The organism is Streptomyces sp. NPDC028314, from assembly GCF_055565795.1.
In genome coordinates, this window is sequence record NZ_JBVHTP010000003.1 from 382,005 (window position 1) to 493,967 (window position 111,963).

A 111,963-nucleotide genomic window follows, 5' to 3' on the forward strand; every position below is an offset into this window, starting at 1 on the left:
CACCGCGCGGTTCCACCAGTTGCTGACCACCATGGACCAGGCGATGACGGAGCAGGGCAGGGACGAGGAGTTCGCCTATCAGATGAACCGGATGAACCTCCCCGGCGAGGCGCAGCAGACCGCCGGAAAGATCGACGTCGATGCGTTCGCCGCTCTGATGCAGGGCTGCGTACGGGAACTGGCGAGGATGGCGACCGAGTCCGACCTGCCGCCGGAGACCGCCGAGATGCTGCGCGAGGTCGTGGGGGTGGCGGACAAGGTCGACTTCGTCAAGGCGACCACCTCGCGCCCCGGCGTGACCCCGCGGCCGCCGTACATGAGCGGGGCCACCCCTGACCGGAGCTACACGTTCAACGTGGACACCCAGGTGCGCGGAGGCACCTCCTTCCTCCTCGGGCACGTGGCCCATGAGCTCACCCATGTCGCGGCGCACCAGGCCTACGACTCCACGGACGTGATGCTGCTGGTTCCCCACGGAGCCACCACGGACCAGGTCAGGGCGATCGCGGAGCAGCGGAAGCGGACACTGGGCGACCTGCACAGCGCGCTGAAGAGGGAACAGGACCTCTTCACCGGGAACCAGTACAGCCTCCTGGAGGAGAAGGTGAAGTACGGCAGCACCCCGAAAAGGGTCCTCCAGTACGCGACCTTGTTCAGGGACGCCGGCAAGCTGAGTGACGCGGACTTCGAGAGGCTGAAGGGCTGGGACGAGGCCTCCGGGGACGCTTCCGGGACCCTGGTCGAATACGACACCGTCCTCAACCAGATGCTGGTCTACCTCCACATGTGGAGGACCCCCACGGACAGCGTCTTCTACACCGAGCTGCGCGCCGCCGCCGCCACGGCCACCGCCGACCGGCGCGCGGCACGGGAGAGCCGGTCGGCCACCTGACGGATCCGGGCGGGCGGTCCGGGCTCGCCGCCCCGGTTTTCACGGTCGCCGCGCGCACCCTGGGGGTGTGGACGAGGACGCGATCGCCGAGGAACTGTACGCGCTGCCGCCGGCCCGGTTCACGGCCGCCCGCGACGAGTACGCCGCCCAGGCCCGCGGGGAAGGTGACCGGCAGGCGGCGAAGCGGATCGCGGGCCTGCGCAAACCGACGCTGGCGGCGTTCGCCGCGAACCTCCTGGTACGACGGCGGCCGGAGGAGGCCGCGCAGCTGGTCGCCCTCGGAGAGGCGCTGCGCGAGGCGCTCCAGGCCATGGACGGGGCGCAGCTGAAGGAGCTCTCCCACCAGCGGCACGTGGTGGTCGCAGCGCTCGCCCGGACCGCCGGGCAGCTCGCGGCCGAGGCGGGCCGGCCCGTCGGCGGGGGCATCCAGCTGGAGGTCGAGCAGACCCTTCACGCCGTCCTCGCCGACCCCGAGGCCGCGGCCCGATGGAGTACCGGCCGCCTCACCAACGCCCTCATCCCGCCCGTGGGCCTCACCGCCCTCGGGCCCGAGGACGGCAGCCCGCCACAGGCCGGGCCGGCCGAGAAGGCCAAGCCGAGCACGAAGGCCAAGGCGGCCAAGGCGGCCAAGGCGGCCAAGGCATCCAAGACTGCCGAGGCCGGCGAACGCCGAGCGCGCCTTGAGGAGGCCCGCCGGACGGCCAGGGAAACCCAGGCCGAGGCCCGGCAGCGGGACCGGGAACTCACACGCGCACGAGAGGCGCTCGCCCGGCAGGATCAGGCGCTGACCGAGGCCGAGGAGCGCCTCGCTGAGCTGGAAGAGCAGCTCCACACCGCCCTGGAGCGGCAGCGCACGGCCCGTCAGGACGCTGCCGAGGCCGAGGCGCGCGTCGGCCGCGCCGAACGCGCCTCGGACGAGGCGCAGCAGGCCGCGGACAGCGCCGCCCGCCGCCTGACCGACCTCACCGGGCCCGACGGCGACCACTAGGCCGTCCCTTTCGGATCTTGCCGGTGAAGCCCGCGTCGTCCGGCGCCGTCTCCCCCGAGGTTGCCCGGGCCTCGGCACCGGCGCACCGTGGAAATGGGGGTACAGCCCTCAGGAGACGGTCATGCGACAACGCCATCGGCGCGCTGCCTGGTGCACGGGACTGGTCACCGCTCTGACCCTGTTTTCTCCCACGGCCTTCGCGAGCACGGCCTTCGCGAGCACGGACGTCGCGGGCACGGACGCCGCGGGCACGCGTACGGCTGACCCGGGGCAGCCCGCGGCCACCGCCCCGCCGACGCCCTCCACGGACACCCCGGAGGGGCTGGCCCAGTACCTCGACACGGTGTTCGACAGCATCGACGGCTACTGGCGGGGCTACTTCCAGGCGCAGCACCTGACGGGCCCGTCCGTCTTCTACACCACTCCGGCTCCGGGAGACCGCGGCTACCGCAGCTCCTGCGCGGAGCGTCCCGTCGTACACGACACCCCCGGGTTCTTCTACTGCGAGTCCGACACCTACACGGACGACCAGGGCGACACCTACTCGGGCGGGATCCACTTCCCGGTCACCACGGCGAAGACGCTCAAGGACGCGACGGGCGACTTCGCCCTGGCGACGGTGATGGCCCACGAGTTCGGGCACGAGGTCCAGCAGGAGATCATGAAGCAGCTGAACCTTCAGGACATCGTCCAGATGAAGGACGGGGCGCCCGTCCTGGAGAACGGCGGCCCGGTCAGGGTGAAGGAGGCCGAGCTGATCGCCGACTGCTACAGCGGGAACTGGGCCAAGTACGCCTACCAGCACGGCCGGGTACCGGCCGCCAATCTCGCCCAGGCGGTGCGCGCCCTGCAGCTGGCGGGCGACGAGGAGATCGGATCCGACAATCCGCACGGGAGCAAGTACGAGCGGACGACCGCGTTCACCCTCGGCTACAACAGCGGCGACCCCCTCCAGTGCGCGCGCCAGTACTGGGTCACGGAGAACTGGAAGTAACCCGGTGACCAGGACATCCCACGGCGACTCCATGAACGCACTCCGCCGCCACCGCGCACCCGGGCCCCTCGGGTGTGCGGTCGGCCCTTGATCGTCCTATGGTGTTTTCGAGGGGACTCGGGCAGTAGACGGCCGGTCCTGGGCCGGCGGGAAGCGGGCTTCGATGGCTGAACGGCTTAAGAGGTCGGGGTTGATCGGCGAGCTGTCGGCCGAATTCGCGGGCACCATGATCCTCATCCTTTTCGGTTGCGGAGTGGTGGCCCAGGTGGTCGCCGGCGGAGGCCTGACGAATCCCCCCGGCGGCCTCGGAAATCACGACAGCATCGCCTGGGCATGGGGCCTCGGCGTCACTCTGGGCGTCTACGTCGCCGCGAGGCTGAGCGGCGCCCATCTCAATCCGGCGGTGACCGTGGCGCTGGCCGCCTTCAAGGGTTTCCCCTGGAGCAAGGTGGCCCCGTACGCGCTCGCCCAGACGGCGGGCGCCTTCGTGGCGGCGCTGCTGGTGCGCTGGAACTACAGCGAAGCGCTGTCGACGATCGACCCCACCCACACCACGACGCAGGGCGTGTTCTCCACGCTCCCCGCCAACGGCAATCCGAATCTGCCGGTGACGGAGTGGGGAGCGCTGCGTGACCAGATCATCGGCACGGCGATCCTGCTGCTGCTGATCCTGGCCATCACCGACCTGCTCAACACACCCCCTGGAGCCAACCTGGCGCCGTTCATCATCGGCCTGGTGGTCGTGGCGATCGGCATGGCCTGGGGCACGAACGCGGGATACGCGATCAACCCGGCCCGTGACTTCGGACCGCGGCTGGCCAGCTTCCTGACGGGCTACGGCGGAGCATGGCGAGATCAGTACGGGAACTTCTACTTCTGGGTTCCGATCGTCGGACCGCTGATCGGCGGCCTCGTCGGAGCGGCTCTGTACAAGTTCTTCATCGGCCGGTTCCTGCCGACCGCCGAGCCGGAGCCCCCCGGACGCGTTCCCGCCCCGGAAGGCTGACCCGCGCGCTGCCCCGGGCACCGACCGGGGCAGCGTGAGCCGCGACCCAGCCCATCCCACAGGAGAGGCGGCACCCCATGGCGGACTTCGTCGGCGCGGTGGACCAGGGAACCACCAGCACCCGTTTCATGATCTTCGACCACGCCGGAAACGAAGTGGCGAAGCACCAACTGGAGCACGGCCAGATACTCCCGCGCCCGGGGTGGGTCGAGCACGACCCCGTGGAGATCTGGGAACGCACCAACTCGGTGATACAGAACGCCCTGCGGCACGGGAACCTGACCCCGGCGGACCTGGCGGCGATCGGCATCACCAACCAGCGCGAGACGACCGTCGTATGGGACCGCCGCAACGGCCGTCCGTACTACAACGCCATCGTCTGGCAGGACACGCGCACCGACTCGATCGCCGCCGCGCTGGAGCGTTCGGGCCAGGGCGACGTCATCCGCCGCAAGGCGGGCCTGCCGCCGGCCACGTACTTCTCCGGCGGAAAGATCCAGTGGATCCTGGAGAACGTCGACGGCGTCCGCGCGGCGGCCGAGGAGGGCAACGCCATCTTCGGCAACACGGACTGCTGGGTGCTGTGGAACCTCACAGGAGGCCCGGACGGCGGCATCCACGCGACGGACGTGACCAACGCCAGCCGCACCATGCTGATGAACCTGGAAACCCTCGACTGGGACGACGAGTTGCTGGGCTTCTTCGACATCCCGCGGGCCATGCTGCCCTCGATCAATCCGTCCTCGCACTCCGAGGCGTACGGTGCGACCCGCACCTCGCGCCCCCTGCGCGCCGCGATCCCCATCACCGGGGTGCTCGGAGACCAGCAGGCGGCCACGGTCGGGCAGGTCTGCTACGCGCCCGGCGAGGCCAAGAACACCTACGGCACCGGTAACTTCCTGGTGCTCAACACCGGTACGGAACTGGTCCGTTCGCAGCACGGCCTGCTGACGACCGTGGCGTACCAGTTCGGCGACAGCCCTGCCGTCTACGCCCTGGAGGGCTCCATCGCGGTCACGGGCTCCGCCGTGCAGTGGCTGCGCGACCAGATGAAGATCATCGCCGATGCCGCCGAGAGCGAGCGCCTCGCGGCCACCGTCGAGGACAACGGCGGAATGTACTTCGTCCCCGCCTTCTCCGGTCTCTTCGCCCCGTACTGGCGTTCCGACGCCCGCGGCGCGATCGTCGGGCTGGCCCGGTTCAACACCAACGCCCATCTGGCACGGGCCACTCTGGAAGCCATCTGCTACCAGAGCCGCGATGTCGTGGAGGCCATGGAGCAGGACTCCGGCGTCCACCTGGACGTGCTCAAGGTCGACGGCGGCGTGACGGCCAACGACCTGTGCATGCAGATCCAGGCCGACGTCCTCGGCGTACCCGTCAGCCGTCCGGTGGTCGCCGAGACCACGGCGCTCGGCGCCGCCTACGCGGCCGGCCTGGCCACCGGCTTCTGGAGGGACACCGACGAGCTGCGCACGCACTGGCAGGAGTCCAAGCGCTGGGAGCCCGGATGGTCCGAGGACCAGCGGGCGGCAGGGTACGAGGGCTGGAAGAAGGCGGTGGAACGCACGCTGAACTGGGCCAAGGTCGAGTAGCCGGGGCCGAACAGCCGAGGTCGCATGGGCCCGGCCTCCGTCGGGGCGCCCGCCGCGGGCGCCCCGACGTACGTCCCGGTCCGGGCGCGACCCGGGCCGGGCGCGGCCCGCGCGTCCGGCCGGCTCAGGCGATTCCCACGGTGTACGCGGCGCGGTAGCCGTTGCCGTCCCGCGTGGGGGTGACGGTCAGCGCGCCCCCGGAGTCCCGGTAGCGCTTGTCCCGGTTGTTGGGGTGCTCCGGTGCCGGACGGCGGCCGTAGGGCTGCTGCCTGTACACCGGAACCAGGAACTCCTCGGGGAAGAAGAGCTGCGCCGTCGTCTCCTTGCGGGCTTCGGGGCGGACCTTGAAGTGGACGTGCGGGGCGAGGCCCGCGTACCAGCCCGGCACGATGGTGCGGAACTCGCACCGGCCGGCGCTGTCGGTGATCTGGGTGCCGCGCAGGAAGGTGGCTCCGTCCGCCGAGTAGTCCCCCTGGGCGTCCGCGTGCCACACGTCGATGGCGGCACCGGCCAGCGGGGCGCAGCCCGCCTTGGTCCCGACCACCGTGAACTCCAGCCGCAGCGGTACGCCCGCACGGCCCTCGGTGATGTCGGAGCGCACCCGGTCCAGATCGATGTAGTACGGCCCGGGGCCCCACTCCGTGGTCAGGACGCACCTCGGGGTGCCGGCTCCGGGAGGGAGCGCCGTCGCCTGCGGCGCCTTGGCGGGCGTGGCGCGGATCGCGCCGGAACAGGCACCGACGGCGGCGGCCAGCGCGGCCACGCCGGCTGTTCCGGCGGCCAGGAGGACCGTACGACGACGGGGTCCGGAGGTTTCGTTGTCGGTCACGCGCCACCACTCCCACCTGCTGCGGTGCCGTCGTGCGGGACGGCTGCCCGCACCCACCGTGCCGCACCGCCCCCGGCCGCGCGACGACCGACACGGCCGTTCCCGGGCCGCTGCGGCGCCTCAGGGCGCGGACGGCGGCTCGTCTTGGGCCAGGACGGCGTTGAACTGGGCGCCCGTGAGCAGGGCCAGGTTGGTGAACCAGAGCCAGACGAGGAACACCACGATCCCGGCCAGCGAACCGTAGAGCCGGCTGTAGGTGCCGAACTCGGTGTACAGCGTGAACAGCGCCGAGGCCGCCAGCCAGAGGAAGACCGCCAGGACGCCTCCCGGCAGACCGCGGCGGGTCCCCCTGGCCCGCGCCGGGCCGCTGCGGAAGAGGATCAGGATCAGGGACGTGGCGATCACCACCAGCACCGGCCAGCGCAGCACGGCCATGGTGTCCACGCCCTCGTAGCCCCCGGCCGCGGCGAGGCGGCGCAGGAAGGGGCCCGTCGCGACCAGGCTCGCCGCGCCGGTCACCAGCAGGCCCAGCAGCATGGCGGCGGTGAGGACGAGGATGTGGGCGGAGCGCAGGGGCGGCCTCGTGTCGGGGAGCCGGTGCATCGCGTGCAGGGCGCGGCGGAAGACCGCGAGGTAGCTGCAGGCCGACCACAGGGCGCTCAGGACTCCGCTGATGAGCAGCACCCACATGGAGGACGGCTTCGCGGTGAGGCCGTCCAGCACCTCACGGAGCGTGGCCGCGGACTGGGGCGGGGCGTAGGAGGTGAGGTCGAGGATCAGCCGGTCGCGGGTGCCCGGTCCGGCCAGGCCCACCAGGGAGACCGAGACCAGCAGGGCGGGCACCAGGGCGAGGACGGCGTAGTAGGTGAGGGCGGCGGCGTAGTCGGCGATGTTGTCGTTCCAGACGCGTACCGCGGTGCGGCGCAGCGCGGTACGCGTCCGCGCCGCGAGTGCGGGGGGACGGTCGTCCGGGGCTGCCGGGCCGGTGAGCAGGGTGTTCGATGCCACGGGCCGCTCTTGCCCGGCGCGGCGGGTCCTACACCGGGCAGGAGCGCGCCGGTCGGGTGACGCAGTACGGCCGGCCGGTGTTCTCCCGCTCTACGGGCGGGAGAACACCGGCCGGCGGACGCGGTGACGGACCGCTACGGCCTACGGCTATTCCATCGGGTCCATGCCGGGGATCTTGCCGCCGCTCTCCTTGCTCTGCTCCATCAGCCGGTCCGCCTTGTCCAGGAGGCGCTGACGCTCGTTCGGGTCGCTGATACCCTCGGCCGCCTTCCGCATCTCCTGCGCCTTGGCACGCATCTGCTCGGCACCGCGACCACCGGCAACACTCATGATCACTCCTGTTTTCCGTGGGGAGAGTGGACGTGATCAAGGCAATCAGCGCGTCCCGTCCCGCGCATCTCGGGGAGTCACTGCCCGTAATGCGCGCTGCTCCCCGCTGCCCGTCGCTGCTCCACGAGGGTCGCTCCGCCTCCTGCGCGCCCCGGCCGGCGCTCTACGGCGGGGACTCGGCCCAGCTCTCCGGGCCGGGCCCCCGCCATTCGACGAGTTCCGGGTCGGAGAGGTCGAGGTTCGCCGCGTCCTCCAGTCCGGCCGCCTCGAGGAACACCACGATGTCGGACGGGCGGTGGGCCACGCCGATGGCGACGCCGTTGTAGCTCACCCGCCTCCACCCGTGCTCGTCGGGCGGGTTGATGATCAGGTGCTTGTTCATGGCCTCAGCCTTGACCCGGCCCGGCCCGGCCGCACCCGGGACGCGTCCGAACAGCCGTGCTCATGATCAAGTCGCTGTCGCCCGTTCGGCGCCCTTAACATCGGATAGGCGCGATGCGATCACAGGGCGTGTCTTCGCGTCGCCGGGGGATCCTCCAAGACGGGAGTCCACCATGAGGGCCGTGCCCCGCAGCCGTTGCGCCCGCTGGGTCGCAGCAGGCGCCCTGTCCGTCGTCCTGATGACCACCGGCGCTGTCGCCACCTCCGCGTCCGCCGCGGCCCCGCCGAGTCCGTCCGCGTCCCAGGCGGCCGGCGACATCACCATCAGGGCGACCCCCGCCGATGTGAAGGTCGGCGAGAAGGTCACTTTCACCGGCCGTACGAAGGGCCTCCCGATCGGCAGCAAGGTCGTACTGCAGCACAAGTACGGCTCCAAGTGGACGACCCTGCACGCGAACACGACGGTCAAGCAGGGGTCCAGCTACTCGCTCGAGACGACGTTCAGGACCAAGGGCACCGAGCAGCTGCGGGTGATGTCCGGCACCACCGTCTCGCCCACCGTCAAGGTGACCGTGGGCGGCTGAGGCCGCCGCCCCCGTCGCCTGTCGCCCGGAAGGCGATCAGCGGGGCAGGCCCGCCTGTCGGCGGTGGGCCACGACGGCGTCCACCGTGGTGGTCGCCAGTGTGCCGTCGAGCGCGGCCGCGGCGATCCGGTCGCCGTCCGGGTCGGTGTCGAGCATCGCCTCGCACCACCACCGCCGCAGCACGGCCTCCGCCTGTTCGGGCGCGGCGGCGAGCAGCTGCCGCAGGAACTCCAGCCGGCGGGCGCCGTCGAGTGCCTCGGCGATCCCGTCGGCGTTCCTGGAGACCCGCTCTGGCACGTGCGGTCGGATCGGCTGGGCGCTCATGCGGGGCACTCCCTCGGTCGGCTGCTCCCCCGAGTCTGCCCTCTCACACCTGTCGCAGTCGACCACGGCTCCGGGCCGGCCGGCCCGGGCAGCTGCGGATGAGGCGCGGCCGGGGGCTTTCGTCGTACCATGTCACCGAAGCGACGACAGCTGATGCAGTCACCCCGAGGGCGACGTGATCCGTGCGAGGCGAGCATCATGAGCGCAGCCGATCAGCCCCTGCGGCCCCGAGAGCCGGCTTCCCGTCCGGGCCCGGCGTCCTTCCTGGCCGCCTCGGTGGCGCTGCGGAACATCGACCGGGCCGTACGAGCGGCCCAGGACGCCGAGCCGGCCGGCACGCCGGGCGACGACGGCCCCGATCAGGCACTCGCCGCGCTCCTGCTGCTCCGGCAGGTGCGCGAACGGCTCGCCGACTGGGAGACGGGCCTGATCGAGACCGCCCGCCAAGGGGGCGCCAGCTGGGCCGAGCTCGCCGGGCCCCTGGGGGTCGCCAGCCGGCAGGCCGCCGAGCGTCGCTATCTGCGGCTGAGCCCCGGCGCCGAGAACACCACCGGCGAACAGCGCGTCCAGGCCGTCCGCGACCGCCGGGCGGCGGACCGTACCGTCACCGCCTGGGCGCGCGCCAACGCGGCCGCACTGCGCCGGCTCGCGGGGCAGATCACCGCGCTCAGCGGCCTCCCCGCCACCGCCGACCGCTCGGTCGGCCACCTGAACGAGGCGCTCGCCCACAGTGACGCGGCGCGCCTGCTCGGGCCGCTCACCGACACCCGGCGACACCTGCGCCCCCAGGACGCGGAGCTCGCCGACCGCATCGACGCCATGACCCGCCATACCGACCGGCTCCGCCAGGACACCCGGGACCGGCGCGGGGCCGGCACCTGAGGCCGTCGCCCGGGAGCGGCCGACCCGCGACGTCACACCCGCCCGACCACGACAAGGAGTGACCGACCATGACCGTACCTTCTGCCCGGCAGCCCGGGACCGACGTCGCCGTGGTCGTCCTGGACGACTCCGTGGTGGTCCGGCCCACGGGCGAGATCGACATCGAACGGGCCGCGTCGCTGCGTGCCGCTCTCGCCGAGGCCGTCGCCCACGCCTCGCCGGAGAGGCCGGTGGTGGTCGACTGCGGCGGCCTCACCTTCTGCGACTCCGCCGGGCTCAACGCTCTCCTCGCGGCCCGCCTGGCGGCCGAGGAATCCGGGAGCACCGTCCGCGTGGCCCGTCCCGGAGAACAGCTCCGGCGCCTGTTCGAGCTCACGGGGACGCTGTCGCTCTTCCCCGTGGACGACGTCCCGCCCGCCTGACCCGGGGCCGGGGCGCAGCCGGGCGCAGCCGGGCGCAGGCGCGGACTTCAGCGGGACGCAGCGGGATTCAGCGGGATTCAGAGGAAGCGGCGGATGGGCAGTACCGCCGCCTCGCGGGCGCGCTGGCGCAGGGAGCGCCTCTTCCACCGACCGGCTCGGATGCGGTCGCTGACGTCCAGGTCCTGGTCGTAATGGGCGTCGAGTACGGCGGTGAACTCCGTGTCCATCACGGCGAGCATGACCTCCTCGTCGTGGTCGAGCGAGCGCCGGTTGAAGTTCGTCGAGCCGATCAGGGAGACCGCGCCGTCCATCGTCATGATCTTGGCGTGCATCATCGTCGGCCGGTACTGGAAGATCTCCACGCCCGCGGCCACGAGGGCCTCGTAGTGGTGCTGACCCGCCAGCTGGCAGACCCGCTTGTCCGTGTGGGCCCCCGGAAGCAGGATCTGGACCGCCACTCCCCTGCGGGCCGTCGCGCACAGCAGGTCCACGAAGTAGGTGTCGGGGGCGAAGTAGGCGGTGGCCAGTCGCACCCGCTCCTCCGCCGACTCCAGGACGACGCGGATCAGCGTCTGCATGTCCTGCCAGCCGACACTGGCCGAGCCCCGGACGACCTGCACGACCGCGTCGCCGGCCGGCGCGTGGCCGACGAACCGGTCACGGTCGTCGAAGAGCTCCTCGTGGCACTCGGCCCAGTTCTGGGCGAAGGCCGCGGCGATCCCGTCCACGGCCGGGCCCCGGACCTCCACGTGCGTATCGCGCCACTCCTGCGGGTTGCGCGCGTCGCCGCACCACTCCTCGGCGATGCCGACGCCGCCGGTGAACGCGACCTCCTCGTCCACCACCAGCACCTTGCGGTGGCAGCGGTGGTTCTGCTTCAGCGGCGAGAGGTAGAGCGGCTTGCGGAACCAGGCGACCTGGACGCCGGCAGCGCTCATCTCCTCCAGGAGTTCCCGCTCTATGAGGCGGCTCCCGAACCCGTCCAGCAGCAGCCGTACCCGCACGCCCTCGCGTGCGCGGTCCGCGAGGGCGCCGGCGAACCGGCGCGCGATGTCGCCCTGCCAGTAGACGAACGTCATCATGTCCACCGTGTGGCGGGCCGCGCCGATCCCCTCCAGCATCGCGGCGAAGATCTGGTCCCCGTTGCGGAGCGGGCGCAGGCTGTTGCCCTCGGTCGCGGCGATGCCGATCAGCCGCTCCAGGCGCCTGCGGATGCGCTGCATGCGCTCCTGTGCCAGGGCCGCCGAGCCCGCCTCGGTCTGCCTGCGGGGGCTCAGCTCCAACTCCCGTTCCATCATGTCCATGCTCCTCAGCGTCGCCCCAGTATGCGGGCACGGACGATGGCGGGGGCAGCCGGGTGGCAGTGGGAAGCCCCGGCTGGTCCGGGGGGGGGGTGACCAACCGGGGCGGCTCTGGGTGTGGCTGCGCGGCCACAACTGCATGAACGCTCAACCAACCATCCGCGTTCCACCGGCGGGGTATGACCCCCGTCACCCGGCGTGCGGGTCGGGCTGGTCGACGGGGTGGAAACACGCGGTGATCGCCTTGCCGCCGTGGAAGGCATGGACGTCCCACGTGTCGGCGAGTGCCTCGACGATGCCCAGGCCGCGCCCCGACGTCGCCCCGTCACCGGCCTCCCGGGGCTCGGGAAGGTACGGATCGGTATCGGCGACGCTCACGTGCAGGCAGTTGCCGTCCCAGGTGACGACCAGGTGCGCGGCGGCCGCCGCGTGCAGATGCGCGTTGGTCACCAGTTCGGAGACGGTGAGCAGGACGGAGTGCACCGTGTCCGGCGCGTCCCGGGACCACGCGAGGGTGGCGAGATGCGTGGCGGTCCACCGGCGCGCCGCCCGGACACCGGCCGCGACCGGGAACGAGCGTGCCCAGCCGACCGCTTTGATGACCAATGTCCCCACCCTCTCGCTCTCCGCCTCGTCCGGCACGGCGCTGTTACCCGCCGCCGCCCCGGGCATGCGGCGCCGCTCAGGCGGGACGGAAGGCGGTGGCGGTGACGGAGTTGCCGCAGAGGGCGAACTCGCCGCCGTCGTTCGGAGCCAGCTGGGTCCTCACACCGGCGATGCCCACCACCATCGTCGGCGCGACGGTCGGCTTGGCGCCGGACGCGCAGTAGCCGTCCGCCTCACCGAGGACCGGAGCGAAGGTGAGCCGGCTCGCCGCGCGGCCGCCGACCGCGAGCTGCACGGGGCGTGCGTCGCCCCGGCGGACGACGTTGAGCGGCTTGTTCCGGTCGGGTGAGCCCTGGCCCGCGAGGGCGACGGTGGGGAAGCCGGAGAGGACGCACGGCTTCGAGCCCTTGTTGACCACGGTGATCCGTACCTGGACGGAGCCGGCCGACGCACTCGCCGAGAGCTGGCCGCCCTTGCACTGCGCCGCGGGGGCCCGGTGCGCGCTCCCCTGGTCCACGGCTGCCGCCGGTCCCGCGCCGGCCCACGCGCCACCGGACAGCACGAGGGCCGCCAGGAGCGAGCAGCACGCCCGGACCCCGGCACTTTTCACGGTGTGTTCCATGGCTGTGCGTTCCATGCTCGTTCTCCCCTGGTCAGGGAATCCCGTGCGGGAGGGTGCCCGCTCTTTCATCCTCCCCCGCCCTCCCCGGCGTGTCGACCGGGGGTTGCGGCGTCGGTCGGCCCTGAGGTGCTGCTGCGCCCCGGCCGGGGCGCAGCGGCTCGACGACCAGGGTCCGGGTTGCGCAAACCGCCTTTGTCCAAGGGCGGGTTGTGGTGAAGTCGGATGGGCGCAGGGAATCGGACGGGGCGGAGGAGGGCTGGTCGTGGAGCCGAGCAGAGTGTCCGATCTCGGGGGTGCGCCGCGCGCCGGACGGGCGGAAACCGTGCGCGACACGCTGCTGTCGCACGGGTATGCCCGGCTGCCGGAGGTACTCGACGGAGCCCTCGTCGAGCGGGTGCGGCACGACGTCGGCACGCAGGCCCGCGCCAAACCCGGTGCCAGTGGCGACCGTACGCTGCTGGACGGCCATCCGCGCCTCGAAAGCCTGCGCCGGGTGGTCGGGACGGAGGAGGTACGCGCTCTCGCCCTGGCCGTCTGCGGTGAGGACGCGGTCCTGGACATGGTGAAGGGGGCGGTGCGCGTGGCCGGTGAGGGCGAGCTCGGCGCGCACACCGACACCGGCGCGCGCACCGGCTCACCGTTCTCCCGCCCCGCCCAGTTCTTCACCGTGCACGTGATCTGCGAGCCGATGCGGGCCGAGCAGGGCGCGACGTTCTTCGTTCCGGGCAGCCACCGCCTCCTGCGCGACCCCGCTCCCGCCGAAGCGGACGGCGCGGAGCGCGCCTGGCTCGACGCCGAACCGGGCGACCTCCTCTGCTGGTTGGGCGAGACCTGGCACGGCCGGCTGGCACGGACGGTTCCCGGAGCCCGGACCTCCCTCTTCCTGATGTTCACCGCGGCCGACCTCGCCCGAGGTGCGCGGCCCCGCCCCTGACAGCCGGCGCGGCCGCCGCGCGGACCTTCGCCCCAGCGCCCTCAGCGGTCCACGGCCCCGTCGGCCTTCACCACCTCGGTCAGTGACTCGACGATGCTCCGGGGTGTCCCTTCGATCAGCCAGGCCGGTGCGTCGCAGAGCCGGAAGGCCTGGTCGATCGTGCTCCGGGACAGCGCCGCGTCCCACGGGCTGGAAACGTGCTCGGTACGGTTGCCCACCATGCGGAAGACGGGGGCCTGGCTGGTGACGCACTCGAACACCTGCACCTCGGCCTCCCTGCGCGGCACGCGCCGACGTGCGGGCGGAGCGGCCCCCACCCGCGGGAACAGCAGGAGGTCGACCGCGCGGGGCGCGGACAGTGCGGGCAGCGGCACGATCAGGCTGTCGCCGTGGCGCCGGGTGCCGGCAGGCGGGCGGAGCCCGAACTTCTGTGCGGCGGCCTCGGCCACCGACAGCCCCGACTCCCCCAGCACCAGGCGGCCGTCGCCGACGAACCCGATCTCTCCGCAGTACACCTCGAAGCCCGCGGCGAGCGCGGCCACCGCGGTCGAGCTCTTCCCCGCACCGGAGTGCCCCGCGATGAGCACCCCGACTCCGCCGACGTCGACGAAGGCCGAGTGGACGGCGACCACGGAGCTCTTCAGCATCGCCGTCTGCAGGACCGTCAGGACGACGTTGAACGTGTCCGTCACGATGTCGTCCAGCCCGGCCCGGTAGGTGCGCGTGGACGCGTCGCCCGCGTACGACACCGCCCACCGGGCGCCGGACCCTGCGGCCCGCGTCTCCTCGGCGGCGGCGGGGACGGTCTCGACGTGGACCGTGCCGCACACCTGCGCGCCGCCGGGACCGGTCCCGACCGTCATGGCGGGCGCGGAGGCGACACCGCCCCCGGTGACCGCCTCCACCACCCGGTCGCGTACGAGCCGTTGCGAGAAGGTCAGCCGGACGGCGACGTCGAGGGGCGGGAAGCTCAGCAGGCAGTCTGGGGTGAGCAACTGGGCAGCCATGGCGGGGACTTCTTCCGTGGTACGGAGGGCGGGGACCGTTCGTGCGGAGCGGCTGGGCGCGGTCATACGTAAGGGTGCGGCGGCCCGGCCACCGGAGGATCCGGGGCGCAGGGCGCGTACAGGAAGGGGCGGCGCTCGTCGGTGTGCGGCAGCAGCAGCGAGGGGAGGACGACCCGTACGACGCGCGGGCCGTCGGCGCCGTACCCGGCCGGGGTGATGTCCAGCACCGCTCCCGGGTGGCCGTGCCGCTCCAGGAGCTCCGCGGTCCTCGCGGCCGCCTTGGCCGGCGCCACGGCCGGCGGATCGTCCGCGGTCGCGGCGCGCCACGGCGTCGGCGCGGAGTCCTGGAAGAGGCCGTCCGCGTCCGCCTGCGTACGCGCGGCCCACCAGAGCGCGCGCTCGGAGGGGGTACGTGGTACCGGGGGCGCGGACCGGCCGAGTTGGCGGAGCTGCCAGGCGAAGTGGAAGACCTGGACCGCTTCCATGACGGCGCTGGTCACGGCATCGGCCGCGGCCGTCCCGGCACCGCTGCCCACCGCCACCGACGGCCGCCCGGGCCCGGAGCCGGCCAGCGCGGACACGGCGACGCGCAGCCCGAACGCCACCGGCAGGAGCCCGACGAGGAGGCGGACCCCGGCGCGCTCCAGGAGCGCGGCGGTGGCCCGCAGCCCCGGATGGTCGTCGACCCGGACCCGGGCGGGGCGGAGGCCCCTGCGGTACGCGACGGCGATCTCGTGGCGCTCCACGCACTCGGCGAGCGCGCGCAGGAGGGCCTGGCCGGGGTCGGGGTGGGCGGCGGTCCCGGCCGAGCCGGCCGGCCGCAGCATCGGGGGCGCCGCGCGCCCCGGGCGGATGTGGACGAGGTCCGCCGGCACCAGTACCTCCTCGCCGGGGGCCGTCAGCCGGGTGCCCGTCAGCCAGGCGGTGGGCGTGCCGGGCGTCCACCGGTACCGCGCGAGCGCGGGATCCCTCAGTTGGCGCGGGGTGTAGCGCACCGCATCGTCCAGGCGTAGGGCCCGGTCGCCCAGTTCCGCGGCCGTGGCGACCGTGGGGCGAGGCGGCTCCTCCCCCGCGGCGGCGCCCTCCGGGGCGACCCGGCCCAAAGCGGCGCGGCCCAAAGCGGCTTGGCCCAAAGCGGCGCGCTCCAGCGCCTCGCCGACGGCCCGCCGCTTCGCCCGGTCCGCGGCGGTGTCCCAGGCGGTGCCGAGCACCCGGCCGTGCCGGAGGACGGACGCGCCGACGAGGCCTGCCGACAGCGGGCTGCGGTACGTGACGTGCCGGCAGCCGGCGAGAGCGGAGAGCCGCACCGGCTAGTCGTGGGGCGGGCGCTTGTGCCCGACCGTGACGGTGTAGAGGGGGTACTCCCGGGCCGCCAGGCCCAGCAGCGCGCCGAGGCGGCGGTCGTTGGTGGCCGGGGTGATCAGGCAGCCGAGGCCCAGGGCTTCGGCCGCGATGATCAGGTGCTGGCCCAGGCGGCCGACGTCGACGTAGAGCTCGCGCAGTGCCCGCTCGTACGGAAAGGCCCGCTGGCGCCCGTGCGTGTCGACCACCAGCACGAGCGTCACGGCCGCGGTGCGCGCCGCGGGCATGCCGCACATGAGGGCCGACATCTCCTCACGGAAGTCGCCGGCTGCGTCGCGGCCGACCGCGCGCCGGTCCGGGCGGACGCTCCACACTCCGTGGTCCAGGCCTTCGACGTCGTAGACCACCAGCCTCAGTCCGACCCCCGGGCCGAGGTCAAGGTCCGCGAGCGCGATGACGCCGGCCAGTTCGGCCGCGGTCACCGGCTTCGGGCCGAAGACCCGGACCGTGCGCCGGTCGACCAGCAGGCGGCCGGCGGTGAGGGCGGGCGGCGGGGGCGCCGGATCCGGCAGGCTCTGCCAGTCCTCGCGGCCCGGCGCGCGCGGACCGAGCGCTTCCGGGGCGCTCCCCCGCGCTTCGGCGCGCTCGGACCACAGGAGGTACTCCAGGCTGGGCCGCCACCCGTGCCCGGTCCAGTCCGCGACGGTGTCCTGCGGCGCTCCGGTCTCCGGCGCGGGGGCCGGGGCCGTCTCCAGGACCGCGCGCATGGCGGCTTCGGGGTCCAGCCTCCGCCGCGTACCGCTCAGGGCGTCCTCGAAGACGACCCGCCCGGTGGAGTCGGGGCGGACGACGGCGAGCCGGCCGTCCCCCTGGCGGGTCGGTCCGGGACGGGGCGGCGAGGGCGTCATCCGGAGCCTCCGAGCAGGCGCGTCGCGGCGATGGGGCATTCGGTCAGCGGGTCCAGGCCGAGGGCGGTCACGAAGGCTTCCGTGTCGAACCCTGCGGCGCCCCCGGCGCCGTCGAGGCGGCTGACCGGTGTCGCGCGCAGGCCCTGGGCGGCCGCCAGGAACTCGCACGTCCCCATCAGGTGCCCGACGTCCATGTGCACGGTGCGGAAGGTGCGCGGCTCCCGGTAGCGGTAGCGGTTGCGCGCGAAGACGGAGGTGTACAGGACCAGGGCCCACGGCTCGCCGGCCCCCGGTCCCGACGCCCCGTACCCGGCCGGAAGGTCCGTCTCGCCCGGGTCGGTGATCCGCTCCAGCTGCCGCTCCACCGCCGACACATGCCACCAGGCGTCCGGGAGGGAACCGACCCCGGCGGTGCGGACGTAGACCTCGGTGGGGTGGCGGCTGCCGCCGGAGGGGCTGGTCTTGCGCAGGGCGGGCGCCGCTCCGGGCCACGGCAGGGGCGACTCCCCGACCGGGCAGGCCAGGAGGGACAGCAGGCCCTTCAGGGCTTCGGCCGTCAGCGGCTGCCCGGAGGGACGGCGGGTGGTGAGCGGCGCCGGAGCCAGGGCCGGTTCGGGCGGTGGCAGTTCGCGGAGTTCGTGCGCCGCGCCGCCGTAGGAGGTGGCCCGGTCCGTGTCGCGCCGTTCGGCCGCGTAGCGGTGCATGCGGCGGGTGTCCTCGTCGCTGCTGCCGTCCGGCCGGTACGTCTCGAACTCGTAGCCGTACGTCTGGAAGTGGTACGCGGCGGCTGCCTCCCAGCCCGCGGCGCTCCACTCGGCGAGCTCGGTGCGCAGCACGTGGTGCGGCTCGTCCTCGGCGGGCGCCAGGAACTCCGCGTCGAGGAGCCGCCTGATGGTCCCGCGCACCCGCTGCTCGGTCGCGTGGCCGGCCAGCTCCCCGGCGAGTTCCTTGGGAGACACGGGCGTTGCGGCGCGTACGAGTACGGCGGCGGCCAGGGTGTCGACCCGGTAGCCGGTGCGATCGCCGGTGCGGGTCAGCAGCCACCCGTCCGCGGTCCGCTGGAGACGGACCAACGGATGGATGGACAACGGCAGTTCACCCGGAAGGTCCACCGGGAACTCGGCCGATGTCACCTCGGCGGCTACTCGTCCGGGGTCGGGTTGGCGCAGGAGCCCTGGATCAGGGCCGTTCCGAAGAGGTCGACCTCCTGGAACTCCGGCTCTTCGTCCACGAGGAGGGTCGTGCTCGCGTCGTCCATACCGGCGCGTTCCTGCACGGAGCGTTGGGTCATACGTGCCTCCCACAACAAAGGTGTGTTGGTGCAGAGTTGACGCGGCCCGACGTTAGCCACCTCCGGGGCGCCCGGCAATGGGGCCTCCCGAACGCTCCCGAGCCGGACCGTGATCGCCTTCCGCCCCTCGTGCGGCGGCGGAGACGATCCGGCCGCACTCCCGCGCGCGCTCCGCCAATCCGTCCTCCCGGGTGGCGAGTTCGGCGAGGTAGAGGCGCAGGTCCGTGAGGACGTCGTGGCCCGGGTCCGTCGCGAGGAAGCGCTCGGCGGCCTCAGCCACCCCACCGAGGCTGCCGGACACCAGAACCCGGAGCAGCTGGAAGGCGGCGTCGGCCAACGGGTTCCCCGGCGGGCGGTCCAGCAGTTCGGTCCACTGCTCCGCGCAGGCAGCGAGACCGGATTCGACCGTCTCGAGCATGGTCATCTCGAACATGAGGTCAAGGTCGTCGGGCTGGGCCGCGAGGGCCCGCGCGAGGTCCTCGCGGGCGCCCGCGAGGTCTCCCATCTGGCGTCGGGTGACACCGCGCTGGCCGAGGTACCAGGCGTCGTCGGGCTCCAGGTCGAGGGCGGCGGTGAAGTCGCCGACGGCCTGCTCGTAACGGCCCGTCTGACGGTGGGTCTCGCCGCGGCCCGAGAACGCCCACGCGTACGCGGGGTCCAGTTCCAGGGCGGCGGTGTAGTCACGTACGGCCTGCTCGTAGCGGCCCGTCTGACGGTGGACCTCTCCGCGGGAGCCCAGGGCCCAGGCGAGGGTGCCGTCGAGTTCCAGGGCGGCGGTGAGATCGGCGAGGGCCCGGTCGAAGTGGCCGGCCTGATGGTGGGCCTGCCCGCGGGAGCCCAGGGCCCACGCGTACGCCGGGTCGCGGTCCAGGACGGCATCGAAGTCGCTGATGGCCTGCTCGTACCGGCCGGCCAGCCGGTGGGCCTCTCCGCGTTCGGCATGCACCCAGGCGAGGTCCGGGTCGATGTCCAGGGCGGCCGTGAGGTCCGTGACGGCCCTGTCGAGGTGGCCGGCCTGCCGGTGGGCCTCCCCGCGTACCCCGAGGGCCCAGGCGAGGGCGGGGTCGATGTCCAGCGCCGCGGTGAGATCGGCGACGGCCTGGTCGAAGCGGCCGGCCGCGCGATGGGTCTCGCCGCGGGAGCCGAGGGCCCAGGCGAAGGTGGGGTCGAGTTCCAGGGCCGCGGTGTAGTCGCCGACCGCCTCGTCGTAGCGGCCGGCCTGGTGGTGGGTCGCTCCGCGGGAACCCAGGACCCAGGCGAGGGTCGGGTCGAGTTCCAGGGCCGCGGTGAGGTCCGCGACGGCCCGGTCCAGGTCGCCGGCGCCGCGGTGGGCCTGCCCGCGGGAGCCCAGGGCCCACGCGTAGGTCGGGTCACGTTCCAGGGAGGCGGTGAAGTCGCCGATCGCGTCCTCGAAGCGGCCCGCCTGATGGTGGGCTTCGCCGCGCTCGGCGAGGGCCCAGGCGTCCGTCGGATCGAGTTCGAGGGAGGCGTTGAGATCGGCCATGGCCTGGTCGTACCGGCCGGCCTGCTGGTGCGCTTCGCCGCGCCGGGCGAGGGCCCATGCGTAGGCCGGGTCCAGGTCGAGGGCGGCCGTGAGGTCGGCGACGGCCCGGTCGGTGTTTCCGAGCCAGCGGTAGGTGTTGCCCCGGAAGGCCCAGGCCCGGGAGTTCAGCGGGTCGGCCGCGACGGCCCGGTCGAGTTCGGCGCAGGCCTGCTCGTCGAGTTCGGCAAGGTAGAGGTGGCGGCCCCGGTAGGTGTGGGCCCAGGCCCGGGCGGTGGGGGCCAGGTGGCCGTGGCCGAGCAGCGCGGTGAGAGCGGCCAGGGCGGGCTCGTCGGCGGCCACGGCCTTCTGCAGCAGGTCGGCCCAGAGCAGCAGGGCCGGATCCGCGGTGTCACGGGCCGCTTGCTCCAAGGAGTCGGCCCACTGCCGCAGGACCGCCGTGTCCTGTCCGGCGGCGTGGACGGCCTGCTCCAGCGCGGCCGCCAGATGGGCCGAGGGCCGTGCGCAGAGCCGGTGGTACGTCTCGTCGAGGTGGTGCCGGCGCCACCGGGGATCGCCCCACCGCTTCGCGTCGGGCAGACCCTGCTCGGCGGCCGTCCGCCACGCGGCGTGGGAGTCGGCGAGCCTGTGGTGGGCGGCGGTCCAGCGCTGGGGGGAGCGGGTGCGCTGCTGTCGCACCATGCTCGCGCGCACCACCGCGTGGTACTGCTTGAAGTCGCCGTGGCCGGTGACGAACGGCTGCCCGCACAGCCACGGCCACAGGCCCAGTGCCTCCTGGGGTACTGCGGCGGCGAACACGTCCTCGTTCAGCTGCGGTGCCAGCGCGCACGCCAGTACGGCCTCGCGCTGCCCGCTGTCCGTGATCCACTGCACGAACCGCTCGACCGCCGCGTCCACCACGTCGCCGCCCGAGTCCACGTCCTCGGCGGCCCCGGGCTGGGCCAGCGCGAGGAGTTCCACCAGCAGGGGCAGCCCCATCGACAGCTGCCACACCGCCTCCGCGACCCCCGGCTGCGTCACTCCCCTGGCCGCCAGCAGCGTCCGGGTCTCCGCCTCGGTGAACTCCTCCAGCGGTACGTCGGCCACCAGGGGCCGCAGCGCCGCCCACTCCCGTTCCTCCAGTTCGTCGCGCCCGGCCAGCACCACCATGAGGTTGGCCGGCGCCGGCCCGAACGCGTCGTCCAGCAGGTCCCGCAGCCAGTCGCCCAGGTAGCGTTCGGTCTGCTCCCAGGTGTCGAGGAACAGCACGACCCACGGATGCCGGCCGCTCAGCCGGACCAGCTCGGAGACGAACGCCCGGCTCACACCCACGGCGTCGCCCGCCCGCGCCCGACGGCCCCGGCCCCGCGCCCCGGCCCGCAGCCGGTCCAGCCCCTGGGCCGCGGCGTCCGGGTTCGCCATCGCGGTCACCACTCCGGCTCCGGGGATCAGCGAGGCCGCGCCGAAAGCGGCCTGGGCCACCATCTGGCTCGACAGGGACGCCTGGCCCGCCGCCGCTGCGGCGCCCTCGGACGGCATCGGCGCGTCAGCGGCCTGCTGCTCGCGCCGGTACTGCTCGGCGGCCCGGTCGAACTCCTTGAGGGGGCTCGTCTGCTCCGCCAACTGCCGTGCCAGCTCGGTCAGGGCCTGGCGCACCCCGTGGACATCGCCCTCGTCCACCACCGCGGTCACCGCGCCCGCACGTCGCGCCGTCTCCTGCCACTGCCGCAGGAGGGTGGACTTGCCGACCCCGCCCACCCCGCGCACGTGGAACAGGAACTCGGCCGGGTCCTCCTCCCCCTCCGGGTCCTTCGCGAGGTTCTCCGCGAACAGCGACAACTGCGCCCGCCGGCCCACGAACTGCGCTTGCACCCGCCGACGGATCAGCTCACCGCGCGATCGGCGCGGACGTCCCGGCCCCGACATGCTCCCCACCCCCGCCTGCTCGGCCCGCCGCGCCGGCCCTCTGCGGCGGCGGCTCCCGCCAGCAGTATCCCCGCCCGCCGCGGCTCCCGGCCGGGGATCGCCACGGATTCCCGGCCGGGAGGTCGTCGGCGGCCTCGGCCGAGCCGGGTCGCCGGCGGCCTAGCCGCCGATGACCTTGTCGTAGCGCAGCGCCACGTAGCCGGAGGCGGCGTGGCCGGCGATCCGGGCGTCCGATCCGCCGTTGAGGTAGTCCTGGCCGCGCATCATGTCGTCGGAGGTGTTGGCCTCGTGGATGTAGGAGAACTTCCCGGCGCCCTTGTCGACCCACTTCTCGAAGAGCACGACGTGACCGTCCAGGGTGTTGAGGGCGTCCCCCGGCTGGAGGTCGGACTTGGAGATGACGGTGCCGGCGCTGTCGATGTCCCGGGTCGTGTAACTCCGGCCGGCGTGCCAGGCCATGGAGACGAAGCCGGAACAGTCGGTGCGGTAGCGGTGGTCCGCGTCGGGGTCGGTCGCCGTGGCGCCCTGGTTGTACGGGACGTCGCGGGCCAGCCAGTTCGCGGCGCGGCTCATGATCTCGCTGCGGGCGATCTGGCCGCCCTGGGTGGACGGCGTCGGGTTGGGCGGTGTCGGGGGCCGGTAGGTGCAGTCGTTGGCGAAGGCGGAGAGCAGGGTCTGGGTCCAGCCGCTGCTGTCGACCGGGTCGGCGGGGTGGTAGGCGATGTCGCTGCCCTTGCCGTCGGTGGGGTCGGCGTCGTGGTACCAGTACATGCCGCCGTTCGTACGGCCGTAGTAGAGGCCGCCACCGGGCGAGACGAGGCTGTCGACCGCAGACCAGCCGTCGCTCTTGAGTTCCGAACGCTCCCAGTCCCCCACGCCGTTGACCTGGTAGGAGAGCAGCTTGCCGTCGGCCGTGGAGGCGATGAGGACGTCGTCGCCCGCGGCGGCGAGCGTCTTGAGGGTGAAGCCCTCGTCGATCACCGCGTGCTTGGCGATGTGGGCGGGTCCGCTGGGCTTGGGCTGGGAGACGTTGTAGCGGTGGAGCTGGCCGGCGACCGTGCCGTAGAGGTGGCCGGCGCCGTCGTAGGTCATCTTGTCGAAGGTCCAGCCGCTCTCCCAGATCTTCGTGACGCCCGCCAGGGCCAGTGCGTTGTCGTTGGTCTGGATGTCGACGCGGTACAGCTCGCCGGCCGTCGAGGTCACGAGGACGGTGTTGAAGTTCAGGGTGGCCATGGCTTTGGGCGTGAAGCCGAGGGCGGGGCCGATCAGGGTCTTGACCCGGTCTCCGGTGTCGGGGGCTATCGCCGTGTACGTCAGGCGGCCGTCGGCGAGCGTGCCGTACACGGAGACGTCTCCGCCGCAGATGGCGGCGGCCTGGGCGGGAGCCGAGGTGAAGGTGACCAGGGCGAGGGTCGTGGCCCCGAAGGCGACGGTGGCGGCGGACCGGCGGAAGGCATGGCGAAGCTGCACGGATGGCTCCTGTGAAGGGGGGAGGACGGGGCGAGGCCGCCACGGGCTGTTTCTGCGGGGCCTGCTGCGCGTCGGGCCTCGACACGGGCCGGACCGGTCGGCCGTCCCGCTCATCGGCTGACGGCAAGAACCTAGGGGGGCCGGGAATCCCGGAGCTATCACGGCGCCCGTCGCGGCGCTATCACCGCTGCTGTCGCTGCTGCTGTCTCGGCCGCCTACGCCGTCACCGGCGCATGCCGTACGTCACACGGCTGTGCGCGGGCGCACGAAGAAGCCCCCTTCGCCGCATGGAAGGGGGCTGTCGTCGTCTGGGGGCCGCTGCCACCGGCCGGGGGAGGTCAGTCGGCCTTGAGCCGGTGCTCGGGGGTGAGGGCCGCGGCGATGCGTTCGGCGATGGTCTGGGCCGAGTTGGTCCCGGGGCTCTTGGGGCCCATCGTCGTACTGACGGCGATCGAGAGCTGCTCGCTCGGCAGGTAGGCCTGCATGGCCGCGTAGCCCGAGAACGACGGGTTCGTCAGGATCCAGTCATTGATGACGATGAGACCGAATCCGAAGTGCTGGGAGGCCTTGTTGGTCAGGCAGACGGTGGCCGGGCAGGCGGTCGTGGCGTGCCCCAGGCCGACCGTGCCCGGGTCGAGCTGGGTCTTGAAGGACTGCGGCGACAGCAGCTCGCCGGTGCCGATGGCACGGGCCGAGCGGGCCAGGTCGCAGATGTCCTGGGTCAGGACCGCGCCGGGAGCGGTGGTCCACGAGGGGTTCCAGTAGGTGGATTCCTCATAGGTGCCGCGCTCGGAGGTGAAGGCGTGGAGCACGGGCGCCGGGATCTGCGGGGTGTCCTGGTTGCTCGTCCGGCTCAGTCCGAGCGGTCCCATGACCTGCTCGGTGAGCAGCCGGTCCAGCGGGCGGCCGCTGATCTTCTCCAGGGCGGCGCCGAGGATCTGGAAGTTGGCGTGGGAGTAGCTCCAATTGGTGCCCGGCTTGTACCAGAGCGGGTGCGCGGTGGAGATCCCGATCACCTCGGCCGGGGTCCACTCGCGGAAGGGGGCGGCTTCGACGGCGTCCAGGAACTTCGGGTCCGTGACGTAGTCGTGGAGGCCGGACGTGGAGCTGCCCAGCATCCGCAGGGTGATCTCCGAGGCGTACGGCAGATCCGGCAGCCAGCGGGAGACCGGGTCGTCGAGCCGGGCCTTGCCCTGGTCGACGAGCCGGAGCAGCGTGGTCGCCATGTAGACGATGCCCACCGACCCCGTACGGAACCGCATCGACGGCTGGGCCGGGACACCGGTCATCGATTCACCGAGGGCGGTGGTGAGCACGTCCCGGGTCCCGGAGGTGACGCGCAGGACGACCGCGTTCAGGCCGAGCTCCCGCCGGGCCTGCTGGGCGATGGTGAGGATCCGGCGCGCCTCACCCTGCGCGGGGCCCTGGGTGCTCACACAGCTCGGCGCCTCGGTGGCGGCGGAGACGGGGGCGGCAGCGGTCCCGGCCGGGAGGATCGCGGCGATCAGACCGGCGACGCACAGCAAGGCCGTACGCGTACGACTCACCCCCACAGTCTGGGGGAGCGCGTGCGGGGCCGCACGCCGCGCCGGAACGGGCCAGGCCACAGCCCGCTCCCGACCGGAAGAGTCCCCCGCGACCACCCGCCGTGCTTGTCCTGTCAACCAAAAGGGTCCGCGCGGATCCGGACCGTGGGTGCGCAGCAGTGCTACAAATAGTTTGTGACCCATCCTTGCAACCCGTACCGGGGACGTCGGTGCGGTCACTGAGCCGGAATCGGCCCCGCAGCGTCGCCCGACAGGTATTCGTCCTTCAGGTGGCGATCGTGGTGCTGCTCGCCGCCGGAGCGGTCCTGGCGCTGGTGCTCCAGTCGCGCCACGACATCGACCGGGAGGCCCGTACCCGGTCGGTCGCGGTCGCCGAGACCTTCGCCCACTCGATCGGGCTGCATGCGGCCCTGCAGTCCCCCGATCCCTCGAAGCTCCTCCAGCCGCTCACCGAGGAGACGCGCAAGCAGGCCGGGGTCGACTTCATCGTCGTGATGGACACCAACGGCATCCGCTACACGCATCCCCTCCCCGACCGCATCGGCAAGCGGTTCGTGGGCACGATCGCGCCCTCGCTGGCCGGCAAGGTGCACACCGAGAGCGTGCAGGGCCCGCTGGGCAAGGAGATCCAGGCCGTGGTGCCGGTCTTCGCGCCCGACGGCCGGGTCGAGGCGCTGGTGTCGGCCGGTCTCACGGTGAAGAGCGTGACGGGCCTGGTGAACCGGCAGCTCCCCGTCATCCTCGGGGCCAGCGCGGCCGGCCTCGCCCTGGCCACGGCGGGGGCGTGGCTGATCAGCCGGCGCCTGCGCAGGCAGACGCACGGGCTCGGCCCCCTCGAGATGACGCGCATGTACGAGCATCACGACGCGGTGCTGCACGCCGTCCGCGAAGGGGTGCTGATCACCGATGGCAGCGGGCAGCTGCTGCTCGCGAACGACGAGGCGAAACGTCTGCTCAGGCTGCCGCCCGATGCCGAGGGGCAGAACGTCGGACAGCTGCCGGGGCTCGACCGGCCCCTCGCCGACCTCCTGCTCTCCCGCCGGGTGGCCACCGACGAGGTGCACGAGGCCGGGGAGCGGCTCCTGGTGATCAACCAGAGGCCGACACGCCCCGGCGGCGGACCCGAGGGGGCCGCGGTGACCATCCGCGACTCCACCGAGATGCGCATCCTCAGCACCCGGGCCGAGGCGGTCCGCCGACGGCTGAGGCTGCTGTACGACGCCGGCGTCGGGGTCGGCACCACCCTCGACGTGGAGCAGACCGCCCAGGAGCTGGCGGACGTGGCCGTACCCCGCTTCGCGGACTTCGCGACCGTGGAACTGGCCGAGGCCGTCCTGCACGGCGACGAGCCCACCAGCACCACGCCCGACCTGCTCCGCACCGGCTTCAGCGGCATCCGCGACGACGTCCCGCTCTACCCGCGCGGCAGGCTGATCGACTTCGTGCCCTCCACGCCTCAGGCGCGCGGCCTCAGCAGCGGCCGGGCCGAGCTGATCCCCGTCCTGGCCGATGCCCCGGGCTGGTACGCGCAGGACCCGGAGCGGGCGCGGGCCATCCTCGACTACGGCGTCCACTCCCTGATCACGGCGCCCCTCAAGGCCCGTGGTGTGGTGCTCGGCCTGGTCAACTTCTGGCGCTCGCAGAAGCCCGAACCCTTCGACGAAGAGGACCTGTCGCTGGCGGAGGAGCTCGTGGCCCGGGCCGGGATCACCATCGACAACGCGCGCCGCTACACCCGGGAGCACGCCCTGGCCGTGACGCTCCAGCGGAGCCTGCTGCCCCGTGACCTTCCCGAGCAGAACGCCGTCGAGGTCGCCCATTTCTACCTGCCCGCGCAGTCCGGCGTGGGCGGCGACTGGTTCGACGTGATCCCGCTCCCCGGCAGCCGGGTCGCGCTCGTCGTCGGCGACGTCGTCGGCCACGGCCTCCACGCGGCGGCGGCCATGGGCCGGCTGCGCACGGCCGTGCTCAACTTCTCGTCCCTGGACCTGCCTCCCGACGAGCTGCTGGCCCGTCTCGACGACCTCGTCCAGTACATCGACCAGGGCGGGGAGGGCGGCGCCGACGGCAGCCTGCTCGGGGCCACCTGCCTCTACGCGGTGTACGACTCGGTGACGCAGCGCTGCACGGTGGCGCGGGCCGGGCACATGCCACCGGCCGTCGTCCGGCCGGACGGCAGCGTGGAGATCCCGGAACTGCCCGCGGGAGCCCCGCTGGGGCTGGGCGGTTTCCCCTTCGAGTCGACGGAGCTGGACCTGAGCGAGGGCAGTCAGCTGGTGCTGTACACCGACGGGCTGATCGAGGACCGGGTCCGGGACATCGACGAGGGGCTCCGCCTGCTCCGCTCGGCCCTGGCCCACGCCGACCGCAAGCCCGAGGAGACCTGCCGGGCCGTCCTGGAGCAGCTGCTGCCGGTGCACCCGCGTGATGACGTGGCGCTGCTGGTCGCCCGGACATCGGCGCTGAGCCCGGATCGCCTCGCGGAGTGGGAGGTGCCCTTCGAACCGAGCGCGGTCGGGTCCCTGCGGTCCCTCGCCGTGGCGAAGCTGGAGGAGTGGGGCCTGTCCGAGCTCGCCTTCGGTACGGAGCTGGTACTGAGCGAGCTGATCACCAACGCCATCCGCCACGGCTCCGCGCCGGTCCGCGTGCGGCTCCTGTTCGACCAGGTGCTCACCTGCGAGGTCTTCGACGGGAGCAGCAGCTCACCGCGCCTGCACTACGCCACCACCACGGACGAGGGCGGCCGGGGGCTCTTCCTCGTGGCCCAGATCAGCCGCCGCTGGGGAGCCCGGTACACCCCCGAGGGCAAGGTCATCTGGTCGGAGCAGCTGCTGCCGGAGCCGGAAGGGGACTGACCGGCCCGGCCGCCGGGACCGGCCCGGCTCTGAGGCCGGGTCCGGCCCCGGCTGCTGAGCGCCTTCAGCCGGGCAGGGCGGCGAGCCAGTCGATGAGGATCCGGTCGACCTCTTCGGGGCGTTCCTGCTGGATCCAGTGGCCGCAGCCGTCGAGGATGTGGGAGGAGAGCAGGCCGGGCAGCGTGACGGGGTACGCCTTGATCGCGTCGGCCAGCCAGGTGGTGGAGGCGTCCATGCCGCCGCCGATGAACAGGGACGGCTGCTTGATGGGGGCGCCGTCGAAGTCGGCCAGGTCCTCCCAGTCCCGGTCCATGTTCCGGTACCGGTTGAGGCCCCCGCTCATGCCGGTGCGCTCGAACTCCCCCGCGTAGACGTCGAGGTCGCTCTCGCTGAGCCAGCCGGGCAGTCGCCCGGCGGGGAACCGGTCGCGCATCGCCGCGCCCCGGGCGATGAAGTGCGGGTCCGGGGCGCCGGGTGCGGCCATGGTGTCCGCGGACAGTGCGGCGTAGATGCCCGCGAGCCAGCCGCGTACGTCGGGCTCGATCTCGGCCTCGGCGCGTCCGGGCTGCTGGAAGTAGGAGACGTAGAACTCCTCGTCCCCGCCCATGCGCGCGAAGACCTCGCTGGGGCGCGGTCCGCCGCGCGGGCTGTAGGGAACGCTGAGCAGCCCCACCGCGTGGAACACGTCCGGCCTGACCAGCGCGGAGCCGGCCGCGATGTTCGCGCCCCAGTCGTGGCCGACGATCACCGCGGACCGCTCGCCCAGGGCGTGCACCACCGCCACGTTGTCCTCGACCAGGTCGAGCATCCGGTAGGCATCCGTACCGGCGGGCCTGGAGGAACGGCCGTAGCCGCGCACGTCGACGGCGACCGCGCGGTACCCGGCCGCGGCCAGCGCCGGGAGTTGATGGCGCCAGGAGTACCAGGTCTCGGGGAAGCCGTGCACCAGCAGCACCAGCGGCCCCGCTCCCTGTTCCACCAGGTGGATCCGGCCCGCGGGCGACGGGACGAGCCGATGGGTGGCGGCCGTGGACTGCTGCGACATCATGCCTCCAGGACGATCGATCGGTGATGCGCCGAGGCCCGTGTGCGTCGCCGCTCGCGGACCGCACCCCCGAGGCCGACTGCCAACAGTACGGTCAACGCGAGAGCGCTGACCACCAGTCCGGTGTTCAGCCCGGGGGTGCGGTACGAGCAGGAGACGCGGGATCCCCCGGATCCCAGGTCCACGGCGATGAGCCCGGCGAGCGTCCCCGGCGCCTTCGCCGCGCGTCCGTCCACCGAGCAGGACCAGCCGTCCACGGCGGGGACCGAGACCACGGCTGTACCGGTGGTGTGCGGCGGGAAGACGGCCGCGATCGAGTGACCGCCCGCCGTGATCCGGCGAGGACCGGTGGCCTTCAACCGGTCGATCGCGGCGTCGAGTTCGGCGGGGTCGAGGCAGGCGAGGGGAGCCGCGGGGATGTGCTGGCCGCGGGCCGGTGCCAGCTTCAGGGTGATCCTGCCGTCCGCCGGGACCGTCCCGAGCGGCATCATCCCGTTGGCGGTCGTGTCCCATGCGGCCAGCCGCTCGTACACGGCGTCGCGGGAGCGCAGGGAGCCGGAGAACCAGGGGGCGTACACGAATGCCGGGGAACCGGGCTTGCAGGTGGCGGTGTACGTGGTCCAGGTACGGCCGGGCAGCCGCCGGCGGCCGCCGGCTCCGTCGGGGGTGACCCAGGGGGCTTCGGGACGCTCCAGGGCGGGCACCGTGTAGACCCTGGCGCCGAGCACCCGCTCCTGGCGGGCGAAGACGGACTCGTGAGGTTCGGCTGCGGCGGGCGCGCCCTGACGGAGGGTGACCACCGGGGGCGCGGCCGCGGTCGCCCGGGTGAATCCGGTCGGGCCGTCCGCTTCGAGGTAGCTGCTGACACCCATGATCGCGCGGCCGACCGGGTCGGTGAAGCTGAGGGTGTGACGGCCCCTCATGTACCAGCCCGCGCCAAGCTGGTGCAGGGTGTCGGCGGTCCTCGCGGGCAGGTAACTGCTGTAGTAGGCGCCGCCCTGGCCGCCCAGCAGGAGCGGGTCGTTGTCGGCGAACTCGTGGGGGCCGGCGTCACTTCGGGTGACCGGCCAGCGCTCCTCGTCCCTGATCGCCCGGTACGCCGTCAGCGACTCGGCGTCGAGGGTCCGCTTCGGGCGCCACCAGTCGTCCTGGTCCCGCAGTTCGGTCACGGACAGGACGGTGGACACGGTGGCGGCGAACACCGTGCCGATCAGTGCGCCGGTGACGGCGGTCCGTGCGCCGGGGCCGCGTCGGCGGTGGAGGCGGCCCGGACGGTCGTGGCCGCCGGGGCGGTGGAGGCGGTGGAGCCACGCCAGGAGCGCCGCTGTCACGGCGCCTCCTGCCGCGGTGAGCGTCCACGTGGTGGGCGTGAGGTAGTCGCTGGCGCCGACGGAGAGGAGCAGCACGCCCAGCGTCCCGGCTCCGGCCAGCAGTTCCCGGGGGCGCGGCCGGGCGGCGAGGGCCAGCCAGGCCACGGCCACGAGCATGGCCGTGAGGGCGATGGAGGCGCGGTACGGGCCTCCGTTGGGCATGGCGAGGCCGTGCCAGAGCAGGATCGTCGGTGTCCAGACGTAGGAGAGGCCGACCAGGACGAGCAGGAGGCACCAGGCGGTCCGTTCCCTGCCCGGCACGCGCCGCATGAAGGGGTAGGTCAGGACCAGCAGCAGCGGCAGCACGCCGACGGAGATCAGGGGCCCGCTGGTGTGGAGGCCGCCGGGGAGCAGGTGGGCCAGGTAGTCGCCGAGTGCGGGCGGCAGGTAGGTGGCCTCCGGGGCCGGTTGGGACGCCTTGCTCGCGGTGAGGCTGACCGTGAGCGCGGGGGCGGTCAGCGCCGAGCCGACCGCCGTCATGGACAGGGCCCGCAGCAGGACGCGGCCCCGGTCGGCCGCGGGGCGTTCGTCGAGCAGGAGCCTGACCAGGAGGATCAGTCCCATGCCGAGGGTGGCCATGGCGGCGGTGTAGAAGTTTCCGGCCCAGGAGGCGAGGACGAGGAGGGTGCCGGGCACCCAGTGGCGGCGGCGCAGGCACCAGTCGTACGCGAAGCCGAGCAGCGGGAAGGCCACCAGCCCCCACATCCACATGGGGTCGGCGAAGCCCGTGGAGATCGTCCAGGCGCTGACTCCGTAGCCGACGGACAGCGCTGCGCGCAGCCAGGGCGAGCCGGGGCGCAGCCGGCCGAGGTAGAGCGTCATCAGGGCGGTGGCGAGACCGATGCAGAGCAGCGTGACGAGGAAGACCGGAATCTCGATCCGGTCCCGGGGGAAGAGCCCGACCAGCCAGGAGAACGGGTTCATCAGATAGGTGAAGAAGTCGGCCAGGAAGGGCACTCCGAAGCCGCTGCCCCAGTTGAAGGTCAAGTCCCCCTGGGCGTTGCCGTGCATCAGGTCCCACAGGTGGGCGTGGAAGGGGACGAACTGGTTTCCGAGGTCGTTGACCGCGCGCGAGCGGGCGCCGAAGGGGTAGGTGCCGTGCACGGCCATCGCGAGGCAGTAGGCACCCATGGAGACCGCGGCGGAGAGTGCGGCGGCCGGGCTCCGCGGGCCCTTCCGGGGCCGCGGGGGCAGGTCTGTGGTGGTGAGGCTTTCCGGGGGGATCGTCAGCAGCATGTCTTGCCGTTCGCTGTTCGTTCGGACATCAATCCGGCCTCGGCGGGGATCTGACTTCGTGACGGGTCCAGCCGCGCATCACCGTACGACACGGCCGGCTCCGCGCCGGGGAACGCACGGTCGCCGGGCGGCGTGCGGCGTGGGCGTGCGGTAGGGGGCGTGCGGTAGGGGGCGTGCGGCAGGGGGCGTGCGGTCGCGAACTCGCGCGCCGGACACCGGCGCTGAGGAACGGGGGACGGCATGGGAGCGGGCGCTGCGGCAGGGGGCGCTGGCCAACCTGCTCAGCCCGCACCCGTGGACGTTCTGGCTGACCACGGGTGCCCCGGTGCTGGTGGCGGCCTGGCGGCAGGGGCCGCCCGCCGCCGGCGGGTTCCTCCTCGGCTTCTACGCCCTGCTGGTGGGCAGCAAGGCCGTCCTCGCGGTCTCGGTGTCCCGGGCCCGGCGCCGCATCGGCACGCGGGGGTTCCGCCTCCTGCTCGGCGCGGCCGGTCTGCTGCTGGCCGCGTCCGTGCTGCTGCTCGCCGAGTTCGGCGCCGCCCTGCTCACCTGACCGCAGCGCCCGCGCCCGCCCCGCACGGCAGTTACGACGTCCAGGGCTGCGGGGCGTGTTCGACGTGTGCCCGGACCCGTTGCGGCCCCACGGTCCCCCGGTGGGTGGCGCGGCGGGGTTCCGCGATCGCCGCGAAGGTGAGGACCGCGCAGAGGGGGTACACGCAGGTCGCCACCGCGAGGGGCCAGGACATCGGCTGGGCCGCCACCTTGTGCAGGACGGGGACGATCCAGCAGGCCGTGGCCGCACTCCAGGCCACGGCGGCCGCCCGGGCGAGGGGGCGCCCGCGGGCGGGTCCGTAGCCGAGCCAGATCAGCGCGGGCAGCGCCCAGACCCAGTGGTGGCTCCAGGAGACCGGGCTGGCCAGGAGCCCGAAGAGCTGCACCGAGAGGAGCATCGCGAGGGTGTCGCCGCGACGCCGGGCCGCCCGCAGCGCCAGCCCGGCGACCGCGGCGGAGGCGAGCACGGCCAGCGGCCACCAGGGCCCGCCCTCACCCATGAGCCGGGCCAGGCAGCCGCGCAGGGACTGGTTCTCCACCGCGGCGGTCGGGCCGATGCGGCTGGTGTCGCCCATGACCTGGCCCCAGTAGCGGAGCGACTCCCGCAGCGCGACGGCGGCCGCCAGCGCCGCCGTGCCCAGGAAGACGAGCGCGGCCCACCCGGCGGTCGTCCACTTCCGGGCCGCGAGGAAGTACAGCGCGCAGACGGCCGGGGTGAGTTTGGCCCCGGCGCTCACCCCGATCCCGGCACCCGCCACCCAGGCCCTGCTGCGGGTGGCGGACCAGAGCGAGAGGGCGCCGAGGATCAGCCCGATCTGGCCGAGCCCGAGGCCGTGGCGCACCGGCTCCAGCCACAGGGCGACGGCCGTCCACAGCTGGACGTGCCGGGTGTCGTACGGGGCGCTGCCGGGCGGAAGCAGCCCCAGCGAGCCGCGGACCAGCACGACCGTCGCGGCGAGCGAGAGCGTGTGCCACAGCAGCACCGCCAGCCACCACGGAAGGCAGGACAGGGGCAGGAAGACCAGGGCCGCGAACGGCGGGTAGGTGAAGGGCAACCGCGGCGCGTCCGCGTCTGCCCGCAGGAGGCGGAAGTCGTAGAGGTGTCCGCTCAGCAGCTCGGGAGCCGCCTGGTAGTAGACGCGCAGGTCGAACATGTCCGTAGCCGTCACGGTGACCGTCATGTGCAGGACGGCGGAGCAGACCAGCACCGGCACGGAGCGCCGCACCAGCCGGCTCGTGACGGCTTCCACCGCGCCGCGGCCGGAGCGTTGCCGACCGGTGCCGGTCACGCGCGACCGGCCGTACGAGCGGGCCTCGGGGAGGCCGGGGGGCCCGGCAGCAGCTGCGCCCTCCCCGCGTGCGCCGGCCGTTGCGTACGGCACCAGATCCGGATCCGGCACCGGAGCCGGCCCGTTCTGCCCTGGCCGGCCACCGATGGCACGGCGGCGCGGCCGCACGCGCGCGCACCGTCGCGGGGCGCGGGCCGGGGCGCGGGTGGTGGCACGGGTCGGGTCGGGGGACGCGGCGCGCCGTCCGGCGCCGCGGCGCGTCCCGCCGGTCCGGCCCTCGACTCGTCGGAGACCTCCAGGGCGCGGACGGCCGCTCGGGCCGGCAGGACCTCGGCAGGGGGCGGGCAGAGGGGGAGCACGGCGAGGGCCATCGCGGCCGCCGCACGCATCACTGTGATCACCACGGGCTCGGTTCTAGCCCCGATACCACCCGCCCGACAGCCCGTCGGCCGGGCATCACCCTTTCGGATGCAACCGGTTCACCGCAGAAACGCCACGGCGGGGACGCCACGCGCGCCGTGGCGGGCGCGAAGGCCGCCGGCGCGGGAGCAGCGGCCCTGCCCGGGGTCAGCGGGTCCTGCCCGCTCCCCCGGCCGCGACGGTGTTGCCGGTGACCGTTCCGTCGCCGCCGGCCAGGGTGACCTTGTGCCGTACGCCGTCGGGACCGAGGACCACGGCCTGCCAGGCGCTCCCGCCGCCCTGCTGGGCGATCACGCGGAGCGACTCGACCTTGCCGCCGGGCACGGCGCCCGCCGCCTTTTCCACGGCCTGGTCGGCCGGGAGGGCCGGGAGGGGCACGGGGGCCGCGGCTCCGGCGGAATCACGGAGGGCCTCCCGTCGTCCGTCCAGGAGGCGTTCGCGCTTCGCGTCGGCGGGGGCTTCGCCCCTGAGCTTCTTGCCCATGGCCGGGCCGCCGTCCGCGAGCAAGGGCCCGTGGGGTCCTCGGCCCTCGGGGAAGTGCCCGATCGCGACGCGCTTCCCGTGGTGGTGCTCCGCCACCGCGACCGCCGCCGCACCGCCGCCGACCAGGACCACCAGTCCGAGGACCACCCATCGCGTGCGCCCGTTGCGGGTCAGCCGGACGAGCCGGCCACGGGTTCCCGTCGCCGTGCCGGTCGTCGTGCCGGTCGTCGTGCCGACGGTCTTCTCATCGGGGCCCACGGGGTGCTCGGGCGGCTGCGGGGTGGACTGGCTCATCTGGTTGCTCCTCGGATTCTCCGGGCCCTCCGCCCGGCAGGGCAGATCCTGCGCGCAGGAAGCTGAAGCTCCGCTGAAGCCACCTGAAGACCCCTTCAGCAAGCGGGCCGGGTGACCTGAGTACCTTGGCCCCATGCGCGTACTGGTGGTCGAGGACGAGCGGCGACTGGCCGCGGCTCTGCAACGCGGGCTGCAGGCCGAGGGCTTCTCGGTGGACGTCGCCCACGACGGCGACCAGGGGCTGTGGCTGGCCGCGGAGCACGACTACGACGCCATCGTGCTCGACATCATGCTGCCGGGCCTCAACGGCTACCGGGTCTGCGCCCGGCTGCGTGCCGCCGGCTGCGAGTCGGGCATCCTGATGCTCACCGCGAAGGACGGGGAGTACGACGAGGCGGAAGCGCTGGACACCGGCGCGGACGATTTCCTCTCCAAGCCCTTCTCGTACGTGGTCCTGGTGGCCAGGCTCCGCGCCCTGATCCGGCGCACCGGCCGCCGCAGCCCACAGGTCATGGAGTTCGGCGACCTGCTGATAGACCCGGCAGCGCAACGCTGCACCCGCGGTGGGGCCGAAGCCCGCCTGACCTCGCGGGAATTCGCGGTCCTGGTGTATCTGGCCCGCCGGGCGGGTGAAGTCGTACCCAAGCGGGAGATCCTGGACAACGTGTGGGACGCCGCCTACGACGGCGACCTGAACGTGGTCGAGGTCCACGTCAGCGCGCTGCGCCGGAAGATCGACGCGCCGTTCGGGCGGACCGCGGTGGAGACCATCCGCGGCGCGGGCTACCGGCTGGCGGCCGACGGTGGCTGACCGGCACGACGACGCTCACGACACGCACGACGCCCAGGATGCCCACGACCGGCCCGTTCGTCCCGCGGGGCCGGACCGCTCCGGGATCGGCTCGCGCGTCCTCGCCCGGCTGCGGGGCCGGGTCCTGGGCCCGGTCCTGGGCCCGGCCCGCGGGCTGCGGCCCCGGTCCGTACGCGCCCGGGCCACCCTCGGGGCGACGGCCGTGGTCGCGCTGGCGCTCGGGACCGTCTCCTTCGCGCTGCTCGGGCTGCTGGAGGGGAACCTGATGCGCAACGCCCAGGCCGACGCCGAGCGGCAGGCCGTGTCCACCGCCGCTCTGGCGGCAGCGGGCCGGCTCGACCCGCTGCTGGTACCGGGCCGGGGAACGGACTTCCTCCAGGTCGTCGACGCCGAGGGCCGCGTCATGGCGGCGAGCCCCAATCTGCTGGGCCGCCCCGCCGTCACGAGGAAGCGCCCCGGCGCACCCGGCACGGTCCGCGACACCTGGAACGGCAGGCCGGTACGGGAGGAGCACCGCCAGCGCGTCGTGCAGGTGACGACGGCCACCTCCCAAGGGCTCGTGACCGTCTACGTGGGCACCTCGTTGCGGCAGGCCGATGCGGCGGGCGACATGATCGTGGCCGCGCTGGCCGTCGTGGTGCCGCTGCTCGTCCTCACGGTGGCCCTCGTCACCTGGCGGGTGACGGGCTGGGCGCTGCGCCCGGTCGAGGCGATCCGCGCCGAGGTCGCCGGGATCAGCGACCGCGATCTGCACCGCCGCGTGCCCGTTCCGCCGAGCCAGGACGAGATAGCCCGGCTCGCCGTCACGATGAACGCCACCCTGGACCGGCTGGAGGCCGCCGGAAAGCGTCAGCGCCAGTTCATCGCCGACGCCTCGCACGAGCTGCGCAGCCCGATCACGGTGCTGCGCACCCAGCTGGAGGTCGCCCAGGCCCACCCCGACCCGGCTCTGTGGGGCGAGCTGGTCAGCGGCGCCCTGGAGGACACCGTACGGCTCCAGGACCTCGCGGCGGACCTGCTCCTGCTGGCCAGGCTCGACACCTCGGAACCGGCTCCCTCCGCCCCCGTCGACCTCGCGGAGGTGGCTCGGGAGGCGGCGCGGGCGCGCCGGCAGGACCGGATCCCCGTACGGGTGGAGATCGCCTCCGGGGCCATGGTGCGCGGCAGCACGCTCTGGCTCTCGCGGCTCGTCACCAATCTGCTGGACAACGCCCAGCGGCACGCCGATCGCCGGGTCCGGCTCGCCCTGCGCGTCGACGCGGCCGGCTCGGCGGTGGTGCTGGAGGTGTCGGACGACGGGCCGGGCATCCCGGTCGCGGAGCGCGAACGCGTCTTCGAGCGGTTCACCCGGCTCGACGACGCACGCAGCCGGGACCAGGGCGGTTCCGGCCTGGGCCTGGCCATCGCCCGCGACATCGCCACCCGCCTGGGAGGCTCCCTCGCGGTCCACGACTCGCCGGCCGGGGCCCTTCTGGTGGCCAGACTGCCGCGGGTCCGGGGCTGAGGGCTGTCCCGCACTCCGTCCGCCGGTCGGGGCTCACGTGGCTCGACGGCCCCGCTCGGTGGTCGTCTTGAGCACGGCTCCGGAGGGTGTTGTTCCCGGAGCCGCGCCGTCCTGGCCGGCGGTGACGAAGACGCTGTGCCAGCCGCTGGCGCCGTCTGGGACCGTCCGGGCGCGTTGCTCGGTCTGCAGCCGGCCGGTGCCGTCGGTGGCGCGGACGGTGAGGTGGTGCCCGCCCGGCGTGGTCTTCCAGGGGTAGCACCACTGGCGCCAGGTGTCGGTGCTGTCCTGTTCGGCGAGCTGGGCGTCCTCCCACGGCCCGTCGTCGACGCGGACCTCGACCCGCCGGATCCCCCGGTGCTGCGCCCAGGCGACTCCGGCGACCATGACGGTGCCCGCGGGGGTCTGGGCGAAGGGCTTCGGGGTGTCGATCCGGGCCTGGGTCTTGACCGGGGCCTTGCGCGCCCAGGCGCGGCGCACCCAGTACGGGTCGTACGCGTCGAAGGTGGTGAGCTCGATGTCCTGGATCCACTTGCAGGCGGAGACGTATCCGTAGAGGCCGGGGACGAGCATCCTGACGGGGAAGCCGTGGTCGAACGGGAGGGGTTCGCCGTTCATCCCGAGGGCGAGCATCGCGTCGCGGCCGTCCAGCACGTCCTCGACCGGGGCGCCGAGCGTCATGCCGTCCACCGAGCGGGCCACCAGCTGGTCGGCCGGTCCGCCCTTCGACGGCGCCTTGACACCCGCTTCGCCGAGGAGGTCGGCCAGGCGTACGCCGAGCCAGCGGGCGCTGCCCGCGTACGGGCCCCCCACCTCGTTCGACACGCACGTGAGCGTGATGTCCCGCTCGATCAGCGGCCGGCGGAGCAGGTCCTGGAAGGTGTGGGTGCGGGGGCGGGCGACGCCCTTGCCGTGGATGCGCAGCCGCCAGGTGTCGGCGTCGACCTTCGGGACGACCAGGGCGGTGTCGACCCGGTAGAAGTCCTTGTTCGGGGTGGTGAACGCGCTGATTCCGGGGATGCGCAGCTCGGCCCGGGCCGGGATCGCGCCCGCCGGTGAGGCGGGTGCGGGAAGCCGCACGGCGGCCCGCGAGGCGACGGCGCCCTGTCCGCGGCGCCCGGTCAGGGCCCGGCCGAGGGCGCCGGTTCCCGCGGCGGCCACGACGGTGGCGGCGGCCTTGATCAGGAAGCCGCGCCGGTTCCAGCCGGGCCCCTCACCGGCGGCGCCGGCGTCCGGGAGCGCGCCGGGACTGCTGGTCAGTGCGCCGGCCAGGGCGTACAGCACAGCGGATCCGGCGAGGGCGCCCAGCAGCGAGGGCAGCACGTCGGCGATGCCGGTGGAGTCCGGCCTGCCGAGCGCGGCGCCCGCGCCGACGACGCCGAACGCGAGCACGCCGGCCGAGCCCGTGCGGCGGCGCCTCAGGGCGAACAGGCCGAGCAGAGTGGCGAGTACGGCGATGGTGGCGAGGATCCCGATCCGGAGCACGGCCTTGTCGTCCTCGCCGAACGTACGGATCGCGTAGTCCTTGAGCCAGGCCGGGGTCCGGTCGATCGCCGATCCGCCGACGACGGTGACGGGGCCGGCCCGGGGGCGGACGAGCGATGCGCTCAGCTCGCCGGCCGCCAGTGCCGTGACACCGGCCAGCAGCCCGCTCGCGGCGGCAAATGCCTGGAGTTCCGAGGCCCTTCGGTTGATCCTCACAACCGGCATTCGTCGCGGCGGCCGGGCCGGATGGGTGTGCACCGAAGCTACTCATCGTGTTTATCCACTTCGTTTTCGGTAACAGGAAGTGATGACAGAAAGTCAGCACCTGACGGAAGGAAGGAACATGACCACAGTCATCTGGCTCATCTTCATCGCTGTCGCCGCCGCCATCGCCCTCCTCGTCTCGGCTCCCGGCATCAAGGCGCGACGCAACCCGTTCCCGGGCCGCACACCGGGCGGCAGCCCCCGAACCCGCCTGAGCACGATCCCCGAGCCCCGGCACGGCCGGCACCGCAGCAGCAGCTGACGGGCGTCCGGCGCGGCGACCGGCGGGCGGACGACTCTCGGACGGGGGCGTCCCGTGGCGACGGCCCGAGGGGTCGGCAGGGCACCATGGGTGAAGTGCTTGATCGAAGCCGTTCGTCGCGAGAAGGGGAAACGGCATGCTGAGGGCCTTCGCCAGCCTGTCCACGCCGCTCATGGCCGATGCCTGTGTCCGTACCGGTGTGCCGCTGCGCGTCGCGCCGCCCGGCATCGGCCCGGTCGTACCCGGGCACCGGGTAGCGGGGCGCGTGCTGCCGGTGCGCCACTACGGGAGCGTGGACGTCTTCCTGGAGGCGTTCGGCCAGGCCCAGCAGGATGACGTACTGGTCATCGACAACAGCGGCCGGTCGGACGAGGCGTGTGTGGGCGACCTGGCCGTACTGGAGGCCGGGACGGCCGGGGTGACGGGCCTGGTGGTGTGGGGGCTGCACCGCGACACACCGGAGCTGGCCGAGATCGGCCTCCCGGTGTTCAGCTACGGCAGCCACCCGCCCGGGCCGGTGCGGCTCGACGAGCGCGAACCGGAGGCACTGGTCACCGCACGGTTCGGGCCGCACCTGGTGGACGGCCGGGACTTCGTCTTCGGCGATGCGGACGGAGTGCTGTTCGTCGCCGCCGAACACGTCGAGGAGGTGCTGGCGGCGGCGCGCCGCATCCGGGCGACCGAGCGCGAGCAGGCCCGCCGGATCCGGTCGGGCGACACCCTGCGCCGCCAGACGGCCTTCGACGACTACCTGGTGCTGCGGGACGCCGACCCCTCCTACACCTTCCGCCGGCATCTGCGGCGCACCGGCGGAGCCATCGAGGAGTAGGCGGCCGTACGCACCCGCCGCGCGGGGATCGACCGTCCCTCAGGGCCCCGGCGGCGGGCGGGCGCGCCTCCGCTTGCACTTTGACAACAGTGTTGCCAAAGTGGCGCCCATGACTGGCACAGACCCCGAGAGCGAATCCGCCCGCCCCATCGGCCATACCCCCGCCCCCGACGTGGCCGACCTGGAGGCCCAGGAGGAACGGCTGACGCTGGCGCGCTTCACCCACGAGGACGCCTGGGAGCTGGGCTCGCTGCTCGTCTCCATGGCCCGTGAGCGGTCGGCTCCGGTCGCCGTCGACATCCGCCGCGGCTCCCAGCAGCTCTTCCACTGCGCGCTCCCCGGGTCCAGCGCCGACAACGACGTCTGGATCGAGCGCAAGCGCCGCGTCGTGGAGCGGTACGGCGCCTCCTCGCTCCTGGTCGGCACCCGCTTCCGGGCCCGGGGCAAGGACTTCGACACCGACTCCCGCCTGGACCCGGACCGGTACGCGGCCCACGGCGGCTCTTTCCCCCTGACCGTCGAGGGCGCGGGGGTCATCGGCGCCGTGACCGTGTCGGGACTGCCGCAGCTGGACGACCACGCCCTCGTCGTAGAGGCACTGGAGCGCTTCCGGCGCGGGCAGCACGCCGACCACCGGCTCACCTGACCGTCGCCCGGGACGTCGGGCACGGCCGACAGGCATGAGCGCTCCCGCGGCGGGCAGGGTTGTCATACCCGGCAGAACGTAGCATTACGTGATGTATCACCGCCCGGGAGCGGCGCCGCCGGCCGGCGCCGATACCGGGCTGTGGAGCGGCCGCGCCTCTCCGTGCGGCCCTCGGCCCGGGTCTACCGTGGATCGCGGGGCGCGAGAGAGAGGTCGGTGACGGTGTCGACGTCAAGCCACGAAGTGTTCGGCGCACCGTGCTGGGTCAGCCTGATGGCCCGCGACCTCGGCGCCGCTCAGGATTTCTACGGAGCCGTGCTCGGCTGGAAGTTCCGTCCCACCCGGCTCGGGGAGGGCTTCTCCATCGCCCTGCTCGACGGAGTGCCCGTGGCCGGCATCGGCGCCCTGGCCCTGCGGCTGGGCATCCCGGTGGCGTGGACCCCGTACTTTGCCGTCGACGACGCGGATGTGACCGCCTCGCGGGTGCGCGAGCGCGGGGCCACGATGGGCGTGGGCCCGCTGGCCTTCGGGACCGGGCGGGCCGCGCTCGCGGCCGACCCCGACGGGGCGGTCTTCGGGTTCTGGGAGGGGGAGGTCATCCCCGACTGGACGGCCCAGCGCGACGGCGCCGCCGTATGGCTCGAACTGCGCACCCGTGACGCCTTCGCCGCGGCCGTCTTCTACGGAGAGGTCCTCGACTGGGCCTGCGAACGGCCTGGCTGCTGCGACGTCTCCTACGAGCACGACCACGTGGTGGTCCGCCGCGGCCATGACACCGTCGCCCGGATCGACGGCGGAGCCGTCGAGGCCGCTCCCGACCCTCAGGTCCGACCGCGCTGGCACGTCCACTTCGAGGTGCCCGACCTGGAGGAGGCGGCGGAGGCCGCGGTCCGGCTCGGCGGCCGCACCGTGTCACCCGTCCGGACCACGACCGCCACCCGTCTCCTGACCCTGAGCGATCCCGACGGCGGCCTCTTCACCATCGTCTCCGCATCCTGACCCGACCGGGGTCCGGCCTGAACCCGGCCTGGACCCTGCCTCGATCCGGCATCCGCCCGGCGTCCATCCGGCGTCCATCCGGCCGACGGCCTCCGGGGCCGTACGGGTGGAAGCCGGATCAGGTGGCTCAGTACCGCGCTGTCCGGTCCGCCGCAGCGGGCATGGATCGCCCTGCCGTTCCCCCAGGGCTGAGGAGTGAGAATTTGCACGGGGACATGCTCGGGATCTATCTGAACGACCACCTGGCGGGATCCACCGCGGGCGTCGACCTCGCGCGCCGCGTCGCGCGCAGGAACCGGCGCACAGCACGCGGACCGGAGCTGGCGCGCCTGGCCGGCGAGATCGCCCAGGACCGCCACGACCTCCTGGCGATCATGCACGCGCTCGGCCACGCTCCGCGCCGCTACAAGATCGCCGCAGGCTGGGCCGGGGAGAAGGCCGGACGTCTGAAGCTCAACGGGCGCCTGCTGCGGCGATCGGGCCTGGGCACGCTGATCGAGCTGGAGGGACTGAGGCTCGGCGTCGAGGGCAAGGCCTGTCTGTGGGCCACCCTGCTCGTGATCGCGCCCGGGGAGTCCGCCTTGGACGAAGGCCGTTTGCAGGAGTTGCTGAACCGCGCGCAGACTCAGATCGACGCACTGGAGTCGATGCGCCTCACCGTCGCGGCCAGGGTGTTCGCCGGCACCCGCGCGCAGCCTTAGCCGGGCGGGCGGTGGTGCGGGCGGTCGTGCGGGCGTCGAAGGCGGGGGCCCGGACGGGGTGCACGTGACGCATACGTGCCGCATGCGCGGGCACCCGCGGGCACACAGGCCCACGCGTGCCACGAGGCATGACGTACCCGGCTCATGACTTGACAGGAGATCAGGCGTGAATCCCACATCGTCAGCTCCGTCCCACCCGCTCTTCGAAGAAGCACGCGCGTCCCTCCAGGACGTCAGTGACCCCTCGGCACGGGCGATCGTGCTGGCCGTCCTCGCGGCGGCCCGGGAACTGCAGGACCTCGCCGCGAGCACGCGGAGCCTGGATGCCCGGCTGGAGTCGGTCACCCAGTACCTCGGCGGGATCGCGAACAGGCCGTAGCCCGAGCGGCGGCCCGTGAGGGCCGCCCGTTCCCCGCTCAGGCGAGCCGCCGCCCGTTCAGCACGCCTTCACCGGCTGGAGGTTGTGCACGTAGCGGGCCGAGACCCAGCCGTCGACCCCGTGCAGCCGGTACCAGACCGGGTTGCCGTCCACCCACTTGCCGCGCTTCTGGCACTGGAGTCCGATCCGCTGCCGGGGCGAGAGCGTCTTGACCACCTTGGAAACGGTCGTGGGCTTGCTGCGCACGTTGACGGGCGCTTGCGCCACCACGACCCCGATGGTGTGAGCCGCCTGCGCCCCGGCCGGACGCGCCGCACCCGGGCCGGCGTGCCCCTCGGCCGCCCAGCCCTGCGTCCCCAGGGGGCCGAGCAGCAGGCCGGCCGCCATCACGCATGCCGCCGCGGTCTTCTTCGTCATCAGCAGTACTCCCGTCGCCGTACCTCGTCGCGGGCGGCCCCGGCGGGCCGCCGCACCGACTATCACCACGGCGCGAGCCGCCGGGGGTCCCGGACACGCCTGCCCGTCACCCGGTCGGCCCTGCGCCTGCGCCGACGGCGCGGACCGGGGAGAGGGTCAGGCGCCCCACCTCCACTCGGTGATCTCCGCCGGGTCCGCTCCGGTGTTGCGCAGCTCGGCGCGGAGCCGGTCGCGGTGGGCGGCGTACCGGCTGCCGAGGGCTTCGGCGTCGGGGTGCCGTTCCCGCAGGTGGTGGAGCGCGGTGATGGCGAGGTCGTGGCGGGACACGCCGTTGCTCGCGAGGAGGTCGTACGGGGTGGTCGTGGTGCCTTCCTCCACGTACCCGCGGACATGGAACCGGCCCGGGTCCGGCCGGCCGTGCAGGAGCTGGTGCACGGCCGCCGGATAGCCGTGGAAGTCGAAGACCACGGGGATGTCCCGGCCGAAGAGGGTGTGGAACTGTTCGTCCGGCATGCCGTCGGGGTGCCGGTCCCCGGGCGCGAGCGCGCACAGGTCGACGATGTTGACGACGCGGATGCGGGCGTCCGGCAGGTCCCTGTTCAGCAGGTCGGCGGCTGCCAGGGTTTCGACGGTGGGGATCCCGCCGGCGCAGGCGAGGACCAGTTCGGGGTCCGCTCCCCCGCCGTCGGACGCCCACGGCCACACGGAGGCTCCGGCGGCGCAGTGCGCCCGGGCCTCGTCCAGGCCCAGCCACTGGGCGGCCTCGTGTTTGCCGGACACCACCGCGTTGACCTTTCCCGTTTGGGCGAGGAGCCGTTCCATGGTGACGAGCAGGGTGTTGGCGTCGGGTGGCAGGTAGACGCCCGTGACCGTGGCCTTCTTCGTCAGGAGGTTGTCGATGAAGCCGGGGCCCTGGTGGCTGTAGCCGTTGTGCTCCTGGCGCCAGCCCTCGCTCGTGAGCAGGTACGTCAGGCTGCTGACCGGTGCCCGCCACGGCACCTCGGCGGACATCTTCAGCCATTTCGCGTACTGGTTGACCATGCTGTCCACGATGGACGCGAAGGCCTCGTAGGTGGGGAAGAGGCCGTGCCGGCCGGTCTGGAGGTATCCCTGGAGCCATCCCTGGCAGCTGTGTTCGGAGAGGATCTCCATGACCCGGCCGTCCCGGGACAGGTGTTCCGCGTACTCCTCCACCGGCCAGGTGCAGGCGCGTCCGGTCACCTCCAGTACGGCGTCCAGTTTGTTCGAGGCGAGTTCGTCGGGCGAGACGATGCGGAAGTCGCGGCGCTCCTCGCTCCGGCGCACGATGTCGGTCAGCCAGTCGCCGAGCACCTCGTTCGGTGAGGCCAGGGTCCGGCCCGGGCCCTTGTCGAGCGCGACGGCGTAGGGCTCCAGCGCGGGGAGGTCCAGCGGGCGGCGCAGTGTTCCGCCGTTGCTCGCGGCCCGCATGCCGATGCGCCGGTCTCCCTCGGGGCACCGGGCGGTGACCTCGGGGACGGGCCGGCCGTCGGCGTCGAAGAGTTCCTCCGGCCGGTAGGACCGCAGCCACGCCTCCAGGGCACGCAGCTGCTCCGGGTCTTCGTGGACGTCGGGCAGGGGTACCTGGTGGGCGTGGAAGGTGCCCTCGATGCGGGTTCCCGCCACCTCGGCGGGTGCGCCCTGGCCCTTGAGGCTGCGCAGCACGATCATCGGCCAGGCGGGGCGGGGCGCGGGGGGCTCGGCGGAGCGCGCCTGGCGCTGGATGGCGGTGATCGCGGTGTGTGCGTCGGCGACCGCGTCGACGAGCTGCGGCCCGTCCGGGTCCCGGGTCATGTCGACGATCCTCGGGTCCCAGCCGTAGCCGCGGAACAGGTCGGTCAGCTCGCCGTCGGACATGGTGGCGAACACGGTGGGCGAGGAGATCTTGTAGCCGTTGAGGTGCAGGAAGGGCAGTACGGCGCCGCTCGTGGCGGGGTCGAGGTACTTGGGCGAGTGCCATGCGGCGGCTGTCGGGCCCGTCTCGGCCTCGCCGTCCCCGACGATGCACGCCACCAGCCGGGCGGGGGCGTCGAGCGCGGCCCCGAAGGCGGTGGAGAGGGCGTAGCCGAGCTCGCCGCCCTCGTGGAGGGTGCCCGGCACGGCCGGCGACAGATGGCTCGGGAAGCCGTCCGGCGCGCAGTAGCGGCGGCTGAGCTCGCGCAGGCCGTCCGCGTCACGGCTCAGGTCCGGGTCGAATTCCGCGTGCGTGCCCTCCAGCCACAGGTTCGCGTGGATGGCGGGCGCCCCGTGCCCCGGTCCGGTCACCAGCAGCACCTCCGTGCCGCGCTCGCGGATCAGGGTGTCGAGGGCCGCGTAGACGAGGGTGATGCCGGGGCAGGAACCCCAGTGTCCGAGCAGGCGCGGTTTGAGGTGCTCGGGCCGGAGGGGCTCGTCGAGCAGCACGTTGTCCCGTAGGTGGATCATGGCCGCGGCCACGTAGTCCGCGGCCCGGCGGTAGGTGGCCAGGCCCTCGGCGGGGGCCTCTTGCCCGTCCGTGCGCCGTGTCGTGTTCACCGGTCCTCCTCGGCTGGCTGCGGGTGCCTCGCTTGCGCTGCGCGCCTGCCCCCGATGCGCGGGAGAACGCCGGCGACCGCCCGGACGCCGCCGGGCGCGGGCGTCCCCGGTCACCTCGGGGGCGGCCGGGGACGGCGGGAAAGGCCTGCGCGGCTCACGCGGCGGGAAAGGCCAGCGCGGCTCGCTGTGACCGGGCCGGGCGGGCCGGCGGGGCGTCAGCCCGCGAACTCCTTGACGAACGCCGCGCAGAAGGCGTCCAGGTCGTCCGGCTTGCGGCTGGTGATCAGTGTGGCGGGGGCGGCGTGGCAGACCCGGACCTCCTCGTCCACCCAGGTGCCGCCCGCGTTGCGGATGTCGGTCGCGAGGCTGGGCCACGAGGTCAGCGTGCGACCGCGCACGACATCGGCCTCGACCAGGGTCCAGGGAGCGTGGCAGATCGCGGCGACCGGCTTGCCCTCGTCGAAGAAGCTCCGGACGAAGCCCACCGCCCGCTTGTCCGTCCGCAGGGCATCGGGGTTCGCCACGCCGCCGGGCAGCACGAGCGCGTCGTAGGCGTCGGACGTGTCACCGGCGAGGACGTGGTCGACGGTGTACCTGCCCGCCTTGTCGAGGTGCTGGTACGCCTGCACCTGTCCCGCCTCCGTCGAGACCAGCTGCGGGTTCCAGCCGGCCTTCTCCGCTGCCTTCCAGGGTTCGGTGAGTTCGATTTCCTCGACGCCTTCGGGGGCCGTCAAAAAGGCGATGCGCACCGGGTCCACTTCCTTCGGTCGGGGGCTCCGGCCCGGTCCCCGCAGCAGGTGACGCGGTGGGGGACATCGGTCCGGAGCCGGTCTGGTTCTCGCGCACCCTGCGTCTGCCCGGCCGGACGCCTCCCAATCGACGCGGGCGGCGGGTCCGACCGTGGTGCTGATCGCCTCCCCCGGACCGGTCGAGCTCCTCGTCCGGGGCTGCGCGACGCCGATGGGCGTCCTGGTCCGGCCGGCCTCCGGCCGGCTGACCTGCGAGGCCGGCGGGTCAGCGCGCGCCGCCGTCCGGGGCCGGTGGGGACTGCTCGGGCCCGGGCTCGGGCCCGGCCCCTTCGGCGGGCGGTTCGTCCGGGTCCGGCAGCTCCGCGCCGGCGGCGTGGGCCCGGAGATGGCCGATGACCGTGTTGGCGACGGCGACCAGCGGTACGGCGACCACCGCTCCGCCGATCCCCGCGACGATGCCGCCGGTGGCGACGGCCAGGACCACCGCGAGGGGATGCACCCGCACGGCCCGGCCCAGGATGAAGGGCTGGAGCACGTGGCCCTCGATCTGCTGCACCAGGAGCACCACCAGCAGGGCCATGAGCGCGGTGAAGACGCCCTGGGTGACCAGCGCGACGACGACCGCGAGGGCTCCGGAGACCACGGCGCCGACCAGCGGCACGAACGAGGACAGGAAGATCACCACGCCGATGGGGACGGCGAGCGGCACACCGAGGAAGTAGATGCCCACGCCGATGAACACCGCGTCGATCATGGCGACGATCATCGTGCCGCGTACGTAGGCGGTGAGCGTCCGCCAGGCCCGCGGCCCGGCGCCGGCCACTCCCGGCCGGGCCTCGGCGGGGACCAGCTTCAGGGTCCACTGCCAGATGCGCTTCCCGTCGTACAGCAGGAAGAGCGTGGAGAACATGGCCAGCAGCATGCCGGTGATGACCTCCACCAGCACGGTCACCCCTTGGAGGCCCTTGGAGGTGATCTCGCTGGTGCTGGTGCCGATGGAGTCGCTGAGCTTGTCGGCGATGTCGTTGATCTGCTGCTCGGTCACGTGGAACGGGCTGTTCAGGAGCCACCGTTTGAGTTCCTCGATGCCTTCCTGGAGCCGCCCGGAGAGATTGTCCAGGTTTTCGAGCACCTGCCAGACCACGAACCAGCCGACCAGCCCGAGCACGATGAACCCGCAGATCGCGGTGAGAGCGGTGGCGAGCCCCCGGGACAGCCCGCTGCGGTGCAGCCGGGCGACCGTCGGCTGGAGCAGCGCGGTGACCAGGAGCGCGACGACGAAGGCGAGGACGACCAGCCGTACGGCGCCGATCACCCGCATCAGCACCCACAGGGTGGCGGCGAGCACCAGGAAGCGCCAGCCCGCCTCGGCCGCCACGCGTACGCCCCAGGGCACGGCCCCCGCCGGGTCCGGGGCGGCGCGGCGGCGCGCGCCCCGGACCCCGGGCGGAAGCTCTTCCTCGGTGTCCTGCGCGTACTCCGCGTCCCGGCGCGCCTGCGCCTGCGCACGGCGTTCGCCGAGCGTGGCGGCGCCTTCCTTCACTCGGTCGAGCCACTTGTGGATTCCGGGCATCCGGAACCTCCCTCCGTTTCGTCGCCCTTCTGCCCCGGTTGCGCCGTTTCAGCCGAGCGCGGCCCGTACGCGGTCCGGGGTGAGGGGCAGCTCGCGCAGGCGGCGCCCGGTGGCGTGGCAGACCGCGTTGCCGATCGCCGCCGCCGTCCCGACGATGCCGATCTCGCCGATTCCCTTGCTGCCCATCGGGTTGAGGTGCTTGTCGTGCTCATCGATCCAGTGCGCCTCGACGGCGGGGACGTCGGCGTTGACCGGTACGTGGTAGGCGGCCAGGTCGCTCTCGGCGAAGTCTCCGAAGGCCGGGTCGACGGTGCTGTGCTCGGTCAGTGCCATGCCCAGGCCCATGATCATGCCCCCGATGAGCTGGGAGCGGGCGGTCCGCGGGTTGAGGACGCGGCCGGCGGCGAAGACGCCGAGCAGGCGGCGCACGCGGACCTCCCCGGTGACCGTGTCGACCTGCACCTCGGCGAAATGGGCGCCGAAGGCGTGCCGGGCGTACGGGGACTTCTGCTTCACGGACCGGGTGGTGTCGGCCGAGGCGGACATGCCCTCGGGCGGCGGAGGACCGTGGTGGCGGGCCAGCCTGGCGGTGAGGGCGGTGCAGGCGTCGTGGACGGCCCACCCCCAGGAGGCCGTGCCGGCGGACCCGCCCGCGAGCGGCGCCCTGGGCAGACCGGTGTGGCCGATGGCCACCGTCACGGATCCGAGGGGGACTCCGAGGGCGTCCGCGGCCACTTGCGCCAGGACGGTACGGGCGCCGGTCCCGATGTCGGTGGCGTTGACCTCGACGTGGAAGCCGCCGTCGGGGCGGGCGTGGGCCCGGGCCGTGGACGGGACGATGAGCACGGGGTAGGTGGCGGCGGCCACTCCGGTCCCGACCAGGAGTGCCCCGTCCCGCCGCGGCGCGCGCTGCTCGGCCCAGCCGAAGCGGGCGGCGCCCTCCCGCAGGCATTCCACGAGGTGGCGGCTGCTGAAGGGGCGTCCGCTGTCGGGTTCGGCCGTCGGCTCGTTGCGTACGCGCAGCTCGACCGGGTCGATGCCGAGGGCGTCGGCCAGTTCGTCCATGGCCGATTCGAGGGCGTACATGCCCGGCGCCTCGCCCGGGGCCCTCATCCACGACGGAGTGGCCACGTCCAGCGCGACGGCGCGGTGGGTGGTGCGGCCGGCCGGTACGGCGTACATGACGCGGCCGGGGACGGCCGCCTGCTCCACGAACTCCCGGACCCGGGAGGTGTGGGTGGTCATCTCGTGCGACAGCGCGGTGAGGGTGCCGTCCCGGCGGGCTCCCAGCCGCACCCGGTGCAGGGTGGGCGCGCGGTGGCCGACGGTGGTGGGGAGGTGGCGCCTGGGCAGGGCCAGCTTCACCGGACGGCCGAGGTGGCGCGCGGCCAAGGCGGCGAGGACGACGTGGGGGCGCGGTGTGCCCTTGCAGCCGAATCCGCCGCCCACGTGCTCCGCGATCACGGTGACGTCGTCCTCCGGCAGCCCGAACAGCGAAGCCAGCGCGGTGCGGACCGCTCCGGCGCCCTGGCTGGAGTCGTGGACGGTCAGGTGACCGTGCTCGGCGTCCCAGTCGGCGGTCGCGGCGTGCGGTTCCATGGGGTGGTTGTGCAGCGGCGGCACCGCGTAGGAGCAGTCGACGGCTACCTCGGCCACGGCGAACGCAGCCTCCACGTCGCCCTGTTCGCGGTGGGCGGGGTGCCCGCCGTTGGCCAGCTCGGGGGTGTAGACGCCCGGGTGGTCGGCGCTGAGGAGGACGTCGTGCGGCTCGGTCTCGTACGCGACGCGCACCTCGGCCGCGGCGGCGCGGGCGCCTTCGAGGGTGTCGGCGACGGCCAGGGCCACGTACCAGCCCCGGTGCGGGACGCGGAGGTCCTGCAGCACCTGGAGGGTGGGGTCGTCGGACGGGCCCAGGCGCGGCGCGTTGTACGGGGTGAGGACGCCGAACACCCCGGGCCGGACCACGGCGGCACCGGCGTCGACGGAGGTGACGCGGCCGCGGGCGACGGTGGCGGGCACGGGCCAGGCGTACGCGCAGCCGGCCGGGGTGCGGTCGACGGCGTACCGGGCGAGGCCGGTGACCTTCTCCCCGCCCTCGGCCCGGACGGCGGGGGTCCCGATCGCGGTGTGGGGGCGCATGGCCGGCTCCTCTTCGTCAACGGCTGCGTCGGCTACGGATTGCGGGGGTGTCCGCCGAGGCGGCGCAGGAGCGTGCCGAGGGCGTCGCAGGCGAGCCTCCGGGCCAGATCGATCTTGAACGCGTTGTCGCGCAGGGGCCGGGCCTCGGCGAGCTCCGCGGCGACCGCGCGCCCGAACGCCTCGTCTCCCGGCTCGGCACCGGTCAGCAGCTGTTCGGCGAGGGTGGCCCGCCACGGCCGGTGCGCGAGGCCGCCGAAGGCCAGGGAGACCCTGCGCACGAGCCCGTCGTCGAGTTCGAGGACCGCGGCGACCGAGACCAGCGCGAAGGCGTACGAGGCCCGGTCCCGGGCCTTGCGGTACAGGGAGGCCGCGCCGGGCCCGGCGGCCGGCAGGACGACCGCGGTGACGAGTTCCCCCGGCTGGATGACGGTGTCCCGCTCGGGCCGGTCGCCGGGCAGCCGGTGGAAGGCGGTGGCCGCCACCGTGCGGGTGCCCCGTTCCCCGTACAGCTCGATGTCGGCGTCGAGCGCCGCGAGGGCCACCGCCATGTCGGAGGGGTGGGTGGCGATGCAGTGGCTGGAGTACCCGAGCACGGCGTGGTCGCGGTGCACTCCGTCGCGTGCGCCGCATCCGGAGCCCGGCTCGCGCTTGTTGCAGGGTTTGGAGACGTCCTGGAAGTAGCCGCACCGGGTGCGCTGGAGCAGATTGCCCCCGGTGGTGGCCACGTTGCGCAGCTGCCCCGAGGCGCCGGCGAGGAGCGCCTGGGCGAGCACGGGGTGGCGGCCGCGTACGAGGGGGTGCGCGGCCAGGTCGCTGTTGCGGACGGTGGCTCCGATGCGGAGCGCGCCCCCTGGCAGTTCCTCGATCCCGTCCAGCGGCAGCCGGGAGACGTCGACGAGGGTGCCGGGGGTCTCCACGCCCAGTTTCATGAGGTCGACGAGGTTCGTGCCGCCGGCCAGGTAGCGGGATCCGGGGTGGGCGGCGTGTGCGGCCGTCGCTTCCCGCAGGCTGGTGGCCCGTACGTAGCCGAAGGGCTTCACACGATCACGCCCTCTTCGGTGACCGCGGCGACGGCGGCGACGATCGCGGGGTAGGCGCCGCACCGGCACAGGTTGCCGCTCATCCGCTCCCGGATCTCCTCGGCCGTCAGCGCGACCGGGCCGGCCTCGGCCAGCGCTTCGGGCGCGGTGGCGTGCGAGGGGTGGCCGGCCGCGGCCTCCCGGACGGCTCCCACGGCGGAGCAGAGCTGGCCGGGGGTGCAGTAGCCGCACTGGAAGGCGTCCTGCTCCAGGAAGGCCCGCTGGAGCGGGTGCAGGGCGCCGTCGGAGGTGGCGAGGCCTTCCACGGTGGTGACCTCGGCGCCGTCCTGGGCGACGGCGAGGAGCAGGCAGCTGTTGGCCCGCCGCCCGTCGACCAGCACGGTGCAGGCGCCGCACTGGCCGTGGTCGCAGCCCTTCTTCGAGCCGGTCAGGTCCAGGTGCTCGCGCAGGGCGTCGAGGAGGGTGACACGGTGGTCCAGGGTCAGGACGTGTTCCGTACCGTTGACGTGCAGCGTCACCCCGGAGCGGGCCGCCGCCTCCGCGGAGGGCGACGGAGCGCGAACGCCGTCCGCGTCTTTCGAAACCTCGGTTCCGCTCGCCACTGCTGGCTCCCTCTGCGTTCCCGCTGTGTCCGGCGGAGGGGGCCGTCCCCTCGCGGGTCCAGCCTGGTCCATCCCCTGCGCTCCGGCATCCGCTGGCGCGGGGCATGATCCACTGCGGGGCGCAGGTTTCACGGGCGGGAGACCGGTAAGGCGCAGCGCATGGTGCGATTCGGATACACGATGATGACCGAGCAGGCCGGGCCCAGGGAGCTGGTGGAGCACGTGGTCGGCGCCGAGCGGGCGGGCTTCGACTTCTCCGTGACCTCCGACCACTACTTTCCGTGGCTGGAGGAGCAGGGCCACTCCCCCTACGCATGGAGCGTGCTGGGCGCCGCGGCGCAGGCCACCACGACGATCCCCCTGATGACGTACGTGACCTGCCCGACGATGCGCTACCACCCGACCGTCGTGGCGCAGAAGGCCGCCACGATGCAGTTGCTGTCCGAAGGCCGCTTCCGGCTGGGTCTGGGCTCCGGCGAGAACCTCAACGAGCACGTCGTCGGCCCCGGATGGCCCGCCGCACACGTCCGCCTGGACATGCTGGAGGAGGCCGTGGAGATCATCCGCGCGCTGTTCACCGGTGAATTCGTGAGTCACCACGGAACGTACTTCGACGTCGAGAACGCCAAGCTGTGGGACGTGCCCGACGAGCCGCCGCCGATCGGCATCGCGGTCTCCGGCGACCGGTCCTGCGAGCTGGCGGGCCGGCTCGCCGACCTGGTGATCGCCACCGAACCCGAGCGCCGGCTCCTGGAGTCCTTCGACCGTTCGGGTGGCACGGGGAAGGGCAGGATCGGCCAGTTGCCGGTCTGCTACGACACGGACCGCGACACTGCCGTCAAGCGCGCCCACGAGCAGTTCCGCTGGTCGGTGGGAGGATGGAAGGTCAATGCCGAGCTGCCCGGTCCCGCCGCCTTCGACCAGGCGTCGAGGTACGTCCGCCCGCAGGACATCGCCGAGTCGGTGCCCTGCGGGGACGACGTGGACGTGTTCGTCGACGCCGTACGGCCGTACGTGGACGCGGGCTTCACGGAGATCGCGCTGGTACAGGTGGGAGGCCGCCACCAGCAGCCCTTCCTCGACTGGGCCGAGACCACGCTGCTGCCCGCCCTGCGCGGGATGGGGGCGGGGGGCTCCTCCAGCTGACCGAACCGGTGAGGCCCGATGACCCCGTTCGTCCCGCAGGACCCGGAGACGCTCAAGCAGCTGATCTCCCGCGAGGTGACCACCTTGCGGGCCGCCGCCCGACGGGACGCGGGGGTACGCCAGGACGACAGCCGCACGGCGGACTCCGCGGAGGCGCCGCCGCGGACCTGCGCGTGCGGCGGCAGCGACGGTCCCGGCCACGCCTGTGGCGACGAGGGTGACGGGCACGACCCCTGGGCCTGCGTCTGCGCCACCCTGCCCGCCATCCCGGTATCCGCCGCGCTGCTCGTACCGGTGCGCGACGGCGAGGGCAGGACCGTCGACTTCCGGGTCAGGGCGGGCAATCACGTCCGCTCCGCCCAGTGGCTCGAGGCGCCCGACCGGCAGGTCGGGCGTCGTCTGCTGGACGTACAGCCCGGCGCCGCGTCCGGCGGGCTGCTCGACGCGCTGACCGGTGTGCTCGACACGGGGCGGGCCCTGCGCGGCCACGCCGTCGACTACACCGAGCAGCGCGGAGACGGGCTGCACCGCACCAAGCTGCTGTACGACGCCGCCTCGTGCGGGGACCGGGTGCTGGCCACGTGGCGGCCCGCCCACAACCGTACGGAGCTGCTCTCGCTCGACGCCCAGTACATCGCGTCCATGGGCTGGGGCACCTGGGACCTCCTGTCCGGGGTCGTCACCTGGTCGGAGGGGCTGTCCGCGATCTTCCGTACGGACCCGGGACGGCCGCCCACCCTCGCCGAACTGAGCGACACCGTGCTCCTGGACGACATCCCGCGCTTCGGCCGGATGCTGATGGCGCTGCTCGACGGGGAGGAGCCCCCGGGGACCGAGGTCCGCTTCAGCGTCCTCGGTGAGGTGCGCACCCTGCACCTGGTGGGCCACCCCGTCATCGCCACGGACGGGCTGCCCTGGGCACTGCACCTGATCGCGCGCGACCTGACCCCGGAGGTGCGCAGCCGGCAACGGCTCGCGGCGACCCGGCGGCAGACCGAGCGGCTGCGCGAGGAGGCCGCCGCCGAACGGCGGGTCGCCGCAGCGCTGCGGGAGGCGCTGCTGCCCACCCATTCGGCGGAGCTCGCCCAGCTGGGGATCTCGGTGGCGGCGGCGTACATGCCGGTCGAGGAGGAGGCGGCGGTGGGCGGCGACTGGTACAAGTGCCGGCTGCTGCCGGACGGCCGGATCCTGCTCGCCATCGGTGACGCCTGCGGCCACGGGCTGAGCGCGGTCGCCCGGATGGCCCAGCAGCGGCACGCCCTCGCGGGCCTGGCGCACGCCCCCCGCACCCACGCGGGCCAGCTCACCACCTGGCTGAACGAGCTGGTGTGCGGTGATCCCGCCGCCGAGACGGCGACCGCGATCATCGGGCACATCGACGCCGAGCGGAACCTGCGCTGGGCCTGCGCCGGGCATCCGGCGCCGTTGCTGCTGCGCGACGCCGTGGCCTCGGAGCTGGACACGGAACACCGGGGCCCGCTGTTCGGGCTGTTGCCCGGGCACGAGTACGCGACGGCGACCGTCGCGCTCAGATCCGGCGACCTCGTCCTGCTCTACACCGACGGCATGGTCGAGCGGCGCGGCGAGGACATCGGGCACAGCATCGACGTGCTGCGCGGGACGCTGGCTGCCTGCGGCGGGCTCACGGCCCAGCAGGCCCTCGACCGCATCACGGCCGCGTACGCACCGCAGGCGCGCGAGGACGACACCTGTCTGGTCGCGCTGCGCCTCGACTGAACCTCGGCCGGGCCGGCCATCGCGTCAGCCTCGGCCGGTCCGGCTTTCGCGCCGCCTCAGGCCGCCAGGGGGACGGTGTCCATGCCCGCGCCCTCGCGCAGGCCGGCCAGGAACTCCTGGACGGCCTCGACCGCCGTGTACCGGGGCTGCCAGGCCAGCTCGTCACGGGCCCGGGAGGAGTCCATCAGCGGCAGGCGCAGCACCGCGTCGAGGAGGTCGGGGGAAGCGGGCACGAGGTGCAGCCGCCATGCCGTGGCGAGGGCCGCCCGTACCGGCCCGGCCGGCACCCGCAGCGGCCGGGCGTCGAGGATGCCGGCCAGCGCGGCGGAGTCGATGACCGGTCCGGCGGCGAGGTTGAAGGCTCCGCGCACGGGCCGGACCACGGCCGCCCGGTAGGCCGCCGCCGCGTCGTCGGAGTGCAGGGCCTGGAAGCGCAGGCCGGGCAGATCCGGCACGACGGGGATCAGGCCGGGCCGGACGAGCCGGCCCGGGAGCAGGCGTCCCGCGAAGATCCGGCGCTGCTCGGAGGCGGAGGCCTTCTTGAACAGGAACCCGGGGCGCATCCGCACCACCCGGGTGTCGGGGTGGGCGCCCTCGTAGATGTCCAGGAGCCGCTCCACGTACGCCTTCTCCCGGGTGTACGCGGCCTGCGGCCAGCCGTGCGTGGGCCAGGACTCGTCGACCTCGCCGTCCTTCGGACCGGGCGAGTACGCGCCGACCGAGGAGGCCTGGACGAGGGCGGGTACGCCCGCAGCGGTCACGGCGTCGAGGACGCGGACGGTTCCGAGGACGTTCGTCTGCCAGGTCTCGGCGGGGTGGTGGGAGGGCTGGAACTTCCAGGCCAGGTGGATCACCGCGTCGGCGCCGGTGAAGAGCGGCGCGAGATCGCTCCCGCCGGGCGCGATGTCAGCGGCGTGCCAGCTGGTCTTCGCCGGCCGCCACTGCGGGAGCCGGCGGGCCAGGCCCACGACGGACTCCACCGCGGGGTCCTCGGCCAGGGCCTGGACCACGCTGGTGCCGACGTTGCCCGTGGCGCCGACCACGACCACGCGAAGGCCTGCTCCACGCGGCTCGGCGGGTGCGGGGGGTGTGAGGGGCGTGGTGGGTGTCATCGGGCGGGCTCCCTTCCGGGGAGGGGACATATGCCGCACCTACCCGCTTCCCGTACCCGCATTCCGGCCCTCCCGGGTCCGGCCCGGGGTCGCCGCCGCATACTGACCCCCGCCCCGGGGTTTCGGCGCCGCCGATCCGGCAAGGCGCAGCCCATGACGCCAGAGCGAAGCGGACCGGTACAGCACCCGGAGGAACGCGCCGCCGTCCGGCACGCCACGGAGCCGGACGGACCCGAGCTGCTCGAAGGGCCCGTGGAGCGGGCCCGCCGGGACGGTTCGATCGCCCGGTCCGACCGGCCGGTGGTGGCGGTGTGCACCTGCCGCCGCAGCCGGATCTACCCCTGGTGCGACACCAGCCACCGCGAGCGGGTGGCTCAGCCTACGGAGCCGCCGCCGCTGCCCGACCGGGACGGCGCACGAGCCGGCGGGGTGCGGGAACTTCGGCGCGAGCGGTGAGTCGGGTCCGGGGCGGGGTAGTCCTCACGTAGGAACGAGGTGCACCGGTGGAGATGAGTTTCGACGTCCCGCGTGTGCAGGTCATGCTCGACGAGGCGGGAGTGCGCGTCGTCGTGCTGTCGGGCGAGTTCGACACGGACAGCGTCGAGCCTCTGCGGGAGGTACTGGCCGCCGCCGCGAGCGAGGGCGTACGACGTGTGGTCGACATCGCCAGGGTGACGTTCGCGGACTCCTCGCTGCTCGGCGTACTCCTCGCGGGCCACCGGGAGGACCCCCTGGTGCTGGCGGGCCCGGTGCCCGCCGAGTTCGCGATGCTGTTGCGCATGACGGGTACCGAGACCGCCCTGCCCGTCGAGCCGAGCGTGGCGGACGCCCGCGCACGGCTCACTTCCTGAGCTTTCCCGAGCCTTCCCGACCCCCCGATCACGGGGTCGGCCGTTCGCCCTCCGGAGCGTCCGGCGGTACGTGGATGTCCAGGACGCAGACGTCGTCGCGCCGCGCGGGGTGCAGCGCGGCCAGGAGCCTGGGCAGCGGGTCGGGCCGATGACCCGCCACGGCCTGGAGCGCGGCTTCGGTCAGCCGGTCCAGGCCCCGGTCGATGCTCTCCCCGGGTTCCTCGATGAGCCCGTCGGTGTACAGCAGGAGATGGTCGCCGGGTTCCAGTTCGAGTGTGGCCGTCGCGTAGCCGCTGTCGAAGCCGGCTCCCAGAAGGGGTCCTTCGGGCAGCGGGAGGTAGGTCGCCACACCGCGGCGGATCAGCAGGGGCGGCAGGTGTCCGGCGCGCACCCACGTCAGGCGCCGCGCCGAGGGCCAGTAGCGGGCCATGATCATGGTGGCCGTACTGGCGTGGTTGTCGGTGGAGGTGTGGAGCAGGAGGGCGTTCAGCCGCCGCAGGACGTCGGCCAGGGGGGAGCCGGTGACGGCCATGCCCTTGGCGGTGAATCGCAGCTGGGCCATGGTTCCGACGGCGTTGAGCCCGTGGCCGGCGACGTCCCCGACGACGAAGAGGGCGCTCTTGTCGGGCAGCCCGATGGCGCTGTACCAGTCGCCGCCGACGTTCAGTCCGCTGTCGGAGGGAATGTAGGCGACGTCCACGCGCAGGCCGGCGAGCTCCATCGACCGTTCGGGGGTGGGCAGCAGGGCGTGCTGGAGCCGCGCGGCGAGCATGCGCTCTGCCTGGAGCATGCCGCGCTCGACGAGTACCGCGCGTTCGCTCTCCAGCAGTGCGAGCTCCGCGCCCCGCTGGGCGGTGAGGTCCTGGAAGAGGCCGTGGACCTCCACCGGGGTGCCGTCGGCGTCCGTCGCGGCCTCGGCGACGATCCGCAGATGCCGTACGCCGTGTGCGGTGACGAGGCGGAACGGCCGGTCGAGCACCGTCGCGTCGCCGCGCAGCATGCGCTGGATGTCCGCCCCGAGCGTCGCCAGGTCGTCCGGGAACAGGTGCCGGTCCAGCTCTTCCAGTGTCAGGGGACCCTTTTCCGGATCGCGGCCGAATATGGCGTAGACCTGATCGGACCAGTTGACGGTGTCCGTGGTCAGGTTCCAGTCGGCCCACCCCAGGTTCCCGAGCCGCTGCATGGTGGCCAGGCGCCGGGTTTCGCGGTCCGTGGCGTCGTGGCGGATCCACGCGACGACCAGCCGGTCCCCCAGCCGGGTGGCGCGCACCGAGTACGTGGACTGCTCCGGTACCCCGGCGATGACCTCCTGGTAGGTGAAGGGCTCGCTGTCGTAGGCCGTTCCGGTGGTGAGGGCGTCCAGGTAGCCCTGCCAGAGGGCCGATCCCACCACGGTCGGGTAGGTCTCCAGGACCCTCCTTCCCACGAGCTCCTTGCCGCGCCGCCCGGCGATGTCCTCCGACTGCGGCGAGGCGGCGTCGATCCGGTAGTCCTCCACCTCGCCCTCCAGCGAGCGCAGGGGTGAGAGGAGGATCGCCGGGCCGGTCAGCGCGTCGAGGACCGCCTGGATCTTCGCGACGTCCTCGTCCGGTGGCCGGGCGTGGTTCTGGCGGGCGCGAAGGGGTCCGCGGCACAGCCGCACGGCTTCCTGCAGCCGGTGCCTCGCCTCGCGGTCGAACGGGCCGGCCAGCGTCCGGAAGAAGCCGACGACCGTGTCCGCGGGACCGGATCCGGCGGACACGGGGATCCATACGCGCGAGGGCCACCGGTCCGAAGGACCGCCGACGAGCTGGTACCGCTCGGCGTCCTTCACCGGGTCCTCCAGCCATATGGCCCGGTTGCCGTCGACCGCCTCGCGCGGCGCGAAGCCGTTCATCGGCGGAACGTCCCGCCACTGGGCGGCCAGCGCCCCGCCGATGCCCGCGTGGCCCGTCAGCTCCAGCCTCCCCGCCGGCGTCACCGTGTAGACCATCACCCCGTCCACGCCCATGGCGTCGGACAGGGCCTCACGCAGCAGTTCGGCCGCGTCACCGGGGGTGCGCGCGTCGGCCAGGGCGTCGGCGAGGTCGGCCAGGAGCCGGCGCGGCCCGGCGGCGCCACCGGTGTGGGTGAACTCCTGGCGGGACCCGAGGAGCGGTCCGCCCGCTCCCTCGGCCGCGGCGGCGACCACCGCGGGCGCCGGGATCCGCGGATGCCGGGCGGTCTGCGCCGCTCCGGCCTCACCGAGCGTGATCCAGCATTCCTCCATCAGGGTCCGGCCCTGCTGTTCGGCCGTCCGCACCAGCACCTGGTACGCCTCTTCGGCGGATACTCCCGCCCGCGCCATCACCATGCCCTTGGCCCGCTCCACCACCGCCGCGACCGAGGCCAGTCCCTGCAGATCCGTCACTTCGGCCCGCAGCCGGGCCACGACTTTGGCCAGCGCGAGCACCTCGGGGGCCGCGCCGTCACCGGGAACCGTAAATTCGCCCTCCACACCTTGAGCATGGCACGTACCCGCCGCTCAGGCCCTCCCCAGCACAACAAGTGAGGGAGCGCAAGACGGGACCCGTCGGCCTCCGTCCCAGCCCTCTCACCGGCCACGGGCCACTCCGGCCGGCGAAGGGGGCGTGCGCGGGCTCCAGTCTGGGGAGGCGCAGAGGACAGCAGCCCTTTCCTCCAGGGAGGCAGGACGATGCGCGCACTGACGTGGCAGGGCACTCGGGACGTCCGGGTGGAGACCGTGCCGGATCCCGTCGTACGAGAACCGGCCGACATCGTCGTGAAGGTGACGTCGACCGGCATCTGTGGCTCCGACCTGCACCTGTACACGGTGATGGGGCCCTATCTCGACCCCGGGGACATCCTGGGCCACGAGGCGATGGGGGTGGTCGAGGAGGTCGGCCCGGAAGTCGCCACCCTCAGGCACGGCGACCGCGTCGTCGTGCCGTTCAACATCTCCTGCGGCCGTTGCTTCATGTGCGACCAGGGCCTGCACTCCCAGTGCGAGACCACCCAGGTCCGCGGCCAGGGCAAGGGGGCGGCCCTCTTCGGCTACACCAAGCTCTACGGGCAGGTACCGGGCGGGCAGGCCCAGTACCTGCGGGTGCCGTTCGGCGACACCCTGCCGGTCAAGGTGCCCAAGGGGCCGCCCGACGAGCGGTTCGTGTACCTGTCCGACGTACTGCCGACCGCGTGGCAGGCCGTCGAGTACGCGGACGTCCCGCCCGGCGGAACCCTCACCGTCCTGGGCCTCGGCCCGATCGGTCAGATGGCCGCGCGGATCGCCCTGTACCGGGGGGCGCGCCTGGTGGTCGGCGTGGACCTGGTCGCCGCCCGGCTGGAGCGGGCGCGGGCGTACGGGGTGCACACCATGGACCTCGGGCGGTACGGGGCCCGGCTCGCCGGGGCGGTCCGGGATCTGACCGACGGCCGGGGCACGGACGCGGTCATCGACGCCGTGGGCATGGAGGCGCACGGGGCTCCGCTGGTCGCGGCGGCGCAGCGCCTCACGGCCCGGCTTCCGGACGCCCTCGCGAAGCCGCTGATGGAACGCGTGGGGGTCGACCGGCTGGCCGCCCTGCGCACGGCCGTCGACGTGGTGCGGCGCGGCGGCACCGTCTCCGTGTCGGGCGTCTACGGCGGAGCGGCGGATCCGCTGCCGCTCGCGACGATGTTCGACAAGCAGATCCAGCTGCGGATGGGTCAGGCGAACGTACGGGCCTGGGTGGGCGACATCCTGCCGTTGCTGACCGATTCCGATCCCCTGGGCGTGGAAGGTTTCGCCACGCACACGATGCCGCTGGAGGCCGCCCCGAAGGCCTACGCGATGTTCCACGCCAAGGCGGACGGCATGATCAAAACACTGCTCAGGCCGTGACTGCGGGGCTGCGGCGCCTGGGGCCCCGTGGTCCCTGTGGTCCGCACAGAGCCGCACGGTGGGATCGGGCCCACCGTGCGGCTCTCTATCGGGGCATCGGGGCGTTCTCGCCCCCGGCGCGTTCCCTCAGGTGCTGAGGAGGCGGTTGAAGAAGGAGCGGTAGCGCTGCAGCGCGAGCCTGAGGTCCTCCGTGGCCACTTGCTCGCCGCGGTCCCACTGGCCTTCCAGCTCCTGCTTGTGGGTGGAGAAGGTACGGGCGAGCTCCTGCATGACCTCCGCGACGAGCGTGTCCGCGGACCTCACGGCTTCCTGCGGGTCGTCCACGAACCGGCCCTGGATCTCGCCCCACTGCTTGCGGAAGCTCTCCGTGTCGGCGCCCGCGAGCAGCGGCTCGTCGACCTCGCCCCGGTCGCTACCGGTCGGCTGGTCGGCTACGGCTCCGCCTCGTGCGTCGTCGGCTCGGACGTCGTCTGCTCGGGCGTCGTCGGTCCGTACGTCTTCGCTGCGTGCGTCGTCGTCCTGCCGTACGTCATCGCCTACGGCTTCGTCTTCGTCCCATACGGCGGTGGCCTCGCCCGGGTAGACGGCCTGGCCGCCTTCCTTGCCGTTGTCCTCGCCCGGGTGGGCGAGGCTCTCCGTGGTCAGGCGGCCGTCGTCGGGCCGACCGGCCGTGTCTGCGCGATCCTGCATGTCATCGGCCTCCTTGGGTCGTCAGCAGCTCCTCGAACAGGGCGCGGTAGTGCACCATCGCCCCGCGGAGCTCTTCGGTCGTCGCCTCTCCCCCGCCGCTGCGCACGTTGACCTCGTGGGCGGCGCGGTAGTGCTCCAGCGTGCGGCCGTGCTCGACGGACAGGTCCCGCACCTGCCCGCTGTATCCGTCCGCCGGGTAGCCGCGTTCTCGCATCAGCCGCGCGACCAGCTCGTCGGCCTGGGCGACCGATCCTTCCGGGCGGTCCACGAAGCGTTCCTGTACGCCGCGCCATTCGTCGGCGTACTCCGCCCGGCGTTCGGCGGGCAGTTCCTTGATGTCGAGCGAGTCGTGGCGCTGCTCGCGTGCCCGCAGTTCGCGGTCGGCCGCGAGCCGGCCGCCTTCGGTCTCGACCGTGCGGTCGTACTCCGGGCCGAACTGCTGCTGCAGGTGTCGGCGACGCGTGAACATCCACACCCCGACGGCGATGGCGATCAGCACCAGCACAGCCGGAACGATGATGGCGATAAGCGTGCTCGTTGACATGGGGGCCTCCATTCCGGGGCCTCGTCTCATCGGTTTTGTAGCGGCTGCCCGCAACCTCCGGGTGCAAACCCGCCGAGGGCCGGAGCGGTCGGCGGGCGTGCGAGCGGGGTGTCGGAGAGCTCAGGCCGAGCCGACCAGGACCCGGACCTCCTTCTCCTGGTCGCCCGCGGCCGTTCCCGCCGTGCCGACCGGGAAGGCGTCCGCCAGCGCGGCCAGCACCTGGTCGACCGCCCAGTAGCCGCCTTGGAGGCCGACGCTCACGGTTCCGTCCACATGCGCCGGCTCTGTCGGCACAGGCGGGTCGGTCACGCCGAGCGTGGTCGTCCAGACGGTCGGGGTGCCCGCACCGGTCGGGGCCGGCGTGATGCCGACGTCCTGGTCGGCGGGGGCCGGGAAGGCGTGTTCCAGGAGTTCCAGGACGGTGCGGCCGGCCTCTTCCGAGCAGTCGCTGACCGCGATCACCACTTCGTTGTTCACGGGGCTCTCCTCCTCCGTCGGCGGGGGACCGTTTCATCCCGCTCGCCCCTGGTGGGCCGGTATGTCCTGCGTCTGCCCGGGACGGCGCGCCCCAAGCCCCGCGAAGGCGACGGACTGGTCCGCCGACAGTCGCCCGCCTTCCGGCTACCTGGACTTGGGGCCCCGGTCAGCCGGCCCGGGCGCCCGCGGGCACGCGTCGGTCCCGGCCCGTACGACGGCCATGCCCGCGGCGAGCCAGGTCAGGGCGTAGAGCCAGCCGCCGAGGACGTCGGTGGGCCAGTGGACGCCGACGTAGACGCGGCTCAGGCCCACGGCGGCGGCCCAGCTCGCGAGGAGCACGTATCCGGCGAGGGCTGCGGCGGGCCGGGCCCGGCGGGACAGCGCCCAGGCGAGCACCCCGGCCGCCAGCACGGAGGTGGTGGTGTGGCCGGAGGGGAAGGCCAGGCCGGTGGCGTGCGTGGCCCAGTCCGTGACGGAGGGGCGGGGCCGCCGGACGGCGTACATGACCGCGTACCGGGTGACTTGGGCGAGCAGGAGGAACCCGAGGGCGCCGACCGCCGTCAGGAGGCGGCTGCGGGTGTCGTGGCCGGCGATGAGTCCGGCGGCCACGACACACGCGTACGGAACGGCGCCGCTGCCGGTCCGGGTGATCGCGCGGGCGATGTCGAGGGCGACGTCGGAGCGGTGCCGTACGGACCACAGGTGCAGGCTCCGGTCTACGGGGTACGGAGCGCCGTGGCGTACACAGACGAGCGTGGTGAGCAGGGCGAAGAGCACGGCGCACAGCGCGGCGGCCGTCAGCCACGGCGCCGCGCGCCGCCACCCGGCGGCCCCCGTCATCGCGAGGTGGCGGAGACGGGACCGTCCACCCGGGCCGGTGCCCGCCGGGCGGGGCCGACGGGCCGGGCGCACGGGTCGGCGTCGGCGTCGGCGGTCGGTCCGTCCGGGGCGAGCAGGCTCAATGCGAGCCTCCGTTCGAGGTGGGGCAGGTGGGCCGGCGGTTCTTTCCGACCGCCCATCGTCCCCGCCACCGGCGCCGGCGCGCCGCCGCCGCGCTGGGGCGGCCGCTCACTCCGCTCGCCGCGGGCCGCTCAGAAGCGGAAGACCGCGCCCGTCGCCGAGTCCAGCAGACAGGGATTGATGAACGTCCTCTGCCAGGAGACCGCCCGCCCGTCCCAGGTTCCGCGCGCGGTCGCGGTGACCGGCTCGGGCACATCGGAGCAGCGCTGCGGACCCCCGGGGACCCGGTCCAGGTTCCCCCGGGCCTGGACCAGCGCCGCGCAGGCCCCGGCCGCGTCGGGGTGGCGGGCATCGCCGCGCGGCGGGCACGACAGCGGCAGGGCGCGGACCCAGCCCTTGTCCACGCCCTGCACGGTGAGGACCAGGCTCCGCTCGGGCAGGGACCCCGCCTGCGCCGTGGTGGCGGGCCAGGCCGCGAGGGCCAGCGCCAGTGCGGCCACCGCGCCCGTCGCGGCCGCCGGACGCCGTACGGCCGAAGCGGTCACCTCCCCGCGGGGCGTCCCCGGCCGGCGGTCCGACCTCCGGGTCCGCCCTCGCTCCCGGCGACTGCGCACCCCACCGGGAACGTCCTTCGGACCGACGATCGCTTCAGGCATTCGCTGCTCCCTCTCCTGGCTCCGGCAGCCGCGCGCCGCGGCCCCCGAGGGAACGTAGCGGTCCCGGCACGCGCCGTTCGCCCGCCTTCCGGGGAGGTGGCCTGATACGTCGGTCCCGCGTGCGGACGCCGTGCGCGGCGTGGCGGCAGGCCCGGGCGGGCCCGTACGGGTCCGGCGTCTCGTCCGGTCAGAGCGCGGAGCGCAGGTGGGCAGCGGCTGATTCCGCCTCCCGTACGACGTGTTCGGTGTCGACGTCGACCAGACGCCCGTCGAGTTTGAGCGGCCGCCCGTCCACGAAGACGGCGTGGACGTTCTCCGGACGGCCGTTGAAGACGATCTGGTTGACCCAGTCGAACCGAGGCGCGAAATTGAGCGTGGCGGGGTTGATCACGATGACATCGGCCCGTTTGCCGGGGGTCAGTGAACCGATCCTGTCGGCCATGCCGATCGCTTCGGCACCGCCGAGCGTCGCGAGCCGCAGCACGTCGTGGACCCGGGGGAACACCTCGGCGTTCAGCGCCCGCGCCCGCTGGAGGCCGATCGCGCTCTTCATGAGGGCGAAGAAGTCGGAGGTGTCGTTGGTGCCGCCGTCCTGGCCCAGCCCCACCGTGACCCCGCGCCGGCCCAGGTCCGGCAGCCGCATGACGCCCGAGGCGAGCCGCATGTTGCTCAACGGGCAGTGCACGGCCCGTACGTCGTGGGCGGCGACGGCCGCGACCTCGTCGTCGGCCAGGTGTATCGCGTGGTTCATCAGCAGCCGCGGACCGAGCGCGCCCATGTCGGCGAGTACGCCGATCGGGTCGTCCTGGCGCTGCTCGACGCGCTCCAGGACGTGGCTGTTGAGCATGACGCCGAGGTCCTGGGCGATCTCCCAGTGGAGGTGGTTGAGGCCCTGGATGGCCCGTGCCGCATGGGTGGCGATCTGGGCCGAGGCCAGCGGCTCCGGGTCGAGGAGTTCTCTCTTGACCCGGGGCAGGAGCGCGGACTGCGCCTCGGCCTGGAACATGGCGTAGACGAAACGCACCCGGGTGTCGGTCAGGGCCCGTACGTACTGGACGGTGGTGTCGTAGGGGATCGCGTCCACCCAGTCGACGAGCGTGGTGACTCCGGACTGTACGGAGTCGAGGGCGGCCAGGCGGACGAAGCGGTACATGTCGGCGGCCGCGATCCGGGAGAACGTCCCCCGGTTGCAGTCGGCCAGCCATCCGAACAGATCCCGGTCCGCGCATCCCCCGCGCATCGAGGACTGCCAGAGGTGGGTGTGGACGTCGACGAATCCCGGCATCACCACCTTGCCGGAGGCGTCCATGACGTACGCGCCGGGCGGCGCCGTGAGCCGTGTGCCGACGGCCGTGATGAGGCCGCCCCGCATCAGGACGTCGGCCTGTTCGACGACGCCCAGGGGGCCGCTCCCGACGGTGGCGTCCATGGTGAGGACCAGGGCGGCGTTCCGCAGGAGGGTGCTCCGGGCGGCCGGGGCGCCCGCGCCCGGCGGACGGTGTTCGGGCCGGGTCCGCCCGGCGCCGAGGAGGAACGGTGCGGCCGCGGCCATACCCAGGCCGGCCAGTACGCCGCGGCGGCCGGGCGCTCCGGCCGCCGCGGGCGGTAACGGGGAAGGGGGTGGAACCGGTGCTGGGGCGGTGCCGGGACAGTCGCTGAGCGGGTCCATGTCGTGTTACCTCCCGACGGGCACGGGCCGGATCACATCACGCCCCCGGGTCTGGCGATACGTCAGGTGAACGCGGGGGGTATACGGATCGTGCGCCGGTGAACGGCATTCCCGATAGAGGTACGTCAACATTTTGTTTCAAGCGCGCCTCGTCGCCCCTCGTCGCGCCTCGTCGCGGCGGGCCGCCGCGAGTCGACGCCCTGCCCCTACCGGCCGTTCCTGGCCAGGTTGTAGATCAGTACGAGCAGAGCCGCGGCCATCACGGCCAGGTGGACCCAGACCGGCCCGGCCGCCGTGGTCCAGTTCATCGCGCACCCCCTGTCGACCGGCGCCGCAGCAGCGACGCGAGTACCGCCCGCTGGAACGGCGGCAACACGGGTCCCATCAGGCGATCGAGCTCCTCTAATGTCCGGCGCTTCTTTGCTGTCATGCTCCGCGTGTGCCCGCGTGCGGGGAGGTGACACGCCCCGGCCCCGCGGACGGTCCGGCCGGCTCACGCGCCGTGCGCGGCAGCCCAGTTGAGGCGCCCCAGATGGATCAGCCGGAGCTGGCGGCGAGCGGTGTCCGTGACCTCGGCCCACTCGTTGTCCTCCAGCGCCGCGGCCAGATAGGCGGAAGCCGTCATCACCATGTGGTCCACGTAGAGCCTGGCGAGCATCAGGAGGTCCGCCGGACTCCAGTCGGCGCTGAGGGGATCCGCCCCGAGACTTTCGGCCACTTCCCGGGCGAAGGCGTCGAGCTGACCGGCGACCGCCTCGCGCACCCTGCGCACGCCGCCGTGCCGTTCCCGGACGATGAAACGCAGGTGCGCGGGGTACGCGCGCACCAGTTCCGCCATCAGGTCCACTGCCTCGTCGATGCGCCGAGCAGCGATGCCGGAAGTGCCGAGGATCGAGCGGATGCCGCCGTGCAGGTTCTCCAGCGCCTCGTCCACCAGGGCGATCCCCAGCTCCTCGATGTCCGGGAAATGCCGGTAGAAGGCCGTCGGCGCCACTCCTGCGGTACGGGCCACCTCGCGCAGACCGAGGCTGCCCAGGCTCTGCTCCTCCAGCAGCGAGAGGGCGGCGTCCAACAAGGCCCGGCGGGTTCGGAGGCGTTGGGCCTGACGGGCCCCGAGGGTCTGACTCATGACGGAAAGTAAACCCCGATCCGCCGGAGGCCGCATGCCATCATTTAGACTGGGTAGTCAGTGAACAACTGTCACCCATTTTTTGGAGGAAGCACGATGCTCTTCCTCGTTGCGGCCCTCATGCTGATGGGGGTTCTGCTGGGAACCGTGGCCCACGTTCCGCCTTCCGTCACCCTCGCGGGCACCGTCGCCATCGCCACCTGGCTCCTGGTGTTCGCCGTACGGGAACGGACCACGCGCCACCACCGCCGTACCAGCCGTCAGGAGGGATCCTCATGACAGCCCACAGCACCACCGTCCACCGCACCACTACCGACCGCACCACTACCGACCGCACCACTACCGACCGTACGACGTCCGACGACACGACGTCCGACCAGCTCACCGAGCGCGAGACCGCCGTGCACGAGACCGCCGAGCGGAAGGACGCGGCCACCGAGCGGCCCGCCCCCTCCAGCCGGTCCGCCCCCGTCCGCGAGGCCGACGGCATGGCCGTCATCTCGTTCCTGTCCGGCCTGTTGGGGCTGCTGGCGATGAACCTCGTCCTCGGACCCATCGCCATCACCCTCGCCACCTTGGCGCTGCTCCGTCACACGAGCCGCCCCGGCCGCGCCCGCCTCGGCCTCGTGCTCGGCGTCGCCGACCTCGTGGTCCTGGCCTGCCTGGTCAGCGCCGACGGCACCTGGTCGTGGAGCCTCGGCTGAGCCCCGCCACCGGGTCCGCCGGCTCAGGGCAGGCGAACACCGCGCGCCGTGAGCCACAGCTGGTACCACTCCTCGTGCGTGAGCTCCGGGTCCCGGCGCACGGCGTCGCCGCAGGCCCGGATGCGCTCCGGACGGCCGCTCCCCACCACGGGGACGATCCCCGCGGGATGGCGGCGCAGCCACCACAGCAGAATCGTTTCGGGCGTGGTGTCCTTCTCCCGGGCGAGCGCGTCCACGAGTCGCGCCGTCGCGTGTTCCTCGGGGGTCTGCTGCCGTCCGGTGAACCGGCCCTGCGCGAGGGCTCCCCAGGCCTGCAGGCGGACGCCGTTCGTGAGGCAGTACTCGACCGTCCCGGCCGGGAAGCCGCTCGCCGCCGCCCCGGGCGTGTTCACGAGCACGCCGTCCTCCAGCCAGTCCCGCCGGTCCAGGCTCATCTCCAACTGGTTCGCGACCAGCGGGAAGTCGAGACGGGCCTGGAGCCGGGCGATCTGCGGGGCGCTCATGTTCGACACCCCGAACCGCCGGACCATCCCCTGCGCGTGCAGTGAGGTGAGGGCTCCGGCGACCTCCTCCGGGTCGGCCAGCGGGTCGGGCCGGTGCAGGAGCAGGACGTCGATGACGTCCGTGCGCAGTCGGCCGAGGCTCTCCTCGACGCAGCGCGTGATGCTGGGGCCGCGCAGGTCGTAGATGCCGGGGCGGTCGCCCTCGGCCGGCCGGATCCCGCACTTGGTCTGGAGCGTGATGCGCTCGCGCAGTCCGGGCGTACGGGCGAGGACCTCGCCGAAGACGGCCTCGGCCTTGCCGTTCCGGTAGATGTCGGCGTGGTCGAAGCCGGTGATGCCGCTGTCGAGTGCCGCCTCGATCGCCGCTTCGGCGGCATCGATGTCGCCGGCCTCGTACGACCGCGTCTCCCAACTGCCGCCGAGCGCCATGCATCCGTACAGCAGCCGGTCTTCGTCCGCCTTGTCCCGCGCCGTGATCTCCATGGCGCCCAGCCTAAGGGCTGTCCCAAGCCGTCCCCGATGGACGATACGCCGCCGGCCCCGGCTCCGGGCGGTGCCGAAGTCGGGGCCGGAGCCGAGCCGGGGCTGGGGCCGGGGAGCCGGGGCCGGTGGCCTGTCCGGCGGGGCCCGCCGAGGCCGGCGGTGCGGCCGGGGTCTCAGCCGAGGAAGCCGCCGTAGTAGCCGCCGATCCGGCTGTAGTAGTCCGTGTCCCCGAGGTGCTGCTCACTGACGAACTCGGGCGCCGCCTTGATCTGCTCCTTGGTCCGGTCCACGTAGATCATCTCCTCGCCCGCGTCGACATGGATGACCGTGCCCGCCGGGAGGAGGACCTCCCGCCCGAAGATCCAGGGCCCCGTGTCGACCACGACGTAGGAAGATCCGGCCTCGTCGGAATGCTTGCTCACCTTGCCGATGCTGCCGTCGACCGCCTCGACCTTGTATCCGGTCAGGTCGAGCGCTTCCAGACGGCCCGAAGTCTCGCGGTAGCCCCACACGTTCACGTTCACGAGCTGCTCCTTCGTCCGTGGATCACCGCGTCCGCGCTCCCCCGGTCTGCTCGATCGGGGCCGCGGACGCCTTCGGGCACCGCCTGCCCCGACGCTCCGCTCTCACACGTGGACCGCCCCCGCGCCGGTGGGCGCGGGGGCGGTCAGGACGGTCGCAGTGGCGGATCAGCAGTGGCCGACACCGGTCTGGGCCGCTACCAGGGAGGAGTGGACGTAGCCCGTGCCGACGGCGCTGGAGACCCGGAACCAGCGGTTGGAGGCGTAGTTCGAGCTCGGCGGGTAGACCCACTGGTTGTCGAGCCAGCACTGCATGGTGACGCCGCTTCCGTTGCCGAGGTAGCCGAGCGAACCGCAGCCCGTGCTGGCGCAGGTCCGTACGTTGGCCCCGCCGCTGTTCGACGAGATGTAGCTGCCCGCGGCCTCGGCTCCGCCGGCGCCGGCGACCAGAGCGGTCAGGGCCAGGGTGCCCGCGGCGGCCGCGACGGCGGCGCGGGAGCGGAGGGTGGTCGTCGTCCTACGCATGTTCGTGCTCCTTCGATGGGACTGCGGGGGTGTGCCGCGCCCCGGCGGATCCGGTGGCGCTCCACCAGAGAGCCAGCCCGGATCCGGTCAGCGGAAGGGCATCCGCCCAGCTCGGACGGGTCCGTACGGGGGTCCGTACAACTCCGTACAGCGGCAGGGGCCGTCATCAACGGCAGGGCGGGGCGTACGGCAGCCCCGGTACGAGGTGCGCCCACTCGGCACGGGTGATCGCCGAGCCGGCCCGCGCACAGAGGCTCCTGGCGATCTCCTCCTCGTCCCGGGTCCACAGGAGTGCGGCCGGGCCCGAGCCGCCGGCCGCCAGCGTGCGTCCGTCCGGGCTGTGGGCGATGGCGTAGCCCTTGCCGCCGAGACCGCTGAGCACGGCGTGGGGTGTGGGGCGGCCGGGACGGGTGGTGTCCCAGAGCCAGACGGTGCCGTCGGTGCTCGCGGCGGCGAGGCTGTCGCCCTCGGGGCCGAACGACAGCGCGTAGACGTAGCTGCTCGGCCCGGTCAGCGCCGGACCGGCGGCGACCGGCCGGTCCCCGCTGACGTCCCACAGCCAGATGTCCCGGTCGGCGGTGCCGGCGGCCAGGGTCCGGCTGTCCGGGCTGAAGGCGACGGACATGACGTAGCTGCCGGGTCCGCGCAGGGTCGCCTCCAGCGCGGGACCGCCTCCGGCCGTCGGCAGCTTCCACACCAGTACCTGTTTGTCGACGGTCCCGGCCGCGAGCCGCCGTCCGTCCGGGCTGAAGGCGACCGAGTAGACGTAGTTGGTGGGCTCGGTGAGCTCGGCCGTGAGCTTCGGACGGGACGGGTCCGCGGTGTCCCAGAGGCGGACCGACTTGCCCTCGCTGCCGACCGCGAGGATGCGGCCGGTCCGGTCGAAGACGGCGGACTGGATGGTTCCGCTGCCGCCGGGCAGGGGTTCCCCGTACGCGACGGCCCCCGTCGGCCGGGTGATGTCCCACAGCCACACCTTGCCCTCCCGGCCACCCACGGCGAGCGTGCGGCTGTCGGGGGTGAAGGAGACCGTGCCCGAATACCCGGTGGGGTTGGTCAGCGGCGCACCGACGGGCCGCGGGGTCCACGGGTCCCGTACGTCCCACAGCTGTACGTCCCGCCCCGCGACGGCGAGCAGCCGGCTGTCCGGGCTGAACCCGATGGCGTTGACGGTTCCCTGGAAGCCGCGCACCGGCCGGGGCGGCAGCCGCCACAGCCGGACGGTGCCGTCGGCCGCGCCGCTCGCCAGGCCCTGCCCGCCCGGGAGGAAGGAGAGCGCCGTGACGGGTCCCGGGTGCGGGAACACCCCGGCCGGCGTGCGGGTGCGGGCGTCGTAGAGGCGCACCTGGTTGTCGGCGCTGCCGGTCGCGAGCCACTGGCCGTCCGGGCTGTACGCGACGGCGTTGACGTAGCTGGCCGGGCCCTCGGGAGCGGCCGGGGCTCCACCGATGACCTCCGGTGCGGGCGGGGCGTCACCGGCTCCCGGGACGTTCCAGACCCGGGTCGTCCGGTCCTGGCTGGCGGCGGCGAGCCGGGCCCCGTCCGCGGTGAAGGCCAGCCCGAACACCGGGCCCGCGGCCCCGGCGAGCGGGGCGCCGTACGGGTCCGGGCGGGCGGGTGCGGAGGTGTCCCAGAGCCGTACCGATCCGTCGGCGCCGCCCGCCGCGAGCGTGTTCCCGCCGGGGCGGTACGCCACCGCGTGGACGGGGCCGGTGAACCCGGTGAGGCGCTGCGGGGTTTCGGCCTCAGCCGGGTCGGGGCCGTCCCTCCATACGTACACCGCTCCGTCGGCGCCCGCGGCCGCCAGGGTCCGTCCGTCGGGGGCGAACGCGACCCCGTACACCGCCGATTCGGGTCCCTTGAGCTGTCGGACCCCGGCGGATCCCGAGGGCTCCCACACCCGTACCGTCCCGTCCCCGGCGCCTGCCGCGAGCCGCCTCCCGTCGGGGCTGAAGGCCAGCGCGTACACCGTGTCCCCGAAGGTGACCGGGGCGGTGCCGAGCGCCCTGGGGTTCTCGGGATCGCGTACGTCCCACAGTGCGACCTGCCGGTCCAGCCCGCCCGCCGCGAGGGTGTGCCCGTCCGGGCTGAGGGCGACCGTCTGCACGACACCGCGGAAGGCCAGGATCCGGGTGACGGCCGGAAGGGCGGAGGCGTCCATCAGGGCGGAGCGGGCCTCGGCCGTGGGCTCCGTACGGTAGGCCACCAGGCTGAGCTGGGCGGCCAGGGCCAGATCGCTGCCGCGCAGCCGTTCCGTCCGTGCGGCCACCAGCCGCGACAGGGCCACCGCCCGCTGCTTCTGCGCGTCGCGGCGCTGGACCACCGCGACCGCGGTGAGCAGGCCCGAGAGCACCACGAGTGCCGACAGCACGCCGAGCAGCTGGCGCAGCCGCCGGGTGCGGCGCCGTTCGCGCCTGATCCGCAGCTCTTCGGCCCTCCGGCTCTCGCCGAGGAAGGCGGCCTCCCCCACGGTGAGTTCGTAGGCCCGGCCGCTCTGCTCGGCCCAGCCGGAGGCGATCGCCAGCCGCGCGCCCCGGTAGAGGAGGGAGGGCTCGCGGTCCTGGGCCTGCCAGCGGTCCGCGTCCCGGGTCAGGTCCTGCCGGACCAGGTGGCCCGCCCGGTCGGTGTCGATCCAGCGCTGGAGCCGGGGCCAGGCGCTGAGCAGCGCCTCGTGCGTGATCCGGGCGCCGTCGGCGTCGAGGGTGACGAGGCGCCGGTCGACGAACCGCTCCAGTACCTCGTACACCTGCGCGGCCCGACCGGACGGCTCCCCCGGGCCGGCCGCCTCGGGTGCGCCCGCCTCGGGTGCGCCCGCCTCGGGTGCGCCCGCCGTCCCGGCTGCCGTGGCCGTCTCGGGGAGGGGCAGCAGCCGACGGGTGTCGGGGACTCCGTCGCCCACGGCGACCATGCGCAGGAACAGCTCCCGGGCCAAGGGCCGGCGTGCTTCGGGCAGGGCTTCGTACGCCTCCTCCGCGGTCGCGGAGACGGCCGCGGACATGCCCCCGCCGGCCCGGTAGTCGGCGATGGTGAGCGCCGTGCCCTTGCCGCGCTCCCAGGTCGACAGCAGCGCGTGCGAGAGCAGCGGGAGCGCGCCGGGGCCGGCGTCCCGCAGATCCGCGAGCAGCACGTCGACGAACCCCTCGTCCACCGCGATCCCCGCCTTGGCGGCGGGTCCGGTGACCACGGAGCGGATCTCGTCCTCCGTCAGCGCGCCGACGACGGTCTGGCCGCCTTGCAGCGCGGCGGCCAGCATCGGCCGGCCGAGCGCCTGGGCGTAGAAGTCGGCGCGCAGGCAGCCGATGACATGGACCTCGGGTGAGGGAAGGAGAGCGAGGCAGCGCAGGAAGTCCACGCGCTCGGACTCCTCCTGGCAGGCCGTGAACACCTCCTCGAACTGGTCGACGGCCACCACGACGCGTACGGACTCCCGCGCGGCGAAGGCCTGGACGCGGGCTGCGAGGGCGCGCGGGCCCAGGGGCAGCGGGCCCGGGGGAAGCGGGCCCAGGGGAAGCGGGCCCAGGGGCAGCGGGCCCGGGGGCAGGGGTTCGGGGCCGGGCTCCGGTCGGGGCGCCGCTTCGCCCGCTCGGTGCGGCCCGGCCAAGGCGCCGAGCCCGGCCACGGCGGAAGCCAGGGCGGTGAGCGGGTTCCGGCCGGGGCTCAGCAGGCAGGGCGCGCAGCCGTGGACGGTGCGCAGCACGGGCAGGACGGCGGCCCTCAGCAGCGAGGACTTGCCGGATCCGGAGGCTCCGACGAGGAGTTGGGGTACGGCCGCGCCGTCCGCAAGGAGCCGCTCCACGACGGTGTCGCGCAGCCGGTCGCGGCCGAAGAACCAGTCGGCGTGCCGTTCCTCGAAGCCCGCCAGGCCCCGGTAGGGCAGGGCGCCGCGCAGCGGGCGGGGCGTACGGGAGCGTCTGAGCTCGGCCAGGCGCTCCAGCCAGCGTGCGGTCTCGGCCGGCTCGGTCACCCCGCAGACCCCGAGCACCTGCCGGAAGAGCGGAAGGGAACCGATCGACGGCAGGTTCTGGCCGGCGAACCAGCCTCCGATCGTGCTGTGGGCGCCCGGGGCGCCGACGCGTGCCGCTACGGCCCGGACGGTCAGGTCGGCCTTCTCGCGCAGGCGGGTCAGTTCGGCCGCGAACTCCTCGCGGGGGGAAGGTGGTAAGGCGGGGATCGGCGTACGGTCCATCGGGCCTCCGGGGTCCGGTTCCGCTGGGCGGCGGTGCGGACACACCCTCCCCCCGGCCGCGCCGTCGGAAGGCCGGAACTCGTCGATCCGGCGTCCGGCAGCCCGTTGTGGGGCGTACTTCCGGCCAGACCCCGGCTCCTCTCCCCTCCCACGTGCCCCGCGCGGCCGGTTCGCGACGGCTCCGGGTGCGGTAATCCGGCGTGGGGCGGCGCGGCGCCGACCGGCTACCTGGCGCGGCAGTTGTCCTGAAGCGGACCCCCTTCCCCGCGCCACGGCACACTGCGGCCGGCCCCCTGCCGACCCCTTGCCGACCCCTTCCGGACAGCGTCAGGGGCCGGACCGTCGTGCGTGGTGGTCCGGCCCCTGCCGGGTGCGCGTCGAAGTGCGCGCAGTGGGTTCACGAGTCACTTCACGAGCAAGTCATCACCCGCGAAGCCTCGAAACCCGCAAAGTCAGTCCTTGAGGGTGTCCTTGATCTTCTCCTTGGCCTGTCGGGCATCGCCCTTGGCCTTTTCGGCCCGGCCTTCGGCGGTCATGCGCTCGTTCCCCACCGTACGGCCCGCGACTTCCTTGATCTTGCCCTTGGCCTGCTCGGTCTTGGCCTGGGCCTTCTGCTCACCGGACACAGTGATCACTCCCATGCGGTAGACAACGCTTGCCTCAAGGCGCCTGACCAGAAATTCCGTCCCCAAACCCCCCCAGCCCCGTTTCACCGGAATCCAGTCGCACGGGACCCGAGCGGGCGCACATGCCCGGCTGCGGAGATAAGAAACAGGTAAGAAAGAGGGAATGCCGAACGGACGACCGGGCAGACGGCTTTCCGGAGGTTGATAATCATGGTCCCGCTTCTTCTCGTGCTCCTGCTCGTACTGATCCTTTTCGGTGCGGGTTTCGCAATCAAGATCCTGTGGTGGATCGCGATCGCCGTTCTGGTCATTTGGCTGATCGGATTCATCGCCCGACCCAAGAGCGGCAGCGGACGCTGGTATCGCTGGTGACGCCGCAACCGGCGCAGACATGACGGTGGGCCCGCCCCGAGTTCGGGGCGGGCCCACCGTCATGTCCCGTCAGGGCTGTCCCGCAACTGGCCTCCGAGGGACTCCGAGTCGCTGCTGACCGTCCGCCGACAGCACGATCAAAGGCGGCTCCCCCGCACGGGGGAGCGTGATCGTTCGCGAGGGCGACGCTCTGTTGTGGAAGTTCAGCAACGGTGGAGTGGTGACGATCAAGCATTCTTCGGACGACGCCGTGCATCCGCCCCTGAGCTGGGCGCTCCACCTCCGTCTGGGCACGTGGCCTGGGTTCACCGTTGCGGCATGGGGGTTCCTGTTCGCGGTACCCAGCTTCGTCTGGGCGTTGGGAGGCACCTTCGGTGTGCAGGCGACGGTGGCTCCGCCGCTGGTGAAGCTTGCTCATGACCGGGTGACGTGGTTCCTGGCGGTCTTGTGGGTGACCGGTTTCCTGAAGCTCTTCGGAGCGTTGATCGGTATCGGTCTGACGCGCCGCCGCGGCACGTGGACCGGTCGTTTGCTGGTGCTCTGTGGCGGCGGTGCGACAGTGCTGCTCGTCTGGCACGGATGTCAGTTCGTGATCCAAGGTGTGCTCGTCGAGGCCGGGACGCGCGCTGTGTCGCCTGATCTGGTCGGGTTGACCCGCTGGTACCTCTACCTGTGGGGGCCCTGGTTCATTGCCGGCGGCCTGGCCTTTGCCGCCGCCACCATGCGCTATGTCCGCCGGCACGACGGCCGACGTGAGGTGAGGCTTTACGGCTCTGCGGGGGCGCTGGGCGCATTGCTCCTGTCTGCGGCCTCGGTAGTCACCGGGATGGGCTGACGGCCCCCACGCAGCTGGCGGTCGCACCCGGCAATGCGACTCGAAGATCATTTACGGGCCCCTTGGCCTCACTCGGCTGCGTCCTCGCCAGAAGCACCCGAACGGCCCGGGTCGGTAGCATTCGACGCATGGCCATCAAACTTGAGAACGTCGGCATCGCTGTTCGCGACCTCGAAGCAACGATCGCCTTTTTCACCGACCTCGGCCTCACGGTCGTCGGCCGTGACACGGTCAGTGGGGAGTGGACCGACACCGCCGTCGGCCTTGACGGCAATCACGCCAACATCGCGATGCTCCAGACGCCAGACGGTCACGGCCGCCTTGAGCTCTTCGAGTACATCCATCCCGAAGCGATCGAGACGAACCCCACTCGTCCCAACGAGATCGGCATGCATCGCGTCGCCTTCTCAGTCGACGACATCGACAAAGCCCTTGAGGCAGCCGCGAAGCACGGATGCCATCCGCTTCGCGGTGTGGCGACCTATGAGGACGTCTACAAGCTCACGTACGTCCGCGGTCCCAGCGGCATCCTCGTGATGCTCGCCGAGGAGCTGAAGAAGAACTGACGGCCGATCGGGTCATAAGGACAAGCTCAATGGTGGCGGCGGTAGAGCCTGAGGGTGGTGAAGACCGCCACGCCGAGGGTGATGTGCATGAGGGACAGGGCTGCGACGGTGCCGCCGTCGGCGTCGGACGACAGCGGGCCGGCAACCGACAACAGTGCCAGCCCACTGCCAACGTACTGCGCGATCCGCAGGAAGACCGGCTTCCACAGGGCCAGCAAGAGGGCAGCGCCCGTCCCGACGACCAGCGGGACGACGGAGGAGCCGATGACGCCCCCGACCGTGATCGGGTGCTCTTCGTTGCCGTCGACGACGATGAGCGAGGCACCGGCCAGCTTGGCGACGGCAAGAACGATCAGATTGACTACGGCCGCGCCGACCGCGCCGGCGACCAGCACCTTCCACCAGGTGAGGCCGGAACGGTGCACCGAGGGTGCGGCGGGCACAGCGGGGCCGGATTCCGGAACGGCACTGCTCGACATGAGACTTCCTCCAACGTGTGAATTGCTGCGCTGCCGAACGGCAAGCGGCATACGAAGAAGCCTCCAACCTGAACCTCACTTGAGGTCAAGCCTTGTTCCCGCCCTGCGGGGTCGGATCGTGAAGCGGCGATGCGCGGTGGCGGGCGACGTGCCGAAGGTCGGCGACAACGGGGCGGCCGGCTCGCAGAGTTCATCAGGAACCAGACGCTTTCTATCGAGCAGCACCCACGACCGGCACCATGCCGCACGTCACGTCACGTCACGTGAGACAACCCCTAAGCCCTGATCGGTGCGGCCGACCTGGCGGCATGCCGGATGGACTCGCCGAGGACATGGACCATGATGGCGAACAGGTTCGTGTCGGCGTAAGGAGTCCTGCCACCGGGGCAGCGGTTCCGGGGAAAGGGCGGCCGCAGACCTCGCCGAAGTACCTGGCCTCGACGCTGGCCACGTGCTTGACCAGGCCGAGGAGGTTGGTCCCGGTCGCTGTCAAAGGCCGGCGGGCGTCGTATTCGGACAAGCCGTCGAGTTTCCAGAGCAGCGCCTTGCGGTCCCGCCGCAGGCTCCCGTGCAGGTTGTCTTTCGCGAAGTCATCGATCACGCGGCATGAGCCTGCCACGGGCGGCTCGCGGTCTCAAGATCCCCTACGTGGTCCGCAACGACCGGCAGAGCCGAGGCCTGGCCATGGCCGCCGCCCTGACCGGCTACAAGAAGCTCACTGCGGAATGCTTGCCGGTGGAGAAAATTCGGTGCGTGCCGGCACCACGCCGGTCAGACTCGCTGACATGGCTGAGAAGATCACCCGCATCAACCCCGAGCAGCTTCACGAGACACCCGGCTACCATCACATCACCGTGGTGGAGGCAGGCCGTACCGCCTATCTGGCGGGGCAGTGCCCGCTTGATCGCAATGGTGACCTCGTCGGTTCCGGTTCCCTCGAGACGCAGGTCGACCAGGTTGTCGCGAACGCGCTCACTGCCCTGGCAGCGGTGAGTGCCCAGCCTGCACATGTGGTGCGGTCAGTGATCTACGTGCGGAGCAATGAGAGGGACATTCTCGGAGCCGCATGGCGTCGGCTCACCGAGTCTGCCCTGGGTCCGGCGTTCACCACCGCCAGCACGCTCTTGGGCGTCGCCCAGCTGGGCTTTCCGGGACAGCTCGTCGAGGTGGATCTCACCGTGGCGCTGCCTGACTGACTTCGAACGGTGTATCGAACTGGGTAGCCCAGCTGGGCATTCGCGGGACGCTGGGGCGGCCTTCGTCTGATCATGTGCTCCGACCAAGGTGCACCGATCAAGACGCGACGGCCGACGCCCTCGCTCAAGGAGTACGCCCTGGCCTACCCCCAGGGCGGGCGACCGCCGAAGCACGGCAAGGAGTTCCGCTTCGCCAAGCCGGACACCTGGGGTGAGCCGGACGCGGCCACGACGCAGGTCACCGACCGATACGGCACCACCCGCGCGATGGCCTGGGACCGTATCCACCCGCGCCTGACCACCCGTTCCGCCTGGATCGAGCACACCGGCGAACTCCCCATCATTGAGGGCACACTGATCCGCCTCCAGGTCGACCGTCTGCCCGGCGGAGGAGACCCGCTGCCGCTCTGGCTGTGGTCGTCCGCCACCGGCCTGAACTGCGAGAACGTCGACGTGCGCTGGCAGGCATTCCTGAGGCGCTTCGACCTGGAGCACACCTTCCGGCTGATGAACCAGACCCTCGGATGGACGCGCCCGAAGCTGCGAACCCCCAAGGAGAACAAGCTAAGGGATGAGGGCCGCCGCGTCCGCTCGGGCCTGTTCCAGCGCTGCCTGGTACTTGGCCGGATCGACTTGGACCAGCCGTTCGTAGACCTTTACCTGCCGGTGCATGAACTGAACGCCCGCGGCGAGATCCCCGGCCTTCTTGTGGACGAGTGCCATGTTGTAGAGCGCACCGGTCAGGTCGTGCCAGTCCCAGAACTCGTTGGGAGTGAACGGCATCAGGTTGTCGTAGTCCACCGGTGCCGTCGAACTGGCCGGCCGCAGGCCCGCCAGGATCTCCTGCTCCCGCAGCCCTCGCTCGCCCAGGGCCTGCGCCGAAGATGTGTCCAGGCCTGTGCTGTAGTTCCAGAGCAGGGTGAAGATGCCCTCGGCCAGCCTCGGGCGGTACTTGGCCGGGTCTGCCTCGAAGAGGCGCTCCCAGACCCGGATCTCCTTGGACTTCCACACAGCCGCACCCGCATGATCCCCAGCCCTCTGCGCAGCGAGCGCAAGACCGAACAGAGTCCCCGGAAGCTGGGGCCAATCCCAGAACCCGTTCGGCGCGAACGGCGCGAGATTGTCGTAATCCACCGGCGCGGCCATGCCGTTGTTCTGGTGGTTGATGTTCGCCTGCACCCGCCTGAACGGGGCAACGCGATGTCCTCTGGTGCTGGATACGGCGAACTTGGTCATCGTGTAGTCGAGCAGGATCTGCGCAGCGGTCCCGATGCGCTCCTCCCTGGCGAACTCGTACAGGTTCAGGAGGGAGTGCAGTGAAAGTCCGTGCTCAAGAGGTCCCCGTAGCGGCAGATGATGGTCATCAGACCCTTGAGTCCCATGTCGTAGTCCTCGCCCGTACCCACCAGTCCGTTGCCCGCGGTGAGTCTCGGCAGGATTTCGTGAACGAGCTCCAGGCTCGGCCTTCCGTTGACGGCAAACGCCGGATCCTCGGCCGCGGCGTGCAAATGGGCCATGAGCCAGATCGTCTCGTCCTCACCCACCACGCGGAAGAACGGAGCGGCGATCGATTCGAGCGGATGCAGATGGGCGAAGTACCGGGCGATGCCGTTCGCCCTTTCCCGGTGGCTCGCAAACGCCTGCGCGGGCGAGTTGCCGAGGGCTACGGGGTCGAGGAATTCCTCGGGGATCGACATGGGTGAGACTCCTCCCACCGGGCCGCGCCTCGGCCCGGGGAGGCCGCGTGTGCCCAACTGGAGGCTGGTGTGGGTTCCGTGGGGTCTCTTTCACCCTCGCACGGCACACCGGGCCCTGCCACTGCTGCCCCGGCCTCCGGCAGGTGCGCGAGGGTCCCGAGGCCGGTGACGGACGGTCGTCGACGCCGGCGCGGCGATCGCGAGCTGTCCGGCGGGGACGACCGCGAGCGGCGGCGGCTCCCCTCGGGCTGCCCGCCCCGGCCCTCCAGCCAGGACGGGGCCGGCAGCAAGGGCCGCACCGCCACCGCTTCCGCGGCCGATCACACCTTCGGCAGCGAAAAGCGGCGGACCACCTCGAAACTGAGGTTGCCGTACGTGGTGAAGAAGGGGGCCGCGGCGAGCTCCGTGACACCGTCCTGGTCCCGGGCCAGGATCCGGGGACGGCGCGCCGTCCGGTCCAGCTCCGGGGCGTGCCGGCGGCCGAGCCGGACCGTGCGCGTGATCCCGTCGGCCCGTACGTTCAGGAAGCAGTCCCAGGTGCCGGGCGGGATCGGAGCTCCCCCGGCCACGGTGGCCAGGTCCAGCTCCGCCTGGAAGCCGGCCATGTTCGGCTGCGGATCCTGCGCGGTGAGCTCCGGTGCGGGGCGGGGCCGTACGGGTACGACGTGCTCTGCGCCCGTCTCCCGCTCGCGCAGCACGACCTCGCTCTCCATCCGGCCCGTCCCGAGCGTCGGGATGTACGCGTGCCCGGCCAGCCGGACCCGGCTGCCCTGCCACGACATCGAGGCCAGCAGGTGCTGCGCCTTCAACTGCCCGGTCACGTCGAAGAGCACGTCCGGCAGCCCCGCGTCCGGGTCCCGGAAGAGGGGGTAGCAGCGGTACAGGCGGCCGTTGTCGACGATCTCCCGCGGCGCCGGCTCCTTCGCCGGGTCGTACTCGACCAGCAGCTCGAAGGCGGTCAGCGGGCCGCAGGCGAACGCGTACAGGCGGATCCAGTCGATCCGGGGCAGTTCGCCGCCCATGTCCGGCGTCCAGTACGACTGCACCATCAGCCGCGCCCGCCCGTAGACCTCCGCAGTGAAGGCGGGGTCCTCGTGGCGCGCCAGCACGGCCGGCCGCAGTGCCGTACGCAGCAGGCTGCGGAAGTGCCGGCCGAGCATCCGGCGCCGGCCCACCGGGTCCTGCACCCGCTCGGACACCAGCGCCATGACGCGCTCGATGTGCGCCACCGTCTCGTTCGCCGTACGGACGCGCGAGGTGATGTTCTGCCCGTCGTCGCGGCGGCGCAGGAAGTAGCAGTCGTAGTCGCCGACCACCGATATCTTCCCGGCGGCGAGGAAGACGCCCGTGACGAAGATCTGGTCCTCGCCGTACCAGAGGTCTTCGGGATAGCGCAGGCGGCTCTCCTCGATGATCCGGCGGCGTACCAGCTTGGCCGAGTGCAGCGAGCGGTAGACCTCCGAGGTGTAGAGGTCCGCTTCCTCCGCGTGCCGGTGCGCCTTCTCCGAGACGGTCCGGCCGAGGCCGACCTGCCGGGCGAGCACGAGATCGCTGCCCTGGGTCTCGGCCATCGCCAGCAGCCGTTCCAGCGCCTCGGGGCCGAGGTAGTCGTCGGCGTCGAGGACGAAGACGTACCGTCCGCGGGCCAGGTCGAGCGCGCGGTTGCGCGGACCGCCCGGGCCGCCGGAGTTCGCCTGGTGCACCACGCGCAGCTGCGGGTACCGGGCGGCGTAGCGGTCCAGCTCGGCGCCGCTGCCGTCCGTGGAGCCGTCGTCGACGGCGATGATCTCCAGGCGCTCGACACCCAGGGTCTGCCCCACGACGGACTCGAGGCAGTCGCTCAGGTAGGGCATCGCGTTGTAGACGGCGATGATCACGGATATGTCGGGCGCAGACGCGTGGTGCATGAGCTGAGCATAAAGTTCCGCTTCTGTGGCGCCGACGGCGCAGGTCCGTCTTCCGCTGGCGCGCCCCGGTACCGCGCGGTGCGACTCAGGTCGTATGACCGCCGCGACCCGAGAGGGACGCCGCGGCGCGCGTACGCCCGGACCATGAGCAGGTGAACGAAATGACCGCGGGACCGTGGCTGTCCCCCTTGGAACTCCTCCTGGTCGCCGGTGCCTTCGCGCTGGTGCTGTCGCGGTGGCTTCCCCCCGCCCCCAGGCGGCCCGTCACGGTCGGCGCTCTGGCCGTCGCCCTGCTGTCCGGGGCGGTGCTCGGCGTGGTCGGACTCCGCTGGCAGATGGTGCCCGTACTGGTCGCCACGGCCGCCGTGCTCCCCTTCGCCGTGTCCCCGCTCCTGCCGCGGCGGGCCGGACGGCTGCCGCGCCGGGCCCGGTGGTGGACCGCACTGCCCGGATCGCTGGTGTGTCTGGCTCTGGTGGCTTCCGGCCCGGCCGCGGCCTGGGCCCTTCCGACTCCGGTGTTCCCCGAGCCGTCGGGCCCGTTCGCGGTCGGCACGAGCGTCCTGGAGCTGACCGATCCGGAGCGCCCGGAGGCCGCCACCGCCGCCCCCGACGACCGCCGGACCGTGGTCGTCCAGCTCTGGTACCCCGCGCCGAAGGACTCCGCGAGCGGCCGGCGCGCCCGGTACCTCGGTCGTACGGAGAGCGAAGCGCGCATCGTCTCCGACGCCCTGGCGGGCTACGCCGGCCTGCCCGGGTTCCTGCTGGACGGCCTTCCGCGCGCCCGGACGTGGTCGGAGTCCGACCTGCCGGTGGCCGGCTCGGGCGAACGCTTCCCCGTCGTGGTGTTCTCTCCCGGGCTGGGAGGGGTGCGTACGCAGAACACGGCCTGGGCCGAGGAGCTCGCCGGCCGCGGCTACGTCGTCGCGGGCCTCGACCACCCGTACGACTCCGCCGCCGTCGTGCTCGCCGACGGCAGGACGGTCCGTACGAAGGTCTCCGCCACGGGCGACGCGGCCGAGGACGAGAGGCGGGCCGCCGACTGGACGGCGACCCGGGCCGCCGACCTCAGCTTCGTCCTCACCCAGCTGGGCCGCATCGAGAAGGGGGAGGTCCGGGCCCCGCTGACCGGACGGCTCGACACCGCCCGGGCTGTGGCGGCCGGCCACTCCCTGGGCGGCGCCGCGGCCCTCCAGGCGGCGCGGCAGGATCCCCGGTTCGCCGCCGTCATCGACCTCGACGGCTTCCCGCACGGTCCGGCCCCGGGGCCCTTCCACCAGCCGGTGCTCGCCCTCACCCAGGCCATCGGCCCGGAAACCGACCCCGACTACATACCCCGCCTCGACGCGGTCCTGGACCTCGGCACCGCCACGAACTACCGCCTCACCGTCCCCGGAGCGGCGCACCTCACCTTCACCGACGCCGGCCTCTACCTGCCGCCGCTCCCCTCGCTCGTCGGCACCCTGGACCGCGCCGCGGGCCCGCGCCTCACCGCTGCCGCGAGCATCGCCTTCCTCGACACCGCGCTGCTCGGCAGGCCCGGCAGCCCGGTCGGCGCCCTGTCCGCCTACGGAGACCTCACCGTCCACCACCCGGACGCCGGCCGCTGACCCGGCGACGGCGGGGACGGCGGCGAAGGTGCCTCCCCGGGAATTGGGCCGCGGCTTTCTACTGCGGCTTGAACGAGCGGATCTGATAGCTGCCCTGGAGGTTTCCGCTGCCTCCGGACGGCGTCGAACCGACACGGTTGTTGTAGTTGGTTCCCGTGTAGTACTGCTTTCGCTGACCGGTGCTGTTGGCGACGGACCGCACGTTCTGGCCGTTGCGGATGAAGCTGCAGTCGTCGGCGGTGTTCGCGCGCTGGGCGCTCTGCCACTGACAGCGCGTTCCGGTGCCGTCCCAGCCGCTGTAGATACAGAACCAGCCGGTGGAACAGTTGTACGCCGGCGCCGGCGCGGCGGGAGCCGCAGTGGCGGCGGGGGCCGTTCCGATGGCGGCCACCAGGGCCATGGACGCGATCACGAGAGGACGGGCGATACGCATGAGAATGATCCCGCTTCCATTCGGTAGGGAATTGTCTGTGGCGCGCCGTCAGTATGTGGGCGCCCGTATCGCATGCCCAGGGCGCATTTCAGGAAGACGAAGAGATCGCGCCGCCCTTGCGACTTGCCGATAATGCCGGGACCTGCCCCCATGACCGTCTCGGCCATTCAGTTCGCGTCCAAAAACCTCTCCGCCGTTCGGCCCTTGAATCCGAGCCCGTGTGCCCGACCGTGCAGCCCTGCGCAGGGCTTCGGGACCGACAGGCCGACTCGGGAACGACAACTCCCGGCCATGCGTGTGCTGTTCGCGCTCCAGAGCGTCTGGTGGGGGTGGAGGTGGCTATGTAATGTCACATCGCATGATGCTCTTAAGGCGAGTCGCGTCCGCCGCGGCCCTCCTCGCCACCCTCCTCCCCATCGCCGTCGCCGCTCCCGCGCACGCGGCCGACGGAACCTCCTGCCGCGCCGCAGCCCCGGTACCGCTCGACGCCGAGCAGGCACGGCTCTCGGACACGCGCACCACCGCGCTCGTCGAGCGGGCGGGCTTCGGCGAGTTCGTACGGCGCTTCCCCGCCGCGCTGTGCAGCGCCCACGGCGCCGGCGAGGCCGCCCGGCTCCTCGACGACTGGGGCGGGGCCCTCTGGCAGGCAGGCGTACGACGCGCCCAGGGGCAGCGGCCCGGCGGCGATCTCCCGGCCGGGGACGACCGGCCCCTGTACTGGGCGCGACTGGCGATGACCGCCGCGCTCGCCCGCTGGGAACCGGGATTCCCCGCCGACCGCCCCGCGCTCCGCGCCCGCTTCGAGGACGCCTCGCGCGGCCTGACGGACAACGGCTTCCGGGCCGCGCCCGGCGTGCGACGCGTGTTCATCAGCGGCTTCGACCCCTTCGGACTCGACGCCGAGCTCCGCCGGGCCAACCCCTCCGGCTCCGCGGCCCTCCAGCTCAACGGCCGGCGCATCACCCTCGCCGACGGCAGCCGCGCCGAGATCCGCGCGGTCGTCCTGCCCGTGCGGTACGCCGACTTCGACTCCGGCATCGTGGAGCGCGCCTTCACCCCGCACCTGGCCGCCGGTCCCGGCCGGGCGGACATCATCACCACCGTCAGCCAGGGATACCCCGGCATCTTCACCCTGGAGGCCTGGGCGGGCCGCTCCCGTTCGGCGGACCCCTACCCCGACAACACCGGAACCCTCTCGGGGGGCACCCGGGAGCACCCCGTGACCGCCCCGGGCCTGGGCCCCGGGCCGGAGTTCATCCGTACCACCCTGCCCGCGGGGGCCGTGACGTCCGCGGTCCAGACGCCGTATCCGGTGCTCCTCAACACCGCCGTCACCGAGATACCGGCAGGCGGCACCGCGCCGGTGGACCGGGCCGACGGCCCGACGCCGGGATCGCGCGCCGTGGAGGGCGGCGGAGGCGGCTACCTGTCCAACGAGGTGGCGTACCGATCCAACCGGCTGCGGGGCGAACTGGCACCCCGCCTGCCCGGCGGGCATCTGCACACCCCGGTGCTCACCGGCCTGCCCGCCGACCCGCAACTGCTGACCGGACCCGAGTTCGAGCGCAACGAGAGCGCGATCACCTCGGAGGTCCGCGCCGTCCTGGAACACGCCGCCGTCCGGCCGTAACGCGCGACGGCGGACCCCGACGGTGGGGGCACTGGCCGAAAACGCGGGGTGGCAGCGGCAGCCGTACGCCAGGAGGATGCTCCCCGGCCGGCAGGGCCGACCAGGAAGGCGGAGAGCAGATGGAGTTACGACAGCGGGGGTCGCGGGCCGGCCGGTTCGGGGCCCTGGTCCGCGGCGCGGTGGCGCTGGCGCTCGCGTGTGCCGGGGCCGCCGTGGGCCCTGCGGTGTCCGAGGCGGCGGCGGTCCCTTCGGGCGCGCCCAGCGGTCCGCGGCTGGAGGTGAACCGCACCGCCGGCCTCCTGGACGGCGACATCGTCACGTTCGGGATCAAGGGCGGCCCGCCCAAGGCCTACGTGTGGGTCAAACAGTGCGGTCCGTCCGCGTCCGCGGCCACCTGCGACGACGACACCGGCCGCCAGTTCCGCGTGTACCCGGACGGCACCTACCAGCTCTCGCCGAAGAAGCTGTACGCCGAACTCAGCACCGGTTCAGGGAACTTCGACTGCCGAACGGCCTCCGCCGACCACCCCTGCTCCCTGGCCCTCACCGACAACAGCGGGGCTCTGCTCACCACCGTCCCGCTGCGCTTCGCCCCTCACGGCCGCCCGGAGGCGCCACCCACGCTTCTGGTGACCCCGGACAAGGGGCTGGTGGAGGGCCAGTCGGTGCGCGCGACGGGCAAGGGCTACGAGCCGCAGTTCCACCCCCTGGTCGTGCAGTGTGCCGCCGGCTCCACCGACACCCTCGGCTGCCGCCCCCGCAGCAGGCCGCCAGGCACCAGTGACAGCGGCCGGATCGACGAGACGATCACCCTCTCGGCGACGTTCACCAGCATCGGCGGCCGGACCGTCGACTGCCGCACCGAGGGCGCCTGCGAGCTGGTCGCCTTCGGCACCCGGGTCCGCGGGCCGGAGTCGGTACGCCGTCCGCTGAGCTTCACACCCGCGACCGCACCGGCCGGTTGAGGACGCAGACCCCGTAACCGGACGGTCGGCCCGTCGTTGAACTGGACGGTCAGCGAAGTGCACCGCGTGAGGTCCCGGGAGCCGAAAGCTCCCGGGACCTCATGCTGTGCGGCCCCCTACATCGCGCTCCGGGCCGGCTCACCGACTTCGACCCGGCCGTACGCGCCGCTGCGGCCCCGGGAGTGACCAGGCGCCCCCCGTCCCGGCCCGTGATCCCTGTGGGCCCCGTGAACCCTGTGGGCAGTGTCACCCGGGACAACGGCCTCCCGGGATAGCCACGTCCGCCGCATCGGGACACCATCGCAGTCACAGCAGCACCTACCGAGAGGAAAGCGATCGTGGGCCGATCCCCAGCCGTGGGCGACGTAGTGGGCGACTTCTCCCTGCCCGGAGGCGAACTCACCGCAGACACCTTCGTCCGCGGCGACTACGAACTGGGCAAGCATCGCGGCAGCCCCGTGGTCCTCGCGTTCTACCCGGGCGACAACACCCCCGTGTGCACGACCCAGCTGTGCTCCTATTCCGACGGCCTCGAAACCCTGGGCGCGGGCGGGGTCGAGGTGTGGGGCATCAGCCCGCAGAGCGTGGACAGCCACGAGGACTTCGCCCGCTCCCGGGGACTGCGCCTGCCGCTGCTGTCCGACGCCGACCGGAGCGTGAGCCGGGCGTTCGGGGTCACCGCCCCGCTCATCGGACTGCGCCGCTCCGTCTTCATCATCGCCTCCGACGGAACCCTCCACTGGAAGCACGTCACCGCCGTCGGGGCCACGTTCCCCTCCGCCGAGGTGATCGCCGGTCAGCTCGCCCGCCTGAAGCCCGCCTGACCCGATCCGGCGCCGAGCAGGGCGCCGGCCGGGGCGCGGGACACCGCGCGGGCCGCCACCTCCCAGGCGGCCGTGACGGCGTGCCGGGCGTGCGCGGTGGCCTCGCCGGTGTCGGCGGGCAGGCGGCGCAGCGGCGTGCCGATGTGGACGTGCAGGCGGGGTCGGCGCACCGGCGCGGTCAGCAGCCCGGCCAGCTGCTTGCCGGTACTGCCGGACGTGATGCGCCGGGCACCGGCCTGGCCGAGCGGGACGAGCGGCACGCCGGCGGCGCTCGCCAGGCGGGCCGGGCCGCTGCGGAAGTCCTCCGGCGGGGCTTCCCCCGCGTCCGGCCGCTGCGGAAGGCGGCCCTCGGCGTAGACGAGGACGTGCCGGCCCGAACGGAGCGCCTCGGCCGCCACCTCCAGCGCCTCCGCCGCCCGCGCGGTGTTGCGGCGCACGGGTACGTGTCCCTCGCGCGTCAGGGACCGGCCGAGCAGCGGGATCCGCCACAGGCCCGCCGTCGCCATGACGACCGGTTCGGTGCCCATGCGGCGGAGGGCGGCGAGGACCACCGCGGGGTCGGCCAGGCTGGTGTGGTTGGCCACGATGACCGCGCCGCCGGCGGGGAGCTCCGGAACGTCCGCCGTGACGGTCAGGCGCCCGAACGCGGGCACGACGGCGGAGGCGATGCGACTGAGCACGGGGGGCCTTTCGTACGGGACTTCCTGGGGCGCTCCCATCGTCGGGGCGGGCGTGGGCGCCGGTCGTGAGCGCGGGTACTCATCTCCGCCTGAGCACTCCCCGCTTCGGCCCCCACGTACCCAAAGGGATGCTTATGCATACAGGGCATTGCTATGGTGCCACTTATGGACAGGGTCACGATGAAGACGATCGGCTTGCTCGGCGGGATGAGCTGGGAGTCGACGGCCGAGTACTACCGGCTGCTGAACGAGCTCACCCGCGACCGGCTCGGCGGCCTGCATTCGGCGCGCTGCGTTCTGTACTCGGTGGACTTCGCGGAGATCGAACAGCTCCAGGCACAGGGCCGGTGGACCGAGGCCGGCGAGGTCCTGGCGGCCGCCGCCCGGTCCCTGGAGGCCGCGGGCGCGGATCTCGTACTCCTGTGCACGAACACCATGCACAAGGTCGCCGACCAGGTGCAGGCGGGCATCTCGGTGCCGCTGCTCCACCTCGCCGACGCGACCGCGGACGCCGTGCGGGCGGAGGGCCTGCGCCGGGTCGGCCTGTTGGGCACCGCGTTCACCATGGAGCAGGACTTCTACCGCGGCCGCCTCGCCGCGGGCGGGCTGGAGGTGCTGGTCCCGGACGCCGCCGGGCGCGCCCTGGTGCACCGGGTGATCTACGAGGAGCTGTGCCTGGGTGTCGTACGGGAGGAATCCCGCGCCTCCTACCAGGAGGTCATCGGGAGTCTCGTGGCCGCCGGCGCCGAGGGGATCGTCCTCGGCTGCACCGAGATCGAGCTGCTCGTCGGCGCCGGGGACAGCCCCGTGCCGGTCTTCCCCACGGCCCGGATCCACGCCGAGGCGGCCGTTCGCGCGGCGCTGTCGGAGCCGGGGGCGCGCCCCCGATGAGGCACCAGGCAGGGAGGGGCGGCCACGACACCACAGCAGCGCGGGCCACCACCCGGCGGGCCCGTCCGCCCGGATGCGGCGCTGCCCCGAACGGGTGACCGTTTTCCCCCGCACCGGGGATCCGGGCCTCCAGGAGGGGTGAACGAGCGGTGGAAGGCGTTGCCCCCACCGGGGGTCGGGCCGTTGTCGGGGACGTGAGTACAGCAACGAGCAGCCCGATACTGACCCACACCACCCAGCACGAAACGGGCACCGACAGCGTGCCCTGCGCCATAACGGTCCACTCCCACGGAAACGTCCTGACCATCGCGCTGGCGGGCGAGATCGACCACCACACCGCCCGCCCCCTGCGCGTGACCCTCACCCTGGCCGCCGCGCACGGCTACACCGGACTGGTACTGGACACCTCCGCCGTCACCTTCGCCGACTCCGCCCTCCTGCGGGTCCTCGACTCCTGGCCCAGGCTGGGACGCCGCCTGCGGATGGTGAACCAGTCCCGGCCCGTACAACGCCTCCTGGCCGCGGCGGCGGCAGCGACGGCGCCTCCTCCGCCCGGTCCTCGCGCACACGGCGGGCTCCGCCCGAGGCCGGCTCCGGGCGCGGAAGGCGCGGAAGGTTCGGAAGGTGCGGCGCCGCCCGAGTCCCCGCCCGAATCCCCACCCGGACCGGCGCCATCGGGGGAAGCGCCACCGCGGTGACGTTCATACTCCTGACCGTCACCCCGATACTCCTCGCCGTCCTCCTCCTGAAGTGGGAGCCTGACCGGCCGCGCCGGCGCCAGGCGGAACTCCCGCGCCGATCCGCCCGGGCACCGTCCCCCCACAAGCACCACCGTCCCGCGATGACCTGACCCTCCGACACGGTCCGCCCGCCCCCGCACACCACGGGGACGGGCGGACCGCTCCGGCGCGCCCGGGCCTATCCGTCGCTCCGGACGCTGATCAGGTACGCGGCCTCCTCGGACAGCCGCGCACGCCGCTCGGCCGTGGCGGCCCGTTCGAGCTCTCCTCTCAGCGCCAGCTCGGTACGCAGAACCGTCGCCCGGGGAACCGGGATGCGCTGTCCGGGCTTCTCCGTGAACGGCGCGAGCTCCGTGGCCAACGCCTGTGCGTCCTGCGAGGAGGCGCGGCGCAGCGAGAGGAACACCCGGGCCAGCCAGTCGGCCGGGATCTTCACCATGAGGTCTGTCATGTAGGGGCAACGAACGGCGGCCCACGGCGTGACACCCCCTCCCCCACCCGGACCAACGCATCCCGGTCAGGAGCACCGGGCCTGTGGTGCGGACACTGGCCCGCCGGTCACCCGACCGTGCCCTCGGGGTCGGACGCGTCGGGGTGTCCCGCGCGGAGGGTGGCGAGGACCGCCGCCGCCTTGGCCGCCTCGGGGAGGCGGAGTACTCCGAGGAGTTCCACGGCCTGCTCCAGCCGGGCCACGGCCCGGTCGTGTTCGCCCGCCGCCGCGAGCGCGGTGCCCAGCAGGCGCAGCGCACGGGCTTGCGCGGGGCGCCAGCCGACCCGCCGGGCAGCGGACAGGGCGCGCTCGCCGCAGGCCACGGCGTCCCGGGGCCGATCGCCCGCGAGGTGGGCCGCGGTCTCCGAGACCAGGTTCATCACCTCGAAGGCCGGGTAGCCCCGGCGGATGCCCACGGCGGCGCTCTCCCGGTGCCGGGCGACGGCCTCGTCCGTGTTGCCGGTGTGCCGGGCGACGATGCCCAGGCTGTACAGGGCGTGGGCCTCGCCGTAGTGGTCCGCGTCGGCACGGGCGGTGTTCAGGCTGGTCCGGCCGGCTTCGGCGGCCTCGGCGTACCGGTGCAGGTTCAGGAGCGTGGTGGCGCGGTTCGACCGTGCGTGGGTGGTGCCCCAAGTGTTGCCGCAGGCCTTGCCCGAGGCGATCGCCTCCCGGTAGAGCTCGTCGGCGCGTTCCCAGTCGCCGCCTGCCTGGTGGACCAGGGCCCGGCAGGTCAGGATGTCGGTCCGGACGGCCTGGTCGGCGGCCTCGCGCGCCGCGTGGTCGGCCGCCCGGAGGATGTCCGCCGCCTCGTCGAGGCGGCCCAGCCTGGTCAGCGCGACGCCCAGCATGTAGCCGGTGCGGCCGGCGGCCCGTACGTGCTCCTGCTCCTCGGCGGCGCGCAGGATGCGCTGGGCCGGGGCGATGAGGGCGGCCCAGAGGAACGAGCCGTCGAGCAGCGGGTCGAGGGCGAGTACCGCATCGGCGATCAGGCCGACGGCCGAGGGCGTCGCCTCCAGGGTCTGCGCGGCGACGGCGAGGACGGCCTCGTGGGGGAAGCCGAGCGCCGGGCGCCCGGCGCTCCCCGGGAGGGCACGGCCCTCGGAGGCGGTGGGGGTGAGCAGGTCCGCGACGGGATGGCCGGGGCGCTCGACGGCGTAGGCCTCGCGGGCGCAGGCCAGGATGTGGTCGACGAGGCGGAGCAGGGCCGCGGTGCGTTCGGGCGGGGTCTCGTGTTCCCGGGAGCGGGCGGCGGCGAACTCCCGCAGCAGATCGTGGAACCGGTAGGTGTGGGGCGCGGGGGACTCCAGGAGGCCGAGCCCGGTGACCCGTTCCAGGTACTGCTCCGCCTGACGCGGCTCCAGCCCGGCCAGGGCCGCCGCCCCGGCGAGGTCGACCGTGGCGAGCCGGGGAACCGCCAGGAGCCGGAACAGCCGGGCCTCCGGCTCGCCGAGCAGCTCGTAGCTGAGGCGGAAGCAGGCCTCGACCCCGTCCTCCCCGCCGCCGGGGGCGCCGAGTCCGGGGCCGCGGCCGTCGAGCAGCCGGACGAAGTCGGCCAGTTGCCAGCCGGGCCGCGTCGCCAGCCGGGACCCGGCGATGCGCAGGGCGAGCGGCAGCCCTGCGCAGCGCTCGGCCAGGGCCTCGGCCGCGGCGGGCTCCGCCGCGATCCGGGCCTCGCCGACGATCCGGCCGAGCAGGGCCAGTGCCTCCGCCGTGGAGAGGACGTCCAGCCGGATCCGCAGGGCGGCGGGCAGTTCGGGCAGGGTGCTGCGGCTGGTGACCAGGACCGCGCAGGTGGACGAGCCGGGCAGCAGCGGCTCGATCTGGGCGAAGTCGCGGGCGTCGTCGAGCACGAGCAGGATCCGCCGGCCGGCCAGCCGGGTCCGGTAGAGGGCCGCGCGTTCCTCCGGTGCGTCGGGGACGGCGGGGTCCGCCACCCCGAGCGCGCGCAGGAACCCGGCCAGTACCGGGCCCGGTTCCGCCGGATCCTCCCGCACGCCGCGCAGGTTGGCGTACAGCTGGCCGTCCGGGAACCGCTCCCTGAGGCGCTGGGCGGTGTGCACGGCGAGCGCGGTCTTGCCGACCCCGCCGATTCCGCCGACCGCGGAGATGACCACCGTCTCGGAGGCCGCCGGTGCCAGGGTGTCGAGGAGGGCGCGCACCGCATCGGCCCGCCCGGTGAAATCGGTCGGTACGTAGGGCAGTTGCGCGGGGCGCGGCAGCTCGGGTGCGCGGGTCCGCGGGCCCGGGGTCCCGGACGGTTCCGCCGGGATCGCCCGGCCGGGTCCCGTGTGTGCCAGCGCGGCGTCGCGGAGGGTGCGCAGCCGGTCGTTGAGGGGATGTTCCGAGCACAGGCCGGTCAGTTCGGCGACGAGCCGTGCGTGGCGCCCCAGCTCCAGGTCGAGCTCGACGCGCTCGACCAGTACGGACAGGCGCAGCTCGGTGAGCCGTTCTCGCTGGATGCGGGCCTGCGGGCCGGGCAGCCCCGCCAGCGCGGTGCCCCGCCACATGCCCAGGGCCCGCGCCAGCAGGTCTCCGGCCGTGAGCGGGTCGTCGGCCGCGGCGGCCCTGCGGGCGCGGGTGACGAGGGACTCGAAACGGGCCAGGTCCAGCTCGTCCTGCCCCACTTGGAGGGTGTATCCCTGGCCATGGGTGGCGAGCCGGTGGCCCAGCGTGCGGCGCAGCCGGTACACGTAGGACCGGATGGTGCCCACCGCCGTGGGCGGTGGCTCCTCGCCCCAGAGGCCGTCGACGAGTTCGTCGAGGCCGACCACCGCGTTGCGCCGGTACAGGAGCAGGGCGAGGAGCGCGCGCTGCTGCGGCGGACCCAGGGGGAGGGGGGTTTCGCCCTGGTGGGCCTGGAGCGGGCCGAGCAGGGAGAAGTACGGTGCGGGCCGCATGCCCCCGCTCACACCTGTCACCGCCGACCCCCGTACGTCCAGGGGCACTTTGCGTGTATCAGCCACCCGGTGGAACTCTACCAAGCGTGCGCGGAGCGGGACGAAGCGTGAGCAACTCGTCCGGAAGTGGCGGGTGTCCGTCCGAATCCACCGCCCGGGGACGGCCGCGCCATGGCCTGATCGCAGCGGAAGACCCCCTTCCCCTGCGAAGATCATCCCGATTCGGACAGCGGGACACGCACTGAGGGAAACAGGGGGACTCCTTGAGCGATCCGTCCATACCGCCCGTACCGCGCTTCTCCCTGCTCGGGCCGGTGCAGGCCTGGCAGGGTGATGCCGTCCTGGCGCTCGGGCCGCCGCAGCAGCGGCTGCTGTTGGCGATGCTGCTGGTCCGGCGGCCGGGGGTCGGCGGGCTGGACGAGCTCATCGACGGGATCTGGGGCGAGGACAGCCCCCGGACCGCAGCGGGCACGGTGCGCTCGTACGTGTACCGGCTGCGGCGGGTACTGGGCCCCTGCCTGGTCACGGAGGGCCAGGGGTACGCGCTCGAAGTGCCGGACAGCGCGGTGGATCTGGCCAACTTCGAGGCCGAGGTGGCCCGGGCCCGGGAGCGGGTGGCGGCCGGCGACCTGGGCAGCGCCGCGCGGCTGTTCGAGACGGCCCTGTACAAGTGGCGGGGGGTGCCCCTGGCGGGCCTGCCCGGGCCGTTCGCCCGGATCCAGCGTGAGCGGCTGTCGGAACTGCGGCTCTCGGTGCTGCTGGAGCGGGTGGAACTGGACCTGGCGCTGGACCGGCACGCGCGACTGGTCCCGGAGCTGACGGCCCTGTGCGCCGAACACCCGCTGAACGAGCGGCTGAAGGCACTGCTGGCCACGGCACTGGAGCGGGGCGGCCGGCCCGGCGAGGCCCGGGCGGTGGTGCCCGGCGCGGCGGGGACGGCGCCGCCGGGCACCGGTCCGTCCACGGCTCCCCCGCCGCCTGCCCCGCCGTCCCTGCCTCCGTTGCCGCCGCCCGCCCAGCTCCCCTACGCCACGGGAGACTTCACCGGACGGGAACGGTACGCGCGCGAGCTCCTCGGCGCCCTGGCCCCGAGCGGGGCCGAGACCGTGGTGGTCTCCGCCCTCGGCGGGATCGGCGGTGTCGGCAAGACCGCGCTCGCCTTGCACGCGGCCCACCGGCTGCGCGAGCACTTCCGCGACGGCCAGCTGTACGCCAACCTGCGGGGTGTCCGGGAGGATCCGGCCGAACCGGGTGCGGTGCTGGCCGGCTTCCTGCGCGCCCTCGGGGTGGCGGACTCCGCGATCCCGGAGGGGTTGGAGGAGCGCGCGAGCCTGTACCGGTCCCGGCTGGCCGGGCAGCGCGTCCTGCTCGTGCTCGACGACGCCCGGGACATCGCGCAGATCGAGCCGCTGCTGCCGGGCTCCTCCGCCTGCGCCGTCCTGGTCACCAGCCGCAGCACCCTGCCCGAGCTGCCCGCCGCCCTGCGGATCCGGCTCGACGTGCTCTCGGTGGCGGACGCCGTGACCCTGCTCGGCCGCATCGTCGGCGAGACCCGGATCGCGGCGGAGCCCGCCGAGGCCGCCGCCCTGGCCGAGCTGTGCGGCGGACTGCCGCTCGCCCTGCGCATCGCCGGGTCCCGGCTCGCGACGCGGCCGGGCTGGTCGGTCGCGGCGTTCCTGGCGCTGCTGGAAGGCCGGCGCTCGCCCTTCTCCGCCACGGCCGGCGGGGAGGACGGGGTCGAGGCGTGCTTCCAGCTGAGCTACGAGCTGCTCGACGAGCCGGAGGCCCGGCTGTTCCGGCTGCTGGCACTGCCCGACCAGGACGACGCGGATGTCGCGGGCGCGGCGGCGCTGGCCGGACTGGACCCGGCGCACGCCGAGGAGTTCCTGGAGCGGATGACGGGGCTCGGACTGCTGGAATCGCCCGCTCCGGACCGGTACCGGTACCACGACCTGCTCCGTGCCTTCGCCCGCGCCCGGTCGGCGGAGGAGGACGGTGCGGCGGGCCGCGCGGCGGCGCTTGCGCGGCTGACCGACCACCACCTCGCCTCGGCCCGCAACGCGTACGCCGTCGAGCGCCGGGACCACCCGGTGGCCGGTCTGCTCACCCCGACGGTCTCGCCGGGCATCGCGGTGACGGCACCGGGACAGGGCCCGCGCATGTTCACCGCCCGGCACACCTCCGTCCTCGCCGTCGCGGTGCAGACCGTACTGGCCGACCCCTCGGCCGTGGGGCTCGCGGCCGACCTCGTGCTGGCCCTCGATCCGGTGCTCGACGGGTCCTTCCTGTGGGCGGCGATGGTCGGGCCCGCGCGTCTCATGCTGCGGATCGCCCAGGAGCGGGGACAGCCGCGCGCGAGGGGCCGGCTGGGCTACATGCTGGGCGGGGCGCTCTACCAGCTCGCCGAACTGGACGAGGCGGAGCGGGTCCTGCGGGAGGCCGAACTCGACGCGCGGGAGGCGGGTGACGAGGCCGTACTGACGGAGATCCAGACCTGCCAGGGGCTCGTGTGGTGGGGCCGGTCGGACTTCGAGCGGGCGCTGACCTTCCAGCACCGGGCCATCGCCACCGGCGAGGGCTGCGGGAACCTGTGGGGGGCCGCGAACGCCCGCTCGTGCACGGCCATCGCGCTCACCGCCCTGGGCCGGTTCGAGGAGGCGGCCGGGGCGGCGCGGACGGCGCTCGCCTGGGCGCGGTCGGCCGGCGACGCCTCGGTGCAGATCTACGCCCTGTACGTGCTGGGCGGGATCGCCTCCAAGCAGGGCCGGCCCGACGAGGGGATCGCGGGCCTGCGGGAGGGCACCGAACTGGCCGCGCGCCACGGCTTCGCGAACTTCGAGGTGTTCAACCAGCTGGAGGAGACGTCCTGCCACCTCGCCGCCGGCCGGCCCGGCGAGGCCCTCGTATGCGGGGAGCGGGTGCTGCAACTGAGCCGCGCCAAGGGCTGGCTGTTCGCGGAGGCACGGGCGCTGCGGCTGGTCGGCACCGCCTGGGCGGCCCTCGGCAAGACCGGCCTGGCACGGGAACGGCTGACGGAGGCGATCGCCCTGCTCGGCCCGCTCCGCCCGGCCGAGACGGCGCAGGCACACGCCGTACTGGACACCCTCTGACCTCGCCGGTGGCCGTCCGCCGACAGCCCTTGGGCGGCCACCCGCCGGGGCCGGGCGTACGGGGCATCCATCGATCGTCGACAGGCTGTTGATCCATCTCCGCCACCGTGTGCTCGTCATGACCGCTTTGGGGGAAAGGACCACACAGATGCCGGTGTCGACCGACCGCATCACCGTGACGATCCACGCCACCGATCCACTCGGCCGGGCCGGGGTCGTCAGCCATCTGCAGCGTCAGCCGTACCTGGAGATCGTGCCCCGGGCCCGGGAGCGCGACGGGCTCGTGCCCGCCGCCACCGTGGCCGTGATGCTGATCGACCGGATCGACGAGGAGACCTCGGCCGAACTGCGCCGCGTCCTGCGCGGCGGTGAACAGCGCGTCGTCCTCGTCGCCCGCGAGCTGCGCGAACCGGAGCTGCTCACGGTCGTCGAGTACGGCGTACGGGCCATCGTCTGGCGGCACCAGGCCACCGAGGACAGCCTGGTCAAGGCCGTACGGCAGGCCGCGCACGGCGAAGGGGTGCTGCCTCCGGACCTGATCAGCCGGGTCCTCGGCCAGGTGGGCCGGCTGCGCCGCTCGGAGACGGCCACGGCCTGCGCGGGCGCGGTCAACGCACCGCTGTTCGGCATGGCGCCGCGCGAGACGGATGTGCTGCGGCTCATCGCGGAGGGGCTGGACACCCGGCAGATCTCCGGCAAGCTCGCCTACTCCGAACGGACCGTCAAGAACATCTTGCACGCGCTGATGACCCGGTTCCAGCTCACCAACCGGGCACACGCCGTGGCCTACGCACTGCGCGAGGGCTACATCTGAGCGGCCCCGCAACGCCCGGCCGCGGTACGGCGCACGACGACGCCCCCGCGCGACCGCGACAGCCCACCACACCGGAACCGCGCGACCGCGGCATCGCACCGGCGCGCCACCCGATGGCCGGATCCAGCGGATCCGCTCGCACCGAGGACACCCCATCACATGATCCACGAGATCGACGAGGCGCTGCGGCGCCTCCTGCGCCGAGGCGCGCTGCCGGAAGGGACGGGCGACATCGCCCTCGAGGCTCCCACCCGGGAGTGGGCGGCGCGGCGCAACTCCCCCACCGTCAACGCGTACCTGTACGACATCCGCGAGGAGGTCTCCCGCAGGGAGCGCGGCGCGTACGCGGAACGGGACGACCGGGGCGTCGTACTGCACCGGCGGCAGCCGCCCCGCTGGTTCCGGCTCTCGTACCTGCTCACCGCGTGGACCGCGCGGCCCGAGGACGAGCACCGGATGCTGGCCGGGGCGCTGGCCGCGCTGCTGCCCTACGAGGCGCTGCCGGAGGAGGACGTACCGCAGTCCCTGCGGACGCACCGGGCGGCGATCTCGCTGTCCGTGGGGGTACCGCCCGCCGAGTCCCGTTCGCTGGCCGAGATCTGGTCCGCGCTCGGTGGCGAGCTCAAACCGTCGCTGGACGTCGTGATCACCGTTCCGTTCCCGGTCACGCCGGTCTACCCGGTGGGTCCGCCGGTCACCGAGGGTGCGGTGGTCACCGTACGCGGCAGGAACGGCGTCCCGGCCGACGTGCGGCCCCGCATGCTGCGCACTCCGCTGCCCGGGAGGTCCGGTGAGTGAGGCGGCGCAGGCCCTGTTGCGGCGGCTGACGGCCCTGCGCGCCACGGTGACGGGTCTGGTCGCCGCCCGCTCGGCGGACGACCCGACGGCGCACGATCCGCTGCGAGGGCTGTACGTCACCCCGGACACGGCACTGCGCGCCGGGACCGGCGGCACGGCTGCGGACGCGGCCACCGGGGCCGAGGCGGAGGAGACGGACGGGGCGGACGGGGCCGACGAGGCCGACTGGGCAGGCGGGTCGGACGGGGCAGGCGGGTCGGACGGGCCGGACCAGGCGGCGGAGGGCCCGGGACGGGCTGACCGGATCGGTCCGCTCGTACGGGACTTCGGGCTCTCCGCGCTGGATCTGCGGATCCTGCTCGCGGCCCTGGCCCCGGACGTGGACCGCCGCTTCGAGCCGCTCTACGGCTACCTCAACGACGACGTCGGCCGACGGCGGGCCTCGGTCGCGCTGGCCCTGGAGCTGGCCGGTACCGGACCGCACCTCCCCCGCCCCCGGGGCCGCTTCCACCCCTCGGCGCCCCTGATCGCGGGCGGTCTGCTCGTCCTGGAGGACGAGGAACGCCCGCTGCCCGGGAGGGCGTTGCGGGTTCCGGAGCGTGTGGTGGCCCATCTGCTCGGCGACGACGGCCTCGACGGGCAGTTGCTCCGGGCCGGGGTCGCGCTGCTGGAGCCCACCGGTGAACCGCCGGCCGCGTGGCCCGATGCCGTGGACACCGCCGATCCGGCCGCCCTGCTGGCGCGCTCGCGGCGGCCGGTCACCGTCCACCTGCACGAGCGGCGCGGCGAGGCCGGGGCCGCCTCGGTCATCGCGGCGCTTCGGGCCGCGGGGCGGACGGTCCTGGTCCACCGGTCGCGCTGCCCGGAGGAGCACGGGACCGGACCGCTCCTGCGCCGCGAGGCCCGGCTGCGCGGCCCCGGGACGGCGGTGGTGGTCACGGCCCTGCCGGCGGATCCCGGCCCGCTGATCGCATCGGTCGCCGCCCCGGACACCACCTCGGTCTTCGCCGGGAACGACCCCTACGACCCGGGCTGGGCGGTGGGACTCCCCCTGATTCCGCTGGAGGCGGCACGGTACTCGGCCGCCGCCGGACCGCCCGCCCGCAGCGGCGAAGCCGCCGCGCTCGGAGTGCCGCTGGCCGAGGCGGTCCGCTCGTACCGGCTGAGCGGGGAGCAACTGGAGGAGGTCGCCCGGGCGGCCCGGGAGCTCGCCTCCCTGGAGGGGGTGGAGCTCGCGCCGCGGCACGTGCGGCTGACCGCCCGACGGCTGTCGGCGCCGATGCTCGGACGGCTGGCCCGGCGGGTACGGCCCGCGGTGGGCTTCGCCGACCTGGTGCTGCCGCCCGAGCCGCGGGCCCAGCTCGCGGAGCTGGTCGGGCGGGCCCGCCACCGGGACGAGGTGCTCGGCGGCTGGCGGCTGCGGACGGGCGGGGGGCGCGGGCGGGGGGTCGTGGCGCTGTTCGCCGGGGCGTCCGGCACCGGGAAGACCCTGGCCGCCGAGGTCGTGGCGGGTGAACTGGGCCTGGACCTCTACGTGGTGGACCTGTCGTCCGTGGTCGACAAGTACGTCGGGGAGACCGAGAAGAACCTGGAGCGGATCTTCGTCGAGGCGGACCGCACCGATGCCGTGCTGCTCTTCGACGAGGCGGACGCGGTGTTCGGCAAACGCTCCGAGGTGCGGGGCTCGCACGACCGGTACGCGAATCTGGAGAGCGCGTACCTGCTCCAGCGGCTGGAGTCCTTCGACGGCATCGCCGTCCTCACCACCAACCTGCGGGCCAATGTGGACGAGGCCTTCACCCGCCGCCTGGACGTGGTCGTCGACTTCCCGTTCCCCGACGCCTCGCTCCGGGCGAGCCTGTGGCGAGGGGCTCTCGCGGGGGCGCCGACCGGGCCCGACGTGGCGGCGGAACTCGACCGCTGCGCCGCGGAGTTCGAGCTGGCGGGGGGCTCGATCCGGTCCGCCGCCCTCACCGCGTGCTACGCGGCGCGCGTGCGGGGCGACGGACCGGTGACGGCCGGGGACGTACGGGAGGGCGCGCGCCGGGAGTACGTCAAGGCGGGCCGGCTGGTGCCGGGCAGCGCCGCGCCCTGGAGTCCGTAGGGCACGGGCGCGGCCCGGCAGGCCTTGAGCGGGGGCGGGGGCGGGGGCGGGGGCGGGGGCGGGGGCTGCGGGCTGCGGGCTGCGGGCTGCGGGCTGCCCAGGGGCGCCGACCGGGTGCGGTCGGCGCCGACCGGTCGGCGCCGTCGTCAGCGGCCCGGGCGGCCCGGGCCGTTGACGGAGCCGCCCAGCAGGGTGTTGAGGGTCTTCGTGTCGATGACGCCCGTCACCGGGAGCTGGACGGACTGCTGGTACTCCCGCACCCGGTCGCGCATCTTGTTGTCGTAGGTGCTCGGGGCTCCGTTGCGGCCGCCGGCCTTGTAGTAGTTGACGCCGAGCTGCGCGAAGGACCGGTCCGCCTGGAGGTCGTTGTCCGAGATGCTGGCCTGGGTGGCCCATCGCAGGGCCGCGTCGAGCCGGGTGACCTCGAAGTTCTTCGCTCCGGCTGTCAGCTCGCCCACCCCGACCCCTTGCAGCCAGAGGGAGGTGAGGGTGGCCCGCCCGAGGGTGCCCAGCGGGTCGGTGGCCGTGAGCGCGCGGCTCGTCTTCTCGTCGGCCATGACGGCACGCTGGTAGCAGTTCAGCGCGGCCTCGGTCGGCGCGTCGATCACGCCTTCCTTCCACTGGCCCTTGAGGGTGCAGGGGTTGTTGCCGAGGGTCGACAGCCTGCGCTGCGCGAAGTGCACCACCACGTCGGACTGGTAGCCGGCCCGCCAGGGCGGGCCCTGCTTCGCCGCGCCGGGCGCGTTCCCGCCCGGCGGGGGCGGCGCCGCTCCCCCGCCGCCCCCACCGCCCCCACCGCCGGATCCCCCGCCGCCCCCGCCCGGGACGCTCCCGCCACCGGCGCCTCCCGCACCACCCTGGAGGGGATCGCCGCCGCCCGGCACTCCGCCGACGGGGGCTGCCGGGTCCGTGGGCGGCGCGGGGGCGGCGGGCAGCGGGCTCTGGCCGCCGAGCGGGTTGGGCAGGACCGCGCCCGCCTCGGCCTTCGCCTCTCCGGCGGCCGAGTTCACCTTCGGCGAGAACCCGAACCAGAACACCGCGAAGGCCACCCCGGCCGTGACCAGAAGTCCGCCCGCGATCAGCAGCCAGCCCGGCAGTACGGGCCGCTGCTCGAAGTCGCCGGTCAGCTCCAGGGGCGCGGCGTCGCCGGACCTGCGTACCGTCACCGTCGTGCGGTGCGTCTCGGCCTGCCCGGTCCAGCGGATCCGCTGGGGACGGATCTCCAGCTCGGCGAAGGCCGCCCTGCCCGGGGCGACTTGGACGGATCCCGGGCGGATGTCGTAGGTGAGCCGGCCGGACTCGTCGCGGGCGGTGAGCGAGGCGGTGAGGGGGGTGTTGCCGAGGTTGTCGACGGCGATGCCGGCCCGGCCCCGGAACCGGGAGACCAGGCTCGGCGGCACCAGTTCGGCGCGCAGCTCCGTGAACGGCGCGACGGTGACCCGGCCCTCCAGGACGTCGCGCAGCTCCGGGTGCTCGCGCGGTTCCACGCGGACCCCGTACGAGGCGGGGCCGGCCGGGGCGTCGGGGGAACGGGGCGGGGCGAACGAGATCTCCGCGGACCCCTCGCTGCCCGGGTAGAGGCGCAGGGTCCCGGGTTCGATCCGGCACCATCCGGCGGGGTCGCCCACGATCGAGAGCCGGTATTCCTCCACCGTGTCACCGGTGTTGCGTACCCGCAGGCGCGCCGTGGCCTGCCCGCCGGGGTCGACGGCCACGGCGGCCGGATCGAGAGTGGTCCACATCGTCATGCGGAAAGGCTAGGCGGCGGGCGTACCCCGGCCGGTGCCCGAAAGTACCCGCCCGGGGGCACTCCTGACTGCCCGTCCGTACGGGGCTCAGTCCGCCGGGGATCCCAGCCCCTGGCGGGCGTAATCCCGGACCAGCGGGTGGCAGCGGTAGCGGCCCGGGGCGCCGGGCCGCAGGAGTCCGGAGTCGACGAGTTCCTCCATCGTGTCGGCGGCCTCGGCCTCGGTGACGCCCAGCAGTGCGGCGGCCTCGGCCGGGCCGAAGCCGCCGGGTGCGGTATCCGTGGCGGTGGCGGTGACGCGCAGCGCCCGTACCGCCTCTGCCGGGAGCGTCGCGCAGCGGCGGCGGAACCCGTCCTCGACGGTCCGGCCGTCCGCCCTCAGCCGCGCCAGGAGTCCGGTCCCGCCGCGCGACGCCAGGGCGGCTGCCGACAGTTCCGGTTCCGTCCGCAGCCGTCGCCCGGCGAGGTGCAGCGCGAGCGGCAACCCGGCGCACCGGTTTGCGAGTTCGCGCAGCGCTGCGGGCTCCTCCCGGGTTCGCCGGGCGCCGACGAGGGCACCGAGCAACCCCAGGGCGCTCTCGTCGTCGAGTTCCGGTACGTCGATCAGCCGCGCCCCCGGTACGACGAGCCCGCGCCCGGCCGCGGTGACGAGCGCCGCGCAGCCGGGGGTCCCCGGCAGCAGCGGCAGGAGCCCGGCCGTGTCGCGGGCGTCGTCGAGCAGCACGAGGACGCGCCGCCCGGCGAGGAGGGAGCGGTAGAGCGCCGCCCTGGCCTCGATCCCGTCGGGCACCGCCGTCTCCGGAACGCCCAGGGCCCGTACCAGCCCGGCAAGGGGGGCGGCGCTGCCGGCGCCGAGGCGGGCCCGGAGCACCCCGTCCGGGAAGTACGGCCTGACCTGCTCGGCCAGCCGGGCGGCCAGGGCGGTCTTCCCGATACCCGGCATACCCGTCAGCACCCCGACGGGCACACCCGCCGACGCGCCGGTCAGCAGCTCGCCGAGCAGAGCCATCTCGGCGTCCCGGCCCACGAAGGGCACCCCCGCCGCAGGCCCGGCCGCCGTCTGCCCCCTGCCCGAAGGCCCCGCCTCCCCACCCCGGCGGACGTCCGCGGCCCGACGGGGGTCCGCGGCCTGACGGGGGTCCGGGCTCCGGCGGGCGCCCGGGGTGCGGCGGGCATCCGGGGTCAGGCGGGCGTCCGGGGTCAGGCGGGCGTCCTGACCACGTCCGGCGCCCGGGCTCCGGCGGACGTCCGGGGCGCGGCGGGCGTCCGCGGCCTGGCGGGGATCCGCGGCCTGGCGGGGATCCGCGGCCTGGCGGGGATCCGCGGCCTGACGGGGGTCCTGACCACGTCCGGCGTCCGGGGCGCGGCGGGCAGCCGGGGTCAGGCGGGGCGGCGCCGAGGGCAGGCCGGCGTCCGGCGTGCGGCGGGGGTCCAGAGTGAGGCCGGAATCTGGGACGCAGCCGGCGTCCGGGGCCAAGCCGACGTCCGGGGCCAAGCCGACGTCCGGGGCCAGGCCTGACCCTGCGGTGAAGCCGGGGCCCGGGGTGAAGCGGGCGTCCCCGGTAAGCCGGCGGTCCAGGGTGAAGCCGGCGTCCGGGGCCAGGCCGGTACCCGGGGTCAGGCCGACGTCCGGCGTGCAGCGGGGGTCCGGGGCGCAGCCGGCGTCCGGGGCCAGGGCAGGGCCCGGGGTCAGGCCGACGTCCGGGGTCAGGCCGAGTGCACGGTCGTAGTCGGCGCCCGCGGGCGAGCCTAGGTCCGCGTTCAGACCGACGCCCGGGGCGCGGCCGACGTCTGGGGCGCAGCCGGCGTCCGGCATGCATCGGAGGTCCGGGCTCAGGCCCGGGTCCGAGGTGAAGCTGCGGCCAGGGGCAGAGCCAACGCCCGGCATAGGGTCGGGGACTTGGACGAAACCGGCATCCGGCAAACGGCCAGGGTCCTGGACGAGCCCGTCGTCCCGCATACGGCCCAGGTCCGGACCCAGACCCGAGTCCGAGGTGAAGCTGCGGCCAGGGGCAGAGCCAACGCCCGGCATGGGGGCGGGGACTTGGGCGAAGCCGGCCTCCGGCCAGCGGCCCAGGTCCCGGGCGAAGCCGGCGTCCGGCAGGCGGCCCGGGTCCCGGGCGAAGCCCTCCACCGGCAGGCGGCTCGGCTCCGGGGCGCGGGCCGCACGGGAGCGCAGCCTGCGGTGGAGGGCGGTCAGTTCCGCGCCGGGGGCGGTGCCGAGTTCCAGGCTGAGGGTCTCGCGGGTGGCCTCGTACACCGCCAGCGCCTCGCCCGACCGGCCTGCCCGGTGCAGGGCCAGCATGAGCAGCGCCTGGGCCCGTTCGCGCAGCGGGTGCTCGGCCGCGAAGGCGCGCAGGTCGGCGACGGCCGCCGTATCGCGGTCCAGCCCGAGTTCGAGCGCCCCGTGGAAGTGGTCCTCGCGGGCGGTGAGCCACATCCCGGTGAGCCGGTCGCGCTGGGCTTCGGCGTACGGGCCGGGCAGCCCTGCGAGCGGGGTGCCCGCCCAGAGCGCCAGGGCCTCGCCGAGCGTGCGGTACGCCTCCCTGGTGGCTCCGGAGGCGCGCAGCCGGGCGGCGTCGGCGAGCCCGCGCTCGAACTGCTCGATGTCGACGACGGGGTCGGACAGCCGCAGGGCGTACCCGTCGGGCGCGGACACCAGCAGCCGGGCAGGGGCACGGGCGGGGCGCTCCGGTTCGAACAGGGCGCGCAGCCGGGACACGTACGTCCGCAGCGTGCCCACGGCCCGCGGCGGCACCCGCTCGCCCCAGAGCGCGTCGCACAGTTCGGCCATCGGCGCCGTCCGGCCGCCCCGCAGCAGCAGTACGGCGAGCAGTGCCCGCTGCTGGTTCGGTCCCAGGGCGATCGGGGACCCGTCGGCCGCCCGCGCGTTCATCGGCCCGAGCATCCGGAACCGCAGCCCGGCCGAGCCGCCCGCCGCGCGCTCGTTCGTTCCCACGCGCCGCCTCCGCTCTTCGCGTACACCGCCCAGGAGGAACGTTACTTCGGACGCTCCCCGGGTGTACGGGCGGGCAGCCCGAGCTGCCCCCGACGGCGTCCGCCCGGACCTGCCCCGAGAGCGCCCGCGTGGGCGAAGGTCAGTTCGACCAGTGGAAATCCGGCCTGGGCTCATCGCCGCGGCCCGTCGCCGCCCGTCGCGGCCCCCGACCGCCCGATCAGCAGCAAGGAGCAGCACCCCGTGCCGAACTACCTGTCTCCCGGCGTCTACGTAGAGGAAGTCGCCGGCGGGTCCCGGCCCATCGAGGGGGTGGGGACCTCGGTCGCCGCCTTCGTGGGGCTGGCTCCCTTCGGGCCGCTGAACGAACCCACGCTGGTGACCAACTGGTCCCAGTACGTGGCGGAGTTCGGCGACTTCACGGACGGCTGCTACCTCGCGCACTCCGTGTACGGGTTCTTCAACAACGGCGGGACAGCGGCCTACGTCGTACGGGTCGGCGGGGCGCTCGCCGGTGCGTCCGCCGCGCCTGCGGGGACTCCGGCCGCGGCCGCGCCCGTACAGCCGGCGGTCACGACCGGCGAGGCGGTCGCGCTCGGCTCGTTCAAGGTCGCGGCCCTCACGGCCGGGCGGGCGAACGGCGGCTCCCTCACCGTCGAGGTGCAGGACGTCGAGGCCGAGGGCAGCGGCGACCGGTTCAAGCTGCTCGTCAAGGACGGCGACAGCCTCGTCGAGGAGTTCGACGTCAGCGCCAGGAAGTCGGCGCGGAACTACGTCGTGACCCAGGTCCGGCAGCGCTCCAAGACCATCGCGGTCGAGGAGGCCACCCCGGGCGTCGCACCGGCCCGCCCCGAGGCCCAGTCGCTGGCCCTGGCCCCGCCCGCCGCGGCGGCGCCCGTCGTCCCGGCCGCCACCGCACCGGCGGCGGACCCGGCGGTCAGGCTGGAGACCGCGCAGTTCATCGGCGACTCCGCCGACCGGACCGGCTTCGGCGGCCTGGAGGCCCTCGACGAGATCAACATGGTCTCCGCGCCCGACCTGATGGCCGCCTACCAGCAGGGCCTGATAGACCTGGAGCAGGTCAAAGCGGTCCAGCTGGGCATGGTCGCGCACTGCGAGATGATGGGCGACCGGATGGCCGTCCTCGACCCGCCGCCCGGCCTGAACGCCCGCGACATCCGCAAGTGGCGCATGGAAGTGGCCGGTTACGACTCCCGCTACGCCGCCCTGTACTACCCGTGGATCAAGGTCTTCGACCCGTCGAGCGGCCAGACCAAGGTGGTGCCGCCTTCCGGACACATGGCCGGTGTGTGGGCCCGCAACGACGCCGAGCGGGGAGTGCACAAGGCCCCGGCGAACGAGATCGTGCGCGGCGCCGTCGATCTGGAGCTCCAGATCACCCGCGGCGAGCAGGACCTGCTCAATCCGGTCGGCGTGAACTGCATCCGGGCCTTCCCGGGCCGCGGCATCCGCGTCTGGGGTGCGCGCACCCTCGCCTCCGACCCGGCCTGGCGGTACCTGAACGTACGCCGCTACTTCAACTACCTGGAGGAGTCGATCCTGATCGGCACCCAGTGGGTGGTGTTCGAGCCGAACGACCAGGCGCTGTGGGCGCGGATCCGCCGCAACATCTCCGCGTTCCTCGTCAACGAGTGGCGTTCGGGCGCCCTCTTCGGGCAGCGGCCCGAGGACGCGTTCTACGTGAAGTGCGACGCGGAGACCAACCCCGTCGAGTCGGTCGACCTGGGCCGGGTGGTGTGCGAGATCGGGATCGCGCCGGTGAAGCCGGCCGAGTTCGTGGTGTTCCGGCTGGCCCAGTTCTCGGGCGGGGGCGGGGAGTTGGAGGAATAGCCCGCCCGCATCGACTCGGGGGCCGCAGCCCTGAGGCCCGGCCACGACGGCTGCCGCGGCTTCCGTACCGGTACTGGTACCGGTACCCGTCCCCCGCCCCGCCCTCTTCCCCACCGCGGCACGTCCGCGCGTGCACACGTACAAGGAGCAGCGACGTATGTCCCTTCAGCCCGGTGACGCCCTCACCTCACACAATTTCGGCTTGCAGATCGACGGTGTCATGGTCGAGTTCCTCCAGGAGGTCAGCAGCCTCTCCATGGAGCAGGACGTCATCGAGTACCAGCAGGTCTCGGCGGACGGCCGGCCCGTCATCAAGAAGCTGCCGGGTGTGAAGAAGGCCGGTCAGTGCTCGGTGACGCGCGGGGCCACCCAGTCCAGCGCGTTCACCGAATGGATCAAGGCCTCGATCAGCGGTGACATGGGCTCTGCCCGCAAGAACGCCACGATCATGATGATGGACTACCAGGACAACCCGGTCCGCCGGTACAACCTCCGCAACGCCTGGTGCTCGAAGGTGGAGGTCAGCTCGGTGAAGGCGGGTGCCTCCTCCGCGCTCACCGAGCAGGTCACGATCACCTTCGAAGAGCTGGTCATCGAGTAATGCGGCGCCAGGGTCCGGGCATTGCGATGGACGCGGCGCCGGCGGCGGCCGGTACCGGTGCGGTGGGTTCCGCGGGGGTACGGGAGCCGTTGCGCACGGAGTTCGAGTTCGAGCTGCCGCGGGGGTTCGTGGACGAGGCGGGGACGGTGCACCGCGTCGGTGCGATGCGGCTGGCCACGGCCCGCGACGAGCTGGTCCCGCTGCGGGACGTCCGGGTGCGGGAGAACCCGGCGTACCTGTCGGTGGTCCTGCTGGGCCGGGTGATCACCCGGCTGGGCACGATGGCGGTGGTGCACGACGGGACGGTGGAGAACATGTTCGCCTCCGACCTCGCCTTCCTCCAGGACTTCTACCGGCGGATCAACGCGGAGGGCCACACCCGCGCGGCGGTCTCCTGCCCGCACTGCGAGGGGGCGTTCGAGGTCGAACTGGCCGGGAGCCGCCTGGGGGAATCGTGACGTACGCGGCCGACCTGGTCGAGGAGGAGACCGCGTACCTGGCCTACCACTTCCACTGGGACCTGGACGCGATCCTCGACCTGGAACACGCGGATCGGCGGGCGTACGTACGGAGGGCGGCGGGTCTGGTGGATCCGGCGCCGTAGCGGGGGAACGAGGAGAGGAAGGGGCAGGGCATGGGGCTGTTCAAGAGGCGTCGGCGGGAGCCGGCGGTGGCGGCCGGGCCGGACGAGGCGCCGAGCGTGCACGCCGCGGAGGCGGACAGCGGCTGGTCCGCGGTCCCGGAGCCGGTCCAGCGGGTGCTGGGGCCTGCGCGGCTCACGGCCGAGCGGGACTTCGCCGCCACGCTGGCGACGCAGCAGAGCCTGGCCTTCACGGGTGCGTTGGGGCACGCGGTGGCCGCCTCGGCCCCCTCGGGGCTGCTGCGCGACGCGCTCACCCCGGTCGCCCCGGGCCCGAACCCGCGCCCCCTCCCCACCCACCGTCTCCCGCCGGCCGGAACGGCCGCAGCCGCCGCGCCCGAGCCGAAGCCGGCCCCGACTCCCCCGCCGGCGCCTGCGCAGCGCACCCCCACTGCACCGCCATCCCCCGCCGCCGCGAGCCGGCCGCAGCCCACACCCGCCCCGGCAGCCGCCGAGCCGGCCCCGCGCATCCAGCGCACCTCGCGCGGCGCGGGACCCGCGCCCGTGGACACCTCACCAACCCCCGCCTCCACGGCGCCCGTTCTGCACCCCGCACCTGGTGCGCCCACCGCAACGACCACCCCGGGGGCACACCCCGGCGCGCCCGCCGCACCCGCGCCGCACCCCCGGCAAGCGGAACCCGCCCCGAACGTCCAGCGCACCTCGCGCGGCGCGGGACCCGCGTCCCAGCAGGCATCACCGGCTCCCGTATCCAACGGGCCCGTTCAGCGTCCCCGTCCGGGCACAACTACCACCCCGGCAACACGCGGTGCCGAGCCCGGACCGAGCCCCCGGCACACGGCAGCGCCCGCCGCAGCCACCTCGGCTACCGCCGAAACAGCCCCGCACGTCCAGCGAACCCCGCGCGCAGCGGGACCCGAGGCCCGGGAGAACGCCCCAACCCCCGGGCACAACGATCCTGTTCAGCGCGCTCGTCCCGAAGCACCCACCGCAGCAGTGGCCCCAGCTCAACACAACGCCGAGCCCGCCCCGCACCTCCGGCGCGCGGAAGCCCCCGCCACCACGCCTGCTGCCATCGAGACGGCCCCACACGTCCAGCGCACCCCGCGTCGCACGGGACCCACGCCCCAGCAGGCCTCACCGGCTCCCCTGCCCAACGGGCCGGTACAGCGGCCGCCCCATCCCGGCGCGCCCACCACCCCGGCAACACACGGCGCCGAGCCCGCACCGAGGCCCCGGCACACCCCAGCCCCCGCTGTCGACGGCCTCCCGACTCCCCCGGAGATCCAACGCTCCACCGGGCACGGACCGGCCGCGGCCCCCGTGGCATCCGCCGGGGAAACCCCGCGAGCGGCGGGCCCGCAGCCGAGTGCGGGCGCGTCCGCGACCCCGGCAGCGGCGGCGAACGCAACTCCGAAGGTCGTGACGCCCGCACCCGCCCCGGCACCCGCACGGCAGTCCCCCGGCGCAGCCGTGCAGCGGCCGGCAGGCAAGGCCCCGGCACGCCCGACGGACATCCCGGCTACGCCCGTCGCACCGCAATCCCCCGGCGCAACCCTGCAGCGATCCGCAGGTCCAGCCCCGGCACACCCGACGGACATCCCGGCTACGCCCGTCGCACCGCAATCCCCCGGCGCAGCCGTCCAGCGATCCGCAGGTCCCGCCCCGGCGCGCCCCGCGGACATCCCGGCTGCGCCCGTCGAGCCGGTTCGGCCCGCCGCGTTGCCCGCAAGCCCCCGCGTCACGACGCCCCCCGCCGCCGGGACCAGTGCCTTCGGGACCGCCCCGCGAGCCATGGAAGCTGCCGCCCCTCAGCCGCACCCCGGCCGGCCGGACCCGTACGCCACCACGCCCCCCGCCCCCGCCGCGCCGCAAGGGGCCTCGGCTCCGCCGCGTCAGGCGGCCTCCGGAGCGCGTGGCGGGCAGGGGGTCGCGGAGTCCGTGCCGGGTTCGCGTGGTCCTGCCGAGGGCAGTCCGGCCGCTGCGTCACCCCGTCCCGTGCAACGGTCCGCCGGGAGCCCGCGCGGCGCCGCGCCCGTGCCCGTCGTACGGGCCCGGGCCGCAGTGGAGCCCGCCGCAGGCGGCCCCGCTCCCGCGCTGCTCTCCGCGCCCCGTCCGCCGGTGCCCGAGCGGCAGATCTGGCCCGTCGGGGCAATCGCTCCCGTTCCGGGACCCACAGACGTCCCCGTACCCACTGTTCCCCCAACGGTGGGTACGGGGACCCAGCGCCCGCTCGTCCGCCGGGTCCAGCGGGCCGCGTCCGCGCAGCCGCCGGCCAGGGGGCGGCGCCCGTTGATCGGTGCTCCGATCACCCCTGCTCCGGCTCCGGTGGCGGCCCCCTCGCCGCCGGAGCCGGTCACGACGCCCCCGCCTCCGCCCCCGCCTGCGCCCAAACTCGTTGCCGCGCCGGCACAGCCGCTGCCTTCCGTACGGATCCCCGCGCCCCGGGTCCAGCGGGCAGCGGCCCTGGCTCCGGCCGCACCGGTCCCGCTGGCGTCCGGACGGGCGCTCACCCCCGCGGGTCCGGCGCCGGATGCCGCCGGCGCGGCTCCTCTCTCCGGCCCGGCCGTGCTGCGGCGGGCCTCGACCGGGCCGACCGGGTCCGAGCCGCTTCCGGTGGCCCGCCTCGGCCGACAGGCGCCGCCCGCGCCCGCGTCCGTACCGGCTCCGCCGATGTCCCGGCCCTCGCCGACGCCAACTCCGACGCCGACGCCAACGCCCCTGCCGGTGCAGCGGGCCGCGCCCACACCCGCGCCCACACCCCCGGCGCAGGTGCCACTCCCCGCCCCCGTCCCCGTGCAGCCGGCCCCGGCCAACCCGCCGCCCGCGCCCCTGACCACCCCGACCCCCGCTCCCCAGGCCGAGATCGACGCCCTCGCCCGGCGGCTGGTGGCTCCGCTCTCCCGCCTGCTCCGCGCGGAACTCCGCGGGGACCGCGAACGCATCGGCCGCCTCCGCGACCGCTGACCGACCCGCCCCCCGAAATCCGCCCCCGCACCCGCGCCGCCCCCGCACCCGGCCCGCCGCCCCGAACAGAGAGTCCCGCATGCCCACGCCCCCCGACCCCGGCTCCACCGTCTTCTTCAAGCTCAGCATCGACGGCCAGAACCTCGGGCTGTTCAACGGCTGCGACGGGCTCTCCTCCCAGGTCGAGATCGAGCAGCACCAGGAGGGCGGCAACAACGGCTTCGTCTGGCAGCTGCCCACCCGCGTCACCTTCTCCACCATCCGTCTCACCCGCCCCCTCACCGCCGACACCGCCCGGGTCGCCGCCTGGATCTCCTCCCTCTCCACGGGCATCACCCGCCCCACCGCCCAGATCGCCGCCCTGCGCGCCGACGGCTCCGTGGTCGCCCAGTGGGGCCTGGTCGAGGTGCTCCCGGTGCGCTGGACTGGGCCGACGCTGAACCCGGCCAGCCCCTCCGTCGCCACCGAGACCCTGGAGATCGCGCACCACGGGTTCACCGACGCCGGAGGTGTCTGAGATGCCGGCTCCCACGGGCGGCCGGGCCGCGGCCGGGCTGTCGCGGGCCTCGCTCGCCGTCCACCAGCCGCCGACCCGGCTCGGCGGCGCGATCGGCGGGCTGATCGGCGAGGCCCGGTTCCAGTTCAACCCCCGGCAGTTGCAGCTGTCCCGCTCCGCGCAGTGGATCTCCGAGCCGGCCGTCGCGTACAACCGGGGCACCCCGCCGAAGTTCACCGGCGCGGATCCGGCGCGGCTGCACGTCGACGTGTTCCTCGACGCCTCGGGCACACCCGGCGCGAACACCGTGCAGACGCAGGTCGAACTCCTGCTGTCCTGCTGCGAGGTGACCGAACAGAGCGTCGCCTCGCAGGCCCCGTCGCCGCCTTGGGTGAGGTTCTCGTGGGGATCGTTCAGCACCGTGCAGCTCACGGCGTACGTGACGAGCGCGAACGCGACCTACACCCTGTTCAGCCCGAACGGCACCCCGCTGCGCGCCACGTGCTCGCTCTCCCTGACCGAGATACCGAGCGAGACCAAGCGCCAGAACCCGACCTCGGGCGCCCTCTCCGCGCGGCGCGTCCACCGCACGGTGGCCGGTGACACCCTCGCGTCGCTGGCCTGGCGGGAGTACGGGGATCCGACCCGCTGGCGGGTGATCGCCGAGGCGAACGGCATCGACGACCCGATGCGGTTGCGTCCCGGCACCGAACTCCTGCTGCCCGCCGGGTCGGAGCGTGCGGCATGAGCGAGAACACCTTCACCACCCTCCTGCACGTGCAGCTGGGCGGCTCCGTGCTCCCCGATCCGCTCGCCCTGCGGCTCACGGAGGGGTGGGTGGACGCGAGCGTGAACGTACCGTCCGCCTTCCAGCTGACCTTCCACGACGCCGACGGCACCCTCACCCGGATGTATCCGCAGCTCGCCGTCGGCTCGAAGGCGGTGCTCAGCCCCTTCGCCGACGGAATCCGCGGCGAGCCGCTGATCACCGGGGAGGTCACCGCGCTGGAGGTGGACGCCGAACCGGGCGCGGGCCGCCATCTGGTGCTGCGCGGCTACGATCCCGGCCACCGGCTGCTGCGCAACCGCAGGGTCGCGGGATATCCGCAGATGACGGCCTCGGACATCGTGCGCCGGCTGGCGGGGCAGTGCGGGCTCGCGCTGGGGCGCGTCGACGCCACGCCCACGGTGTACGAGCTGGCGACGCAGCCCGGGATCACCGACTGGGACTACCTGTCCCGGCTGGCGGCGGAGAACGACGTCCGGCTCTCCTTCGACGCCGAGGGCAGGCTCGACTTCGCGGCGCTGGCACCGGCTTCGGGCGCCCCCTCCGACACCACCCCGGCGCTGCAGAGCCCGTACGTCCTGGAGTTCGGGCACAACACCCTGCAGAGCCGGATCGCGCTGACCTCCGCCGGGCAGGTGCGGCAGGTGACCGTGCGCGGCTGGGACATGCTCACCAAGCGGCCGCTGGCCACCCCGGCGCCGGCCGGCAGCAGCCCGGACATCCTGGCCGACCTCTCGCCGGACCGGCTCTCCGCGCCGTTCGGGGCTTCGGACCTGGACGCGACCCGGGTTCCGTACACGACGCCCTCGGAGGTCACCCATGCCGCGCGGGCCCTCGCCGACGATGTGGCGGGGTCCTTCGCGGAGCTGGAGGTGGCGGTCACCGGCAATCCCGGGCTGGCCCCGGGCCGGCCGGTGGCGGTGAAGGGGGCGGGGTTCCCGTTCGAGGGCAAGTACACGGCGACCGGGGTCCGGCACGTCTTCGCGTCGGGGCGGCCGTACACCACCTGGCTGACCGTGTCGGGGCGGCAGTTCCGCTCCCTGTACGGTCTGGCCTCGGGCGGTGGCGGCGGCGCCGAGCCCGCGGCTCCGCTGCCGGGTGTGGCGGTGGCACTGGTGACCAACGTCAAGGATCCGCTGGGCCTGGGCCGGGTGCGGCTGCGCTTCCCCTGGCTCTCGGACACGTACGAGAGCGGCTGGTGCCGGGTCGCGCAGTTCGGCGGTGTCGGGGGTGGCGGGCTGCTGCTGCCGGACGTCAACGACGAGGTGCTGTGCGCCTTCGACCGGGGCTCCCTGGAGCATCCGTACGTACTGGCCGGGCTCTACAACGGGGTCGACAAGGCGACCCGCGAGCCCGACGGGATCGCGGCGGTCGACCCGACGGGCGGGAAGGTCAACTGGCGTGCGCTGACGGCGCGCAGCGGCCACACGGTGGAGTTCCTGGAA

100 protein-coding genes and 2 pseudogenes (2 of these 102 running past the window's edge) are annotated in these 111,963 nt (G+C 73.6%); 49 read left to right on the forward strand and 53 right to left on the reverse strand.

The genetic code is table 11. The annotated features are described in order from the left end of the window. From ACZ4TG_RS09565 to glpK, 5 genes are all read left to right on the forward strand, one after another. Positions 1–892: the 3' portion of an eCIS core domain-containing protein gene (locus ACZ4TG_RS09565; protein ID WP_468161053.1), read on the forward strand. The gene continues 1,007 nt to the left of window position 1, outside the view; only the last 892 of its 1,899 coding nucleotides appear in the window; its start codon lies beyond the left edge, outside the window; the stop codon is at positions 890–892. Between the two features lie 67 nt (positions 893–959). Next, positions 960–1,880: a hypothetical protein gene (locus ACZ4TG_RS09570; protein ID WP_468161054.1), complete on the forward strand. Its 921-nt coding sequence runs from the start codon at positions 960–962 to the stop codon at positions 1,878–1,880. A gap of 121 nt (positions 1,881–2,001) precedes the next feature. Further along, positions 2,002–2,874, forward strand: a complete 873-nt coding sequence (locus tag ACZ4TG_RS09575) for a neutral zinc metallopeptidase (protein WP_468161055.1) — start codon at positions 2,002–2,004, stop codon at positions 2,872–2,874. Between the two features lie 163 nt (positions 2,875–3,037). Continuing rightward, positions 3,038–3,880: an MIP/aquaporin family protein gene (locus ACZ4TG_RS09580; RefSeq protein WP_468161056.1), complete on the forward strand. Its 843-nt coding sequence runs from the start codon at positions 3,038–3,040 to the stop codon at positions 3,878–3,880. 77 nt (positions 3,881–3,957) lie between these two features. Further along, a complete protein-coding gene (gene glpK / locus ACZ4TG_RS09585; protein ID WP_468161058.1) occupies positions 3,958–5,475 on the forward strand; it encodes a glycerol kinase GlpK in 1,518 nt (505 codons plus the stop codon). Between the two features lie 124 nt (positions 5,476–5,599). Here the strand turns inward: glpK and ACZ4TG_RS09590 are convergent, their stop codons facing one another. From ACZ4TG_RS09590 to ACZ4TG_RS09605, 4 genes are all read right to left on the reverse strand, one after another. Then, a complete protein-coding gene (locus ACZ4TG_RS09590) occupies positions 5,600–6,304 on the reverse strand; it encodes a dioxygenase family protein (protein ID WP_468161059.1) in 705 nt (234 codons plus the stop codon). A 120-nt stretch (positions 6,305–6,424) separates the two neighbouring features. Further along, on the reverse strand, positions 6,425–7,312 hold the full coding sequence (locus ACZ4TG_RS09595; protein WP_468161060.1) for a YihY/virulence factor BrkB family protein: 888 nt from the start codon (positions 7,310–7,312) through the stop codon (positions 6,425–6,427). A gap of 147 nt (positions 7,313–7,459) precedes the next feature. Beyond that, on the reverse strand, positions 7,460–7,642 hold the full coding sequence (locus ACZ4TG_RS09600) for a DUF6381 family protein (RefSeq protein ID WP_468161061.1): 183 nt from the start codon (positions 7,640–7,642) through the stop codon (positions 7,460–7,462). Positions 7,643–7,805: 163 nt separating this feature from the next. Continuing rightward, the gene (locus ACZ4TG_RS09605) at positions 7,806–8,024 is read right to left on the reverse strand and encodes a hypothetical protein (protein WP_468161062.1); all 219 of its coding nucleotides are present in this window, start codon (positions 8,022–8,024) and stop codon (positions 7,806–7,808) included. Positions 8,025–8,196: 172 nt separating this feature from the next. Here ACZ4TG_RS09605 and ACZ4TG_RS09610 point away from each other — a divergent pair, with 172 nt between their 5' ends. Beyond that, complete coding sequence (locus ACZ4TG_RS09610; RefSeq protein ID WP_468161063.1) at positions 8,197–8,607, forward strand: hypothetical protein; 411 nt, start codon at positions 8,197–8,199, stop codon at positions 8,605–8,607. Positions 8,608–8,643: 36 nt separating this feature from the next. On the opposite strand, the gene ACZ4TG_RS09615 is transcribed toward ACZ4TG_RS09610, so the two are convergent. Next, a complete protein-coding gene (locus tag ACZ4TG_RS09615) occupies positions 8,644–8,931 on the reverse strand; it encodes a hypothetical protein (RefSeq protein WP_468161065.1) in 288 nt (95 codons plus the stop codon). A 198-nt stretch (positions 8,932–9,129) separates the two neighbouring features. Here ACZ4TG_RS09615 and ACZ4TG_RS09620 point away from each other — a divergent pair, with 198 nt between their 5' ends. Both ACZ4TG_RS09620 and ACZ4TG_RS09625 read left to right on the forward strand, forming a co-directional pair. Beyond that, a complete protein-coding gene (locus ACZ4TG_RS09620) occupies positions 9,130–9,813 on the forward strand; it encodes a hypothetical protein (protein WP_468161066.1) in 684 nt (227 codons plus the stop codon). 68 nt (positions 9,814–9,881) lie between these two features. After that, positions 9,882–10,235: an STAS domain-containing protein gene (locus ACZ4TG_RS09625; RefSeq protein ID WP_468161067.1), complete on the forward strand. Its 354-nt coding sequence runs from the start codon at positions 9,882–9,884 to the stop codon at positions 10,233–10,235. Between the two features lie 77 nt (positions 10,236–10,312). On the opposite strand, the gene ACZ4TG_RS09630 is transcribed toward ACZ4TG_RS09625, so the two are convergent. From ACZ4TG_RS09630 to ACZ4TG_RS09640, 3 genes are all read right to left on the reverse strand, one after another. Then, positions 10,313–11,458 (reverse strand): phospholipase D-like domain-containing protein, encoded by a 1,146-nt coding sequence (locus ACZ4TG_RS09630; protein WP_468161458.1) that lies wholly within the window; start codon positions 11,456–11,458, stop codon positions 10,313–10,315. 267 nt (positions 11,459–11,725) lie between these two features. Beyond that, complete coding sequence (locus ACZ4TG_RS09635) at positions 11,726–12,142, reverse strand: ATP-binding protein (RefSeq protein ID WP_468161068.1); 417 nt, start codon at positions 12,140–12,142, stop codon at positions 11,726–11,728. Positions 12,143–12,218: 76 nt separating this feature from the next. After that, positions 12,219–12,779, reverse strand: coding sequence for a DUF4232 domain-containing protein (locus ACZ4TG_RS09640; protein WP_468161069.1), 561 nt, complete (start codon positions 12,777–12,779; stop codon positions 12,219–12,221). Positions 12,780–13,026: 247 nt separating this feature from the next. Here ACZ4TG_RS09640 and ACZ4TG_RS09645 point away from each other — a divergent pair, with 247 nt between their 5' ends. Next, complete coding sequence (locus ACZ4TG_RS09645) at positions 13,027–13,698, forward strand: phytanoyl-CoA dioxygenase family protein (protein WP_468161070.1); 672 nt, start codon at positions 13,027–13,029, stop codon at positions 13,696–13,698. 41 nt (positions 13,699–13,739) lie between these two features. Here ACZ4TG_RS09645 and ACZ4TG_RS09650 read toward each other — a convergent pair whose 3' ends face one another. The 8 genes from ACZ4TG_RS09650 to ACZ4TG_RS09685 form a co-directional block, all read right to left on the reverse strand. Next, a complete protein-coding gene (locus tag ACZ4TG_RS09650) occupies positions 13,740–14,705 on the reverse strand; it encodes a hypothetical protein (protein ID WP_468161071.1) in 966 nt (321 codons plus the stop codon). A 62-nt stretch (positions 14,706–14,767) separates the two neighbouring features. Continuing rightward, positions 14,768–16,012: a YcaO-like family protein gene (locus ACZ4TG_RS09655; RefSeq protein ID WP_468161072.1), complete on the reverse strand. Its 1,245-nt coding sequence runs from the start codon at positions 16,010–16,012 to the stop codon at positions 14,768–14,770. A 3-nt stretch (positions 16,013–16,015) separates the two neighbouring features. Further along, on the reverse strand, positions 16,016–16,915 hold the full coding sequence (locus ACZ4TG_RS09660) for a nitroreductase family protein (protein WP_468161073.1): 900 nt from the start codon (positions 16,913–16,915) through the stop codon (positions 16,016–16,018). Then, complete coding sequence (locus ACZ4TG_RS09665) at positions 16,912–18,048, reverse strand: SagB/ThcOx family dehydrogenase (RefSeq protein ID WP_468161074.1); 1,137 nt, start codon at positions 18,046–18,048, stop codon at positions 16,912–16,914. The genes ACZ4TG_RS09660 and ACZ4TG_RS09665 overlap by 4 nt, the downstream gene beginning before the upstream one ends. An 8-nt stretch (positions 18,049–18,056) precedes the next feature. Then, positions 18,057–18,206: a hypothetical protein gene (locus tag ACZ4TG_RS09670; RefSeq protein ID WP_468161075.1), complete on the reverse strand. Its 150-nt coding sequence runs from the start codon at positions 18,204–18,206 to the stop codon at positions 18,057–18,059. 52 nt (positions 18,207–18,258) lie between these two features. Then, complete coding sequence (locus ACZ4TG_RS09675) at positions 18,259–21,558, reverse strand: tetratricopeptide repeat protein (protein ID WP_468161076.1); 3,300 nt, start codon at positions 21,556–21,558, stop codon at positions 18,259–18,261. 213 nt (positions 21,559–21,771) lie between these two features. Then, positions 21,772–23,082 (reverse strand): tachylectin-related carbohydrate-binding protein, encoded by a 1,311-nt coding sequence (locus ACZ4TG_RS09680; protein ID WP_468161077.1) that lies wholly within the window; start codon positions 23,080–23,082, stop codon positions 21,772–21,774. A 338-nt stretch (positions 23,083–23,420) separates the two neighbouring features. Continuing rightward, on the reverse strand, positions 23,421–24,629 hold the full coding sequence (locus ACZ4TG_RS09685; protein WP_468161078.1) for a serine hydrolase domain-containing protein: 1,209 nt from the start codon (positions 24,627–24,629) through the stop codon (positions 23,421–23,423). Positions 24,630–24,838: 209 nt separating this feature from the next. On the opposite strand from ACZ4TG_RS09685, the gene ACZ4TG_RS09690 reads away from it, so the two are divergent. Then, a complete protein-coding gene (locus ACZ4TG_RS09690) occupies positions 24,839–27,484 on the forward strand; it encodes a SpoIIE family protein phosphatase (RefSeq protein ID WP_468161079.1) in 2,646 nt (881 codons plus the stop codon). Between the two features lie 64 nt (positions 27,485–27,548). On the opposite strand, the gene ACZ4TG_RS09695 is transcribed toward ACZ4TG_RS09690, so the two are convergent. Continuing rightward, positions 27,549–28,529 carry an alpha/beta fold hydrolase gene (locus ACZ4TG_RS09695; protein ID WP_468161460.1) on the reverse strand — a complete coding sequence of 327 codons (981 nt, stop codon included), beginning with the start codon at positions 28,527–28,529 and terminating at the stop codon, positions 27,549–27,551. Next, positions 28,529–31,135: a YfhO family protein gene (locus ACZ4TG_RS09700; RefSeq protein WP_468161080.1), complete on the reverse strand. Its 2,607-nt coding sequence runs from the start codon at positions 31,133–31,135 to the stop codon at positions 28,529–28,531. The genes ACZ4TG_RS09695 and ACZ4TG_RS09700 overlap by 1 nt, the downstream gene beginning before the upstream one ends. Positions 31,136–31,322: 187 nt before the next feature. Here ACZ4TG_RS09700 and ACZ4TG_RS09705 point away from each other — a divergent pair, with 187 nt between their 5' ends. Continuing rightward, positions 31,323–31,685 (forward strand): hypothetical protein, encoded by a 363-nt coding sequence (locus tag ACZ4TG_RS09705; RefSeq protein ID WP_468161081.1) that lies wholly within the window; start codon positions 31,323–31,325, stop codon positions 31,683–31,685. A 31-nt stretch (positions 31,686–31,716) separates the two neighbouring features. On the opposite strand, the gene ACZ4TG_RS09710 is transcribed toward ACZ4TG_RS09705, so the two are convergent. Together ACZ4TG_RS09710 and ACZ4TG_RS09715 are read right to left on the reverse strand one after the other, a co-directional pair. Beyond that, positions 31,717–32,973 (reverse strand): glycosyltransferase 87 family protein, encoded by a 1,257-nt coding sequence (locus ACZ4TG_RS09710; RefSeq protein ID WP_468161082.1) that lies wholly within the window; start codon positions 32,971–32,973, stop codon positions 31,717–31,719. A gap of 567 nt (positions 32,974–33,540) precedes the next feature. Next, positions 33,541–34,170, reverse strand: a complete 630-nt coding sequence (locus ACZ4TG_RS09715) for a hypothetical protein (RefSeq protein ID WP_468161083.1) — start codon at positions 34,168–34,170, stop codon at positions 33,541–33,543. A gap of 133 nt (positions 34,171–34,303) precedes the next feature. Between ACZ4TG_RS09715 and ACZ4TG_RS09720 the strand changes: the two genes are divergently transcribed. Further along, the gene (locus ACZ4TG_RS09720) at positions 34,304–34,981 is read left to right on the forward strand and encodes a response regulator transcription factor (RefSeq protein ID WP_468161084.1); all 678 of its coding nucleotides are present in this window, start codon (positions 34,304–34,306) and stop codon (positions 34,979–34,981) included. Then, positions 34,974–36,485 (forward strand): sensor histidine kinase, encoded by a 1,512-nt coding sequence (locus ACZ4TG_RS09725; protein ID WP_468161085.1) that lies wholly within the window; start codon positions 34,974–34,976, stop codon positions 36,483–36,485. The genes ACZ4TG_RS09720 and ACZ4TG_RS09725 overlap by 8 nt, the downstream gene beginning before the upstream one ends. Positions 36,486–36,518: 33 nt before the next feature. Here the strand turns inward: ACZ4TG_RS09725 and ACZ4TG_RS09730 are convergent, their stop codons facing one another. After that, a complete protein-coding gene (locus ACZ4TG_RS09730) occupies positions 36,519–38,192 on the reverse strand; it encodes a molybdopterin-dependent oxidoreductase (protein WP_468161086.1) in 1,674 nt (557 codons plus the stop codon). Between the two features lie 118 nt (positions 38,193–38,310). Here ACZ4TG_RS09730 and ACZ4TG_RS09735 point away from each other — a divergent pair, with 118 nt between their 5' ends. The 6 genes from ACZ4TG_RS09735 to ACZ4TG_RS09760 all read left to right on the forward strand — a co-directional run bounded on the left by ACZ4TG_RS09735 (position 38,311) and on the right by ACZ4TG_RS09760 (position 42,047). Further along, entirely contained in the window at positions 38,311–38,493 is a 183-nt protein-coding gene (locus ACZ4TG_RS09735; RefSeq protein ID WP_468161087.1) for a hypothetical protein, read from the forward strand. Between the two features lie 136 nt (positions 38,494–38,629). Further along, positions 38,630–39,322, forward strand: a complete 693-nt coding sequence (locus ACZ4TG_RS09740) for an RraA family protein (protein ID WP_468161088.1) — start codon at positions 38,630–38,632, stop codon at positions 39,320–39,322. Positions 39,323–39,431: 109 nt separating this feature from the next. Beyond that, the gene (locus ACZ4TG_RS09745; RefSeq protein ID WP_468161089.1) at positions 39,432–39,968 is read left to right on the forward strand and encodes a heme-degrading domain-containing protein; all 537 of its coding nucleotides are present in this window, start codon (positions 39,432–39,434) and stop codon (positions 39,966–39,968) included. Between the two features lie 273 nt (positions 39,969–40,241). Then, positions 40,242–40,967: a VOC family protein gene (locus ACZ4TG_RS09750; protein ID WP_468161462.1), complete on the forward strand. Its 726-nt coding sequence runs from the start codon at positions 40,242–40,244 to the stop codon at positions 40,965–40,967. A 215-nt stretch (positions 40,968–41,182) separates the two neighbouring features. Further along, on the forward strand, positions 41,183–41,668 hold the full coding sequence (locus ACZ4TG_RS09755; RefSeq protein WP_468161090.1) for a hypothetical protein: 486 nt from the start codon (positions 41,183–41,185) through the stop codon (positions 41,666–41,668). Positions 41,669–41,834: 166 nt separating this feature from the next. Beyond that, a complete protein-coding gene (locus ACZ4TG_RS09760; RefSeq protein ID WP_468161091.1) occupies positions 41,835–42,047 on the forward strand; it encodes a hypothetical protein in 213 nt (70 codons plus the stop codon). A 57-nt stretch (positions 42,048–42,104) separates the two neighbouring features. Here the strand turns inward: ACZ4TG_RS09760 and ACZ4TG_RS09765 are convergent, their stop codons facing one another. The 7 genes from ACZ4TG_RS09765 to ACZ4TG_RS09795 form a co-directional block, all read right to left on the reverse strand. After that, positions 42,105–42,464 (reverse strand): SH3 domain-containing protein, encoded by a 360-nt coding sequence (locus tag ACZ4TG_RS09765; protein ID WP_468161092.1) that lies wholly within the window; start codon positions 42,462–42,464, stop codon positions 42,105–42,107. A 156-nt stretch (positions 42,465–42,620) separates the two neighbouring features. After that, complete coding sequence (locus ACZ4TG_RS09770) at positions 42,621–44,996, reverse strand: phosphoketolase family protein (RefSeq protein ID WP_468161093.1); 2,376 nt, start codon at positions 44,994–44,996, stop codon at positions 42,621–42,623. A 215-nt stretch (positions 44,997–45,211) separates the two neighbouring features. Beyond that, positions 45,212–45,745 carry a type 1 glutamine amidotransferase domain-containing protein gene (locus tag ACZ4TG_RS09775; RefSeq protein ID WP_468161094.1) on the reverse strand — a complete coding sequence of 178 codons (534 nt, stop codon included), beginning with the start codon at positions 45,743–45,745 and terminating at the stop codon, positions 45,212–45,214. A 265-nt stretch (positions 45,746–46,010) separates the two neighbouring features. Next, positions 46,011–47,318, reverse strand: coding sequence for an AI-2E family transporter (locus tag ACZ4TG_RS09780; protein WP_468161095.1), 1,308 nt, complete (start codon positions 47,316–47,318; stop codon positions 46,011–46,013). Between the two features lie 48 nt (positions 47,319–47,366). Further along, a complete protein-coding gene (locus ACZ4TG_RS09785) occupies positions 47,367–49,457 on the reverse strand; it encodes a xanthine dehydrogenase family protein molybdopterin-binding subunit (protein WP_468161096.1) in 2,091 nt (696 codons plus the stop codon). A gap of 32 nt (positions 49,458–49,489) precedes the next feature. After that, positions 49,490–50,497, reverse strand: a complete 1,008-nt coding sequence (locus tag ACZ4TG_RS09790) for an FAD binding domain-containing protein (protein WP_468161097.1) — start codon at positions 50,495–50,497, stop codon at positions 49,490–49,492. Then, the gene (locus tag ACZ4TG_RS09795) at positions 50,494–51,099 is read right to left on the reverse strand and encodes a 2Fe-2S iron-sulfur cluster-binding protein (protein WP_468161098.1); all 606 of its coding nucleotides are present in this window, start codon (positions 51,097–51,099) and stop codon (positions 50,494–50,496) included. Before ACZ4TG_RS09795 ends, ACZ4TG_RS09790 begins: the two co-directional genes overlap by 4 nt. A 159-nt stretch (positions 51,100–51,258) precedes the next feature. On the opposite strand from ACZ4TG_RS09795, the gene ACZ4TG_RS09800 reads away from it, so the two are divergent. Beyond that, the gene (locus ACZ4TG_RS09800; RefSeq protein WP_468161099.1) at positions 51,259–52,245 is read left to right on the forward strand and encodes an LLM class F420-dependent oxidoreductase; all 987 of its coding nucleotides are present in this window, start codon (positions 51,259–51,261) and stop codon (positions 52,243–52,245) included. 18 nt (positions 52,246–52,263) lie between these two features. Beyond that, entirely contained in the window at positions 52,264–53,982 is a 1,719-nt protein-coding gene (locus ACZ4TG_RS09805; RefSeq protein WP_468161100.1) for a PP2C family protein-serine/threonine phosphatase, read from the forward strand. Between the two features lie 56 nt (positions 53,983–54,038). Here the strand turns inward: ACZ4TG_RS09805 and ACZ4TG_RS09810 are convergent, their stop codons facing one another. Continuing rightward, positions 54,039–55,094, reverse strand: a complete 1,056-nt coding sequence (locus ACZ4TG_RS09810) for an NAD-dependent epimerase/dehydratase family protein (protein ID WP_468161101.1) — start codon at positions 55,092–55,094, stop codon at positions 54,039–54,041. Between the two features lie 153 nt (positions 55,095–55,247). Between ACZ4TG_RS09810 and ACZ4TG_RS09815 the strand changes: the two genes are divergently transcribed. Both ACZ4TG_RS09815 and ACZ4TG_RS09820 read left to right on the forward strand, forming a co-directional pair. Then, entirely contained in the window at positions 55,248–55,550 is a 303-nt protein-coding gene (locus ACZ4TG_RS09815; protein WP_468161102.1) for a CDGSH iron-sulfur domain-containing protein, read from the forward strand. 53 nt (positions 55,551–55,603) lie between these two features. After that, on the forward strand, positions 55,604–55,945 hold the full coding sequence (locus ACZ4TG_RS09820) for an STAS domain-containing protein (RefSeq protein ID WP_468161103.1): 342 nt from the start codon (positions 55,604–55,606) through the stop codon (positions 55,943–55,945). A gap of 28 nt (positions 55,946–55,973) precedes the next feature. Here ACZ4TG_RS09820 and ACZ4TG_RS09825 read toward each other — a convergent pair whose 3' ends face one another. Continuing rightward, positions 55,974–58,421: a SpoIIE family protein phosphatase gene (locus ACZ4TG_RS09825; RefSeq protein WP_468161104.1), complete on the reverse strand. Its 2,448-nt coding sequence runs from the start codon at positions 58,419–58,421 to the stop codon at positions 55,974–55,976. Between the two features lie 198 nt (positions 58,422–58,619). Here ACZ4TG_RS09825 and ACZ4TG_RS09830 point away from each other — a divergent pair, with 198 nt between their 5' ends. Then, positions 58,620–59,804, forward strand: a complete 1,185-nt coding sequence (locus ACZ4TG_RS09830; RefSeq protein ID WP_468161105.1) for an alcohol dehydrogenase catalytic domain-containing protein — start codon at positions 58,620–58,622, stop codon at positions 59,802–59,804. A gap of 126 nt (positions 59,805–59,930) precedes the next feature. Here ACZ4TG_RS09830 and ACZ4TG_RS09835 read toward each other — a convergent pair whose 3' ends face one another. The 7 genes from ACZ4TG_RS09835 to ACZ4TG_RS09865 form a co-directional block, all read right to left on the reverse strand. Then, complete coding sequence (locus ACZ4TG_RS09835) at positions 59,931–60,494, reverse strand: hypothetical protein (protein ID WP_468161106.1); 564 nt, start codon at positions 60,492–60,494, stop codon at positions 59,931–59,933. A gap of 1 nt (position 60,495) precedes the next feature. After that, positions 60,496–61,038, reverse strand: a complete 543-nt coding sequence (locus ACZ4TG_RS09840) for a hypothetical protein (protein ID WP_468161107.1) — start codon at positions 61,036–61,038, stop codon at positions 60,496–60,498. 120 nt (positions 61,039–61,158) lie between these two features. Then, positions 61,159–61,515 carry a hypothetical protein gene (locus tag ACZ4TG_RS09845; protein WP_468161108.1) on the reverse strand — a complete coding sequence of 119 codons (357 nt, stop codon included), beginning with the start codon at positions 61,513–61,515 and terminating at the stop codon, positions 61,159–61,161. A gap of 144 nt (positions 61,516–61,659) precedes the next feature. After that, complete coding sequence (locus tag ACZ4TG_RS09850) at positions 61,660–62,355, reverse strand: phosphatase PAP2 family protein (RefSeq protein WP_468161109.1); 696 nt, start codon at positions 62,353–62,355, stop codon at positions 61,660–61,662. Positions 62,356–62,606: 251 nt separating this feature from the next. Continuing rightward, a complete protein-coding gene (locus ACZ4TG_RS09855; RefSeq protein WP_468161110.1) occupies positions 62,607–63,020 on the reverse strand; it encodes an SSI family serine proteinase inhibitor in 414 nt (137 codons plus the stop codon). A 298-nt stretch (positions 63,021–63,318) separates the two neighbouring features. Further along, positions 63,319–64,683, reverse strand: a complete 1,365-nt coding sequence (locus tag ACZ4TG_RS09860) for an amidohydrolase family protein (RefSeq protein ID WP_468161111.1) — start codon at positions 64,681–64,683, stop codon at positions 63,319–63,321. Positions 64,684–65,293: 610 nt separating this feature from the next. Further along, entirely contained in the window at positions 65,294–65,929 is a 636-nt protein-coding gene (locus ACZ4TG_RS09865; RefSeq protein ID WP_468161112.1) for a TetR family transcriptional regulator, read from the reverse strand. A gap of 96 nt (positions 65,930–66,025) precedes the next feature. Here ACZ4TG_RS09865 and ACZ4TG_RS09870 point away from each other — a divergent pair, with 96 nt between their 5' ends. Together ACZ4TG_RS09870 and ACZ4TG_RS09875 are read left to right on the forward strand one after the other, a co-directional pair. Further along, on the forward strand, positions 66,026–66,208 hold the full coding sequence (locus tag ACZ4TG_RS09870; RefSeq protein WP_468161113.1) for a hypothetical protein: 183 nt from the start codon (positions 66,026–66,028) through the stop codon (positions 66,206–66,208). Beyond that, positions 66,205–66,633: a hypothetical protein gene (locus ACZ4TG_RS09875; RefSeq protein ID WP_468161114.1), complete on the forward strand. Its 429-nt coding sequence runs from the start codon at positions 66,205–66,207 to the stop codon at positions 66,631–66,633. The genes ACZ4TG_RS09870 and ACZ4TG_RS09875 overlap by 4 nt, the downstream gene beginning before the upstream one ends. Positions 66,634–66,656: 23 nt before the next feature. Here the strand turns inward: ACZ4TG_RS09875 and ACZ4TG_RS09880 are convergent, their stop codons facing one another. The 5 genes from ACZ4TG_RS09880 to ACZ4TG_RS09900 all read right to left on the reverse strand — a co-directional run bounded on the left by ACZ4TG_RS09880 (position 66,657) and on the right by ACZ4TG_RS09900 (position 73,492). Next, positions 66,657–67,619, reverse strand: a complete 963-nt coding sequence (locus tag ACZ4TG_RS09880) for an aldo/keto reductase (protein WP_468161115.1) — start codon at positions 67,617–67,619, stop codon at positions 66,657–66,659. A 173-nt stretch (positions 67,620–67,792) separates the two neighbouring features. Beyond that, positions 67,793–68,143 (reverse strand): PRC-barrel domain-containing protein, encoded by a 351-nt coding sequence (locus ACZ4TG_RS09885; RefSeq protein WP_468161117.1) that lies wholly within the window; start codon positions 68,141–68,143, stop codon positions 67,793–67,795. Positions 68,144–68,308: 165 nt separating this feature from the next. Next, the gene (locus ACZ4TG_RS09890; RefSeq protein ID WP_468161119.1) at positions 68,309–68,665 is read right to left on the reverse strand and encodes a hypothetical protein; all 357 of its coding nucleotides are present in this window, start codon (positions 68,663–68,665) and stop codon (positions 68,309–68,311) included. 166 nt (positions 68,666–68,831) lie between these two features. After that, positions 68,832–72,851, reverse strand: coding sequence for an nSTAND1 domain-containing NTPase (locus ACZ4TG_RS09895; RefSeq protein ID WP_468161121.1), 4,020 nt, complete (start codon positions 72,849–72,851; stop codon positions 68,832–68,834). A 452-nt stretch (positions 72,852–73,303) separates the two neighbouring features. After that, a complete protein-coding gene (locus tag ACZ4TG_RS09900) occupies positions 73,304–73,492 on the reverse strand; it encodes a CsbD family protein (RefSeq protein ID WP_468161123.1) in 189 nt (62 codons plus the stop codon). Positions 73,493–73,687: 195 nt separating this feature from the next. Here ACZ4TG_RS09900 and ACZ4TG_RS09905 point away from each other — a divergent pair, with 195 nt between their 5' ends. The 3 genes from ACZ4TG_RS09905 to ACZ4TG_RS09915 all read left to right on the forward strand — a co-directional run bounded on the left by ACZ4TG_RS09905 (position 73,688) and on the right by ACZ4TG_RS09915 (position 75,250). Beyond that, positions 73,688–73,849 carry a hydrophobic protein gene (locus ACZ4TG_RS09905; RefSeq protein ID WP_468161125.1) on the forward strand — a complete coding sequence of 54 codons (162 nt, stop codon included), beginning with the start codon at positions 73,688–73,690 and terminating at the stop codon, positions 73,847–73,849. 166 nt (positions 73,850–74,015) lie between these two features. Then, entirely contained in the window at positions 74,016–74,684 is a 669-nt protein-coding gene (locus ACZ4TG_RS09910) for a DUF3995 domain-containing protein (protein WP_468161127.1), read from the forward strand. Positions 74,685–74,812: 128 nt separating this feature from the next. Beyond that, the gene (locus tag ACZ4TG_RS09915; protein ID WP_468161129.1) at positions 74,813–75,250 is read left to right on the forward strand and encodes a VOC family protein; all 438 of its coding nucleotides are present in this window, start codon (positions 74,813–74,815) and stop codon (positions 75,248–75,250) included. 26 nt (positions 75,251–75,276) lie between these two features. Here ACZ4TG_RS09915 and ACZ4TG_RS09920 read toward each other — a convergent pair whose 3' ends face one another. Together ACZ4TG_RS09920 and ACZ4TG_RS09925 are read right to left on the reverse strand one after the other, a co-directional pair. Next, positions 75,277–75,729, reverse strand: a complete 453-nt coding sequence (locus ACZ4TG_RS09920) for a DUF6069 family protein (RefSeq protein ID WP_468161131.1) — start codon at positions 75,727–75,729, stop codon at positions 75,277–75,279. Positions 75,730–76,025: 296 nt separating this feature from the next. Further along, positions 76,026–76,330, reverse strand: a pseudogene (locus ACZ4TG_RS09925) (mycothiol transferase); the annotation flags it as partial. Positions 76,331–76,514: 184 nt separating this feature from the next. Between ACZ4TG_RS09925 and ACZ4TG_RS09930 the strand changes: the two are divergent. After that, positions 76,515–76,925: a RidA family protein gene (locus tag ACZ4TG_RS09930; RefSeq protein ID WP_468161132.1), complete on the forward strand. Its 411-nt coding sequence runs from the start codon at positions 76,515–76,517 to the stop codon at positions 76,923–76,925. A 105-nt stretch (positions 76,926–77,030) separates the two neighbouring features. Next, positions 77,031–77,480: pseudogene (locus ACZ4TG_RS09935) on the forward strand (transposase); the annotation flags it as partial. A gap of 9 nt (positions 77,481–77,489) precedes the next feature. Here the strand turns inward: ACZ4TG_RS09935 and ACZ4TG_RS09940 are convergent. From ACZ4TG_RS09940 to ACZ4TG_RS09950, 3 genes are all read right to left on the reverse strand, one after another. Continuing rightward, the gene (locus ACZ4TG_RS09940) at positions 77,490–78,161 is read right to left on the reverse strand and encodes a hypothetical protein (protein WP_468161491.1); all 672 of its coding nucleotides are present in this window, start codon (positions 78,159–78,161) and stop codon (positions 77,490–77,492) included. A gap of 65 nt (positions 78,162–78,226) precedes the next feature. Then, positions 78,227–78,622, reverse strand: a complete 396-nt coding sequence (locus ACZ4TG_RS09945) for a hypothetical protein (RefSeq protein WP_468161133.1) — start codon at positions 78,620–78,622, stop codon at positions 78,227–78,229. A 320-nt stretch (positions 78,623–78,942) separates the two neighbouring features. Further along, entirely contained in the window at positions 78,943–80,529 is a 1,587-nt protein-coding gene (locus ACZ4TG_RS09950; RefSeq protein WP_468161134.1) for a glycosyltransferase, read from the reverse strand. A gap of 161 nt (positions 80,530–80,690) precedes the next feature. Between ACZ4TG_RS09950 and ACZ4TG_RS09955 the strand changes: the two genes are divergently transcribed. Then, entirely contained in the window at positions 80,691–82,136 is a 1,446-nt protein-coding gene (locus ACZ4TG_RS09955) for an alpha/beta hydrolase family protein (protein ID WP_468161464.1), read from the forward strand. A 58-nt stretch (positions 82,137–82,194) separates the two neighbouring features. Here ACZ4TG_RS09955 and ACZ4TG_RS09960 read toward each other — a convergent pair whose 3' ends face one another. Beyond that, entirely contained in the window at positions 82,195–82,569 is a 375-nt protein-coding gene (locus tag ACZ4TG_RS09960; RefSeq protein WP_468161135.1) for a peptidase inhibitor family I36 protein, read from the reverse strand. Between the two features lie 358 nt (positions 82,570–82,927). Between ACZ4TG_RS09960 and ACZ4TG_RS09965 the strand changes: the two genes are divergently transcribed. The 3 genes from ACZ4TG_RS09965 to ACZ4TG_RS09975 all read left to right on the forward strand — a co-directional run bounded on the left by ACZ4TG_RS09965 (position 82,928) and on the right by ACZ4TG_RS09975 (position 85,988). After that, positions 82,928–84,199, forward strand: coding sequence for a pyroglutamyl peptidase (locus tag ACZ4TG_RS09965; protein ID WP_468161136.1), 1,272 nt, complete (start codon positions 82,928–82,930; stop codon positions 84,197–84,199). A 119-nt stretch (positions 84,200–84,318) separates the two neighbouring features. Next, positions 84,319–85,164, forward strand: a complete 846-nt coding sequence (locus ACZ4TG_RS09970; protein WP_468161137.1) for a neocarzinostatin apoprotein domain-containing protein — start codon at positions 84,319–84,321, stop codon at positions 85,162–85,164. Positions 85,165–85,502: 338 nt separating this feature from the next. After that, the gene (locus tag ACZ4TG_RS09975; RefSeq protein ID WP_468161139.1) at positions 85,503–85,988 is read left to right on the forward strand and encodes a peroxiredoxin; all 486 of its coding nucleotides are present in this window, start codon (positions 85,503–85,505) and stop codon (positions 85,986–85,988) included. Here the strand turns inward: ACZ4TG_RS09975 and ACZ4TG_RS09980 are convergent. Continuing rightward, positions 85,961–86,668 (reverse strand): lysophospholipid acyltransferase family protein, encoded by a 708-nt coding sequence (locus tag ACZ4TG_RS09980; RefSeq protein ID WP_468161140.1) that lies wholly within the window; start codon positions 86,666–86,668, stop codon positions 85,961–85,963. The genes ACZ4TG_RS09975 and ACZ4TG_RS09980 overlap by 28 nt on opposite strands. 180 nt (positions 86,669–86,848) lie before the next feature. On the opposite strand from ACZ4TG_RS09980, the gene ACZ4TG_RS09985 reads away from it, so the two are divergent. Continuing rightward, positions 86,849–87,559: an aspartate/glutamate racemase family protein gene (locus ACZ4TG_RS09985; protein WP_468161466.1), complete on the forward strand. Its 711-nt coding sequence runs from the start codon at positions 86,849–86,851 to the stop codon at positions 87,557–87,559. A 194-nt stretch (positions 87,560–87,753) separates the two neighbouring features. Beyond that, entirely contained in the window at positions 87,754–88,257 is a 504-nt protein-coding gene (locus tag ACZ4TG_RS09990) for an STAS domain-containing protein (RefSeq protein WP_468161141.1), read from the forward strand. A gap of 220 nt (positions 88,258–88,477) precedes the next feature. Here the strand turns inward: ACZ4TG_RS09990 and ACZ4TG_RS09995 are convergent, their stop codons facing one another. Next, positions 88,478–88,750, reverse strand: coding sequence for a hypothetical protein (locus ACZ4TG_RS09995; protein ID WP_468161142.1), 273 nt, complete (start codon positions 88,748–88,750; stop codon positions 88,478–88,480). Positions 88,751–88,857: 107 nt separating this feature from the next. Then, entirely contained in the window at positions 88,858–91,686 is a 2,829-nt protein-coding gene (locus tag ACZ4TG_RS10000; protein ID WP_468161144.1) for an AfsR/SARP family transcriptional regulator, read from the reverse strand. A gap of 263 nt (positions 91,687–91,949) precedes the next feature. Between ACZ4TG_RS10000 and ACZ4TG_RS10005 the strand changes: the two genes are divergently transcribed. The 4 genes from ACZ4TG_RS10005 to ACZ4TG_RS10020 all read left to right on the forward strand — a co-directional run bounded on the left by ACZ4TG_RS10005 (position 91,950) and on the right by ACZ4TG_RS10020 (position 98,512). Next, positions 91,950–94,796 (forward strand): AfsR/SARP family transcriptional regulator, encoded by a 2,847-nt coding sequence (locus tag ACZ4TG_RS10005; RefSeq protein ID WP_468161145.1) that lies wholly within the window; start codon positions 91,950–91,952, stop codon positions 94,794–94,796. A gap of 148 nt (positions 94,797–94,944) precedes the next feature. Continuing rightward, positions 94,945–95,610 (forward strand): response regulator transcription factor, encoded by a 666-nt coding sequence (locus ACZ4TG_RS10010; RefSeq protein ID WP_468161146.1) that lies wholly within the window; start codon positions 94,945–94,947, stop codon positions 95,608–95,610. A gap of 159 nt (positions 95,611–95,769) precedes the next feature. Further along, a complete protein-coding gene (locus ACZ4TG_RS10015; protein ID WP_468161147.1) occupies positions 95,770–96,408 on the forward strand; it encodes a Pvc16 family protein in 639 nt (212 codons plus the stop codon). Further along, positions 96,401–98,512, forward strand: a complete 2,112-nt coding sequence (locus tag ACZ4TG_RS10020; protein WP_468161148.1) for an ATP-binding protein — start codon at positions 96,401–96,403, stop codon at positions 98,510–98,512. The genes ACZ4TG_RS10015 and ACZ4TG_RS10020 overlap by 8 nt, the downstream gene beginning before the upstream one ends. Positions 98,513–98,658: 146 nt before the next feature. Here ACZ4TG_RS10020 and ACZ4TG_RS10025 read toward each other — a convergent pair whose 3' ends face one another. Both ACZ4TG_RS10025 and ACZ4TG_RS10030 read right to left on the reverse strand, forming a co-directional pair. Continuing rightward, positions 98,659–100,260, reverse strand: a complete 1,602-nt coding sequence (locus ACZ4TG_RS10025) for a peptidoglycan-binding protein (protein WP_468161149.1) — start codon at positions 100,258–100,260, stop codon at positions 98,659–98,661. A gap of 87 nt (positions 100,261–100,347) precedes the next feature. Then, complete coding sequence (locus tag ACZ4TG_RS10030) at positions 100,348–103,218, reverse strand: AfsR/SARP family transcriptional regulator (protein ID WP_468161151.1); 2,871 nt, start codon at positions 103,216–103,218, stop codon at positions 100,348–100,350. Between the two features lie 240 nt (positions 103,219–103,458). On the opposite strand from ACZ4TG_RS10030, the gene ACZ4TG_RS10035 reads away from it, so the two are divergent. From ACZ4TG_RS10035 to ACZ4TG_RS10070, 8 genes are all read left to right on the forward strand, one after another. After that, positions 103,459–105,066: a phage tail sheath family protein gene (locus tag ACZ4TG_RS10035; RefSeq protein ID WP_468161152.1), complete on the forward strand. Its 1,608-nt coding sequence runs from the start codon at positions 103,459–103,461 to the stop codon at positions 105,064–105,066. 157 nt (positions 105,067–105,223) lie between these two features. Beyond that, positions 105,224–105,667, forward strand: coding sequence for a phage tail protein (locus ACZ4TG_RS10040; RefSeq protein WP_468161153.1), 444 nt, complete (start codon positions 105,224–105,226; stop codon positions 105,665–105,667). Further along, positions 105,667–106,125 (forward strand): hypothetical protein, encoded by a 459-nt coding sequence (locus tag ACZ4TG_RS10045; RefSeq protein ID WP_468161154.1) that lies wholly within the window; start codon positions 105,667–105,669, stop codon positions 106,123–106,125. The genes ACZ4TG_RS10040 and ACZ4TG_RS10045 overlap by 1 nt, the downstream gene beginning before the upstream one ends. Beyond that, on the forward strand, positions 106,122–106,271 hold the full coding sequence (locus tag ACZ4TG_RS10050) for a hypothetical protein (protein ID WP_468161155.1): 150 nt from the start codon (positions 106,122–106,124) through the stop codon (positions 106,269–106,271). The genes ACZ4TG_RS10045 and ACZ4TG_RS10050 overlap by 4 nt, the downstream gene beginning before the upstream one ends. A gap of 2,769 nt (positions 106,272–109,040) precedes the next feature. After that, positions 109,041–109,235: a hypothetical protein gene (locus tag ACZ4TG_RS10055; RefSeq protein ID WP_468161156.1), complete on the forward strand. Its 195-nt coding sequence runs from the start codon at positions 109,041–109,043 to the stop codon at positions 109,233–109,235. A gap of 79 nt (positions 109,236–109,314) precedes the next feature. Then, complete coding sequence (locus ACZ4TG_RS10060; protein WP_468161157.1) at positions 109,315–109,752, forward strand: phage tail protein; 438 nt, start codon at positions 109,315–109,317, stop codon at positions 109,750–109,752. A 1-nt stretch (position 109,753) separates the two neighbouring features. After that, positions 109,754–110,479 carry a CIS tube protein gene (locus ACZ4TG_RS10065; RefSeq protein WP_468161158.1) on the forward strand — a complete coding sequence of 242 codons (726 nt, stop codon included), beginning with the start codon at positions 109,754–109,756 and terminating at the stop codon, positions 110,477–110,479. Continuing rightward, positions 110,476–111,963 carry the 5' portion of a VgrG-related protein gene (locus tag ACZ4TG_RS10070; RefSeq protein WP_468161159.1) on the forward strand. Its footprint extends 372 nt past the window's final position, so 1,488 of the gene's 1,860 nt are visible here — the first part of the coding sequence; it begins with the start codon at positions 110,476–110,478; its stop codon lies beyond the right edge, outside the window. Before ACZ4TG_RS10065 ends, ACZ4TG_RS10070 begins: the two co-directional genes overlap by 4 nt.

What these genes read in the sequence shown, in the direction of transcription:
- ACZ4TG_RS09575 (WP_468161055.1), top strand. Translation starts at nt 2,002, where the DNA reads ATGCGACAACGCCATCGGCGCGCTGCCTGGTGCACGGGACTGGTCACC.
- ACZ4TG_RS09580 (WP_468161056.1), top strand. Translation starts at nt 3,038, where the DNA reads ATGGCTGAACGGCTTAAGAGGTCGGGGTTGATCGGCGAGCTGTCGGCC.
- glpK (WP_468161058.1), top strand. Translation starts at nt 3,958, where the DNA reads ATGGCGGACTTCGTCGGCGCGGTGGACCAGGGAACCACCAGCACCCGT.
- ACZ4TG_RS09600 (WP_468161061.1), bottom strand. Translation starts at nt 7,642, where the DNA reads ATGAGTGTTGCCGGTGGTCGCGGTGCCGAGCAGATGCGTGCCAAGGCG.
- ACZ4TG_RS09605 (WP_468161062.1), bottom strand. Translation starts at nt 8,024, where the DNA reads ATGAACAAGCACCTGATCATCAACCCGCCCGACGAGCACGGGTGGAGG.
- ACZ4TG_RS09610 (WP_468161063.1), top strand. Translation starts at nt 8,197, where the DNA reads ATGAGGGCCGTGCCCCGCAGCCGTTGCGCCCGCTGGGTCGCAGCAGGC.
- ACZ4TG_RS09615 (WP_468161065.1), bottom strand. Translation starts at nt 8,931, where the DNA reads ATGAGCGCCCAGCCGATCCGACCGCACGTGCCAGAGCGGGTCTCCAGG.
- ACZ4TG_RS09620 (WP_468161066.1), top strand. Translation starts at nt 9,130, where the DNA reads ATGAGCGCAGCCGATCAGCCCCTGCGGCCCCGAGAGCCGGCTTCCCGT.
- ACZ4TG_RS09625 (WP_468161067.1), top strand. Translation starts at nt 9,882, where the DNA reads ATGACCGTACCTTCTGCCCGGCAGCCCGGGACCGACGTCGCCGTGGTC.
- ACZ4TG_RS09630 (WP_468161458.1), bottom strand. Translation starts at nt 11,458, where the DNA reads ATGCAGCGCATCCGCAGGCGCCTGGAGCGGCTGATCGGCATCGCCGCG.
- ACZ4TG_RS09640 (WP_468161069.1), bottom strand. Translation starts at nt 12,779, where the DNA reads ATGGAACGCACAGCCATGGAACACACCGTGAAAAGTGCCGGGGTCCGG.
- ACZ4TG_RS09650 (WP_468161071.1), bottom strand. Translation starts at nt 14,705, where the DNA reads ATGGCTGCCCAGTTGCTCACCCCAGACTGCCTGCTGAGCTTCCCGCCC.
- ACZ4TG_RS09660 (WP_468161073.1), bottom strand. Translation starts at nt 16,915, where the DNA reads ATGACGCCCTCGCCGCCCCGTCCCGGACCGACCCGCCAGGGGGACGGC.
- ACZ4TG_RS09670 (WP_468161075.1), bottom strand. Translation starts at nt 18,206, where the DNA reads ATGACCCAACGCTCCGTGCAGGAACGCGCCGGTATGGACGACGCGAGC.
- ACZ4TG_RS09695 (WP_468161460.1), bottom strand. Translation starts at nt 28,529, where the DNA reads ATGTCGCAGCAGTCCACGGCCGCCACCCATCGGCTCGTCCCGTCGCCC.
- ACZ4TG_RS09700 (WP_468161080.1), bottom strand. Translation starts at nt 31,135, where the DNA reads ATGCTGCTGACGATCCCCCCGGAAAGCCTCACCACCACAGACCTGCCC.
- ACZ4TG_RS09715 (WP_468161083.1), bottom strand. Translation starts at nt 34,170, where the DNA reads ATGAGCCAGTCCACCCCGCAGCCGCCCGAGCACCCCGTGGGCCCCGAT.
- ACZ4TG_RS09720 (WP_468161084.1), top strand. Translation starts at nt 34,304, where the DNA reads ATGCGCGTACTGGTGGTCGAGGACGAGCGGCGACTGGCCGCGGCTCTG.
- ACZ4TG_RS09730 (WP_468161086.1), bottom strand. Translation starts at nt 38,192, where the DNA reads ATGCCGGTTGTGAGGATCAACCGAAGGGCCTCGGAACTCCAGGCATTT.
- ACZ4TG_RS09735 (WP_468161087.1), top strand. Translation starts at nt 38,311, where the DNA reads ATGACCACAGTCATCTGGCTCATCTTCATCGCTGTCGCCGCCGCCATC.
- ACZ4TG_RS09740 (WP_468161088.1), top strand. Translation starts at nt 38,630, where the DNA reads ATGCTGAGGGCCTTCGCCAGCCTGTCCACGCCGCTCATGGCCGATGCC.
- ACZ4TG_RS09745 (WP_468161089.1), top strand. Translation starts at nt 39,432, where the DNA reads ATGACTGGCACAGACCCCGAGAGCGAATCCGCCCGCCCCATCGGCCAT.
- ACZ4TG_RS09750 (WP_468161462.1), top strand. Translation starts at nt 40,242, where the DNA reads ATGGCCCGCGACCTCGGCGCCGCTCAGGATTTCTACGGAGCCGTGCTC.
- ACZ4TG_RS09755 (WP_468161090.1), top strand. Translation starts at nt 41,183, where the DNA reads ATGCTCGGGATCTATCTGAACGACCACCTGGCGGGATCCACCGCGGGC.
- ACZ4TG_RS09765 (WP_468161092.1), bottom strand. Translation starts at nt 42,464, where the DNA reads ATGACGAAGAAGACCGCGGCGGCATGCGTGATGGCGGCCGGCCTGCTG.
- ACZ4TG_RS09780 (WP_468161095.1), bottom strand. Translation starts at nt 47,318, where the DNA reads ATGCCCGGAATCCACAAGTGGCTCGACCGAGTGAAGGAAGGCGCCGCC.
- ACZ4TG_RS09785 (WP_468161096.1), bottom strand. Translation starts at nt 49,457, where the DNA reads ATGCGCCCCCACACCGCGATCGGGACCCCCGCCGTCCGGGCCGAGGGC.
- ACZ4TG_RS09800 (WP_468161099.1), top strand. Translation starts at nt 51,259, where the DNA reads ATGGTGCGATTCGGATACACGATGATGACCGAGCAGGCCGGGCCCAGG.
- ACZ4TG_RS09805 (WP_468161100.1), top strand. Translation starts at nt 52,264, where the DNA reads ATGACCCCGTTCGTCCCGCAGGACCCGGAGACGCTCAAGCAGCTGATC.
- ACZ4TG_RS09810 (WP_468161101.1), bottom strand. Translation starts at nt 55,094, where the DNA reads ATGACACCCACCACGCCCCTCACACCCCCCGCACCCGCCGAGCCGCGT.
- ACZ4TG_RS09815 (WP_468161102.1), top strand. Translation starts at nt 55,248, where the DNA reads ATGACGCCAGAGCGAAGCGGACCGGTACAGCACCCGGAGGAACGCGCC.
- ACZ4TG_RS09820 (WP_468161103.1), top strand. Translation starts at nt 55,604, where the DNA reads ATGAGTTTCGACGTCCCGCGTGTGCAGGTCATGCTCGACGAGGCGGGA.
- ACZ4TG_RS09830 (WP_468161105.1), top strand. Translation starts at nt 58,620, where the DNA reads ATGCGCGCACTGACGTGGCAGGGCACTCGGGACGTCCGGGTGGAGACC.
- ACZ4TG_RS09835 (WP_468161106.1), bottom strand. Translation starts at nt 60,494, where the DNA reads ATGCAGGATCGCGCAGACACGGCCGGTCGGCCCGACGACGGCCGCCTG.
- ACZ4TG_RS09840 (WP_468161107.1), bottom strand. Translation starts at nt 61,038, where the DNA reads ATGTCAACGAGCACGCTTATCGCCATCATCGTTCCGGCTGTGCTGGTG.
- ACZ4TG_RS09850 (WP_468161109.1), bottom strand. Translation starts at nt 62,355, where the DNA reads ATGACGGGGGCCGCCGGGTGGCGGCGCGCGGCGCCGTGGCTGACGGCC.
- ACZ4TG_RS09860 (WP_468161111.1), bottom strand. Translation starts at nt 64,683, where the DNA reads ATGGCCGCGGCCGCACCGTTCCTCCTCGGCGCCGGGCGGACCCGGCCC.
- ACZ4TG_RS09865 (WP_468161112.1), bottom strand. Translation starts at nt 65,929, where the DNA reads ATGAGTCAGACCCTCGGGGCCCGTCAGGCCCAACGCCTCCGAACCCGC.
- ACZ4TG_RS09870 (WP_468161113.1), top strand. Translation starts at nt 66,026, where the DNA reads ATGCTCTTCCTCGTTGCGGCCCTCATGCTGATGGGGGTTCTGCTGGGA.
- ACZ4TG_RS09875 (WP_468161114.1), top strand. Translation starts at nt 66,205, where the DNA reads ATGACAGCCCACAGCACCACCGTCCACCGCACCACTACCGACCGCACC.
- ACZ4TG_RS09880 (WP_468161115.1), bottom strand. Translation starts at nt 67,619, where the DNA reads ATGGAGATCACGGCGCGGGACAAGGCGGACGAAGACCGGCTGCTGTAC.
- ACZ4TG_RS09890 (WP_468161119.1), bottom strand. Translation starts at nt 68,665, where the DNA reads ATGCGTAGGACGACGACCACCCTCCGCTCCCGCGCCGCCGTCGCGGCC.
- ACZ4TG_RS09895 (WP_468161121.1), bottom strand. Translation starts at nt 72,851, where the DNA reads ATGGACCGTACGCCGATCCCCGCCTTACCACCTTCCCCCCGCGAGGAG.
- ACZ4TG_RS09900 (WP_468161123.1), bottom strand. Translation starts at nt 73,492, where the DNA reads ATGGGAGTGATCACTGTGTCCGGTGAGCAGAAGGCCCAGGCCAAGACC.
- ACZ4TG_RS09905 (WP_468161125.1), top strand. Translation starts at nt 73,688, where the DNA reads ATGGTCCCGCTTCTTCTCGTGCTCCTGCTCGTACTGATCCTTTTCGGT.
- ACZ4TG_RS09915 (WP_468161129.1), top strand. Translation starts at nt 74,813, where the DNA reads ATGGCCATCAAACTTGAGAACGTCGGCATCGCTGTTCGCGACCTCGAA.
- ACZ4TG_RS09920 (WP_468161131.1), bottom strand. Translation starts at nt 75,729, where the DNA reads ATGTCGAGCAGTGCCGTTCCGGAATCCGGCCCCGCTGTGCCCGCCGCA.
- ACZ4TG_RS09930 (WP_468161132.1), top strand. Translation starts at nt 76,515, where the DNA reads ATGGCTGAGAAGATCACCCGCATCAACCCCGAGCAGCTTCACGAGACA.
- ACZ4TG_RS09940 (WP_468161491.1), bottom strand. Translation starts at nt 78,161, where the DNA reads ATGACCAAGTTCGCCGTATCCAGCACCAGAGGACATCGCGTTGCCCCG.
- ACZ4TG_RS09945 (WP_468161133.1), bottom strand. Translation starts at nt 78,622, where the DNA reads ATGTCGATCCCCGAGGAATTCCTCGACCCCGTAGCCCTCGGCAACTCG.
- ACZ4TG_RS09950 (WP_468161134.1), bottom strand. Translation starts at nt 80,529, where the DNA reads ATGCACCACGCGTCTGCGCCCGACATATCCGTGATCATCGCCGTCTAC.
- ACZ4TG_RS09955 (WP_468161464.1), top strand. Translation starts at nt 80,691, where the DNA reads ATGACCGCGGGACCGTGGCTGTCCCCCTTGGAACTCCTCCTGGTCGCC.
- ACZ4TG_RS09960 (WP_468161135.1), bottom strand. Translation starts at nt 82,569, where the DNA reads ATGCGTATCGCCCGTCCTCTCGTGATCGCGTCCATGGCCCTGGTGGCC.
- ACZ4TG_RS09965 (WP_468161136.1), top strand. Translation starts at nt 82,928, where the DNA reads ATGATGCTCTTAAGGCGAGTCGCGTCCGCCGCGGCCCTCCTCGCCACC.
- ACZ4TG_RS09970 (WP_468161137.1), top strand. Translation starts at nt 84,319, where the DNA reads ATGGAGTTACGACAGCGGGGGTCGCGGGCCGGCCGGTTCGGGGCCCTG.
- ACZ4TG_RS09985 (WP_468161466.1), top strand. Translation starts at nt 86,849, where the DNA reads ATGAAGACGATCGGCTTGCTCGGCGGGATGAGCTGGGAGTCGACGGCC.
- ACZ4TG_RS09995 (WP_468161142.1), bottom strand. Translation starts at nt 88,750, where the DNA reads ATGACAGACCTCATGGTGAAGATCCCGGCCGACTGGCTGGCCCGGGTG.
- ACZ4TG_RS10000 (WP_468161144.1), bottom strand. Translation starts at nt 91,686, where the DNA reads ATGCGGCCCGCACCGTACTTCTCCCTGCTCGGCCCGCTCCAGGCCCAC.
- ACZ4TG_RS10010 (WP_468161146.1), top strand. Translation starts at nt 94,945, where the DNA reads ATGCCGGTGTCGACCGACCGCATCACCGTGACGATCCACGCCACCGAT.
- ACZ4TG_RS10015 (WP_468161147.1), top strand. Translation starts at nt 95,770, where the DNA reads ATGATCCACGAGATCGACGAGGCGCTGCGGCGCCTCCTGCGCCGAGGC.
- ACZ4TG_RS10025 (WP_468161149.1), bottom strand. Translation starts at nt 100,260, where the DNA reads ATGACGATGTGGACCACTCTCGATCCGGCCGCCGTGGCCGTCGACCCC.
- ACZ4TG_RS10040 (WP_468161153.1), top strand. Translation starts at nt 105,224, where the DNA reads ATGTCCCTTCAGCCCGGTGACGCCCTCACCTCACACAATTTCGGCTTG.
- ACZ4TG_RS10045 (WP_468161154.1), top strand. Translation starts at nt 105,667, where the DNA reads ATGCGGCGCCAGGGTCCGGGCATTGCGATGGACGCGGCGCCGGCGGCG.
- ACZ4TG_RS10060 (WP_468161157.1), top strand. Translation starts at nt 109,315, where the DNA reads ATGCCCACGCCCCCCGACCCCGGCTCCACCGTCTTCTTCAAGCTCAGC.
- ACZ4TG_RS10065 (WP_468161158.1), top strand. Translation starts at nt 109,754, where the DNA reads ATGCCGGCTCCCACGGGCGGCCGGGCCGCGGCCGGGCTGTCGCGGGCC.